At 70.7% G+C, this 115343-nt stretch carries 79 protein-coding genes and 1 pseudogene (2 of these 80 only partly in view); 36 read left to right on the top strand and 44 right to left on the bottom strand.

All coding sequences use genetic code 11. The features are described 5' to 3' along the window. The 5 genes from OHT52_RS04350 to OHT52_RS04330 form a co-directional block, all read right to left on the bottom strand. On the bottom strand, positions 1-1536 hold the 5' portion of the coding sequence (locus tag OHT52_RS04350; RefSeq protein WP_328718794.1) for a UvrD-helicase domain-containing protein. 801 nt of this gene lie to the left of the window's left edge; only the first 1536 of its 2337 coding nucleotides appear in the window; the start codon lies at positions 1534-1536; its stop codon lies off the left edge, out of view. Continuing rightward, positions 1536-8399 carry a DEAD/DEAH box helicase gene (locus tag OHT52_RS04345; protein ID WP_328718793.1) on the bottom strand — a complete coding sequence of 2288 codons (6864 nt, stop codon included), beginning with the start codon at positions 8397-8399 and terminating at the stop codon, positions 1536-1538. The genes OHT52_RS04350 and OHT52_RS04345 overlap by 1 nt, the downstream gene beginning before the upstream one ends. Then, a complete protein-coding gene (locus OHT52_RS04340; RefSeq protein ID WP_328718792.1) occupies positions 8396-14125 on the bottom strand; it encodes a hypothetical protein in 5730 nt (1909 codons plus the stop codon). Before OHT52_RS04340 ends, OHT52_RS04345 begins: the two co-directional genes overlap by 4 nt. Continuing rightward, positions 14122-17295 carry a DEAD/DEAH box helicase gene (locus OHT52_RS04335; protein WP_328718791.1) on the bottom strand — a complete coding sequence of 1058 codons (3174 nt, stop codon included), beginning with the start codon at positions 17293-17295 and terminating at the stop codon, positions 14122-14124. Before OHT52_RS04335 ends, OHT52_RS04340 begins: the two co-directional genes overlap by 4 nt. Before the next feature lie 142 nt (positions 17296-17437). After that, on the bottom strand, positions 17438-18625 hold the full coding sequence (locus tag OHT52_RS04330; protein ID WP_328718790.1) for a serine/threonine-protein kinase: 1188 nt from the start codon (positions 18623-18625) through the stop codon (positions 17438-17440). Between the two features lie 997 nt (positions 18626-19622). Here OHT52_RS04330 and OHT52_RS04325 point away from each other — a divergent pair. The 3 genes from OHT52_RS04325 to OHT52_RS04315 all read left to right on the top strand — a co-directional run bounded on the left by OHT52_RS04325 (position 19623) and on the right by OHT52_RS04315 (position 24557). Next, positions 19623-21716 carry a DUF262 domain-containing protein gene (locus OHT52_RS04325; RefSeq protein WP_328718789.1) on the top strand — a complete coding sequence of 698 codons (2094 nt, stop codon included), beginning with the start codon at positions 19623-19625 and terminating at the stop codon, positions 21714-21716. A gap of 428 nt (positions 21717-22144) precedes the next feature. After that, positions 22145-23590, top strand: a complete 1446-nt coding sequence (locus OHT52_RS04320) for an MFS transporter (RefSeq protein ID WP_328718788.1) — start codon at positions 22145-22147, stop codon at positions 23588-23590. Positions 23591-23720: 130 nt separating this feature from the next. Continuing rightward, positions 23721-24557, top strand: coding sequence for a helix-turn-helix transcriptional regulator (locus OHT52_RS04315; RefSeq protein ID WP_328718787.1), 837 nt, complete (start codon positions 23721-23723; stop codon positions 24555-24557). A gap of 78 nt (positions 24558-24635) precedes the next feature. On the opposite strand, the gene OHT52_RS04310 is transcribed toward OHT52_RS04315, so the two are convergent. The 10 genes from OHT52_RS04310 to OHT52_RS04265 form a co-directional block, all read right to left on the bottom strand. Then, positions 24636-25586, bottom strand: coding sequence for a 3-oxoacyl-ACP synthase III family protein (locus tag OHT52_RS04310; protein ID WP_328718786.1), 951 nt, complete (start codon positions 25584-25586; stop codon positions 24636-24638). 33 nt (positions 25587-25619) lie between these two features. After that, the gene (locus tag OHT52_RS04305) at positions 25620-26600 is read right to left on the bottom strand and encodes an aldo/keto reductase (RefSeq protein WP_328718785.1); all 981 of its coding nucleotides are present in this window, start codon (positions 26598-26600) and stop codon (positions 25620-25622) included. Positions 26601-26610: 10 nt separating this feature from the next. Continuing rightward, positions 26611-27186 (bottom strand): carboxymuconolactone decarboxylase family protein, encoded by a 576-nt coding sequence (locus tag OHT52_RS04300; protein WP_328718784.1) that lies wholly within the window; start codon positions 27184-27186, stop codon positions 26611-26613. Positions 27187-27230: 44 nt separating this feature from the next. Beyond that, a complete protein-coding gene (locus OHT52_RS04295) occupies positions 27231-28811 on the bottom strand; it encodes an FAD-dependent monooxygenase (RefSeq protein WP_328718783.1) in 1581 nt (526 codons plus the stop codon). 3 nt (positions 28812-28814) lie between these two features. Further along, entirely contained in the window at positions 28815-29108 is a 294-nt protein-coding gene (locus OHT52_RS04290) for a putative quinol monooxygenase (RefSeq protein WP_328718782.1), read from the bottom strand. Then, positions 29105-29845 (bottom strand): histidine phosphatase family protein, encoded by a 741-nt coding sequence (locus OHT52_RS04285; protein WP_328718781.1) that lies wholly within the window; start codon positions 29843-29845, stop codon positions 29105-29107. Before OHT52_RS04285 ends, OHT52_RS04290 begins: the two co-directional genes overlap by 4 nt. Before the next feature lie 13 nt (positions 29846-29858). Beyond that, positions 29859-30113 (bottom strand): phosphopantetheine-binding protein, encoded by a 255-nt coding sequence (locus OHT52_RS04280; RefSeq protein WP_328718780.1) that lies wholly within the window; start codon positions 30111-30113, stop codon positions 29859-29861. Between the two features lie 65 nt (positions 30114-30178). Further along, positions 30179-31180 carry a beta-ketoacyl-ACP synthase III gene (locus OHT52_RS04275; RefSeq protein ID WP_328718779.1) on the bottom strand — a complete coding sequence of 334 codons (1002 nt, stop codon included), beginning with the start codon at positions 31178-31180 and terminating at the stop codon, positions 30179-30181. Further along, complete coding sequence (locus OHT52_RS04270; RefSeq protein WP_328718778.1) at positions 31177-32181, bottom strand: AvrD family protein; 1005 nt, start codon at positions 32179-32181, stop codon at positions 31177-31179. Before OHT52_RS04270 ends, OHT52_RS04275 begins: the two co-directional genes overlap by 4 nt. Before the next feature lie 11 nt (positions 32182-32192). Beyond that, entirely contained in the window at positions 32193-32618 is a 426-nt protein-coding gene (locus tag OHT52_RS04265) for a hotdog fold thioesterase (RefSeq protein WP_328718777.1), read from the bottom strand. 433 nt (positions 32619-33051) lie between these two features. On the opposite strand from OHT52_RS04265, the gene OHT52_RS04260 reads away from it, so the two are divergent. From OHT52_RS04260 to OHT52_RS04245, 4 genes are all read left to right on the top strand, one after another. Beyond that, a complete protein-coding gene (locus OHT52_RS04260) occupies positions 33052-34029 on the top strand; it encodes an aldo/keto reductase (RefSeq protein WP_328718776.1) in 978 nt (325 codons plus the stop codon). 135 nt (positions 34030-34164) lie between these two features. Beyond that, positions 34165-34938, top strand: coding sequence for a methyltransferase domain-containing protein (locus tag OHT52_RS04255; protein ID WP_328718775.1), 774 nt, complete (start codon positions 34165-34167; stop codon positions 34936-34938). Between the two features lie 40 nt (positions 34939-34978). Beyond that, positions 34979-35887, top strand: a complete 909-nt coding sequence (locus OHT52_RS04250) for a menaquinone biosynthetic enzyme MqnA/MqnD family protein (RefSeq protein ID WP_328718774.1) — start codon at positions 34979-34981, stop codon at positions 35885-35887. After that, complete coding sequence (locus tag OHT52_RS04245) at positions 35884-37209, top strand: cytochrome P450 (RefSeq protein WP_328718773.1); 1326 nt, start codon at positions 35884-35886, stop codon at positions 37207-37209. The genes OHT52_RS04250 and OHT52_RS04245 overlap by 4 nt, the downstream gene beginning before the upstream one ends. 109 nt (positions 37210-37318) lie before the next feature. Here the strand turns inward: OHT52_RS04245 and OHT52_RS04240 are convergent, their stop codons facing one another. Next, positions 37319-37954, bottom strand: coding sequence for a helix-turn-helix transcriptional regulator (locus OHT52_RS04240; protein WP_328718772.1), 636 nt, complete (start codon positions 37952-37954; stop codon positions 37319-37321). 187 nt (positions 37955-38141) lie between these two features. After that, positions 38142-39092, bottom strand: a complete 951-nt coding sequence (locus OHT52_RS04235) for a ScbA/BarX family gamma-butyrolactone biosynthesis protein (protein WP_328718771.1) — start codon at positions 39090-39092, stop codon at positions 38142-38144. A 498-nt stretch (positions 39093-39590) separates the two neighbouring features. Between OHT52_RS04235 and OHT52_RS04230 the strand changes: the two genes are divergently transcribed. The 4 genes from OHT52_RS04230 (at position 39591) to OHT52_RS04215 (ending at position 43254) form a co-directional block, all read left to right on the top strand. Next, a complete protein-coding gene (locus OHT52_RS04230; RefSeq protein ID WP_328718770.1) occupies positions 39591-40199 on the top strand; it encodes a TetR family transcriptional regulator in 609 nt (202 codons plus the stop codon). Between the two features lie 43 nt (positions 40200-40242). Continuing rightward, on the top strand, positions 40243-40875 hold the full coding sequence (locus OHT52_RS04225) for a ScbR family autoregulator-binding transcription factor (protein WP_328718769.1): 633 nt from the start codon (positions 40243-40245) through the stop codon (positions 40873-40875). 1 nt (position 40876) lies between these two features. Beyond that, positions 40877-41821 (top strand): NAD-dependent epimerase/dehydratase family protein, encoded by a 945-nt coding sequence (locus OHT52_RS04220; protein WP_328718768.1) that lies wholly within the window; start codon positions 40877-40879, stop codon positions 41819-41821. Between the two features lie 602 nt (positions 41822-42423). Then, complete coding sequence (locus OHT52_RS04215; RefSeq protein ID WP_328718767.1) at positions 42424-43254, top strand: hypothetical protein; 831 nt, start codon at positions 42424-42426, stop codon at positions 43252-43254. 249 nt (positions 43255-43503) lie between these two features. On the opposite strand, the gene OHT52_RS04210 is transcribed toward OHT52_RS04215, so the two are convergent. After that, a complete protein-coding gene (locus OHT52_RS04210) occupies positions 43504-45033 on the bottom strand; it encodes a helix-turn-helix domain-containing protein (RefSeq protein ID WP_328718766.1) in 1530 nt (509 codons plus the stop codon). A 311-nt stretch (positions 45034-45344) separates the two neighbouring features. On the opposite strand from OHT52_RS04210, the gene OHT52_RS04205 reads away from it, so the two are divergent. Then, a complete protein-coding gene (locus OHT52_RS04205) occupies positions 45345-45713 on the top strand; it encodes a nucleotide pyrophosphohydrolase (RefSeq protein WP_328718765.1) in 369 nt (122 codons plus the stop codon). Further along, positions 45710-46264, top strand: coding sequence for an HIT family protein (locus tag OHT52_RS04200; protein ID WP_328718764.1), 555 nt, complete (start codon positions 45710-45712; stop codon positions 46262-46264). Before OHT52_RS04205 ends, OHT52_RS04200 begins: the two co-directional genes overlap by 4 nt. A gap of 81 nt (positions 46265-46345) precedes the next feature. Here the strand turns inward: OHT52_RS04200 and OHT52_RS04195 are convergent, their stop codons facing one another. Next, complete coding sequence (locus tag OHT52_RS04195; protein WP_328718763.1) at positions 46346-47020, bottom strand: DUF1707 SHOCT-like domain-containing protein; 675 nt, start codon at positions 47018-47020, stop codon at positions 46346-46348. A gap of 441 nt (positions 47021-47461) precedes the next feature. Here OHT52_RS04195 and OHT52_RS04190 point away from each other — a divergent pair, with 441 nt between their 5' ends. The 4 genes from OHT52_RS04190 to OHT52_RS04170 all read left to right on the top strand — a co-directional run bounded on the left by OHT52_RS04190 (position 47462) and on the right by OHT52_RS04170 (position 54152). Continuing rightward, positions 47462-48427 (top strand): threonine/serine dehydratase, encoded by a 966-nt coding sequence (locus OHT52_RS04190; protein ID WP_328723609.1) that lies wholly within the window; start codon positions 47462-47464, stop codon positions 48425-48427. 278 nt (positions 48428-48705) lie between these two features. Further along, the gene (locus OHT52_RS04185) at positions 48706-49602 is read left to right on the top strand and encodes an aminoglycoside phosphotransferase family protein (RefSeq protein ID WP_328718762.1); all 897 of its coding nucleotides are present in this window, start codon (positions 48706-48708) and stop codon (positions 49600-49602) included. A gap of 664 nt (positions 49603-50266) precedes the next feature. Further along, a complete protein-coding gene (gene acnA, locus OHT52_RS04175) occupies positions 50267-52981 on the top strand; it encodes an aconitate hydratase AcnA (RefSeq protein ID WP_328718761.1) in 2715 nt (904 codons plus the stop codon). Positions 52982-53276: 295 nt separating this feature from the next. Further along, positions 53277-54152: a phosphotransferase family protein gene (locus OHT52_RS04170; RefSeq protein WP_328723608.1), complete on the top strand. Its 876-nt coding sequence runs from the start codon at positions 53277-53279 to the stop codon at positions 54150-54152. 118 nt (positions 54153-54270) lie between these two features. Here the strand turns inward: OHT52_RS04170 and OHT52_RS04165 are convergent, their stop codons facing one another. The 5 genes from OHT52_RS04165 to xylA all read right to left on the bottom strand — a co-directional run bounded on the left by OHT52_RS04165 (position 54271) and on the right by xylA (position 60077). Next, on the bottom strand, positions 54271-55650 hold the full coding sequence (locus OHT52_RS04165; protein WP_328718760.1) for a GH1 family beta-glucosidase: 1380 nt from the start codon (positions 55648-55650) through the stop codon (positions 54271-54273). A 9-nt stretch (positions 55651-55659) separates the two neighbouring features. Next, positions 55660-56523 (bottom strand): carbohydrate ABC transporter permease, encoded by an 864-nt coding sequence (locus OHT52_RS04160; protein ID WP_328718759.1) that lies wholly within the window; start codon positions 56521-56523, stop codon positions 55660-55662. Between the two features lie 5 nt (positions 56524-56528). Next, positions 56529-57485, bottom strand: coding sequence for a carbohydrate ABC transporter permease (locus OHT52_RS04155; RefSeq protein ID WP_328718758.1), 957 nt, complete (start codon positions 57483-57485; stop codon positions 56529-56531). 11 nt (positions 57486-57496) lie between these two features. Beyond that, entirely contained in the window at positions 57497-58759 is a 1263-nt protein-coding gene (locus tag OHT52_RS04150; protein WP_328718757.1) for an ABC transporter substrate-binding protein, read from the bottom strand. Positions 58760-58907: 148 nt separating this feature from the next. Further along, a complete protein-coding gene (xylA, locus tag OHT52_RS04145) occupies positions 58908-60077 on the bottom strand; it encodes a xylose isomerase (protein WP_328718756.1) in 1170 nt (389 codons plus the stop codon). Positions 60078-60333: 256 nt separating this feature from the next. On the opposite strand from xylA, the gene xylB reads away from it, so the two are divergent. The 12 genes from xylB to OHT52_RS04085 all read left to right on the top strand — a co-directional run bounded on the left by xylB (position 60334) and on the right by OHT52_RS04085 (position 78358). Further along, on the top strand, positions 60334-61836 hold the full coding sequence (xylB, locus tag OHT52_RS04140) for a xylulokinase (protein WP_328718755.1): 1503 nt from the start codon (positions 60334-60336) through the stop codon (positions 61834-61836). A gap of 142 nt (positions 61837-61978) precedes the next feature. Continuing rightward, positions 61979-64234 carry an alpha-xylosidase gene (yicI, locus tag OHT52_RS04135; RefSeq protein WP_328718754.1) on the top strand — a complete coding sequence of 752 codons (2256 nt, stop codon included), beginning with the start codon at positions 61979-61981 and terminating at the stop codon, positions 64232-64234. Positions 64235-64468: 234 nt separating this feature from the next. After that, positions 64469-65104: a histidine phosphatase family protein gene (locus tag OHT52_RS04130; protein WP_328718753.1), complete on the top strand. Its 636-nt coding sequence runs from the start codon at positions 64469-64471 to the stop codon at positions 65102-65104. A gap of 1046 nt (positions 65105-66150) precedes the next feature. After that, on the top strand, positions 66151-67596 hold the full coding sequence (gene ngcE, locus OHT52_RS04125) for an N-acetylglucosamine/diacetylchitobiose ABC transporter substrate-binding protein (protein ID WP_328718752.1): 1446 nt from the start codon (positions 66151-66153) through the stop codon (positions 67594-67596). Positions 67597-67645: 49 nt separating this feature from the next. Continuing rightward, a complete protein-coding gene (locus OHT52_RS04120) occupies positions 67646-68569 on the top strand; it encodes a carbohydrate ABC transporter permease (RefSeq protein ID WP_328718751.1) in 924 nt (307 codons plus the stop codon). Continuing rightward, entirely contained in the window at positions 68569-69498 is a 930-nt protein-coding gene (locus OHT52_RS04115) for a carbohydrate ABC transporter permease (RefSeq protein ID WP_328718749.1), read from the top strand. The genes OHT52_RS04120 and OHT52_RS04115 overlap by 1 nt, the downstream gene beginning before the upstream one ends. Positions 69499-69713: 215 nt before the next feature. After that, positions 69714-70913, top strand: a complete 1200-nt coding sequence (locus tag OHT52_RS04110) for an ROK family transcriptional regulator (protein ID WP_328718748.1) — start codon at positions 69714-69716, stop codon at positions 70911-70913. 121 nt (positions 70914-71034) lie between these two features. Next, positions 71035-72159 (top strand): sugar ABC transporter substrate-binding protein, encoded by a 1125-nt coding sequence (locus OHT52_RS04105; protein ID WP_328718747.1) that lies wholly within the window; start codon positions 71035-71037, stop codon positions 72157-72159. Positions 72160-72421: 262 nt separating this feature from the next. Next, positions 72422-73210 carry an ATP-binding cassette domain-containing protein gene (locus OHT52_RS04100; RefSeq protein ID WP_328718746.1) on the top strand — a complete coding sequence of 263 codons (789 nt, stop codon included), beginning with the start codon at positions 72422-72424 and terminating at the stop codon, positions 73208-73210. Beyond that, on the top strand, positions 73207-74499 hold the full coding sequence (locus OHT52_RS04095) for a sugar ABC transporter permease (RefSeq protein ID WP_328718745.1): 1293 nt from the start codon (positions 73207-73209) through the stop codon (positions 74497-74499). The genes OHT52_RS04100 and OHT52_RS04095 overlap by 4 nt, the downstream gene beginning before the upstream one ends. 267 nt (positions 74500-74766) lie before the next feature. After that, positions 74767-76680 (top strand): 1-deoxy-D-xylulose-5-phosphate synthase, encoded by a 1914-nt coding sequence (gene dxs / locus OHT52_RS04090; protein WP_328718744.1) that lies wholly within the window; start codon positions 74767-74769, stop codon positions 76678-76680. Between the two features lie 172 nt (positions 76681-76852). Beyond that, positions 76853-78358 carry an amino acid permease gene (locus OHT52_RS04085; protein ID WP_328718743.1) on the top strand — a complete coding sequence of 502 codons (1506 nt, stop codon included), beginning with the start codon at positions 76853-76855 and terminating at the stop codon, positions 78356-78358. A gap of 77 nt (positions 78359-78435) precedes the next feature. Here OHT52_RS04085 and OHT52_RS04080 read toward each other — a convergent pair whose 3' ends face one another. After that, positions 78436-79533, bottom strand: a complete 1098-nt coding sequence (locus tag OHT52_RS04080) for an LCP family protein (protein WP_328718742.1) — start codon at positions 79531-79533, stop codon at positions 78436-78438. A 361-nt stretch (positions 79534-79894) separates the two neighbouring features. Between OHT52_RS04080 and OHT52_RS04075 the strand changes: the two genes are divergently transcribed. Then, positions 79895-81046: a hypothetical protein gene (locus tag OHT52_RS04075; protein ID WP_328718741.1), complete on the top strand. Its 1152-nt coding sequence runs from the start codon at positions 79895-79897 to the stop codon at positions 81044-81046. Between the two features lie 142 nt (positions 81047-81188). Here the strand turns inward: OHT52_RS04075 and OHT52_RS04070 are convergent, their stop codons facing one another. The 9 genes from OHT52_RS04070 to OHT52_RS04030 all read right to left on the bottom strand — a co-directional run bounded on the left by OHT52_RS04070 (position 81189) and on the right by OHT52_RS04030 (position 95276). Then, positions 81189-83192 (bottom strand): glycosyltransferase, encoded by a 2004-nt coding sequence (locus tag OHT52_RS04070; protein ID WP_328718740.1) that lies wholly within the window; start codon positions 83190-83192, stop codon positions 81189-81191. 156 nt (positions 83193-83348) lie between these two features. Beyond that, positions 83349-84824 carry a bifunctional cytidylyltransferase/SDR family oxidoreductase gene (locus OHT52_RS04065; RefSeq protein WP_328718739.1) on the bottom strand — a complete coding sequence of 492 codons (1476 nt, stop codon included), beginning with the start codon at positions 84822-84824 and terminating at the stop codon, positions 83349-83351. An 87-nt stretch (positions 84825-84911) separates the two neighbouring features. Then, the gene (locus OHT52_RS04060; protein WP_328718738.1) at positions 84912-86951 is read right to left on the bottom strand and encodes a hypothetical protein; all 2040 of its coding nucleotides are present in this window, start codon (positions 86949-86951) and stop codon (positions 84912-84914) included. Between the two features lie 283 nt (positions 86952-87234). Then, a complete protein-coding gene (locus OHT52_RS04055; RefSeq protein WP_328718737.1) occupies positions 87235-88317 on the bottom strand; it encodes a phage baseplate protein in 1083 nt (360 codons plus the stop codon). Between the two features lie 136 nt (positions 88318-88453). Next, positions 88454-90583, bottom strand: a complete 2130-nt coding sequence (locus OHT52_RS04050) for a 3-hydroxyacyl-CoA dehydrogenase NAD-binding domain-containing protein (protein WP_328718736.1) — start codon at positions 90581-90583, stop codon at positions 88454-88456. After that, the gene (locus OHT52_RS04045; protein WP_328718735.1) at positions 90580-91806 is read right to left on the bottom strand and encodes a thiolase family protein; all 1227 of its coding nucleotides are present in this window, start codon (positions 91804-91806) and stop codon (positions 90580-90582) included. Before OHT52_RS04045 ends, OHT52_RS04050 begins: the two co-directional genes overlap by 4 nt. A 372-nt stretch (positions 91807-92178) precedes the next feature. Beyond that, positions 92179-93459 carry a ribonuclease D gene (locus tag OHT52_RS04040; protein WP_328718734.1) on the bottom strand — a complete coding sequence of 427 codons (1281 nt, stop codon included), beginning with the start codon at positions 93457-93459 and terminating at the stop codon, positions 92179-92181. Between the two features lie 116 nt (positions 93460-93575). Continuing rightward, complete coding sequence (locus OHT52_RS04035) at positions 93576-94238, bottom strand: helix-turn-helix transcriptional regulator (RefSeq protein WP_266710186.1); 663 nt, start codon at positions 94236-94238, stop codon at positions 93576-93578. Positions 94239-94616: 378 nt separating this feature from the next. Further along, positions 94617-95276, bottom strand: a complete 660-nt coding sequence (locus OHT52_RS04030) for a DUF3000 domain-containing protein (RefSeq protein ID WP_328718733.1) — start codon at positions 95274-95276, stop codon at positions 94617-94619. A gap of 92 nt (positions 95277-95368) precedes the next feature. Between OHT52_RS04030 and hemE the strand changes: the two genes are divergently transcribed. Then, positions 95369-96442, top strand: a complete 1074-nt coding sequence (gene hemE, locus OHT52_RS04025; RefSeq protein ID WP_328718732.1) for a uroporphyrinogen decarboxylase — start codon at positions 95369-95371, stop codon at positions 96440-96442. A 67-nt stretch (positions 96443-96509) separates the two neighbouring features. On the opposite strand, the gene OHT52_RS04020 is transcribed toward hemE, so the two are convergent. Beyond that, positions 96510-97895: an FAD-dependent oxidoreductase gene (locus OHT52_RS04020; protein ID WP_328718731.1), complete on the bottom strand. Its 1386-nt coding sequence runs from the start codon at positions 97893-97895 to the stop codon at positions 96510-96512. A 68-nt stretch (positions 97896-97963) separates the two neighbouring features. After that, complete coding sequence (locus tag OHT52_RS04015; protein ID WP_328718730.1) at positions 97964-98965, bottom strand: DUF4349 domain-containing protein; 1002 nt, start codon at positions 98963-98965, stop codon at positions 97964-97966. A 127-nt stretch (positions 98966-99092) separates the two neighbouring features. Here OHT52_RS04015 and hemG point away from each other — a divergent pair. The 4 genes and pseudogenes from hemG (at position 99093) to OHT52_RS03995 (ending at position 104710) form a co-directional block, all read left to right on the top strand. Next, positions 99093-100618 (top strand): annotated as a pseudogene (hemG, locus tag OHT52_RS04010) (protoporphyrinogen oxidase). A gap of 4 nt (positions 100619-100622) precedes the next feature. After that, a complete protein-coding gene (gene hemQ / locus OHT52_RS04005) occupies positions 100623-101336 on the top strand; it encodes a hydrogen peroxide-dependent heme synthase (protein WP_328718729.1) in 714 nt (237 codons plus the stop codon). A 358-nt stretch (positions 101337-101694) separates the two neighbouring features. Beyond that, positions 101695-102669, top strand: a complete 975-nt coding sequence (locus OHT52_RS04000; protein WP_328718728.1) for a carbohydrate kinase family protein — start codon at positions 101695-101697, stop codon at positions 102667-102669. 115 nt (positions 102670-102784) lie between these two features. Beyond that, positions 102785-104710: a hypothetical protein gene (locus OHT52_RS03995; RefSeq protein ID WP_328718726.1), complete on the top strand. Its 1926-nt coding sequence runs from the start codon at positions 102785-102787 to the stop codon at positions 104708-104710. Positions 104711-104727: 17 nt separating this feature from the next. On the opposite strand, the gene OHT52_RS03990 is transcribed toward OHT52_RS03995, so the two are convergent. Further along, a complete protein-coding gene (locus OHT52_RS03990) occupies positions 104728-106383 on the bottom strand; it encodes an alpha/beta hydrolase (RefSeq protein WP_328718725.1) in 1656 nt (551 codons plus the stop codon). A 134-nt stretch (positions 106384-106517) separates the two neighbouring features. Beyond that, positions 106518-107318: a TIGR04222 domain-containing membrane protein gene (locus tag OHT52_RS03985; protein ID WP_328718724.1), complete on the bottom strand. Its 801-nt coding sequence runs from the start codon at positions 107316-107318 to the stop codon at positions 106518-106520. Between the two features lie 118 nt (positions 107319-107436). Between OHT52_RS03985 and OHT52_RS03980 the strand changes: the two genes are divergently transcribed. Next, a complete protein-coding gene (locus OHT52_RS03980) occupies positions 107437-107958 on the top strand; it encodes an AAA family ATPase (RefSeq protein ID WP_328718723.1) in 522 nt (173 codons plus the stop codon). Positions 107959-108004: 46 nt separating this feature from the next. On the opposite strand, the gene OHT52_RS03975 is transcribed toward OHT52_RS03980, so the two are convergent. From OHT52_RS03975 to OHT52_RS03950, 6 genes are all read right to left on the bottom strand, one after another. After that, the gene (locus OHT52_RS03975) at positions 108005-108487 is read right to left on the bottom strand and encodes a WapI family immunity protein (protein ID WP_328718722.1); all 483 of its coding nucleotides are present in this window, start codon (positions 108485-108487) and stop codon (positions 108005-108007) included. Between the two features lie 210 nt (positions 108488-108697). Next, positions 108698-109819, bottom strand: a complete 1122-nt coding sequence (locus tag OHT52_RS03970) for a TIGR04222 domain-containing membrane protein (RefSeq protein WP_443046488.1) — start codon at positions 109817-109819, stop codon at positions 108698-108700. Then, the gene (locus OHT52_RS03965) at positions 109816-111162 is read right to left on the bottom strand and encodes a multinuclear nonheme iron-dependent oxidase (protein WP_328718721.1); all 1347 of its coding nucleotides are present in this window, start codon (positions 111160-111162) and stop codon (positions 109816-109818) included. Before OHT52_RS03965 ends, OHT52_RS03970 begins: the two co-directional genes overlap by 4 nt. A 178-nt stretch (positions 111163-111340) precedes the next feature. After that, on the bottom strand, positions 111341-112798 hold the full coding sequence (locus tag OHT52_RS03960; protein WP_328718720.1) for an extracellular solute-binding protein: 1458 nt from the start codon (positions 112796-112798) through the stop codon (positions 111341-111343). After that, complete coding sequence (locus tag OHT52_RS03955) at positions 112795-115278, bottom strand: substrate-binding domain-containing protein (RefSeq protein WP_328718719.1); 2484 nt, start codon at positions 115276-115278, stop codon at positions 112795-112797. Before OHT52_RS03955 ends, OHT52_RS03960 begins: the two co-directional genes overlap by 4 nt. Positions 115279-115282: 4 nt before the next feature. Then, positions 115283-115343, bottom strand: partial view of a hypothetical protein gene (locus OHT52_RS03950; RefSeq protein ID WP_328718718.1) — the final stretch only. Its footprint extends 362 nt past the window's final position; only the last 61 of its 423 coding nucleotides appear in the window; its start codon lies off the right edge, out of view — the gene reads right to left on this strand; the stop codon is at positions 115283-115285.

The following is a 115343-nucleotide window of genomic DNA, read 5'->3' as shown; positions in this document are numbered from 1 at the left end:
GTCGACGACGACGTGCTGGTAGCGGTGGGCGATGTAGCGCATGCCGGAGCTGTCGTCGCGGTGGATGAGGTCCTTGCCGCCGACCTCGTTCTTACGGTCCTGCCTGGCCGTGACCTTGGCGGCGCGTTCCCGCTCGAAGCGGGCCGCGCGTTCCGCGGCCTGGCCCCAGGTCTCGCGGTTCTCCTTGTCGAGGCGGGCGGTGAACTGTTCGAGGATCTTCCAGATCTGGGCGCGCTCGGGGCGGCTGACGGACCGGCCGCGGCCTGCGCGGCGGGCGTCGAAGTACGCCTTGCGGTTGCCGAGCGACTGGCCGAGGACCACCTGTTCCCACTCCTCGTAGAGGAACTCGGGCTCCCAGCGCTTCTCGTCGAGTTCGAACAGCAGGCGTTGGAGGATGCCGATCGCGACGCTGTCGTAGACGCGCTGCTTGCCGGTACCGCTGAGTGCGTTCTCGTTGAGGACGCGGGCCGCGAGCTTGTCGATGTTGGTGATTTCGACGCGGGCGACGAGTTCGGGTTCGAGGAGGGAGGAGAGACGGGCACGGAGGTCGACGGTGAGGTTGGTGGTGAAGGTGGTGAGCAGGATGGGCTTGTTGTGGCCGGGAGGGAGCTGCTGGGCCAGGTGCTTGACCCGGTGGAGGGCGACGATCGTCTTGCCGGTCCCGGGGCCGCCGGAGACCCGGGCCGGACCGTTGTAACGGCGCTCGACGAGCTTGGCCTGGGCGGGGTGGAGGAAGACCTTCCAGGCCCGGAAGTCGCCTTCCTCCAGCACGTCGCGGAGGTCGTCGTCGATGGTGGTGACGGTGGTGCGTGCCAGTGCCGCACCGAGGTCGTCATGTTCGGTGTCGTCGAGGTCGACCTCGACGGGGGCCGTGATCTCGCGCCGGACCTCGTCGACGGACATCCCGGCGGCGAGGCCGTAGAGGATGTCCTTGGTCAGGAGCGGGGCGCCGGAGACCAACTGGTCGAGCTCGCGGCTCTCGGTGACGGCAAGGGCGAGGTCGATGAGCTGTACGGCGACACCGAGCGACCGCAGGTCCTCGCCGGTGATCCCGGAGAGGAGCGGCGCGGCGGGCTCTGCGGCGACCGCGACCGGCTCCTGCACCTCCGGGGCCGACGCCGGCTGCTGGAGCTCGGCCTCGGGCGTCGGGTCGGCCGGGGTGAGGGTGACGCCGGCGCGCTGCAGCACGCTCTGCCCGACGACGGACAGGTCGACGAACTCGATCTCACCGGTGACGCGGTTGATCGCGACGGAGAGCTCTTCGTAGACGTGCTTGCGGTGGCGTACCGCGACGACGAGCCACCGCTCCTGGCCGTGCTCGTCCACACCGGCCTTGGCGAGGAGAGCACGGTAGGACTGGTCGATCTTGGCGCGGAAGACCCGTCCGTCGCCTTTGAGGGGCTTGAGGTCGAGACCGGGATGGTCGGGGTTCTGCCGGAAGCGGTGACAGAAGTCGTAGAACTTGCCTTTGACCGAGCGGTCGAGCTTGTACAGCTCGTGTTCGGCCTTCTCGTACAGGCTGAGCCGGGCGGTCATCAGGAGAGGGTGCCTTCCGTGTCGGGGAGGAGGGTCAGGAGGGTGTCGAAGTGTTCGAGCCAGTCGGTGGCGGTACGCACGGTCCAGCCGTCGGCGGCGTACGCTTCGTCGCGTTTGCGGCGCTCTTCCCCGGCGTCGGGTCCATGGGCGTCCGGGGTCACGACGACGGCGACCTTGATCGGGGAATCGGCCCAGGCGAAGTCCGCCTGCCAGCCCCGTTCGCCCAGTTCGTAGCCGAAGACCGGGGCCTTCTTGCCCCGGGCGGCGATCTTCCTGGCCAGCCGGGTGAGGTCGGATTCCGGTTCGTCCTCCTCAAGGAGGTCGATGATGTCCTCGTCCCAGGCCCGGTCCCGCAGTACGCCGGCGACCACCTTCTCCAGGGAGGACTCCTCAGCCGAATCGGCGTCGGCCCCGCCGGTGAGTACCGCGGCGCGTACGGCGGTGCGGCCGCCGTCCACCACTGAACTCCCCTCGTCGGCGGCCGGGTTCCGCTGGACGATCAGCGATTCGAGTTCGCCGACGCCGCCGCCGATGGTGAGGATCTCCACCGGGTAGTCGGCGGCCTGGCTGCTCGCGAGCTGGATGCCGTCACCGCCTGCGAAGGCCAGGAACTGCAGCAGGTTCGACCAGTACAGCCAGGACCGCCACATCAGCTTGTGTTCGGCGGTGCCCAGGCTCGTGGTGCGGTCGTCGAGCAGGGCGATGGCGCTCCAACTCGGCTCCTGCCCGGAGGCGTCGACGGTGTAGACCAGCGGCAGCCCGTTGTCGTCCACGGCGTGCAGGACGAGGATCGCGCCGTCGCCTTCCCCGGCTTCGGGCCCCGGCGCCCGACCGCCGCCGAGGGCGGCGAGGGCGGCCCGAACGGCTTCGCGCGCCTGGCTCCGGTCGGCCTGCTGCACGAGCGGCTCGGGCACGCTCATCAGCCCGCCGACCAGCGCCTTGGCCCGCCGCCCCCACGCGGTACGGGAAGGCCGGCGCAGGTAGGCGAGGAGCGTGTCGATGGGATTGGCGAACACGGCGTCCGGGAAGTGGGCGCGGTCGCCGCCCAGCTCCTCGTACCAGTCCTTGGCGGTCTCCTGGCCGATGCGCCGGTAGGGCGGCCACACCGGCCGCGCCTTGGCGGCTTCGCCCTTCTCGAAGAGCTCCAGGTCGTCCCAGGTGATCTGGAAGACGATGTGCCCGTCGGCCCGCAGGTGGTTGCGCTTGGTGCAGTCGGGCGCGATCCGGTTGTGCTTGCGGCTGGCGTGGTACCTGTGGCCGTCGAGGTAGACGGTGACGAGCCGGCGCGGGCCGTCGGTGGATTCGAAGGTGAAGTCGGTGCGGGTGTGCTCCATGGTGCGCTGGGCGGTGAGCCGCCAGCCGGTCGAGCTCACGGACCCGGTGTCCGCGGCCTCACCCGTACCGGCCGTGGAACCGGTGAAGCGGAGGTATCCGCTGTTCGTTCCGCTCTCGTCGAGTGCGGCATCGTCCTGGTTCTCGCTCCACTTGCGCAGGGCGGCCAGGAAGCGGGCCTCCAGGTCGGACTCGACCTGCTTGTCCAGGCCGATCACTTCGGTGGACGCCACCTCGGTGACCGCCCACCCGTCGACGGGGTCGCCGTCGGCGCCACGCAGCGGCTCGCCGTTCTCGTCGACCGGGCCGAGGAGGTCACCGAGGATCTCCAGGGCCTCGTGGCGTGAGACGACGTCCTGGTGGCGTTCCTCCGTGTAGCGGTGCAGACAGCGGTGGCAGGCCCGCAGGCCCTCGTCCTGACAAGGGCAGGCGAGGAGCGCCGCACGGGCCTTGAGGAGCATCTCCTTGAAGTCGCCGGGGTCGGTCAGCCGGTCCAGGTATCCGGTGCCGCCGGGCAGCCGGTCGAAGAGCACCAGGAAGTGGCGCTTCTCGCCGGTGGCCTGGTCGGGCATACGGGCCAGCGTGGTGTCCAGATGCGCGGGGTCACCGCCGAACTGCCGGTCGACCCCGAGCCGCAGTGCGGCCTTGAAGGAGTAGATCTTCTCCTCGACGAGCACGGTGGCCGCCGGAAGGAGCACCCGCAGCGCTTCGGTGTTCAGCTGGTGGGCGAGAAGCACCGCCTGCTGGGGCGCGGTGGCGGCCTTCATCCCACGCCGCAGCGGGCACCACGGCTGGTGGTGCTTGACCTTCGGGTTGTGGGCGGCCGAGGAGTCCAAGGCGTCGGTGGCGTGGTCGAAGACCGGTTTCCCGTCGGCGGTCGCCGCCCCGCACGCGGTGCACACGTGGAACGGGGCCATCCGGACGTTCTGCCCGGCCAGTTCGTCCTCGGTCTGGCTGTCGAACCGCGTCGGGCCGACGTTGATGCGGCGAATCACCGCCTTGCGGCAGTAGTCGACGCCGAAGGTGTGATGGACGTGCCGCCAGGACGCGCCCTGCTTGATCTCCTCCCGGGGGATGTCCACCGCATCGATGACGGTGTAGTAGCGCTGTTCCCTGTCGTCCTTGTCGTCGCCGATACGGGCGTCCTCGCGTTTGTCGCGGGAGGTGACGGTCGTGGGCTCGATGACCTGGTGCAGGCAGGATCCGTCGTCCGCGATCCCCGTACCGCCGCAGCGCGGGCAGGGCGAGCGGTCGTCCTGGGCGTCCTCGGTGCGGACGTAACCGCACTCCTGGCAGAACCGCCAGGTCTTCCAGTCCGGCTGGGAAGGACTGCCGATGTCGATACCGGTGATCTCGTGCTTGTAGCCGTTGACGTAGAACGTGTTGCCGGGAGCGAGTTCGGACAGGGCGTAGCGCCGGGGCCGGTCGTAGGAGCGGATCTTGGAGTCGAAGCGGTCCCGGCCGGTCTTCGGATCCACGCCGTCGACCCAGTACAGCGTCGCGTTGAGGGTGGTGACGGAGTCGATGAGCGCGTAGTTCGGCAGCAGACCGAGATCGCACAGGGCCTGCTGGGCGGTGATGAGCCCGAGCTTGCTCAGGCGCTTGCCGAGCGCCCGGTGTTCGGCATCGAGTTCGGCCTTGCGGTCGCGCTGCTCGTCCTCGGTGTCGTGGAGTTCGTCGCGGGCCTCTGCGATGTACCGCAGCCGCCGCCGTAGCACCTCCTCGGCGTGCAGCCACTGTCGCTCGGCCTGTTCCACCGCGCTGCGCAGCCCGCGCCCGGCGAAGGCCCGCAGGTCTTCCGCTGCCTGCTCGTTGACGCCGACGGGAAACAGGTCCAGGAACCCTTCGACCAGGTTCGAGGCATCCGCGAGCGCCGTTTCGACGAGATCGGCGAGGTATCCGGACGGGCCGAAGAGGGCCGGGGCGTCCCGTACGACCGCGGGCAGCGGACGGCCGTCGGTGCGCGGCAGCCGCCCCCGTGCGGCCAGGTCGAGGAGGTGCGCGAGGTACTGGCGGCGCAGGATCTCGATGGCCGACAGGTGACTGCCCGGCGGCACGATCTGCCCGGCGATCATCTCGCGCGGCTGGTCCAGGTAGTACAGGTCCCGGCGGCTGCGGTCCGGGATGGTCAGCAGGAACGCGTTCCCGGTACGCCGCCCGGCCCGGCCCACCTGCTGGGCGTAGTTGGCGGCTCGCCTCGGCAGTGCGGCGAGCACGACCGCCGACAGGTCGCCGATGTCGATGCCCATTTCGAGCGTCGGCGTACAGGACAGCACGTTGGGGTCCTTGAACCCGCTGCCGTCCTTGAACGCCGCCTCGACCCGCTCCCGCTCCGGCCGGGTCAGCATGCCCGTGTGCTCGGCCGTGATGACCTGGTACGTGCCCGCCTTCCGGTACAGCCCGCGGTAGTAGTCCTCGCGGTAGTCACGGTCCCGCTGGTGCATGCCGAGCCCCTCGGGCCGGTCGCCCGCCACGAGGATTCCGCTGCGGCAACGGTAGGACGGGCAGCGCTGCCCGTCCCACTGCGCGAGCAGGCCGGGGTGGACGGTCTGCTCCCAGAAACAGTCGGGGCAGCGGACGAACGCCTCGTTCACCTCGGCGTCCTTCAACAGCTGCACATCGATCGCGCCCGGCTTCAGACCGTAGACACGCAGGCTGCCGTCGGTCGGAGTGCGTACCGAGAGCAGACCCGCCTCCACCAGCGCGGGCAGCAGCCGCGACCAGAACTCCGCGGCCTGCTTCCGTGGCAACCCGAGCATCCGCTGCGCCCACCGCTCGTGCCAGGAGAGGCGGCCGGTCGCGAAGTCGAACTCGCTCCTCGTCTTGGGTGCGCTGAGCAGGAACACCGGCGCCGCGATGCCCTTGGGGAAGGCGCGCATGCCGGGAGGCCGCTTGCCCCAGATGAAGTACCTGCTGGTGCCTGCCTCCGAGAGGTATCCGTTCAGCCACGTGTGACCGATCGCGCCGCGGGTCCGCAGCCGCTCCAGGAAGATCCTCAGGAACCCGAGGTAGCGGGCGTCGTCCTGCTCGATGACCGGCAGCCCGCCGCCGTGCCCGTACGGCTCGGTGTGCGCGGCCCTGACCAGGGCGATCGCGGAGGCAGGGTCCTCGATGCGTACGTGGGCCGCGGCGGTACGGGTGAGTTCCAGGGTGCGGCCGTTGCGGGAGCGGAAGCCGAACTCCATCAGCGCCTCGAAGGCGAACCGCTCGCCGATCAGCTCCCAGGTCTTCCTGTCCCCGCCTCGCCCCTGACCGGACAGGAGCCGCTTGACGCCCTTGAAGTCGTGCAGGTCGGTGGGGACGACGGCGGCAAGGGTCTCGCGGTCGGTGGTCGCCGCGACCACGTCGGCGATCAGGTCGTGCAGCGCGGTCGGGGTCTCCTCCGACAGGTGCTTCTTGAACAGTGCGCGCAAGGAGAAGGTGTACGACCGGCTGGCCACGAAGCCGGCCCGGTGGGCGGCGTCCTGCACCGAGTCGTTGAACATCAGGGTCTTGTCCTCACCCTGCGCCCTGTCCATCTCGCCACCGGTGAACAGCTGGGTGACCGAGGCCGCGGCGAGGGCGGCGGCACCCGTACCGAGGAATCGGATCGCGTTGTGCGAGCCGCAGGCCGGGCACCAGTCGTCCTCCGCGGCGGTGGTTGCGGTGTCCCCGAGCCAGACGAGGACGAAGGCCGCGTCGGAGCCCGCCAGCCGGGGCGCGCCGGTCTCCTGGTCGTAGTCCTCGACCGGATCGGGCAGCCGCAGACGGCGCTTCGGCCCGTCCAGTACTCGCAACTGCCCGGCATTGGTGGCCGCGAGAGGGGTGCCGCCGTGCCCCGCACCGCGCCCGGCCTCCTCCATCGGGGCGGCACCGGAGCCCTCCTGGGCCTCCTTCTCGGTGGCCGCGATCAGGTTCCGGACCCGCATCTTGTCCTGGCTGACCGAGGCCCGCCGGATCTTGTGCGTGTCGACCTGTACGTCCGCGTCGTCGGTCTCCGGGGAGAACACCGCCCAGCCCGAACGCCCGCAGTCACGGCAGTAGACGGCCGGCAGAAACAGGTTCGCGGCCGCGCCCGCCGTCGCCGTGGTCACCGGGGCGGTACGGGCCGGCTGCTCGCCCGAGTGGGGGGCGGAACCGGCCGAGTCCCACTGGAACTCGGCCCTGGGCCACGGCAGCACACCACGCACGACCCGCGACACCGACCGCGCCCACTGATGCACCTCGACCTGCACGAAGGGCCGCGGCCGTTCGGGCGTGGAGGCCGGATCACGAGCCACCGAGAGCAGCGCCAGGAGCCGGGCGAGGGCGGACGCCGCCACCTCCGGCTGCCGGGTGATCGCCTGTCCCCAGGAGAACGCGCCCCGCCGCCACATCAGGTCGAGCACCTCGGGCACGGTCCGCACCTGCCCGTCCAGGGCATGCATCACGGCCGAGGTCAGCATGTGCTTCTTCAGCAGACCGCCGAGGACGTGCGGATCGGTCTCGCGGGTGCCGGTGACGGCCTCGACGAGCGCGAGGAACTCCTCCTTGCCGAGCGAGGGGTCGGGAAGGGTGGCCAACTCGTCCGGGACAGGGATCGCCAGCAACGGGTCAATGTCGTCCGGGGGCACGAACTCGTCCACCGTCTGGCGGTTCTCCCCGACGATCGAGGACGCGTCGAACTCCGTACCGAACACCTGCGTCGCCACGTCGAGCAGCTGACGGACGCCGTCCTGGTCCGTGCTGTCGGAGGCGAGCGTCGCCGAGGTCGCCACCGGGCAGATCCGCCCCAGCGGACGGCCCTTCTCCGCAACCCCGACCGCCGAGGCGAGGCGGCGCAGGAGCATCGCGACGTCCGTGCCCTGCGCGCCGTCGTAGGTGTGGAACTCGTCCACGACCACGTAGCGGATGTCCGCGTCCGCCCACAGCGGTGCGTCCTGGGCCCGTTGGAGCAGCAGGTCCAGCATCTTGTAGTTCGTGATCAGGATGTCGGGCGGCGAGATCTGCATGTCCGACCGGCGCGTGTACACCCGGTCGTAGTGCGTCGCCGCCTTGTCGCCGATGTAGAGCCCGGCCCTCACCTTCTTCAACGCCTCGTGCTCACGCAGGAGTTCATTGATGCGCTGGGCCTGGTCGGTGGCGAGCGCGTTCATCGGGTAGAGGAGTACGGCCTTGACCCCGGTCCGGCCGGCCGCCCGCTCGCGGGCGCAGTGGTCCAGTACGGGATAGAGGAACGACTCCGTCTTGCCGGAGCCGGTACCGGTCGTCACGAGCGTGGGCTTCGGCGTACGGCCGCCCGCAGAGGACAGCCGCTCGAAGGCCTTCGCCTGATGCGCGTACGGTATCCAGTCGTCGGTCCGCTGCCAGTCCAGATACCTGGTCCAGGACGCGTCCGCCTGGACGAACGGCGTACGCAGGCGGACGAACGGTCCCCGGAACATCCCGGAGTTCTCGTCCCCCAGGAACCGGTGCAGCGCCTGCCGCGCACCTTCGTCGGTCAGCGCGTATGTGGTGGACAGGTACTGCAGCAGGCTCTCCTTGAGCCCCTGCGCCTCGAGCGTCGGCCTCACGGCTTGGGCACCTCCTGCGTGACCGGGTCCCACTTGCCGGCCCTGACGGCGGCGTCGAGACGCTTCTGGAAGTAGGCGTGGGCGTCGCGCATCTCGGTCTCGCGGTCGGCCTTGTAGAAGGGGGCGGTGTAGCCGGTGGGGACGGGGGTTTCGGGGGCGGGGTTGTTGGCGGGGTCGGCTTGGTGGGCCTTGAAGACGGGGTCGGCCATGTACGCCTCGAACTGCTTCCAGGTGTCCTTCGTCTGGCGCTGGCCAATCGTGCGGGCGTTACCGGCCAGCTTCGACCCTTCGGCGTCGAACCATGTCACCACCTCGTACTTCTGGAGGACCGGGAATCGCCCCCTGTAGGCGGCGATCAACGCATCGGCATCCATGCCGAGCCATACCGCGACCAACGCATCGATTTCCACGAGCGCGGCGCGGCGGGCGTACTCGGTACGGAGGGGGGTGTCGCGTTGCCAGGTGGGGGTGACTGCGGGGAGTTCGGTCGTCATGTACGGCCAGGGCCGGGCCCAAGGCTCGTAGGCGGGCCAGGTGGAGTCGTGGAGCTCCTGCCAGAGGTCGGCGTAGGCGGTGGTGAGGCAGTTGAGGCGGAGGGTGCGGAGGAGGAGGGCGGGGGCCAGGGGGTGGTCGGGCCGGGGTGCGGGCATCACGTTCGCTCCGGCCACTTGGAGATCGCCGCGTCCCGTTGCGCGCAAGAAGTAGTCCACGGGCAGAGCTGCCCAGAATCCTGCTGCGAGACTCGTTTCCCTGTTGGTGCCCAGCGCCGCGCTGTGCACCATGTGAATATGTGCAACGCCTCGTGGCACTAGCGCCGCGAACAGCGCCCGCTCCGTATCCGGGGCGATCTGCCGCCGCCATGCAAGCCGATAGAATTCCGTGTACGACTTCGTAGCCAGAGTCGCGAGCTCCTTGTCCACCGAGTCGTACGGAACATCTCTCGGCAGGCAATTCGAGTTCTCGGCCAGAGTCTCCCTTACGGCACGGATCGTGTCGTCCGAACCTCGCATCCGCTCCAACTCGGCGCGGTCCAACCACCGGTCCTGAGCCTCGACGTATTCCGCATCCCGCCCGTTCGCCACCACATACGCGGTGTCCGGAACGTGATCGGAAGGCAACTGAACAAGATCAACACCATAGGGGTCGTTGCTGTTGGCGTCATGCCGCTTGAACGCGGGTGTGGCCACGCCGAGTTGCGGCCCCTTGAGGATTACCTGCTTCCACTCCTCAGGTTGATACTCCTTGCCGGTCTCTGGATCGACACGGTTATAGTCGATGAGATTGTCCTTCTTCGCGCCGCTCTCGTGGTAGCCGGGCGAGATTTGCGGATCAAAGGCACCAAGTCGTAGAGAGTAATCGGCGAGAGCTTCGATCGCCGAGATCTCCTCCGTGCTCACAGGGAACAGCAAGCGGCTCTGCTCTACCGGTACGTTTTCCCCTCCAAGGAGACGTTGCCACACAGACAGGGTGTCACTCGTCACGTGGATGACCCTGTCGCGGTGGGGACGCACATCGTAGGCACCACCTCGATAACGAATGCCCGGCCCGTCACCCGAACCATCGTGTTGCGAGGAGAGCCGAAGAGCGTCGACGGAGACCAGCCACGACAGATTCTCGAAGTCGATCTCTCCCGGCGGCGCATAGATGTGCACCCCGAAGTGCGTTGACTCACCCACCGGCTTGGGGAAGAAGCGGTGCCCGGGATTGAAGAAGTCGCCGTGTACGCGAAGGCGACGGTAAGCGGCCTCGCGCAGTGCGCCTTCCTTGTCGCCCGTGAAATGAGAGTCCGGATGCACCAACCCCATAGCCCCTGCTGCTGAGGCATGGGCCCACACCTGGCACATGAAAGCTCGGTACAGATCAGGCTGACTGCCCGAGACCAGCGGGTAGGTATGCGGTGCCGCCAGGTAGCTGGCCGTGGTGGCGGTCGAGGTCACCTCTCCCAGCGTGTACGCGGCCACCCGCGTCTTTGCAAGCTCGGCCGTCCTCCGGCGGTCCTTCTCAGCAGCCTGGGGCTTCTCGGTCAGCATGAACCATGGCTCGGACTCAGCGAGAACTGGATTCTCTTTCCACTGTGGCCGCACCCACGGCGGGTTCCCCACCTGAAGGTCGAACCCGCCGGCCTCCGCGAAGACGAGCGCGAAATCCAACTCCCAGTGCAGGAACCCCTGGTCCTCCGCGATGTCGCGGACCACGCCCATCCACGGGAAGCGCGCCTCCGGCTCCCGCTGGTCCATGTCCATCTCGGTCTCGTCCTGGATGAGCTGCTCGTACTTGCTGAGCTCCTCCAGGTCATGGAGGGACCCGATGAGCGATCCGGCTTCCGGGACCGGTCCACGGCCGAGCATGGCCTCCAGGAAGTCCAGCCAGTCGTCGAGGTCCTTCAGCGCGATGAGCGGGCGGCGGGTGGGGCGGGATAGGCCGGGGGCGGGCTGCTTCCTGGTCTTCACCGTCGTCTTCGACGGGCCGACCTCCTTGACCTCCACGTGGACCACGCCGTCGGAGGACGCCTCGACGTCCGACAACGAGATCTGATCGCCCTCCATGGCGAAGAGCACGGTGTTCTCCACGAAGCGCGGCGCGCTCGTGGGCATGGGTGCGGGCGGGGGCGGCGGCGGGGTCACCTCCGCCTCGGCCTCCGACAGGGCCTCGACGGGCGGCACCGCATCACCCGGCGGCACCATCGTCGCGGACATCGCCTCGATCAGGTCGCCGATGCTCCCCGCGCCCGCGCTCCCCACCACCGGCGCACCCGCGTACACGTCGTCCGACCCGTCGAGCAGCCCCGCCTTCCCCACCGGCCAGAACCACAGCGCGCACCACGCGTCCATGACGCGCTTGAGCCGCCAGTACGGGGTTCCCGCCGCGCGGAACAGGTCCGCGTACACCTTCTCCTTCGACATCCGGACGGCCGCGACGCCGGAACCACCGTCGTCGCCCTCGTCCTCGCTCCGCCGCAGGAAGGCGAACTCCTCATCCTTCGTGTCCGCGCCCCACACGTCGATGCTGCGGGCGATCTCCCGCTCCGACAGCTCCATCCGCTTGACGACCAGCGACCACAGGAACTCCGCCCGCCGCGCCGCATCCCGCAGTCGCGTGTACTGCGAGACCGCCTCGCCGCCGGACTTGCGGTCGAGGATCGGCTCGCCGGTCTTCTTGTTCAGCCGCCGGGCCGGCGTCTTCAGGATCCCCTTCTTCCACTCCGCGAGATCCTTCACCCCACTCTCGGCCAGCTGCGCGAGCAGCTTCTTCGCGTCGCCGCTCGCCCCCGTGACCGCCGCCCACCCCGGTGTCGGCAGCAGGAACTGGTGTACCGCCCCGTCCGGCAGCGGCTGCTCGGCCGCGTCCTTCAGGAACGGCAGCGGTTCCGGTGCGAGCGGCTTGGCGTTGAGCCAGGGGGCCTTGCCCTTCAGCGGGGTCACGTCCCCCGCCGCGTACACGGCCCGCCGCCCGCCGATCAGCGAGTTGCCGCGCCGTAGATGCAGCCCGAACCACGGGGCCCGCATCCCGGGATGCATGGTGTTCAGCCACATCGAGACCTCGGCCAGCTCGACGCCGGTCGCGTTGAGGTCCACGCCGTAGGCGTTGTGCAGGGCGATGTACGCCTTGGCCTTCTGCTTCTCCGTCAGCGCGTCGCCCGTCGGCACGGAGACGCCCAGCTCGTCCTGCCGACGCCGCAGGTACTCCTCGGCGACCTGGTTGATCGCCTCGTTGAGGAACGCCCCCGACCCCAGCGCGGGCTCACAGATCCGGTACTTGAGGAGCTCGGCGGCACGCGTCTTCACCACGTTTCCGTCGGCGTCGCGCTCCTGGTCGAGCCGGTGCTTGAGCGCCAGCTCGACGGTGACCTTCGTCAGCGACTCGGGCGTGTAGTACGAGGCGGACGTCTCCCGGTCACGGCCGGCCAGGCGGTACACGAACCGGCCCGGCGGGTACTTCTTCGGGCCGCGCAGCCCCTTCACCGCGTCCCGGTCGTCGTACGTCACCCAGGTGTTCTCGGGATACTCCTTGAGCCGCTGCGAGGGCACCAGCCAGGAGCCCTTCGCCGGGTCGCCGCCCTTGGCGACCTCGCACAACTCCTCCTCGGCGATGATGCCGGTGTACGACATCAGCCCCTCGTAGACGGCCCCGAGCTGGTTGATGCCGAGGTTGCGGTAGGAGATGAATCCCGCCCGGCCGCCGGCCCGTTCGGCCTTCTTCAGGGTCAGCAGGCGCAGCACCTCGTGCAGAGCGCTGTTGCGCGGCCGCAGGTCCAGCCAGGCCGGATCGCTGTCCTCGTCGCTGCGCGGGTCACGGGTCTCGTTGCCGATGAGCCGGACGGAGTCGCGCTCGAACAGCTCGCTGCGCAGCGGCTCAAAACGCAGTCCGCGGTCCTCGCTCCGGTACTTCGTCTTCCGGCGACGGGTCTCCTCGTCGTCGCCGGGCAGCTCGTCGTTCGGCTCGGTGCCGTAGGGCCGGTAGCCGTTGTTGACCTTCTTGAAGAGGACGTCGAGGGAGGCGTGCAGGTGGAAGCCCTGGCGAGCCGTCTCCTCGGTCAGCAGCTCGTCGCGCTCCACCAGTTCCCGCAGGCGGGCCATCGAGTAGCCGGCCTCGTAGGAGCCGTCGTCGGCGGGCAGGATGCCCAGTTCGGGACGGGCCTCGGCGTACAGCAGGAACAGAATGCGGTAGAGGTAGCGCAGCGACTCCCGGGTCAGTTGCCGGGCGAACGACACGTCCGGGCGCTCGATGTCGCGCGGGTCGAGCCCGGACTCCTCCAAGCGGTCCAGGACGGCGTTGGCGAGGATCTCGACGGACTTCTGGAGGCCTTCGCGCAGCTCTCCGGAGACGCCGACCGCGTTGTCGCGGGACGCCTTGACCAGCGCGTCGATCGCCGGCGGCTTACCGTCCACGGCCGGTGCGAGCACATCGTGGCTGAACAGGCCGGCGATCGTGGCGAGTTCGCCGAGCTGGCGGCGGTCGTTGCGTTCCAGTGCGGCGTCGAGGTTCGCGGAGAGGTAGCGGCCCTCGCCCCAGGCGTGCCGGTCGGCGAGGACGACGACGCCGCCGCACAGGAGCAGTACGAACCGGGGGGCCGCGCCGCCTTCCTCTCCCAACTCGCTCTGGAACAGCCAGGTGGCGAGCGCCTGCCCGGTCTCGTAACTCTCCCCGCTGCCCGCCCGCAGTGGGTGGAGCAGACGGCCGTACCCGTCCGCGTCGAGCGCCGTGTCGTTGCTCGCCGACCAGCCGCAGTCCAGGGCCACGATGCCGTCGCCGTGCCAGGCCACGGTCACCTCGTGCTCGCGCCCGGCTCGGTGCACGGTCAGGGTCCGTGCGGTGGGTTCCACCGATACGGAAGGGAAGCCGAGAGAGGTGAGGACCTGCCGGTGCCAGTCCTCGACGCGCCCGCACCACTCCTCGTCCCCGTAGGTGTTGAGGTGGGCCTCGAAAGCCGCGGTGTTCGGGTACTCGTCGTCCTGCCGGTCGTCCTGCCTGTCGTTTCGCTCGTCGTCCTGCTCGTCGGCCTTCGCCTGCTCGGCGAAGTAACCGCGGTACTTCTCGTCCAGGTATGTCGAGCGCAGCGCCCGCACCGACTCGCGCGGGGTGGGGCGGGGGTCGTGCTCGTCGCTCTCCCGGTCGGCCCAGTCGGCGAAGACGCCCTTTTTGAGGCCGTCGCCGAGCTGCTCGGCGAAGTAGAACGCGGACAGGTACTCGCCGCGGTTGGAGAAGGAGTCGAAGTCGGTACTCATCGGGCGGTCGTCTCTCCGGCAACAGGCGCGGCGGATACATCGGTCGTTTCGGCGGGTGTCGCGGACAGCGGCTCAAGGACGCCGAGCAGGCGCAGCATCGGCGCTCCGGAGGTCCGCAGCGACCGGATCATGGACGTGCGGCGGCTCGCCGTGAGGTTCACGTCCTGCTTGGCTTTGGCGGCCCCCGAGCGGGCCGAGGCGGCGAAGAGGGCGTCCTGCTGCCACTGGGCGACCCGCTTCTCGTACGGAGCGAGTACCGCGTCGATCGCCTCCTTGTACTCCGCAGCCCGGTCGGTGAGGAACCCGGTCGCCGCGTCGACGGCCGCCGGTACCAGCGTCTGGAGCCCCTCCCGGTCGGCCGGAGTAGCGCGTCCGGGCATCTTCGGGCCGACCTTGCACGCGGCGAGGAAGGCGTCGTCGATCCGCAGGACCCGCGGTGCGGTGGGCAGGCCGACGACGGCCATCCACTCCACGACGGTGGGCCGGCCCACCGCGTTGGAGTAGATGCCCTGGACCAGGTACACCGGACCGGCCAGGTCGGCCGGCAGCCGCTCGTCCAGCTTCCCGGCCGCATCGAGATCGGGGGCGAAGGCGAGAACGAACGCCTCGTCGTGACGCAGGGCGGCCAGGGCCTTGTCGGTCAGCCAGTCCAGGACGGGATGGACGTCCGACACGTAGCCGACGTTGGGCCACTGGCTCTCGGTCGTCTCCCGGGCGACCTCCAGACGCTTGGCCGCAAGCCCTTTGTCGAAGGTGAGCCGCAGTCGGCCCTCCTTCTTCGGGGTCGGCAGGATGCCCTGGTCGGTCAGGTACGACTTGGGCAGCGACTTCAGCCGGTACACCAGGTCCGGCGGCGGCTCGAACGCGATCGTGCCGTCGTCCTCACGGCGCAGTTTGAGCACGTTCTCCGGCTTCTCGGGGAAGTACGTCTGGCGCAACGCCTCGTCGAAGTAGGCGGCCGTGGAACCCGGCCCGCCGAAAAGGCTCGGCACCGTGGCGACCGGCACGTCGTCGGACGGCTTCTTGGCACCGACATTGCCCATCAGCCGGCCGAGCATCGCCTTCGCGCCGCCGCTGGACTTCTCGATGGACTCTTCGACCGTCCGTCCGGAGATCAGGTCCCGCGTCAGCCGGTCCTCTTCCTCCTTCGCCCGGTAGATACCGGTGACGGCCTCCGCCGAGCCCTCGATCCGGTGCGCCTCCTCCTCACGGGCCAGGAGTTTGGAGCCCACCAGCCGGTCGTCCAGATGCAGCGACTCGCCTTTCTCGTCCGTACGCCACTCCACGTCGCCGGTCAGGACCATGGCCCGGAACTGAGGGGCCTTGCTCTGCCCGTAACGGTCGATACGGCCGTTGCGCTGCTCGATGCGAATCAGCGACCACGGAAGGTCGTAATGGATCAACTGGTGGCACTGTTGGTGCAGGTTGACGCCTTCGGAGGCGACATCGCCGGTGAACAGGATGCGGACCGGGTCGGTCCTCAGCCCGAACTTGGAGACGATGTCCTTCTGCTCGTCCTCGTTGCTGGCCTCGCCGTGCATGACCTGGACCGCGCCGCCGTAAGCCAGCCACGGCTTCAACTCCGCCACGGACTCCTCCAGCTCGGTCCCGGCCCGGAAACCGAGCCTGGCCGGAACCACTTCGGCGAGCCACTTCAGGGTGGGGATGCGCTCCGAGAAGACCACGACCCGCATGTCCGACCCCGGGCCCACACCGATCTCCTTCAGCTCGCGCACCAGGGCGTCGAGCTTCGCGGAGTCGTCGTCGCCGAGGTCGGCGGCAAGGCGCTCAAGGTTCACCATGGCCTCGCGCTCGATACGGCGCTCGGCCTCGCGGGCCGCCGGGTCCTGTCCCCTCCTGACCTTGAGGGGAGCCTCCAGGACCTTCCGCCGCGCCGCGACCGAGTCCTGGAAGGCCCGGTGCGAGGAGAGGAACGACTTCAGCAGGTTGTAGGCCACCATCGTGTCGGCGCACACCGAGGAAGCGGCCGGATCGCGCGGTGTCCACCGCGCGGCGAGCTCCTCCAGGACCGCCCGCTCCTTGGGCCCGGCCTCGCAGATCACCGGCCGCGACGGGCCGCGGTCGGCCCACTTGCCCTTGAGGGAGTCCCGGACCTCGCGGTCGGTCTTGGTCCGCCGGATGTACAGGTGGCCGAGGTCCTTCACCTCGTACTCCGACGTGTTCGCGATCGCCGTCTTGTCCAGCATCCGGATCAGCTCGGCGAAGGACTCGGTCGCACCGTTGTGCGGAGTCGCGGAGGCGAGGATCAGCGCGTCCGTGTGATCGGCCAGGGCACGGGCGAGGTCGTTGTTCTTGGTGCCCCGGTTGACCAGGTTGTGCGACTCGTCGATGACCACCGCGTCCCAGTGGGAGTTCTCCAGGTGGTGGGCGTAGACATCGCTCTTCAGGGTGTCCACGGAGATGATCGCGCGCTTGAAGTAGGCGAACGGGTTTCGGCCGGCCGGGATGTCGCGCTGGATGCGCTGGATGCCGGTGGAGTCCAGGCGGACCAGCGGAATGGAGAAGCGGGTCCACAGCTCGCGCTGGAACTGCTCCAGGACGTGCGCCGGAGTGACCACGAGGATGCGCTCGCCGCGCCCGCGGCGGATGAGCTCGGCGAGCAGGATGCCGATCTCCAGGGTCTTGCCCAGTCCCACCACGTCGGCGATCAGGACCCGCGGCTGCGGATTCTCCTTGGACAAGGCCAGCTCGGCGGGGCGCAGCTGGTGGGTCTGCTGGTCCATGAGGAAGTTGTCGGCCAGCGCGAGACCGTGCTCGGTCTGCGGGAGCGCGGTCTTGCGGATGACCGCCTCCAGGTAGAGGCGGGCCTTGCGGTGGTTCGGGGAGTCGTCCGGGACCAGAAGGGTCTTCTTCGGGTCGAGGGCCTCGATGTAGTCGAGCTTGTCGTAGAAGACGGCGTCGGTCCCGCGGACGAAGGAGGAGACTCCGGTGGCCTCGACCATCCAGTCCTCGTCACCCACCGGCGTGACGGTTCTGACCAGCCATTGCTCGTCGCGGACCCGGACCTGCGCGCCCGGCGCGTACGTGGCCTGACGGGTCGGGGAGGCGGCACCCGCGGAGCCGGGTACGGCGGAGTCCACGGCTTCGTCCGCCGTGTCCTCCGCGTCGAACGCGCCCTGACCGTCGCCGGTCTCCGTCACGCTGGTCACGTACCGCTCCATTCCTTCATACCGCCGATCCCATGCGCTCCGGACAGGCCCGGGGATGAGGTAAGGCGGCTCGTTCGTCTGCGGTTGTTCTACCGCAGTGCACTGACGTGGCCTCCGGCGGACGATGTACCCGATGTCCGAGTCACAGCGTGGACTGGGTCGCGTACCGCTTCCGCAAGTCCTCGGAAACCGTCAGAGAGGCCGGTTTCCGGCCCGGCCTCGGTTTCCGGGCCGGCGGCTCCGGATCGGACGTTCCCTCGGTCTCCCGCACGATGTCTTTCGTGGCGTCGGCGGGCGCCTCGGCGCCGGCGACTTCCGGGACCGGGAGAGGACGGTCGAGCGGGCTGTCCTCGTCGCCCTCGTCCGAGGAGCCGGTCTCGCCGACCGGGGCCGCGAACCGTTCGATGCGTTCCCACACCGAGGAGGACGGGCCGTCGCCCCGGTTCGCGCGGGCACTGTCCTCGGAGGAGATCGTCGCAGTCACCAGCGCATGGCGGGCCTGTGCCGCCGACAGCCCCGCATCCTCGACGAGGGCCACACACTGCCGGGTCACCTCGGCCAGCGTGGGACGGTCGGCAGGCGCGTACGCGAGCATCGCGGTGATCAGCGGGAGGAGGGCGTCGGGCAGTCCGGCCAGATGGGGGGACTGGTCCTCGTCCGCCACCTGAGTGGCGATTCCGAGCCAGTCCGCGCCCTCGTAGGGGTAGTGGCCCGTCGCCGCGTAGAGCAGCACTGTGCCGAGCCCGTACACATCGGCGGGTTCCTTCGGCTTGGTGCGGGCGAGTGCTTGCTCGGGAGGTATGCACCTGATGGTGCCGATGACCATTCCGGCCTGCGTCAGGTTGTCCTTGTCGGCGTCGACGAAGGCGCCGAGACCGAAATCGATCAGTATCGGACCGTACTCGCTGAGCATGACGTTCTGCGGTTTGAGGTCGCGGTGGAGCAGGCCCACTTTATGAACTGCTTCGAGCCCTTCGGCGAGCAGCGCGCCGAGGCTGGCGACGAGCGGGGCAGGCAGCGTGCCCCGACGCTGTACCTGCTCGTGAACCGTATGGCCGGGGACGTACTCGACGGCCATCCATGGCTGCTCCGCGTACGGATCGGCATCGAGAAAGCGGGCCACCCGGTTCGTACCCACGACCGTTCGCGCGATGAGCGCTTCCTTCTCGAAGCGGGCGCGCGTGGCCTGGTCGAGGCGATCGCGTCGAATCACCTTCACCGCGACCGGGTCCCCGCCGGGCGAATAGGCCAGATAGACCTCTCCCATGCCCCCCGAGCCCAGCTCGCGCTCGACCACGTATCGGCCGATCCGCGCGGGCACTTCTGCCATGTTCTCTGCGTCACCCTCTCGCGACCACGTCACCGCGTTGCACCATCACCGGAGGTCACCCTATCCCTGCGGCTACGGGACCAGAACGGGTTTCTGGTAGGTGACGTGCGCGGACGTCAAGCGGGGTGGACGAGCCGGCCCGACGTGAGTCGGTCGATGTACTCGCGGAGAAGGTCGACGAAAGCCGTCGGCCCGCCTCATTTCCGCTCCGAGGGCGTCGCTATGAGGCTCGGCGAGGGGCTGGCGGCGGACGGAAGTCGCCGGCCGGGCCGGTGCGGGTGAGGGCCTGCGGCTGTTCCGTTCCGTGAGCGCCGATTTCGGGTCCGGCCGTTCGTTGCCATGAGGCGATGCAAGTCCCGGATCGGTGAGACCCCTGAGGCGGGGCGCTGTTCGGCATTTCGGGCGAAGGGGTACGCGTCTGACCGAAGCAGCCCGTGGCGCAGTGGGCTGCCGGTAACGTCGCACCATGTCATCGGCGACGGCCCGACTGCGGCCGAAGCGTTCAAGGGCTGTCCCGCAGCAGGATGCCGTCGAACCCGCCGAATCCTGAGGTTCGTTCGTGGTGGAGTTTCACACGCTGTGACCGCGCACGATATTGCGCGCACTCTGCGCGATCGGGCCCTGGACGCGGTGGGGCGTGGTGGAGGCGGGCGCCGCTCCGTCCGTGAGGGGGCTGAAGCACCGCGTGACTCACCGGGCGAGGATCGTCCGCGACGACGTGCGGGCGAGTGGCCTTCCGGATGATGGAGCCGTGTGACCGCGACCACGTCAAGGTGCGAGGGCGGGCTACGCGGGCGGTGGGTGTGTCTCTCGAACTTCACCGTCGACGAGGCGGCTCCGAATCGGGTCCGACCGCAGGGGCGATTCCCGGCGGTACCCGTCCGACTCGCAGGGGTCCTCCCCCTGGGTGCGGGCCGGCCCTTGGCCCCCTAATTGGCCGAGAAGACTTCGACGACAGGTACTCGGCTCGTGTGACCAGCCTCTATGGAAGGACAGTATGGACGCGAAATCGATGACCCTGCGTGATCTGTTCGGGCCGGACGCGCGACTCGTCGTGCCGGTCTTCCAGCGACCGTACGTCTGGACGGAGCACAGGAACTGGCGCCCCCTGTGGGAGGACGTCACCGCTCTGGTTCACCGAAGGATGGCGGGCGAGGGAATTCACCCGCATTTTCTTGGTGCGGTGGTGCTGGACCAGTTGCTGACACCCACAGGGTCGATGCCCGCCAGACAGGTCATCGACGGACAGCAGCGGCTGACGACGCTGCAGGTTCTCCTTGCCGCAGTCCGCGATGTCGCACGGGAGCTCGATGTCCAGGACAAGTACGTACGTGCGCTCGTCAAGCTGACCGTGAACGACGACGACCTGACCGACGACCCACACGCGGCCTTCAAGGTGTGGCCCACCCATATCGACCGTGAATCGTTTCGCATGATCATGGACGGTCGGCTGCGGCAGCCCGTCGACGTCGCTTTTCCTGTTGCTCCGAACGCCTCGGCGATCGTGCAGGCGTACGGGTTCTTTCGCAACCGCACGGTCGAGTTGGCACACGAGCTGAACCAGAAGAACCGGCTGGACGAGGGCTTCGACGCCTTGGTGCGCGTGTTCCGTGAAAAATTCGAGTTGGTCGTCATCGACCTCAAACCCGAGGACAACGCCCAGGTCATTTTCGAGGCTCTGAACGACCGAGGCACCCCGTTGCAGGCTTCTGACCTGGTCAAGAATCTGATTTTCCAGAGAGCGGAGGAACAGGCGCTCCCGGTCGAAGAACTGTACAGGGACCTGTGGGCACAGCTGGAGACGCCTGACTGGCGCAGGGAGGTGCGGCAGGGAAGGCTGAAGCGGCCCCGCCTGGATGTTTTCCTCATGCAGTACCTGACGGGTGAACTCGCCGAGGAGGTGCTGGCTCCCGAGCTCTTCCTGACCTTTCGCAGCTACGTCAACGGCGCCGATATGAGCCTGGTCGCCCTGATGCGGCGCCTGGTCGAGTGGGCGGGGGCCTACCGACAGCTGACCGCAGAGGAGCAACCGCGGACATCGGAGGGCCGTTTCCTGCGCACTGTCGGCGTTCTGGACGCAAACACCGTGATGCCGGTGCTCCTGTGGCTGGTGACCCATTTCGACGAGGACGACCGGGCCGGCGCGGTGGCCACCCTGGACTCCTACCTGATGCGACGCACCGTCTGCCGTATGACGACGAAGAACTACAACCGGCTCTTCCTGGAACTGCTCAAGGAGCTGAAGGCCAAGAACGACCCGGCGGTCGTGGCGGACTTTCTGCTCCGACAGGACACCGACTCCGGGTTCTGGCCCCGCGACCGCGACATCCGCGACGCTTTTCGATCCCAGCCGTTGTACAAGCAACTCACCCGGGCACGACTGCGGCTGCTGCTGGCCGAGTTGGAGGACTCGCTGTATTCGGGCAAGACCGAGCGGCTCGTGCACAACGGAGAGTTGACGATCGAGCACTTGATGCCCCAGGCCTGGGAGGATCACTGGCCCCTTCCCGACAGCGGAAGCCACGGAAACGCGGAGGCCCGTGAGCGCAGGCAGGCGCTCCTCCACACCGTGGGAAACCTGACCCTGCTCACTGGCAGACTGAACACATCGGTGTCCAATGGTCCCTGGGAACGCAAGAAATCCGACATCCTCGCACACAGCGCGCTGTCGTTGAACCGTTCCCTGCCTGCTCAGTGGGACGAGGGGGCCGTCCAAGCCCGAGCCGACCAGTTGTCCGAGGCGTTCTCCCGGCGCTGGCAACGCCCGGACGGAGGCGCGCCCGCTCCCTCGGGCGCGGGCTTCCCGACACCTCGGCTCGGGGCACGGGCGGCGACCCCCGCCGGCGGGCCGGCGATGGTTCGGATGCCCCAGTCCCGGCGCGATGTCGCCCGCCACATGCAAGAGGCCTTCGCCGGCCTCCCGGCCGGGAGCGTCCTGGCGGTATCGCAGATAGTGGCGACCCCCACGAGCCAGTACAAGGCCGGTGAGATCAGTCCCGGCGCCGTGGCCGCCAGGCTGCGCGCCGGCAGCGTCCCCGGTATCCGGGCCGTGCCCGGTTCCAGCCCGCTTTCCGCCCGCAAGATCAACTGAACCGCCCCGCACGCGTGCGGGGTTCGCTTCCTCGGGATGGAATCCGTCACGAACCGGTGATGCGTGATGCCGGGAGAGGAGAGGGCTCGGACGGGGTGGCGAGGGGGCGCCGGGGGACCGGACGCGCGGATGCCAAGTGTCCGCTTCCTCCGGACGCGATGGGGAAGCCCGGAGCCTGGCCGGCCGGAAACGGGGCGCCGTACGCGGACGGGACCGACGCGCACGCCGTCCGCTGCGCGCGGGGGAGACGACCCCCGAAACCGCCCGTCGCGAGCTGCGCGAGGCGGCAGGTCTCAGGCGCCGGATCTCGCGTCCCGGGACACGGACCGTGGCGTGCCACCGAGGGTGTCACTGCCAGTGCCACCCTTGGCTGTGATGGTCTCAGGTGAGGGCTGGCTGGTCCCTTCCGGGCGTACCAGGCTGAAGCCATGACAAGTATCGAAACCGCGGGGCCGGCGACCTCGGCTCCCCGCACCGTGCAGATGAGTGGCCGTCAGGCAGCGGCCCTTGTCACCCTCCTGGCATCCCAGTTCATGATGGCCGCCGACTTCTCCGTGCTGAACGTGGCCCTTCCCGAGGTCGGTGTTTCACTCGGCTTCTCGACCGGCAGTCTGCAGTGGATCACGACGATGTTCGCGCTGTGCGCGGCGGGCTGCACGCTCGTCTTCGGCCGGGTCGGCGACTTCGTCGGGCGGCGGCGCATCTTCACCGTCGGAATGGTCGTCCTCGCCGTTTCCTCGCTCCTGGGCGGCGTCGCCGACACGCCGACGGTTCTCCTGCTGGCCCGTACGCTCCAGGGCCTGGCCACCGCGGCGGTGACGCCGGCCGCCCTCGCCCTGCTGACCACCGCGTTCACCGAGCCCGGTCTGCGTGCCCGCGCGCTGGGGCTCAACAGCGTCATGATGAGCGGCGGCTTCAGCGTGGGCGCCGTCCTCGGCGGTGTGCTGACCGACGTCCTGTCCTGGCGTTGGGCGTTCTTCATCAACATCCCCGTGGCGATCGCGGCCATCATCGTCGTACCCCTGGTCGTGGAGGAGAGCCGCGCGGAGCGACGCAGCCGGATCGACGTCCCCGGTGCCGTGCTGATCACCCTGGGCATGTTCGCCGGGATCTACGGGGTCACCCGGGTGGGCGAGGACGGCCTGGACGCCGTCGCCGGTACCTGCCTCGTCGCCGCCGCCGTCCTGTTCGGCCTGTTCTGGGTGGTCGAGAGCCGTACGGCCGACGCGCTGGTCCCTGTCCGGATCCTGAAGAAGCCCGACATCGCCTTCGGGAACCTGGCCGCGCTGTTCATCTTCGGCGGCGAGACCGCGCTGATCTTCTTCACCGGGCTGTACGTGCAGAACGTGCTGGGACTGTCGTCCCTGCTCGCGGGACTGGTCCTGCTCGGCATCGGCGTGGGGCAGATCATCGCCGGCGTGGTGGGCCCCCGCATCCTGCAGAAGGTGACGCCGCGGTCGCTGCTCGGCGTGTCGCTGTTGCTCCAGGGCGTGTTCATGCTGTTCGGAGCGTGGGCGTCGGCCGACTCCGCCTGGCTGGTGCCACTGATGGTCACCCAGTTCGTCAACGCGTTCTTCTCCATGCTCGCCGCGCTGTGCTTCATGGTGATCGCCACGTCGTCCGCCGACGCCGACTCCCAGGGCATGGCCACCGGCATGGCGACCCAGAGCCAGCAGGTCGGTATCGCGATCGGCATTCCACTGGTCAGCGCGGTCTTCGCCGCCGTGATCGGCACGGGTACCCCCACGGTCGCCCAGGAGCTCTCCGGCATCCACACGGCGATCGCGGTCACCGCCATCGCGCAGGCCGTCATCGGCCTGCTCCTGTGGGTCGTGCTGCGCGCCCGCTCCGCCAAGTCGACGGTGTCCGCCTGACGTTCCCGCCGCGCGGGCGTCGTCCGCGGCCGGTGAGCGCGCCGCGCTCACCGGCCGCTTCCTGCCAACAGTCGCGGGGTCGGTTGCGTACGCACCGGCCCCGTCCATAATCAGAGAGGTGGAACATGTCATGAACGCGAACCTCGGCAGCTACCTTCGGCAGATGCGCGAGCGGGTCCAGCCCGAGCAGAGAGGACTGCCCGCCGGGGGCGCACGCCGGGTTCCCGGTCTGCGCCGCGAGGAGGTGGCGGCCCTCGCAGGGGTGAGCCAGACCTACTACACCCGGCTGGAACAGTCCATCACGGCCCACGCGTCGCCTCAGGTGCTGCTCTCGATCGCCCGCGCGCTGGAGCTGAGCAACGACGAGCAGGACTACCTGCTGAAGATCGGTTCCCCGGAGCGGCCCGGACAGCTCAGGCCGGCTCAGGACGGACAGCTCGCGCCGTCGACGCGCATGCTCCTGGCGTCCCTCGACGGCGTGGCCGCCGCGGTGCTCAACTACCGCTGCGACATCGTCGGCTGGAATCCGCTCTTCCACTCGCTGTTGGCGCCGCACCTCGACTTCGCCCTCACCGACGACCCCGAACTGCGGCCCAACATCATCAAGTTGAACTTCCTCGACGAGCACGTGCGCTCGCTCTACGCGGACTGGCGCACGGAGTCCGAGTCCAACGTCGCCTATCTGCGCTTCATCTCCGGGGGCCACCGCCACGATCGGCGGCTCGCCGAGCTGATCGGCGAACTCATCATTCACAGTGATGAGTTCGGCGCCCTGTGGCCCCGGCAGGACGTGGCGAACTGCGTGGAGGGCACGAAGTTGTTCCACCACCCCGCGGTGGGCGAGCTCGACCTCATGTACCAGTCCGCCCAGCTTCCCGATGGCAACATCCTGAAGGTCTATCACGCCGAACCGGACTCTCCGCACGAGGCGTCGCTGCGCCTGCTCCGCGTGGACTGGCGTTCCTGAAGACGGTTCCTGACGGAGCGTGGGAGAGGGCCCGCCGCACGGCATTCACCGTGCGACGGGCCCTCTCGTACGCCATCGTCACACGCGGCGCAGTGCCGTCACGCCCCAGGTGAAGCCGGAGCCTGCCGTCGCCACGACGATCAGGTCCCCGCTGTGCACACGGTCCGCCTCTTCCAGCTCGCGCAGCGCCTGGAAGGGGTCCGCGCCACCCAAGTGCCCGTCCAGGTGGTACTGGAACACGCTGCGTTCGGCCGGCACCCCCAGTTCCGCGAGGTACTTGCGCTGGGTGTCCTGGTTGCCGTGCGTCACCAGGAAGTGGGCGACGTCGTCGACGTCCGCGCCTGCCCCGGCCAGCACCTTGTGCGTGAGACGCGTGAAGTTCTCCAGGAACGCCTCGCCGAGCCCGTCGAGCTTGTCGCCGCGTTCCACCTTCACCTCCCCGTCCCTCAGCACGCCGTAGTACGAGTCGACCCACTGCGGGTCGGTGTGGTGAGCCGCGCCCAGCACCTCGTAGCGTGGCCGCTCCGCCGACACCAGGACGGCGGCGGCGCCGTCCGCGAAGTTGAACAGCTCGAAGTGCCCCGTCGCGTAGTCGACGAGCTGGCTCAGCCGGTCGGTGACGATCACCAGGGCGTACCGGTGGGCGCCGGCCCGCACCTGGTCGTCGGCGAGCTTCACGGCGACCAGGCCCGCGTTGCAGAAGTTGGACACCTCGAAGCAGTGCGCGTCCCGCACGCCGAGTTCGCCGGCGATCTTCGCGGCGGGCGACCAGAACGGAGTGCCCCACTCGCTGGAGCCCGCGTAGATCACCAGGCCGATCTCGTCCAGGGCTACCGGGGTGCGCCGCAGCAACTCGCGTGCGGCAGAGAGGCCCAGGCCCCAGGACGTCTCGTCGTCGGCGAGCACCGAGAAGGTGCCGGACGGCAGGATCTGCGCCAACTTCTCGGGCGTGTAGCCCGAGGCGCGGCTCACCTCGTCGACGGTCCGGCGCCCGGCCGGGCGGGCCAGGGCGTAGTCGGTTATTCCCATGTCACATCCACCTGTTCAGCAGCAGTATCGGAGTCAGACGTATTCGACGACCGCGTGCGGCACGTACGGAGCTTCGAGCCGAGCCACCTCGGACGGTTCGAGTTCCAGATCGAGAGCCGCCACGGCGTCCTGGAGGTGCACGGCCCGGGTCGCCCCCACCAGAGGTGCGGTGACGGCCGGCCGGCCCAGGAGCCAGGCCAGGGCCACTTGCGCCATGGGGACGCCCCGTTCGGCAGCGATCTCCTCGACGACGCCGGCCACGGCCCGATCCGCCCGCTCGGTGGGCCCGTAGAAGCGCTCCTGGATCGGGTCGCCCGCGGTACGGGCGGACTCGGTGTCCCAGGGGCGGGCGAGGAGGCCACGGGCCAGCGGGCTCCACGGGGTCACCCCGACGCCCTCCGCGCGGCAGAAGGGCAGCATCTCGCGTTCCTCCTCACGGTTGAGGAGGTTGTAGTGGTTCTGCATGCTCACGAACCGCGTCCAGCCGTGCAGATCCGCCGTGTGCTGCGCTTTGGCGAACTGCCAGGCGTGCATGGAGGAGGCGCCGATGTAGCGGACCTTCCCCGCTCGGACCACGTCGTGCAAGGCCTCCATCGTCTCCTCGACGGGGGTCTCGTAGTCCCAGCGGTGGACGATGTAGAGGTCGATGTAGTCCGTGCCCAGGCGCTGCAGGCTCGCGTCCAGTTCGCGCAGGATCGCGGAGCGTGAGAGGCCCCCGGACAGCGGGTTGTCGGTCATCTTCTCGTACACCTTGGTGGCGACGACGACGTCCTCGCGCCGCGTCAGCTTGCGCAGCGCGCGGCCCAGGAACTCCTCGCTCGTGCCCAACGAGTAGATGTTCGCGGTGTCGAAGAAGTTGATGCCGAGGTCGAGGGCCTGCGCGACGAACGGCAGGCTCTCGCTCTCGGGCAGGGACCAGGGGTGGGTGCCGAGTCCGGGCTCGCCGTAACTCATGCACCCCAGGGCCAGTCGGGACACCTTCAGGCCCGATGATCCCAGCCGGATGTACCGCACGACGCCTCCGTCAGTTCGAGGTGGCCGGGACCGCGTCACGGACCTCGGTCAGCCGGCCCCAGGACGCGATGCCCTCGTCGATCGGGATGTCGAGGCTGGCCAGGTACATCGCGGTCATGGCGCTGTGCCCGGCAAGGTGCGTGATCTCCGCGATCTCGTTCTGGGAGTAGAACTCGCGCAGCGCGAAGAACGCCTCGGCGCTGGCCTTGTGGTCTTCCATGCACTCGGTGACGTACCGGACCAGCGCGGCCCGGGAGGACGGCAGTTGGTCGTAGTCGGCCGTCTCGATCGCCTTGATCGCGTCGGCGTCCAGGCCGGCCTTGTGGGCCAGCGGATAGTGCAGGAACTTCTCGAACTCGCTGTCGCGCAGGTGGGCCACGCGCAGCACGACGACCTCGCGGTCGAGCAGGCTCAGCAGGCCGACGGTGAAGGTGCCGCCGAGGGCGAGGTGCGCGGCGGCGGAGTCCTTGGTGAGCAGCAGCGCCCGCGTGAGGTTGGACTGGAACTTCTCGTACACGGCGCGCTGTTCGGGCGACATGTCGTCGACCTCGGTCAGGACGACGCGGGGTTCGGCCGATGCGGTCATGATGTTCTCCTCGGGTGAGTGGTTGCGTTGCGGGGGCAGGCTGTTCAGCCGGCCGTGCGGGCCTCGGCCCGCGCGGCCGGGCGGGTGGTGCGGAGCTGGTCCCGTACGCGGGTGACGGCCCGCACGGCGTGTTCGGGGCGGTGGACGTCGAGAGGCACCGTCGTGTCGAGGTGCCCGTCGGGGCGTACCACGAGCGCGTGCGGCGTGCGCGGCAGCCGGGACAGCAGCGGGCCGGCCGGTCGGCCGCCGAGGTCGTGGACGGCTGTGCCCGCCAGCGCCTTGTGCAGTGGAGCGACCAGCGCCGCCCAGGCGTCGTACCGATACTGGAGCCCCGGCCAGAGCAGGACGGTGTAGTGGTCCACCGAGAGGACGGGGGCGCCGCCCGCGTCCAGCCAGCCCAGGGGCATGCGCTCGCCGGGCACGAGCGTGTTGCGCCGGGGCCGCGGACCGTAGTGCGTGTCCAGTTGCGCGAGGCGCGGGGCAAGGACCTTCTCCAGGGCTCGCGTGCCGCTTCCGACGCGATAGGCGAGGTCCCGGGCGAGCGTCTGGCGGCGCGTGGAGTAGAGCCCGATGCGTGCCAGCCGGGTCGACAGACCGGCCACCGCGTCGACGGCCGGGCGCCGTTCCGCGTCGTACGTGCGCAGCAAGCTCTCGGGGTAGTCGCCCCGTACGACGCCCGCGAGCTTCCAGCCGAGGTTCACCGCATCCTGTATCCCGGTGTTCACGCCCTGGGCCCCCGACGGGCTCATGGCGTGTGCGGAGTCTCCGGCGAGGAAGACCCTTCCCCTGGTGTACGTGCCGGCCGAGCGGACGTGCGCGGTGAAGACGCCGCTGAACTTCATCTCGCCGAGCTTCCTGCGCCCTGGCACCCGGTCGGCGAGCAGCGTCTCGAAGAACGCGCGGTCAGGGGTGTCGCCCGCCCAGTCGTCGGGGACGCTGGCGCCGACCCGGAAGATCCCGTCGCCGAGCGGCGCGAGCACCATGTTGCCGCCCCGCGTCAGGTAGTAGGCGGCTTCGCTGCTGGTGGTCTCGCCGAGGATCTCCGCGTCCGTGATGGCCAGGCGGGTCCGCAGGGTGCGTCCGGCGAACGCGAAGCCGAAGGTCTCGCGCACGGCACTCTTGTAACCGTCCGCGCCGACGACGTAGGCGTAGCGGCGCTTCTCCAGGCGCTTGTCGGGGAGTTCCACGGTGCAGTCAACCCCGTCCGGGTCCTGGCTGCCGTCGACGAAGGAGGTGTCGTAGTCGATGACACCGCCCAGCTCGGCGAGGTGGCCTTCCAGGACTTGTTCGGTGCGCCACTGCGGGATGGTGATGGCGAAGGGGTACGTCACCCCGCGAAGCCGGTCGAACCGAACCAGGCCGACCATCTTCTTCTGCGAGTAGTAGTTCATCTGGTCGAAGTAGTGGCCGCTGTCGACCAGTTTGCGGCCGGCTCCGACGCGGTCCAGGAGTTCCAGTACACGCGGCCACAGGATGGTGGCGCGTGAGTGCGGGCTCTCCCGGCGCAGCTTGGAGATGATGTCCACCGGCACGCCCTGCGCCAGCAGTTCGCAGGCGAGCACCATGCCCACCGGGCCGGCGCCGACGATCAGGACGCGCGGCTGTTCTCGGGTGCCGTCGGCCATGGGTCAGGCCCCGGGGGAGCTCAGGCGGTGCACGGCGGGCGTACGGGCGTAGGCGCCGTCGACCTTGGCCAGGAACTCCGCCACGTACGGCTGCTTCATGTGCAGCTCGATGGCGTCCTGGTCGGCCCACTCCTCGACCAGCACGAGGGTGTGTGGGTGGTCCGCGGAGCGCAGGGCGTCGAACCGGAGGGCCCCTTCCTCGGTACGGGTGGCCTCGCACAGCTCCTGGAAGGCCGCCTCGGTGGCGGGGAAACGGTCGGGCTCCACGTCGAAGATGACGGTGATTTCGATGCTCATGGGTGCGTTGCCTTCTCGGTAGGGGTGTGGCAGTCGGCCGGGGTGGCCGCAGGGTGCGGGGCGTCGGCGAGGGCGTCCAGGTCGACGGCCGGCCCTGATGCGGTGTCCGTCTCGTGTCCGGTCTCGAAGTCCCGCACGGGGACGTCGAGGGCGAGGAGACGCGCGTGCGGTCCTCCGCCGCCGGGCCAGCGGACGTCGAGGCCGACCGCCGCGCAGGTGCCGACGAGCGCGCGCGGCTCTCGCACGGGGCCGTGCAACGCGGACGTCAGCAGGTTCAGCACGCCGCCATGCGTCACGACCAGCACGGCCCCCTCGGCCGCCCGCTCCCTGCGGGCGATGCCGGCCAGCGCACGCGCCGCGCGCGTGAGCACCGCGCGGCCCGTCTCGCCGCCGCTCGGGGCGTAATCGAGGTCGTCGAGCAGCCGGCGCAGGATCTCGGGGTGGCGCCGCGCGAACGTGGCGCGGTGCAGACCGTCGAGCTCCCCCAGATGGCGCTCGCGCAGTCCGTCGACGCGGTGGTGCGGGAGGGACAGACGGCTTGTGGCGTACGAGGCCGTCTGCACCGCCCGGGTGAGCGGCGAGGAGTAGACCGCCGTCCAGGCGCCTGCGCTCAGGGTGGGGGCGATGTCCCGGGCCTGCCGGGTGCCCGCCGCGTTCAGCGGGAGGTCGGCCTGGCCCTGGAACTCGTCGGCGGCGTTGCGGTCGGTCTCCGCGTGCCGCAGGAGGACGATGCGCACGTCGGCCCCGGTCTCAGGCCGCGGCCGGCGCCGTGTCGCCGAGGCGCGCGATGACGTCCGCGGCCTCCGAAACGGTCTGCGCGGAGCTCAGCGTGCCCTCGTCTATGGAGACGCCCAGGCGCTTCTCCAGGATGAGCGAGAGTTCCAGCAGGGCCAGCGAGTCCACCTCGACGTCCTCGAGGACGGTGCTGGGGGTGACTTCCTCGCTGGGGACGTCGAACTTGCCGGTGAGGATCTCGATGATCATCGTTGCGACGGAGCCGGTCATGGGGTGCCTCGTTTCTGTGGGAGGGGCGAAGGAGGGGAAGGACTGGGAGGTGGGAGGCGTACGGGTCACGAAAGGGGCAGGTCGGGCCAGGTCAGCGTCGCGGCGCCCCAGGTCGCGCCGCCCCCGAAGGCCGTCAGCAGCACGCGGTCGCCGGTGCGCAGCTCGCCCTCGGCCATGCCGTGCGCCAGCGCGAGGGGGATGGAGGCCGCGGAGGTGTTGCCCACCCGGTCGATGTTGATCACGGCCCGCTCCGGGGGCAGGCCCAGCTGGTCGGCGACGGCATGCAGGATCCGGGTGTTGGCCTGGTGGCCCACGAGCCGGTCCACCTGCGTCGTGTCCCAGCCGGTGCGGGACAGCGCCGTGCGCGCGGACTGCGTCATGCGGCGTACGGCGGCGAAGAAGACCGACTTTCCCTCCATGCGGAAGTAGCGGTCCTCTTCGCGGGGCGGCAGGCCGCTGGAGCGCTCCTCGGCGCCGCCGCCGCGAACGGTGATCAGGTCGGCCATCGTGCCGTCGCTGGCCAGGTGGATGTCGTGTACGGCCCCGGGCTCGTCCGCCTGCCCTGCCCGGAGCAGGACGGCCCCCGCGCCGTCGCCGAAGATGACGGCGGTCGTGCGGTCGGTCGGGCTGAGCAGGGTGCTGAACGCCTCGGCGCCGATGACCAGGACGTGCTCGGCGTGTCCGGCCAACACCGCGGCGGTACCCGCCTGAAGCGCGTACAGGAAGCCGGAGCAGACCGCGGCGACGTCGTACGCGGGCACCTCGCCGAGGCCGATCTTGGCGGCGACGGTGGGTGCGGTGGCGGGGCACGGGCGGTCGGGGCTGGTGGTGGCGACGATCACCAGGTCGACACCGGCGTGGCCGGCGTTCTTCAGTGCGCGGCGGCCCGCCTCGGCGGCCAGGTCGCTGGTGGTGACACCGGGTTCGACGACGTGGCGCCGGGCGATGCCGGTCCGGCTGCGGATCCAGTCGTCCGAGGTGTCGAGCCGTTGGGCGAGTTCGTCGTTGGTCACCACGCGCGCGGGCACGTAGCCGCCCACTCCGGCGATCACTGCTGCTCGTGTCATGGGACGCGGTGGCCTTCCGGGAGCTGGTGGGCGACCGCGGAGCGCACGCGCAGGCCGGGCAGTTCACCGGTGATGTCGAGGGTCCGCCAGGTCCGGCCGCCCATCGTGCGCAGTCGGGCGTCTTCCAGCGCGACCTGGACGGGCAGCCGCGCGTCGCCGCGGTCGGGACGGGTGGCGGTGAGGGTCGTCTGCCGCATCCAGAGCGTGTTGCTGTCCTGGCGCCGCATCCCGTCGAGGTCGTACAGCATGACCTGCGCCAACTGGAGCGCCGTCACGAACGCGTCGATCACCGAGACGGACGGCTGGTGGGCGCCCTCCAGGCCGGAGCGGGGTGCCTGCGCGCTGTCGTCCTGGGAGAGGGTCAGTACCGAACGGGCCCGCAGCAGGCGGGAGTCGGTCTCGACCTGCTCAATGTGCTGGGTGCGTCGAGTGAAGCCGGTGCCGAAGTAGCGGTCCGGCGCCGGGCCGAGGAGAGACTCCAGCGAGGCCCCGTCCGGCTCGGACGCGGGGCCGCCGGCCATGGCGTGCTCGACCTCCATCCGCACACGCATCGTGCCGATGGCGCAGTCCACGCGGGACACCGCGCGACCGGGTGCCGTCGGCTCCGACCCCCGTAGGACGGCCTGGGTCCGCAGCTCCGCCAGATCCTCCTGGGGTGTGGAGCCCGCGGACAGCCGGACGCCGCGCAGCCAGGCGTCCCGCAGGTCGCCGCCGGTGCCGCGCAGGCAGACCTCGGCCAGCTGGGCCGCGACCACGATGCCGTCGACCGTGCTGAAGTGGGGGCGAAGGTCCGAGCCGGCCTTCTTCTTCGACCAGTCGGCCGGGTAGCGGACGCCGACCGTCGTACGCGCCGTCACCTCGCCCTGCGGGCCGGGCCCGACGTGCACATCCGCGATGTCGTAGGCCACGCGGCGAAAGCCGCGACCGAAGAACCGGCCCTCGGCGGGCCCCAGCAACTCATCGATGGATGCCACCAGCGGTGGCGCTGAACTCGTCGTCATGGGTGCTCTCCTTATCGGCGGGGATCGCGTGGGGTCCGGCCCCGGGGTCTGGGTCTGCGGATCGCGCATGTCAGCCGGGCCGTACAGACGCGCTGGTCCAGTTCGTCGCGGATGCTGATGTCGTAGGTCGCCATCGACCTGCGCTCGGCGAGCGGGGTAGCGGTGCCGCGGAGGGTCCCGGAGGAGACCCACCGGTGGTGCACGCAGGAGAGGTCGATTCCCACCGCGTTCCCACCGGGCCCTGCGTACAGAAAAGCGGCGACGGAACCGAGTGTCTCCGCGAAGGCCGCATTCGCCCCGCCGTGGAGAATCCCTATCGGCTGACGGTTTCCCGCCACCGGCATGGTGCCCATGACGAGGCCCGGTACGCAGGTGACGATATCGATTCCCAGGCGTTGCGTGAGTTGTTCGTGTACGTAATCCCCATTCACGGGCATGGGGCCGAGCATTTCTTCCGGCATCGACTGCTCCAGATTCTCGGACTGGATCTGCGTGCCAGGAGAAGTAGAGCAGTGCGCTCTGAGGCTGGAAAGCCTTTGGCCGCTTGTTGACACGCCGCCGCCGTGTCCTCAGGGATGTCCCGCGATTCCTGGCGGACGCGCGACGACAGCTACGGCACCTCGCCGCGTCGTCGGAACGCCCCGCATCGTCCCGTATGCGAACACTCCGCCTCTTGCGATGTACCGCATCCGACGCCGCGCGCTGATCCACCGCGAATCACGGGACAGCCCTCTGCCGCGACGGTCCCCGAAATCCTCGCGGCAGATTCCTGCCACGCACGGCCGCAAGGTCCATGGCGGTCACGGGCGGGCAGTAGGTTGCCTGAGTCGACGGCCGCCCCGTCGGCCCGCGCCAGAGGAAGGGAACGACGTGCAGAAGGTTTCGCTCGGCAGCCTGGAGACGTCCCGGATCGGGCTGGGCGCCATGTCCATGTCCGACTACTACACCGGGGCCCGCGGTGACGACCGGGAGGCCGTCAGAGCCCTGCGCCGAGCTCTGGATCTTGGCGTGGCCTTCATCGACACCGCCGAGATCTACGGCCCGTTCGTCAACGAGGAACTGGTCGGGGAAGCGGTGCGGGGGCGCCGCGACGAGGCCGTCATCGCCACCAAGTTCGGCCTCGTCTCGCATGCCGGCGCCGGCCCCGACGTCATCGACAGCTCACCCCGCAACGTCCGTACGGCGGTGGAGGGTTCGTTGCGCCGGCTCGGCACCGACCACATCGACCTGCTGTTCCAGCACCGGGTCGACCCGGGGACCCCGATCGAGGAAACGGTGGGTGCCATGGCGGAGCTGGTGGCCGAGGGCAAGGTGCGCGCCATCGGCCTGTCCGAGGCGGGTCTGGAGACGGTGCGGCGCGCCCACGCGGTCCACCCCGTTTCCGCGCTCCAGATCGAGTACTCGATCTGGAGCCGCCGCCCCGCCGAGGACCTGCTGCCCGCACTGCGCGAGCTCGGCATCGGCACCGTCGCCTACTCGCCGCTGGGGCGCGGGTTCCTGACCGGCACGATCCGCACCCGCGAGGGCCTGGACGCGGACGACTTCCGGCTGACCACCCCACGGTTCACGGACGGCAATCTCGAAAAGAACCTGAAGTTCGCCGACGCCGTGTCCGCGGTCGCCTCAGAAATCGATGCCACACCCGCCCAGGTGGCCCTCGCGTGGATTCTCTCGAAGGGCGACGACATCGTTCCGATTCCTGGGACCAAGCGCGCCGAAAGGGTCGAGGAGAACGCTGCGGCTGCCTCGCTGAAACTCTCCGCCGAGCAGGTCGTCCGACTCGACTCGATCTCCGCCCCGGCGGGCGAGCGTTACTCCGCAGGAGACTTGTCGCGTACCGGAATCTGAATACCTTTCCCTGCTTCCCGGTGCCTCTCCCCGTGTATTCGGCAGCTAATTGCCAGAACGCACTCGAAGAACTCGGAAGGTGGCGTTTCTCTCCTATTCTTCTCCAGGGAACATTCCGCTCACGAAGGATGTGTCATGGAAAAGTACGGTGAAACGCTGTTCGTTCTCGACCCGGCCGAGAAGACCCGGCTCGAGCTCCTGGCGGACGTGTTCGACCCGCTGTGCCAGGAGACGCTGGCCGGCCTCGGGATCGCCTCCGACGCCCGCTGCCTGGAGATCGGCGCGGGCTCCGGTTCGGTCGCCTCGTGGCTGTGCGAGCGGGCGGGCGAGGGCGAGGTCGTCGCCACCGACCTCGACCCCGCCCTCCTGGAGCGCATCGAGCACCCCCGGCTGCGGTCGCTGCGCCACGACGTGACCTCCGACCCCCTGCCCGAAGCCTCGTTCGACATGGCGCACGCGCGGCTGGTGCTCAGCCACCTGCCGCAGCGCGACGACGTGATGCGCCGCATCCTGGGCTGGCTGCGGCCCGGCGGGTTCGTCCTGATCGAGTCCTTCTGCTGGTTTCCGGTCGACAGCTCGCCGCACCCCCTCTATCGCAAGGTCATGCAGGCTTGGAGCGACCTGATCTGTGGCGCCCTGGGCACGGACAGCTGGTGGTCGCGCACCCAGCCGGCCTCCTTCACCGGATATGGCTACCGTGACGTCGGTGCGCGCACCGTCACCCAGAACCTGCGCGGCGGCACCCCGCTCGCGGACTTCTGGCGCCTGACCGTCGACATGTCGTACGACCGGCTCATCGCGGGCGGACACCTCACCGCCGACGAACTCGAAGGCTTCTACGCGCTGTTGAAGGACCCCGGCTTCTGGGATCTGGCGCCCGCGCTGGTCCAGGCGTGGGGGCGCAAGTAGTCCGCGCCCGGCTGCCCATCCCACGACGCCAGGAGTCCACGTGTCACATCCCGTCATCGCCGTACGACCGGACGCCCTCGACGCGCCCCGCGTCGGCCTGATCTCCTTTCTGAACTGCCGCCCCCTGCTGTGGGGGCTCTCCCGAACACGCGCACTGCCGGACGTGCGGCAGCTGAGCGCGGAGGCTGCCGGAGAGCTCCTGGTCGCCGGCGAGCTGGACCTGGGGCCCATCTCCCTCGCCGACTACCTGCGCCACAGCGACGAGCTGCTTCTGCTGCCCGGCCTGGCCATAGCCGCCGAGGGAGCCGTCATGTCGTGCAACATCGTCAGCCGGGGCGCCCTCGGGGAGCTCCGCTCGCCCCGCGTGGGGCTGACCGCGACCAGCCGCACCACCGTCCTGCTGGCCAAGATCCTTTTGGAGGACGTCCTCGGCCTCTCGCCCGCCTACTTCACCGGCCCTCCAGACCCGGTGGAGCTGCTGCGCACGGCGGACGCGGCCGTGGTGATCGGCGACCCGGCGCTGCGGACCTTCTTCGACGGCCGCGCCGGCGCCCGGCCGGACGTGGAGCGGCCGGGCGACGACCGGCTCCGGGTCCACGACACGGCGACACTGTGGACGGAGTGGACCGGACTGCCCATGGTCTTCGCGGTGTGGGCGGTGCGGCGGGAGTACGCGCAACGCCGTCCCGAGGCGGTCGCCGCCGCGCACCACTCCCTCCTGCGGGCTCGCGACCTCGGTCTCGGCTCGCTTGACGCCGTGTCCGCCGAGGCCGCGCGCGGAACGGGATTCAGTGCCGCCCAACTCGGCCTCTACTACCGTACGCTGCGCTACCACCTCGACTCCCGTGGACTGCGGGGCATCGAGCGGTTCGCCGCACTGGCCGCGGCCCGGGGAGAGATCCCCGCACACAGGGACATCGAGGCGTTCGACGGCGGAGCAGGGCTGTGAGCGGCCCCGGCGCGCACGCGCCGGCCGCGAGCGGGCCGGCCGACACGGTTCGGCGCATCCTCGACCCCGCGTCCCGCCCCCACCCCTACGCGCTCTACGACGAGGTGCGGGCGGTCGAGCCGGTGTGGATGGACGGCGAACACCCCGTCGTCGTCTTCGCCTCCCACGCGGCCTGCGCGAGTGTCCTGCGCGACCCGCGCGCCAGCAACGACCGCCGCCACGCCCTGATGTACGGGTATCGGCGGGACGGGGCCGAGAGGGGAGGCGGCGAGGGCGACGACGCGGCGCCACGGGCCGAACTGCCCTCGTTCTTGTTCGCCGACCCGCCCAGGCACACCACCCTGCGGCGGCTCGTCGCACCGGACTTCACGCCGCAGGCTGCCCGCCGACTGACCCCCATGATCAAGGATCTGATCGACGACCTGATCGACGACATGGCGGAACAGTTCGAGAGCAGGTCCGTCGTGGACGGAGTCGGCGTCCTCGCCTCGCCGCTGCCCGTCACGGTGATCTGCCACGTGCTGGGCATCGACACCGGGGAGCGCGGCTGGTACCGCACGCGCTCCTCCCTGCTGGGGCGGGCTGTCGACCCCTACCTGGCGTTCGTCGGGACCCCGGCGCCCGGCGCGGCCGAGCGGCAGCGGGCGGAGGCAGAACTGACGTCGTTCTTCACCGAGTTGGCGCACGCCCGGCGGGTCGAGCCCAGGGACGACGTGATGTCGCGGCTCCTGGCCGCCCGACCCGACGGCAGCCCGCTGTCCGACACGGAGGTAGTGACGACCTGTCGGCTCCTGTTGAACGCCGGCCACGAGACGACGGTCAACCTCATCGCGGGCGGCCTGCACGTGCTGCTGCGCCACCCCGAGACCCTGGCCGCGCTGCGCGGGACGCCGTCGACGGCCGGGCCGCTCGTCGAGGAACTGCTCCGCTTCGAGGCCCCGCTGCAGATCGTGCACCGGCACGCCCGGGAGGACATGGAGGTGCTGGGGACGCCGATCCGCCGGGGCACCACGATGGTGCTGCTGCTCGGCGGGGCCAACCGCGACGCCGAGGTGTTCTCCTGCCCGCACAGCCTGCGGACGGAGCGCGCGGAGACGAGCCGTCACCTGTCGTTCGGACTGGGGGCGCACTACTGCCTCGGGGCGCCGCTGGGACGGCTGGAGGCGGAACTCGCCTTCGTGCGGATCGCCCAGCGGGTGGTCGAGCCGAGACCGGCCGACGAGAAGCCCTCCTTCAGGCCGCACGTCGTTCTGCGCGGCCCCGAGACGGTACCCCTGCGCGCGGCCGGTGTTCTGGGCCGCGACCTGCCCTGGGGCCGGTGAGCCGGCGCGGACGCGGCGGGGACCCTGTGGGTCTGTCCCCGCCGCGTCCGCGGGCGTGCAGGGCGTCGCCGGCAGGCGGGACTTTCGACACACGCCCGCGTGCCCCGGGTCAGATCCAGCCGCGGCGGACGGCCTCCGCGCCGGCCTGGAATCGGCTCTGCGCGCCCATCCGCAGCATCACGCCCGCGATGACCCGCCTGAGGGTGCGGACGGACAGGTCGGTGCGCCGGGAGATGCCCTCGTCGGTCAGCCCGTCGGCCAGCAACCGGAGCGCCTCGCGCTCGCGCGGCGTCAGCGCGAGCGCTCCCGCTCGTGCGGATGTCGGGAGGCTTTCGGAGCGGCTGTACAGCTCCCAGGTCTCGTCGAAGACGGCCTTGTACGCGGCGACCAGAATCCGGCCCCGCAGGACCGCGCACCACGGACCGAGCCCTGACTGCACGGGCAGGATCGCGAGTTCGTCGTCGACCACGAGCATGGCCCCGCCCGGCTGGGACACGGTCCGCGCTCGCGCACCGGCGTCCTCGAACCCCCGGACGCTGCGGGCAAGCACGTCGTGGCTCCCGCCCGCCTCCCGGCAGATCACGCGCACGTGGGCACCGCGGGCCGAGGCGGTCCGGCTCAGGTCCTCGATCTGCCCGCACACGTGGGACGGCAGGAACTCACGGGGCAGCGTCAGGCTCAGTTCGCCGACCTGCCCGCGCCGCGTCAGGTCACCGACGAGAGCGAGGCTGTCGGACCAACTCATGAGGCGCACCGTCGGCGGCACCGCGGGAAGGGCCTTGGTGCCCGCTCTCGCGGCGACGTCGGACGCGGGCCGTTCTACGGGCTTCCGTGTCGCCCGTTCCGCACTCTGCATCGGTTGTTCCCCCAGGGTGAATGTGTGTCGGCGGCCAGGAACACGGGACAGCGCTCAACCGCGCACGGGCGACTGATCAGTAGCTGTGGGCGGGAGGACCGACGGCCGGGCTGCGCTGCGCGGTGACGAGCGCGGTGAACGCGACCTCTCCGTCCTGCACCGCGCAGACGCGGGTCGACACATGCGTGGGTGCCTGGGCGAGCAGCACCTCGGCCTCGATCAGACACGGCCGGTCGAGTTCGACGTACCGGTGGTACTCGATGGCCATCCCGGTGATCAGTGCCGCGTCAGGGAAGGCGACGGCCTGCGTGGCCTGGCGTGCCGCTTCCACGAGGAGCATCCCGGGCACGTGATCGGTCGTGTGATCGAAGAGGACGGGGTGACGGCCGTCGACCCGCAGCCCGAACGTGCGCGGGGTGTCTCCGGGGGAGAGGACGACGTCCCGGGGACGGTCCCGGCCGACATGCCCGGCGGGAAGAGGCGCGGGCAGTCCGGTCGCGGGCAGGTCCGAGCTGAGCACCATGCGGTAAGGGCCCCGCAGGCGCGCGATGACCGACGCGGGGTGGTTCGTGAAGCGCGTCGTCGCGCTCCCCAGCAACGCCCCGTCGCGCCGGAGAATGACGGACATCGACAGCGCGGCGAGGCGGTCGCCCCGGCGCACGACATCCTGGCACCGCACGTCGAGGCGAATCTCGGCGGGGGCCGAATCGGCCACCAGGGCATCCGGCTCCACGGACCAGGTCAGGTTCTCCCAGATCTGGCTGTGGTCGGCGGGCGCGCCGTAGCCGAGGTGGCTGAGCAGCGGTACGCACTGGCGCGCCGTCTCGGCTACGAGCAGCGGGTCGTGGCGCCCGGCGACGACGTCGTAGAAGCAGTGGGCTCGGGGCCACTGCGCGGTGACCGAGAAAGTATCCGCTCCGCGCCTCTCGTACCGGTCGAGGAGGACTTCGCCGGCGGCGGACTTGTGGACCAGTTGGCGCGACACCGGGATCGGTCCGGTGGTCGGAAGGGTCTGGAACGAGGACATGGCAGCACTCCGAACGTCGAGAGCAGACGCCTGCGATAGAAGAGTGGGGTACGAACGTCGTCGTCCGTGGGGAGGCTCAGGACTGAAGATAAAGGATGATTGTTTTTTTTGTCGAGCCGCTCCTTGATCGACCTCAGGTGTGCCTCGGGGGAGCGGGGGTGACGATCCTTCGGCTTCTCGGGTGCACTCGGCCGGACCGTGACCAGCGGGTAAATCACCTGTTCAGAAAGGAATGTGACCCCTGGCCAGGGAGGTGTGACGAGCTCCGGCCGGAGCGGAGCACACCGTTCGTGTGGGGAGTGTCACACTTGCTTGCGCCCTATGCCGAGGGATTAAACGGTGCGTTCGTTCTGTAAATTGTGGGTTGCATCGAGCCAACCGCCGGATGAGCTTCTGCCCGGTGGTTCCTCATGTTTGACAGTTCTTCACTTCTCGCGGTGCAGGTCGTGACGACCGCCCGCGGGGGCGGGCTACCGGCAAGCAGACAAGGGCGGGACCATGACACAGGATCGGGCCGCACGGACACGCGCGACCCTCATCCGGGCCGCCGCCGTCGAGTTCGACCGCTACGGCTACGCGGCCACCTCCATGAACAGGATCGCGCGGTCCGCGGGGCTCTCGACGGGTGCGCTCACCTTCCACTTCGCCAGGAAGGACGACCTCGCCAACGCGGTTGTCGACCAGGCGTGCCGACTGAGCAGCGGCGTCCAGGAGCGGGCCCTGCGGCGCGATCCGGAGCGGACCCCCCTGGTCAGGCTCGGAGTACTGGTGACCGAACTGCTGCGCTGTATGCATGAGCACGCCGAGGTGCGCGGCTCCGTACGGCTCGAACTCGACCGGCCCGACGCGGAGGTGACGTGGTCCGTGCGCTGGCTTGAGGCGGTCCGGAAGCTGGCCGCCCAGGCACAGGGAAACGGCGGTCTCCCCAGGCATCTGCGGCCCGAGCAGATCGAGACGCTCGTGAGGCTCTTCGTGTTCGGGCCCGGCAGTTGGCGCCGCGACGGGGTGGTCCCGTGGTCGGAGTACTCCGAGCTGTGGGCCACGGTCTGGGAAGGAGTCCAGGGGTCAGATGGCCCACAGACGCCTGGCCGCCGCATACAACCGTAAGATAGCGGATGTTCGCTTTTTTTCTGAAGGGACGGGTCTTCCGATGCCCAAGCGACAAGAGCGTGCCCTGCGCACCCGGGAAACCGTCCTGCGGGCGGCGGCCGAGGTCTTCGACGAGCACGGCTACCACGCCGCCAGCATCCGGCTCATCATGGACCGGGCGCAGGTCACGCAAGGGGGAATGTACTTCCACTTCAAGTCGAAGCGTGACATCGCCGAGGCGGTCGTCGCGGATCAGCAGAGCTTCGTCGAGCTGCCGAGCGGGGAGGACGGGCTGCAGCGGCTCATCGACACCAGCTACCACCTCGCCCGTGAACTCCAGGAGAACGTCCTTTTCCGGGCGAGCGTCCGTCTTGCCGTGGAGCAGCAGGAGTTCGGCGGCTACGACGCCACCGCTTACGACGAGTGGGCGGACCAGTTCCATCGCCAGCTGATAGCCGCCCGCGCGCGCAACGAACTGCGCTTCGGAGTTGACGAGCGGGAGTTCGCGACCTTCCTGATGGCGTCGTACTCGGGGGTGCAGCTCTACTCCCACATCTCCACCGGACGCCGCGACCTCATGCAGAAGGTCGCCGCACTGTGGCGCTACCTGCTGCCCGCGGTCGCCCGCGAGGAGGTCATCACCAGCTTGCGCCTAAGCCCCCCGTCGCTTGTCCGAGCCGACTCCGCCGTCTGACATGCGTGCCGTAAGGGTTGTCCTGACCGGGGGGACGGGCTTCGTCGGCTCCGCCGTGCTGCGCGAACTTCTGCGCCTCCGGGAGGCTGGCGGGGAGCTCGGCGAGCGGCAGGACATCAGCGTGCTCGCCGTCGGCCGTCGCCGGCCCGACGGGCTTGATCCGGTCCGAGACGCCTGGGTTCGCGCGGACCTCGCCCGGCCGGCGTCCCTCGACGGCGTGTGCGCCGGCGCGTCCGCGCTGCTGCACTTCGGTGGGATCCTGAGCCCGGACGCGGACGTCTGCCGGATGGTGAACGTCGAGGGCACGGCCGCGCTGATGGGCGAGGCGGCGCGGGCCGGCATCGGCCGGATCGCCCACCTGTCGACCGCCGCGGTCTACGGGCGCGGCCCTCATCGTCTGCGGCACGTCGACGAGGTTGCCCCCGCCCCCGTGTCCGTAGCGAGTGCCAGTCGGTGGACCGCCGAGCGCCACGCCTTGGGCGCCGGGGCGGCCGTGCTCAGGCCGGGACTCGTCCTGGGACCCGGCGACCGCTGGGTGGTGCCGGCACTGGCCGAAGTCGCCGGGCGTGTCCCGGCTCTGTGGGACGGCGGTGGTCACCGGCACTCGCTCGTCACGGTGGACGACCTCGCGCGGCTGGCCGTCGGCACCGTCCTGGGCGAGCGTCCCGTGCCCGGCGGCATCTACCACGCGCACCATCCCGAGCCCTCCACCACCAAGGAGATCGTCGACAGCCTCGCCGACCTCGGCGCGCTCCCCCGCTTGACGCGGCGATTGCCCTGGCGGGAGTGCCTGGATGCGCTCCACGCGTCGCACGGGACTGTCAGCGAGCGTCAATTCGCCTTGCTCGCCCTGGAACACACCTACGAGAGCGACGACATCTGGGAGCGCACGGGCCTGTCTCCCGGGCCACCGCCGCACCTCCGGTTGGCCCGTACGGGCCTGTAGGAGTCGCCCGCGTGCGCCTTGGCCCGTCGGCCTCCGCGACCATGCGGGACGGGTGTGCTCCGCCTGTTCGGCCGTCGGCCCGCGGCTCTGGACCGACTACCCGACATCGCATGCCTCGGCCCCCGGATCCAGTCGGCCCCGTGGAACTCATGCCGCTGCTGTCGCCCCTTCGCACTCCCTCGACGGGGATGTGGCGCCGACGTCGAAGCGCGTCGCGTTCCACGTCCGGGATCGTCATCGACTCGGCGAGCACGGCTGCGAGCGCCTCCACCTGGACGTCGCCGATGCCCGCGTGGAAGAGCCGGCGGATGTTCTCGCCGCGTGTGATGAGGTCGATCGCCGAACGCGCGCTCTTGTCCGGTGCGGTCGCTGCCCGGACGTACCGCACCTGGTCGATCGGGATGTCCTGGCGGATCTCACCCTGTTCGAGGAAGGCGTTCGTCCTGCCGCCGTTCTGCGGGTGGAGAGGGCGGAGCGCCACCAATCGGCGGCTGCGATGGATACGCTTCCCACCGAAGTGGCCGTGTTGCCGCAACCTCCGAACCGACTGGAGTCGGCCGGCTCAGGGGTGGGCTGCGGCGCGATGAGAGCAGGGGGTTGCCATGTCCTTGGCCATGTGTCCACTGTGCAGTGACGACGAGGACATCGAGGTGCGCGCGACGCTCGACGGCGGACGCCGGGTGCTCAGGCATCGATGCGGCTTCGAGTGGCAGCACGGCGAACCCGCCCCGGCGCAGCGGCAAGTGGCCCGCTCTTTCGAGGCTCTCAGGGCGAGCTTCCCGAAGCCCGAGGACGTCGATCCCGAGCGGTTGGAGCGCGTGGCCCGGCTCAAGGCGCGATACCTCGCCGTCAAGCCGGACTTCGACCCGCGCGTGGCCGCCTACTGGTCGAAGTACCAGGGAGTCTTCACGCCCGAGGGGCTGCGGACGTGCAACCCGCAGGTACTCAAGGACTTCGCCAACTCCGAGATCGGCGCGCGACCCGGGAACCAGGCCACGTTCAACTCCGCCTGGAACGACATGGGAGACGCCGCGGCGGCCGAGTCGACCCGCTCGACGATCGAGTATCTCCTGCGCGGACCTGACGAGGTGCCACTGGAGGACCGGCTCCAGCAACTGCTCGATGGCACGCTGTCGTTCGCCATGACAGGCTTCAAAGAAGCCCTCCTCACGAAGGTACTGTGCGTGATGCGTCCCGACCGGTTCCTCACGATCCTCAAGTACAAGACGGATGCGGGCGGCAAGCGCGAGATCGCGCGGCTGGTCTACGGCCTGGAGCTTCCGGCACCCGAGTCGGTGAGCTGGACCCGCGGTCGTCTCATTCTCTGGAGCAACGACCTCCTGCGCACCCTCGTCGGAGACGGCTTCGCCAACCAGCAGCACTCGGCCGCGTTCCTGTGGTGGGCCAAGGACAGAGTCGAGCGGAGCGGTTGACCGAGAAGGAGACATGACCGACATCGGACATCGCGAGGCCACTTCGGGGGGCGACCCCCGCGCAGGTCGGCGGCCGTTCAGACGCAATTGACGCGCCGTCACCCCTGTCTGACCGTCTTGCGCATGCGTTGCGCGAGGTGCTGAGAAGCAACAGTGACGAGTCAAGGTCGTAAGGGTGAGTATCCGCAGGTCGGCCGGCATGCCGGGGTGTCGTGCCCGCTGTCTCCAAGGGGCACGACACCCCGCCGGTCAGATGTCCCGGAAGATCTCGATCTGCGCGCCCACCGAGTTGAGGCGCTCCGCCAGGTCCTCGTAACCGCGGTTGATCACGTAGACGTTGCGGAGTACGGAGGTCCCCTCGGCCGCCATCATCGCGAGGAGCACGACGACGGCCGGGCGGAGTGCCGGCGGGCACATCATCTCGGCGGCGCGCCAGCGGGTCGGGCCCTCGACGAGGACGCGGTGCGGGTCGAGGAGCTGGAGTCGGCCGCCGAGGCGGTTGAGGTCGGTCAGGTAGATGGCGCGGTTGTCGTAGACCCAGTCGTGGATCAGCGTCTGGCCGTGCGCGGAGGCGGCGATGGCCGCGAAGAACGGCACGTTGTCGATGTTGAGGCCCGGGAACGGCATCGGGTGGATCTTGTCGATCGGCGCCTCCAGCTTGGAGGGCCGGACGGTGAGGTCCACCAGCCGGGTACGGCCGTTGTCCGCCGCGTACTCGGTGGTACGGACGCAGTCCACGCCCATCTCCTCCAGTACGGCCAGCTCGATCTCCAGGAACTCGATCGGCACCCGGCGGATCGTGAGCTCCGACTCCGTCACCACGGCCGCGGCCAGCAGGCTCATCGCCTCGACCGGGTCTTCGGAGGGGGAGTAGTCCACGTCCACGTCGATCTGCGGCACGCCGTGGACGGTCAGCGTCGTCGTGCCGACCCCGTCCACCCGTACGCCCAGTTCCTCCAGGAAGAAGCAGAGGTCCTGGACCATGTAGTTGGAGGAGGCGTTGCGGATGACGGTGGTGCCGTCGTGCCGGGCGGCGGCGAGCAGCGCGTTCTCGGTCACGGTGTCGCCGCGTTCGGTCAGCACGATGGGGCGGCCGGGGGTGACGGTGTGGTCGATCTGCGCGTGGTAGAGACCGTCCGTCGCGGCGATCTCCAGGCCGAAGCGGCGCAGCGCGATCATGTGCGGCTCGATCGTGCGGGTGCCGAGGTCGCAGCCGCCGGCGTACGGCAGTTTGAACTGGTCCATGCGGTGCAGCAGCGGGCCCAGGAACATGATGATCGACCGGGTGCGACGCGCGGCGTCGGCGTCGATCGCCTCCATGTCCAGCTGCGCGGGCGGCACGATCTCCAGGTCGACGCCGTCGTTGATCCAGCGGGTGCGGACACCGATGGAGTTGAGGACCTCCAGGAGCCGGAAGACCTCTTCGATGCGGGCGACGCGGCGCAGCACGGTGCGGCCCTTGTTGAGGAGGGAGCCGCAGAGCAGGGCGACGCAGGCGTTCTTGCTCGTCTTGACGTCGATGGCGCCCGAGAGGCGCCGGCCGCCGACGACCCGCAGATGCATGGGACCGGCGTAGCCGAGCGACACGATCTCGCTGTCGAGGGCCTCGCCGATGCGGGCGATCATCTCAAGGCTGATGTTCTGGTTGCCGCGCTCGATGCGGTTGACGGCGCTCTGGCTGGTGGCGAGAGCCTCGGCCAGCTGTGTCTGTGTCCAGCCCCGGTGCTGACGGGCGTCACGGATGAGCTTGCCGATGCGTACGAGGTAGTCGTCTGACATGTCGGCAGGCTATCTCACATATGAGATGTGCATGCGTTCGGGCGAGGCGTTCGGGTGAAAAGATGACCGGAGCGCCGCGCGGCCGTTCGTGGCACCGGCGCGGGCGCGCCCGGGGTCCACGGGCCTCCACCGCACGGGTGCGGAGGTCCCTGCGTGACGGTGACCCGCCGTCAGGGTTGCACGATCGCTCCATGAACGCATGGCCACCCGCCCGGGGCGGGGAGGCCGCCGTTTCGGCGGCCCGTGTCACGGTCCGCCGGATCCGGCGGACCGTGCGTTGCGGCACCCCTGCTCATGGGTACAGCCCTTACGTGGACCAGGAACCTGACGGGCTCGACGCCCTCGCGGAGCGCGCGATGCGGATCCACGCGCTGTACGACCGGCTCAATCTCGCGGCCCGCGGCCGTACCTGGAACCGGGAGGAGTCCATGCTCGGATTCGTCGGGGACGTGGGCGACCTGGCGAAGATCGTGATGGCGGAGGAGGGCGCCCGGCCGCACCCCACCGCCGCGCCCGGTGGACTCGCCCACGAACTCGCCGACTGCCTGTGGTCCGTCCTCGTCCTGGCCCGCCTCCACGACATCGACCTCGGGCGCGCGTTCACCCGCACGATGGCCGAGCTGGAGACCGCCATCATCGCCGACCTGGCGCGGCTGCCACGCCCTGGGGCACCCGCGTGACGGCCGAGGGCCCGGAGGAACCCTTCGACCTGGCCGCGTACGAAGCGCGCGCCCGGAACGGTCCCTGCTTCGTGTGCGCCACCGTGGCCCGGAGGCAGGGGTACCTGCACGAGGTGGTGTACGAGGACGGGTTGCACATCGCGTTCCTGGACCGCTGGCCGACCCTTCCGGCGAAGGTGCTGGTGGCGCCCAAGGCGCACCTGGAGCACGTGGTCGGGGACCTCGACGCGGAGGGGTTCCACCGGCTGATGGAGGTCGTCCGGCTGGTGGCGAGGGCCGTCGAGGCCGTCGCGGCGCCCGAGCGGACCTACCTGTACTCGCTGGGCAGCCAGGACGGCAACGCGCACATCCACTGGCACATCGCGGGGCTGCCTCCCGGCGTGCCCTACGCCGAACAACAATTCCACGCCCTGATGGCCGAGAACGGGGTGCTGCGCGGCACGCGGCCCGACGTGCCGCGGATCGGGCGGCGGATCAGGGAAGCGATCGTGCGAGGAGCGGAGGCGGCGGAGGCCGGGGAGGCGACGGTCCGGTACCCGGCACCGGAGTGAGCCATTGAGGTGAATCCCGTACGAGGGAACCCGCACTCCGGATGCTGCGCCATGGAGGGCGGCCGTCGGTCCCGGGAGGCGTCAGGCGCCTGCGGACGGAGACGCGGGCACGCGGAGCAGCCACTGCCCGAGCGTCCGGCGCGCGGGCCGCACCACGACCTTGCCGTGGGCCTTCTGTCCGACCAGCTCCACCCTCAGCACGGTCGGTGTCTCCGGGGCGGTTCGCGCGCGGCGGTGGCTGAGCCTGCAGTGGGCCAGCGACAGGCCGTCGACATCGACCTCGACGCCCGGCCTCGTGACCAGTGTCAGCTTCTTCCCCGCCATGGCCACGTCGATCCGCAGGGTGTCCTGAGTGATCACCGCCTCGGTGAGGTCGAGCGTCACGTCGCACCAGCTCACGGCGAGTTCCAGCCGCCTGGGCAGCACCCAGCGGCCCACCCGCTCGACCGGACCGCTGAACACCTGCTCGATCCGGACGACGTCCTTGGCCTCGGCGGCTGCGCCGGTACCGCCGGCGCCGCTCGAAGCGGCCGGCAAGTCGGCGGTGAGTACGGCGAGTTCGCCCACTGTTCGCGCCGACAGGGCGTACTCCAGACGCTCGTCCAGTTCCTCCGCGGTGAGCAGGCCGTCCCCCGCCGCGACGGTCAGCATGTCCACCACGCGGTCCCGGTCCGCATGGGACGCCCGCAACTCGGGCGAGGGGCTTGGACCGGGGTGCTTCCCGGTGGGTGGAACAGGCGAAATCTCTCCCGGCATGCTTCCGTCCCGGTGTGGTCGAAGGATCCTGTCCAAGGGCCTCCGCGACGCGCGTCGGCAGCGCGGGAGGAAGACCTACGCTATATCGCGATACACGTCTCGGTCGAGCGGTCGAGCGGTCGGGCGGTCGGGCGGTCGGGCGGTCGGCGGGCCGTCGAGCCGTCGTGCTCCGTCGCGGAGGATGCAGGGTCGGCGCCGGCGGACGCCGTCGCGCCGGATCGCGCCGCCCGGTCGCCGGTGGCGATGTCCGCCCGAGCCGCGACGGGTTGCGGCAGGAGGGCACCGGGGTCCGGCCAGGGGCGGCCGGGGCTGCGCGGCGTAGGATGATTCAGTCGCCGCGCGGCGGATCCCGGTGCGAGGGCGCGTGGCCACCGCCTTCCTGCCGAGGACGACGCGGATCCCGGTCACCTCAGTTCGGATCGGACGGCGGGGGCGGACGTGCTGATTACTGTTGCTGACGTGGAAGCCGCGGCCGCGCGGATCGCCGGGCACGTCGTACGGACCCCGACGGTGCCGAGCCCCGGGCTCTCCGCCCTGCTGGGCGCCCAGGTCACCACGAAACTGGAACTGCTCCAGCGCACCGGATCGTTCAAGGTGCGCGGCGCGACGGCGAAGCTGCTCGCGCTCGGCGCGACCGAACGGGCCGCCGGGGTCGTCGCGGTGAGCGGCGGCAACCACGGCATCGCGGTCGCGGTCATGGCCGGCGCCCTGGACGTCGAAGCGACCATCATCATGCCGCGGTCCGCCCCCGGCCGGGCCGTGGACATCGCCGCGGCCGCCGGAGCGAACGTCATCCTCACCGACACCATGGGCGAAGCATTCGCCCTCGTGGACGAACAACGGGCCAAAGGCCTCACTCCGGTCCACCCCTTCGACGACCCCGTCGTCATCGCGGCCCAGGGCACGGTCGGCCTGGAACTCGCGGAGGACGCCGGGGAGCTCACCGACGTACTGGTCAGCATCGGCGGCGGGGGACTCGTCTCGGGGATCGCCACCGCGCTGCACGCGCACCGGCCGGGGGTACGTGTCTGGGGCGTGGAAACGGAAGGCGCGGGAGCCATGTCGGCGGCCCTGGCATCCGGCGGACCGGTTCCGGTCGAACTCTCCTCGATCGTCTCGACGCTGAGCGCCCCCAGCGCCTCACCACTCACCCACGAGCACGTCTCCGCGCTCGTCACCGACGTCCTCACCGTGACCGACGCCGAGGCCGTCCAGGGCTCTCTCGACCTGGCCGAGCACGCGAAGGTCTGGGCCGAACCAGCCGCCGGATGCCTGCTGCCCGCAGCGCGCCGGGTGCTGGAACGCGTCGGTGACCAGGCCAGACTCGGTCTGGTGGTCTGCGGCGGCAACGCGTCCACCGCCGACATGGCCACCTGGACCCGGCGCTTCGGCCTGCGCCGCCCCTGACCGTCCAGCGGGAAGCGTCTCGTGCCGGTCACCGGCCCGAGGGCGTGTCCAAGCCGGTCAACGCGCAGGGCGCGTGTCCAAGCCGGTCACCGGCCGTATCCGTCGGCCGTCAGTGACACCGGCGTCGCGAAGACCTCCCGGAGAAGGACGGCCGGGAACGGCCCGCGCGCGCCGGGGCGGGCCGGTCCCGCTCCGGCCACCACCCGAACCCGCAGCGTCCAGGTCGGTCCGATCCGCTTCCGGCCACGCGAACCGGACTGCTGGAAGGACCCGCGAGCATGACCATGCACGATGACCAAGTGGACGTGACCACGCACGTCGTCGCGACCCTGATCCGAGAGCAGTTCCCTCAGTGGCACGGCAGGGTGATCCGGCCAGTGGCGTCGACCGGTACGGTCCACGCCATCTTCCGCGTCGGCGACGACCTCTCCGCGCGTTTTCCGCTGCGTCCGGCCGATGCCGGGGAGGCGCTGGAGGCTCTGGAACGGGAAGCCCGGGCGAGTGCGGAGCTGGCGCAGGTGTCCCGGTTCCCCGTTCCGGAACCCGTCGCCCTGGGAAAGCCCGGCGCGGGTTACCCCATGCCGTGGTCGGTCCAGACGTGGCTGCCGGGAACCACCGCCTTCGACGCCGACCCGAGTGGGTCGGACGCTTTCGCCGAGGACCTTGCGGCCTTCGTCGCGGCCCTGCGGACCGCCGGGACGAAGGGGCGGCGTTTCAGCGGTGAGAACCGCGGCGGCGTTCTCGCTCACCACGACGACTGGATGGCGAAGTGCTTCGAGGAGAGCGAGGGGCTGCTCGACGTGCCCCGACTGCGCCGGATGTGGAGCCGCTTCCGGGAACTGCCTCGCACAGGTGCGGAGGTGATGAGTCATGGTGACCTGATTCCCGGCAACGTACTGGTCGCGGGAGGCCGGCTCGGCGGCGTACTCGACACCGGTGGCTTCGGCCCGGCCGACCCCGCGCTGGATCTGGTCAGTGCCTGGCACCTGTTGCGGTCGGGCCCGCGGGAAGTGCTCCGGCGGGCCCTGGTCCGTGACGATCTGGAGTGGGAGCGCGGCAAGGCATGGGCGTTCGAACAGGCGATGGGGCTTGTCTGGTACTACGTCGAGAGCAATCCGGCGATGAGCGCGATGGGGCGCCGGACACTTGACCGGCTTCTGGGGTCCAAGGAGTGACGTCGCCCCGCTTGCAGCCCGTGAGGGAGGCGACGCCCGGCCTCGTCGTCCCCGTACGACGGCGTCGAGCGGTTCCGCGCGGCTCAGGGGCATTCCGGCCGGTACGGCCGCGAGGCGTGTGCCGCGGTGCTCGGTCGGTTCGCCGAGGTCCTCCCCGGTGAGCCGGTGGTGCCCCGCACCCAGACCGCACCGAGGTGGAACGGTTCGAGGAGTGGGGCGCCGCGCAGTGGTGCCGCGTGTGGTCCCCGGTCGTCCCGGTCGTCCCGTCCGTCCGACGCCGGACCGGCGGGGCCGTACGGGCGGGTTAGGCCGACGGTGACCCCGTCCACCTCGGGCGCAGGGTAGGCGCACCCCCCGGGCCGGCCCGTCGTGCGGTCGGGCAGCGGGCGCGAGGAACCCGAAGCGGCCGGGTCCTCCGCCGCGCGCCTCGATCGGACGACGGCGGACACCCCGCTCCCGGGCATGACCGTTCGACGGCGATGTACTAGAGTTATCTCGACATCGAGATAACTGCCGAGGCGCACCGCAGCCGCCGCCCGGTAAGGGTTACCTAACTAACCCTTACCTTAGCGGATCGGCGAGAGGTCGTAGGCGGCACCACACGGCGCCCGCCGTGAGTGAGGCGCGGCGCGGTAGTACGCGCACATTGATGAAGGAGACTGTCGTGTCGGCGAACAGCTTCGACGCCCGCAGCACGCTGCGCGTGGGCGACGAGTCGTACGAGATCTTCCGGCTGGACAAGGTGGAGGGCTCCGCCCGCCTCCCGTACAGCCTGAAGGTGCTGCTGGAGAACCTCCTCCGCACCGAGGACGGCGCGAACATCACCGCCGACCACATCCGGGCACTGGGCGGCTGGGACTCCCAGGCCCAGCCGAGCCAGGAGATCCAGTTCACGCCGGCCCGCGTGATCATGCAGGACTTCACCGGCGTTCCCTGCGTCGTGGACCTCGCCACCATGCGTGAGGCCGTGAAGGAGCTCGGCGGCGACCCGGCGAAGATCAACCCGCTGGCCCCGGCCGAGCTGGTCATCGACCACTCCGTCATCGCCGACAAGTTCGGCACCAACGACGCCTTCGCCCAGAACGTCGAGCTGGAGTACGGCCGCAACAAGGAGCGCTACCAGTTCCTGCGCTGGGGCCAGACCGCCTTCGACGAGTTCAAGGTCGTCCCCCCGGGCACCGGCATCGTGCACCAGGTCAACATCGAGCACCTGGCCCGTACGGTCATGGTCCGCGGCGGCCAGGCGTACCCCGACACCCTCGTCGGCACCGACTCGCACACCACGATGGTCAACGGCCTCGGCGTGCTGGGCTGGGGCGTCGGCGGCATCGAGGCCGAGGCCGCGATGCTCGGCCAGCCGGTCTCCATGCTCATCCCGCGCGTCGTCGGCTTCAAGCTGACCGGCGAGCTGCCGGCCGGCACGACCGCCACCGACCTCGTGCTCACGATCACCGAGATGCTGCGCAAGCACGGCGTCGTCGGCAAGTTCGTCGAGTTCTACGGTGAGGGCGTCGCCGCCACCTCGCTCGCCAACCGCGCCACCATCGGCAACATGTCGCCGGAGTTCGGTTCCACCGCCGCGATCTTCCCGATCGACGACGAGACCCTGAACTACCTCCGCCTGACCGGCCGCGACGCCCAGCAGGTCGCCCTCGTCGAGGCGTACGCCAAGGAGCAGGGCCTCTGGCTGGACCCGGCCGCCGAGCCGGACTTCTCCGAGAAGCTGGAGCTCGACCTCTCCACGGTCGTCCCCTCCATCGCCGGCCCGAAGCGCCCGCAGGACCGCATCGTCCTCGCCGACGCCAAGGCGCAGTTCGCCCAGGACGTGCGCAACTACGTCTCGGACGACGAGGAGTCGGGCAAGGAGTCCTTCCCGGCCTCCGACGCACCGGCCGCCTCCAACGGCGTCCCGTCGAACCCGACCACGGTCACGGCCCCCGACGGCACGACGTACGAGATCGACCACGGCGCCGTCACCGTCGCCGCGATCACCTCCTGCACCAACACCTCGAACCCCTACGTCATGGTCGCCGCGGCGCTCGTGGCCAAGAAGGCGGTCGAGAAGGGCCTGACCCGCAAGCCGTGGGTCAAGACCACCCTCGCCCCGGGCTCGAAGGTCGTCACCGACTACTTCGACAAGGCGGGCCTGACGCCGTACCTCGACAAGGTCGGCTTCAACCTCGTCGGCTACGGCTGCACCACCTGCATCGGCAACTCCGGCCCGCTGCCGGAAGAGGTCTCCAAGGCGGTCAACGAGCACGACCTGGCCGTCACCTCGGTGCTCTCCGGCAACCGTAACTTCGAGGGCCGGATCAACCCCGACGTCAAGATGAACTACCTGGCGTCCCCGCCGCTGGTCGTCGCGTACGCCATCGCCGGTTCGATGAAGGTCGACATCACCAAGGACGCCCTCGGTGTCGACCAGGAAGGCAAGCCGGTCTTCCTGGCGGACATCTGGCCGTCCGAGGCCGAGGTGAACGACGTCGTCGCCAACTCCATCGGCGAGGACATGTTCAACAAGTCCTACCAGGACGTCTTCGCGGGCGACGCCCAGTGGCAGGCGCTGCCGATCCCGACCGGCAACACCTTCGAGTGGGACTCCGAGTCCACCTACGTCCGCAAGCCCCCGTACTTCGAGGGCATGACGATGGAGACGACCCCGGTCGTCGACATCACCGGCGCCCGGGTGCTCGCCAAGCTCGGCGACTCGGTCACCACCGACCACATCTCCCCGGCCGGTGCGATCAAGGCCGACACCCCGGCCGGCAAGTACCTCACCGAGCACGGCATCGAGCGTCGTGACTTCAACTCCTACGGCTCGCGCCGTGGTAACCACGAGGTCATGATCCGCGGCACGTTCGCCAACATCCGCCTGCGCAACCAGATCGCGCCGGGCACCGAGGGCGGCTTCACCCGCGACTTCACGCAGGCGGACGCCCCCGTGTCGTTCATCTACGACGCCTCCCAGAACTACCAGGCCGCCGGCACCCCGCTGGTCATCCTGGCGGGCAAGGAGTACGGCTCCGGCTCGTCCCGCGACTGGGCCGCCAAGGGCACCGCGCTGCTGGGCGTCAAGGCCGTCATCGCCGAGTCGTACGAGCGCATCCACCGCTCGAACCTCATCGGCATGGGCGTCCTCCCGCTGCAGTTCCCGGAGGGCCACACCGCCGAGACCCTCGGTCTCACCGGCGAGGAGACCTTCTCCTTCACCGGCGTGACCGTGCTCAACGACGGCACCACCCCGCGCACGGTCAAGGTCACCACCGACACCGGTGTGGAGTTCGACGGCGTCGTGCGCATCGACACCCCCGGCGAGGCGGACTACTACCGCAACGGCGGCATCCTGCAGTACGTGCTCCGCAGCCTGATCCGCAAGTAGGCCCGGGCGGCGCACACCGCGCGCCGTGTGAAGCCGACGAAGGGGCCGCACCACCCCGGACGAGAGTCCGGTGGGGGTGCGGCCCTTTTGGCGTCGTCGTCGATCTCCCGTAGGGTGCGCGCCGGTTGCCGCGCCTGTCGACGCGGCGGAGAGAGGCGGTCGGAACGTGGAACCCGGGGCAGTGGCGCGGGAGCGGTCGATACGGGAGCGGCTGGCGGGCGCGGCGCGGGCCGCACTGGGCGGAGGGCGGAGGCTGGAGGCGGTCGAGCGGGTCACGGGCGGCAGCAAGAAGGGCGTGTACCGCCTGGTGATGGACGACGCGACGACGGCGGTCGCCTACCTGTGGGACGAGGCGGAGAACTACTGGCCCGCCGCCGAGGGCGACGACGACCTCACCGACCCGTTCTCGCCCGGCCTCGGGATCGATCTGTTCCAGGCCGCGCACGCGCGTCTGGACGCCCTCGGGGTCCGCGTACCGGCACTCCGCCTCCTCGACCGCGACGGCGCCCGCGGCGACGGCGGCCTCGCGATCGTGGAGGACCTCCGGGGAGAGAGCCTGGAAGAGCTGCTGGCGCGCGACCGGCACGCGGCCGCTCCGGTCATGGCCCGGCTCGCGGAGTCCCTGGAGGCGATGCGGGGCCACCGGGCACCGGCGTACGGCAAGGTGGCCGTGGTCGACGGCGGAGGAACGTCGCGCGGTTCCTCGTGCGAGGAGGTCGTCCTCGGCCGGGCGCTGCGCGACCTCGCCGAGGCCGCCTCGCGTGACCCAAGGATCGCCGACACCCGCGACCGGCTGGAGGAGCGGCTGCTCGGCCTGGCGGCGGCGGTGCGGCCGCGCGCACAGCACGCGGTCGTCCACGGCGAACTGGGCCCCGACCACGTGCGGGTGGACGCGGACGGCAACCCCGTGCTGATCGACATCGAGGGGGTGATGTACTTCGACGTCGAGTGGGAGCACGTGTTCCTGCGCATCCGCCTGCACGAGGCCTACAAGCCGCTGGAGGCGGACGGGCTGGACGAGGACCGGCTCGCGCTGTACCTGCTCGCGCAGCGGCTCTCGCTGACCGCGGGCCCGCTGCGCCTGCTCGACGGGGACTTCCCCGACCGGGCCTTCATGGCCGGCATCGCCGAGTACAACCTGAAGCGGGCGCTGGAGCTGGTCCGTCCCTGAACTCCCGCCGCAGCGCGGCCCGGGGCACGCGGAAGCGGGGCCGTAAGGCGTGTTCACCAACACGCCGTACGGCCCCGCACCCGAGGGCTCCGGGGGTCAGGACCCGGAGCCGTGCCGGTTACTTCCGGTGCGCCTTGATCAGCTCCTGGTACCAGCGGTAGCTGTCCTTCGGGGTGCGCTCCTGGGTGTCGTAGTCGACCCGGATGATCCCGAACCGCTTCGCGTAGCCGAGGGCCCACTCGAAGTTGTCCAGCAGCGACCAGACGTAGTAGCCCTGGACGTCCACCCCGGCGTCCATGGCGGCCTTCAGGGCCGTCAGGTGGTCGCGCAGGTACTCGACGCGGTCCGTGTCGTGCACGGCGCCGTCCTCGTCGACGGTGTCGTACTCGGCCGAGCCGTTCTCCGTGATGTGGACGGGCGGCAGGGCCTCGCCGTAGGTCTTCTTCAGATCCGTCAGCAGATCGGTGAAGGTCTCCGGCACGACCGGCCAGCCCATCGCGGTGCGGCGGACGTCCGGGTACTCCGTCTCGCGGAGCCGGTTGTCGGTCGCCACCCGCAGCGCCGGGTCGGCCTCGCGGTACGGGGCGTCCGCGACGACGATCGGGCGGTAGTAGTTGATGCCCAGGAAGTCGAGCGGCTGGGAGATCAGCTCCAGGTCGCCGTCGAGGCGGAAGTCCTGGTCGGTGATGAGCTCGCCCCAGGTCTCCTCGTCGCTCGCCGGGTAGCGGCCGGCGAGGATCGGCTCGGTCCACACCAGGTTGTGCTGGGTGTCCGCGCGGAGCACCGCACCCCGGTCCGCGTCGGTGTCGGTGGCCGGGAGGTTGCGGTCCAGGTTGAGGGTGATGCCCGCCTCGCGGACGCCCGCGGCGCGCAGCTCCTTCATGGCCAGGCCGTGGCCGACCAGCAGGTGGTGGGCGGCGGCCAGCGCGCCGGTGCCCTCCTTGGCGCCCGGGGCGTGCCGGCCCACCGAGTAACCGAGGAAGGCGCTGCACCAGGGCTCGTTCAGGGTGATCCAGCGCGGCACCCGGTCGGCCAGGTGCTCGGCCATGATCGCGGTGAACTCGCCGAATCGTTCGGCCGTCTCGCGCACGCGCCAGCCGCCCTTGTCCTCCAGGGCCTGCGGAAGGTCCCAGTGGTAAAGGGTGGCGGCGGGCTCGATGCCCGCTTCGAGCAGGTTGTCGACCAGACGCGAGTAGAAGTCCAGGCCCTTGGCGTTGGCCGGGCCGCTGCCGGTCGGCTGGATGCGCGGCCAGGCTATGGAGAAGCGGTACGAGTCCACGCCCAGGTCGCGCAGGAGCGCCACGTCCTCGGGGTAGCGGTGGTAGTGGTCGCAGGCCACGTCACCCGTGTCGCCGCCGTCCGTACGTCCCGGCGTGTGGCTGTAGGTGTCCCAGATGGAGGGGCCGCGGCCGTCCTCGGCCACCGCGCCTTCGATCTGGTACGACGCGGTGGCCGCACCGAAGACGAAACCCGGAGGGAAGACAGGGAACTCACTCATGAAAAGCCCTTACTTGACCGAGCCGCCGGTAATCCCGGCGGCGATGTACTTCTGGGACAGGACGAGCAGCACGGCAGCCGGGATCGCCGACAGAACCGCTGCGGACATGACCGAGCCCCAGTCTCCGACGTGCGCACCGATGTACTGGTAGATGCCGAGGGTGATCGGCTTCACGTCGTCCGTGGTGTTCAGTGTGAGGGCAAACATGAAATCGCTCCAGGCGTACAGGAACGAGAACAGCCCCGCCGTGATCAGGGAGTTGCGGCTCATCGGCAGAACGACCTGGACAAAGGTACGGAACTTGCCCGCGCCGTCGACCTCCGCCGCCTCGATGACCTCGCGCGGGATCGCCACCATGAACGAGCGCATCAGCACGATCGCGAACGGGATGCCCAGCGAGGCGTCCGCCAGCATCAGACCCGCGTACGAGTTGACCAGCCCCAGGTCCACGTAGGCGCTGTACAGGGCGTTGGCGATGACGATGCCGGGAACCATCTGCGTGATCAGGGTGCCGAACACGACGGTCTTCGTGCCGCGCAGCTTGAACTGGGCGAGCCCGTAGGCGGCCGGAGCGGAGAACGCGAGGCAGATGACCACGGCGCCGAGCGCGACGCCGAGCGAGGTCAGCAGGTGCCCGCCCTGCTCCTTGAACGCGTCGCTGAAGCCCGAGAAGTCCAGGCTGTGCGGGACGGGGGAGACCTCCAGCAGACCCGACTCCGGCTGGAGGGCCGTGTTGACCATCCAGTAGAGCGGGAAGAGCATCACGCAGAGGATGACGATCCCGATGATCATCGCGCCCCAGTGGCGCTTCGGCTTGTTCTCGGCCGGCCCGCCCGCGGTACGGGCCGAAACGGCGGGAGTGGTGGTCGCCATGCCGTTCACTTCCCCTCGTTGCGGTTGGCCCGCAGGTAGAACACCGCGAAGACCGCGGAGATCAGGATCAGGATGTTGCCGACCACCGCGCCCGCGCCGAAGTCCAGCTGGGCGAAGGAGTTCTGGTACGTCAGGGTGCCGAGCGTCTGGGTGGAGTCGGCGGGACCGCCGTCCGTCAGGGCCAGGACCAGGTCCAGGATCTTGACGGTCGACATGAAGCCCAGCACCAGCACCACGGTGATGACCGGCTTCAGCAGCGGCAGGGTGATCGAGCGGAACTGGCGCCAGGCGGAAGCGCCGTCCAGCGAGGCCGCCTCGTACATCTCCTTCGGGACCTCCTGGAGGCCGCCGTACAGGATCACCATGTTGAACGGGATGCCGATCCAGATGTTCACCATGACGACGGAGATCAGCGCCATGCCGGTGCTGCTCAGCCAGGGGGTGTCACCTGCGCCGAACAGGCCCAGGAAGGAGTTGAGCACCCCGGTGTCCTGGTCGAGGATGCGGCGCCAGACGACACCGGAGACGACCATCGGGACCAGCCAGGGCAGCAGGATCAGCGACCGCAGCACCCCGTTGAGGGGGAAGCGGCGGTTGAAGAACACCGCGAGGGCGAGGCCGATGCAGAACTGCCCGATCAGCGAGCCGATCGTGAAGAGGATGGTCTGCCACAGGGCCTTGCCGAACAGGTCGTCCTGGAAGACGTTCTTCCAGTTGTCGAACCCGTTGAAGGGCGCCTCACCCGTGAAGAAGGTGGACGGCGTGTAGTGCTGGAAGCTCATCACGACGTTGCGGACGAGCGGGTAGCCGAAGAACAGCAGCATGAAGATCACGGCGGGGGCGATGAACCCCCACTGGGCCAGCGTGCGGCGGCGCTTGAGCGAGCCGGGCTTCGGCGCCTTCGCCACGGGGGCCGCGGCGGGTGCGGAGGCCGCGGGTGCGGAGGCAGCGGTGGATGACATGTTCAGATACCTCAGTTCCCGCTCTCGACACGCTGCTGGGCGTGATGGAGGGCCGACTCACTGGACTGCCCGGTGAGGGCCGACTGGAAGGCGCTCTGCAGCGCGAGCGACACGGAGGTCCAGCCGGAGCCGAGCTTCGCGGTGCGCGAGCGGGCGGTGGCCACCTGATCGGCGAGCGAGCTGAGCGACGGCACCTTGGTGCGCCACACCGCGGCGGCCTTCTCGTTGGCCGGGATCATCCAGCTGTTCAGCGCGTAGGTGACCTCCTCCTGCTCGCTGGTCATGCAGTTGACGATCTTCGCGGAGGTCTTCTCCCGCGCGGTGTCCCCGACGTCCGGGATGGTCAGCATGCCGCCGCCCAGCGGACCCACCGAGTCGTCGCCGGCCTTCGGGACCGGGATCTGCGCGATGCCCCAGTGCAGGTTCTTCTTCGTGTTGAGCGTCTCGACCTGCCACGGTCCGTTGATCATCATGGCCGCGTTGCCCGCCATGAACTGGTCGTTGACGTCGGCCTGGGTCCAGTTGACCGTGGACTTGGAGAGGGAGCCGTCCTTCAGGAGGGACTTCCAGTAGTCCAGGGCCCCGACCACCTCGGGCGAGTCGAGGTCGGTCTCGTCGCCGCCGTTGGACCACATGAACGGCGTGAACTGGTAGACACCGTCCTCCGCGCCGCCCGCGCTGAGCGCGACGCCGTAGCTCCCCTTCTTGGTGAGCTTCTTGGCGGTCGCCTGCATCTCGGCCCAGGTGGTGGGCACCGGCAGGCCGGCCTTGTCGAGGATGTCCTTGTTGTAGAAGAGCGCGAGGGTGTTCACCGTGCGCGCCGCTCCGTAGTACGTGCCCTTGTACGAGCCGTAGTCGAGGATGCCCTGGGGGATGTCCGCGGTGGAGACGCCCAGCTTCTTCAGGTCCAGCAGACCGCCGGTCTCGGCGAAGGTCGGCATCTCGGAGCCGTCGAACTGGATGATGTCGGGCAGCGACTTCGAGGAAGCCATGCGCAGCGACTTCGTCATGACCTGCGCGGCCGGGACGGACTGCTGCTCGATGGTGACGCCCAGCTGCTTGCTGCAGCGCTTCAGGGTCGCGGCGTCCCAGCCGTGGTACGAGTCGTCCGTCGAGGAGTTCAGGACGGTGAACACGCTCGCGTCCCGCTGGGAACCGCAGCCCGAGAGGGCGACGGCGCCGACGAGCGCGGAGACAACGGTGAGCGGGACGATGACCCGCCGGTCGAGACGGCGGCGCCGCTGGCGCGATCCGTCCGTTATGTGTGCTGTCACGGGGGTGCCCTTGCGTGGGAGTGGGCCGGACTCCCGGAGACGACTGTGTCCCGGGGAGTTTGGGTGCTCCGGGTACGGGTCCGGCTGGTTCCGTACCCGGCGGGGGGCGCCCCGCGCGACCGCGCGCGAGGCATCCCGTCCGTCGGGGTCAGCGGACGCCGAGGAGGTGGTCCAGGGCGAGCTGGTCGAGGGCTTCGAAGGCCATGGAGCGCTGGGCGGCGGCGTCGACGTCGAAGTCCTCGTAGGCGGAGGTGTCGGCGAGGAGGCCCTTGAGCCCGTCGGCGGCGGTCGGGGTGGCGAGCTCGTCGAGGCGGGAGGCGGTGAGGGCCTCCTGGACGGCGGGGTCGTTGCGGAAGGCGGCGGCGCGCTCCTTGAGGATGAGGTAGTTGCGCATGCAGTTCTTCGCGGATTCCCAGACACCGTCGAAGCCGTCGGTGCGCACCGGCTTGAAGTCGAAGTGGCGGGGTCCGGTGTAGTCGGAGTTCTCCAGGAGGTCGACGAGCCAGAAGGCCTGGCGCAGGTCGCCGGCGCCGAAGCGGAAGTCCTGGTCGTACTTGATGCCGGACTGGCCGTTGAGGTCGATGTGGTAGAGCTTGCCGGCCCACAGGGCCTGGGCGATGCCGTGGGGGAAGTTGAGTCCGGCCATCTGCTCGTGGCCGACCTCGGGGTTCACGCCGTAGAGCTCGGGGCGTTCCAGGCGCTCGATGAAGGCGAGGGCGTGGCCGACGGTGGGCAGGAGGATGTCGCCGCGGGGCTCGTTGGGCTTGGGCTCGATCGCGAAGCGGATGTCGTAGCCCTGGTCGGTGACGTACTCGCCGAGGAGGTCGAAGGCCTCCTTCATGCGGTCGAGGGCGTCGCGGACGTCCTTGGCGCCGCCGGACTCGGCGCCCTCGCGGCCGCCCCAGGCGACGTAGGTCTCGGCGCCGAGCTCGGCGGCGAGGTCGATGTTGCGGATGACCTTGCGCAGCGCGTAGCGGCGGACGTCGCGGTCGTTGGAGGTGAAGCCGCCGTCCTTGAACACGGGGTGCGTGAACAGGTTGGTGGTGGCCATCGGGACCTTCAGGCCGGTGCGCTCCAGCGCGTCCTTGAACCGGCCGATCACCGCGGCGCGCTCGCTGTCGGAGGACCCGAAGGGGATCAGGTCGTCGTCGTGGAAGGTCACACCGTGCGCGCCGAGCTCCGCGAGCCGCTCGACGGACTCGACCGGGTCCAGCGCCGGGCGGGTCGGCTCACCGAAGGGGTCGTTGCCCCGCCAGCCCACGGTCCAGAGACCGAAGGTGAACTTGTCAGCGGAAGTGGGAGTGAAGCGGTCCGACATGTCTGCCTCTTGATCGACGGGCCCGGACGGCTGCTCTGCCGACCGACCAATTTGTTCAGTGCCAGTACTAATACTCCAATTCCTGACGTCGCACCAGACCTCATCTGTGACACAACGGTCACTCCTGGACAACTTTCCCGTCATATGTATGACGACATCGTCCTCAGTGACCCGATTCACGGGCGATCCACAGCAATCGAGCTGTATTTGTTTTGTGTACGATCAAAAGAGACTCCCCGCAGGAACGAGGTACGCCATGCCGTTCGGAGACGCCCGGGAAGGGGCGGATCAGCGGCCCGCCGCAGTCATCGGGGTGGACAGTTCCACCCAGTCGACCAAGGCCGCCGTCATCGATGTGCCGACCGGCCGCGTGCTGGCGGTCGGCCGCGCCCCGCACGCCGTGACCGGCCGGGACGGCGCCCGCGAGAGTGACCCCGAGCAGTGGTGGCAGGCCCTGCGTGCCGCCGTCGCCGAGGCCCTCGACGCGGCAGGTCTCGACCCCGCCGCGATCGCGGGCATCGCCGTCGCCGGGCAGCAGCACGGCCTGGTCGTCCTGGACGCCGACGGCCGGCCGCTGCGCCCCGCGCTGCTCTGGAACGACACCCGCTCCGCCCCCCAGGCCACCGCCCTCACCGCCGCGCTCGGCGGCCCCGAGGCGTGGCTGGAGCGGACCGGGTCGGTACCCGTCGCCTCCATGACCGCCACCAAATGGCAGTGGCTGCGGGAGAACGAACCCGACACCGTCGCCGCCGCGGCGGCCATCCGCCTCCCGCACGATTACCTCACCGAACGGCTCTCCGGCGCCGCCGTGACCGACCCGGGCGACGCCTCCGGCACGCTCTGGTACTCCCACACCGCGCACGGTTACGACCCCGGGCTGCTCGCGCTCACCGGCGTACGCCCCGACATGCTCTCCACCGTCGCCCCCACCGGAGCGGCCCTGGCCGGACACCTCACCGAGCGGGCCGCCCGCGACCTCGGCCTCCCCGCCGGGATCGCGGTGGCCGCCGGGACCGGCGACAACATGGCCGCCGCCGTCGGCCTGGGCCTCGGCGCGGAGGGCCTGCTCGACCACCCGGTCGTCAGCCTCGGCACCTCCGGCACCGTCTTCGCCGCCACCCGCACCCGGCCGTCCTCCCCGCTGCTCGCCGGCTTCGCCGCCGCGGACGGCACCCACCTGCCGCTCGGCTGCACCCTGAACTGCACCCTCGCCGTGGACAAGGTGGCCGCCCTGCTGGGCCTGGACCGCGAGGACGCCGAACCCGGCGGTGAGGCCGTCCTGCTGCCGTTCCTCGACGGCGAGCGCACCCCCGACCTGCCGCACGCCGCCGGGCTGCTCACCGGCCTGCGGCACGACACCACCCCGCAGCAACTGCTGGGCGCGGCCTACGAGGGAGCCGTCGTGGCGATCCTGCGGGCGCTTGACGAACTGCCCCTGGACGCCCCGGACGCCCCCCTGCGCCTGATCGGCGGCGGTGCGCGCGGCACCCGGTGGGTCGAGACCGTGCGCCGGCTCTCCGGCCGGCCCGTGATCGTCCCCGAGTCCACCGAACTGGTCGCGCTGGGCGCCGCGGCGCTCGCCGCGGCCGCGGCCACCGGCGGCGATCCGGTGGCCCTGGCCGCCGGCTGGGGCACCGGCGCGGACCGCCGACTGGCCGCCGTGCCGCGTGACACGGCCACCTGGGACCGGATCGTCCAGGTCCTGGACCGGGCCACCCCCGCGCTCCTGGACCCCGCCCCCTGGAATCCGCCCGTGTGAGCCCCTGACCTCCGGAAGGCCCGGCCCCCGGAGCACGTACCCCTGCACGTGTCCGGCCTCCGAACTCCCGTACCAGAGCCGCGCGTTCCCGAACCCGCGGACCCGATCCTCCGAACGACTGCAGAACGGCTAAGGACCCCCCATGAAGTTCACCGACGGCTTCTGGCAGATGCGGGACGGTGTGGCCGCCTCGTACGCCACCGAAGTCCGCGATCTGCGCCTGGACACCGACCGGCTCACGGCCTACGCCGCCGTCAAGCAGGTCACGCGCCGGGGCGACACGCTCAACGCCCCGCTCATCACGGTCGAGGCGCACTCTCCCGCCGAGGGCGTCATCGGCGTGCGCGTCACGCACCTCGCCGGAAAGCGCAACCCCGGCCCCGAGTTCGGCCTGCCCGGCGCCACCGGCGACGCGACCGCCACCACCCGCCGTGAGAACGGCACCGCCGAGCTCACCAGCGGCCCGCTCACCCTGCGGCTCTCCGACTCGGGCGCCTTCGGCCTGGACTTCCTGGACGGCGAGGGCCGTCTGCTGACGGCCGCGGGCCGCAAGGGAACGGCCTTCGCCACCGTGCCGGACGGCGGTCACCACATGGCCGCCCAACTCGCCCTCGGCGTCGGCGAGACCATCCACGGGCTCGGCGAGCGCTTCACCCCGTACGTGAAGAACGGCCAGGTCGTCGACATCTGGCAGGCGGACGGCGGCACCAGCAGCGAGCAGGCGTACAAGAACATCCCGTTCTACCTCTCCTCGCGCGGCTACGGCGTCTTCGTCAACCACCCCGGCAAGGTCTCCTTCGAGGTCGGCTCCGAGGCCGTGGGCCAGGTGCAGTTCAGCGTCGAGGACCAGACGCTGGAGTACTTCGTCATCGCCGGCCCGACGCCCAAGGACGTCCTGGCCCGCTACACCGCCCTCACCGGCCGCCCCGCGCTGCCGCCGGCCTGGTCCTTCGGCCTCTGGCTGACGACCTCCTTCACCACCTCGTACGACGAGAAGACCGTCACCTCGTTCGTGGAGGGCATGGCGGACCGGGGCATCCCGCTCTCCGTCTTCCACTTCGACTGCTTCTGGATGCGCGAGTACCAGTGGTCGGACTTCGAATGGGACCCGGAGGTGTTCCCGGACCCGGTGGGCATGCTCGCCCGTCTCAAGGCGCGCGGCCTGCGGATCTGCCTGTGGATCAACCCGTACATCGCGCAGAAGAGCGCCCTGTACACGGAAGGGGCCGAGAAGGGCTACTTCGTCCGCACCTGCGACGGCGACATCTGGCAGTGGGACAAGTGGCAGGCCGGCATGGCGCTGGTCGACTTCACCAACCCCGAGGCGACCGCCTGGTTCCAGGCCAAGCTCAAGGTCCTGCTCGACCAGGGCGTCGACGGCTTCAAGACGGACTTCGGCGAGCGTATCCCCACGGACGTCGTCTGGCACGACGGCTCCGACCCCGAGCGGATGCACAACTACTACACGCACCTCTACAACAAGGCCGTCTTCGAACTCCTGGAGGAGGAGCGCGGCCAGGGCGAGGCCGTCCTCTTCGCCCGCTCGGCGACCGCCGGCGGCCAGCAGTTCCCCGTCCACTGGGGTGGCGACTGCTGGTCCTCCTTCGGGGCGATGGCCGAGTCGCTGCGCGGCGGGCTCTCCCTCAGCCTGTCCGGCTTCGGGTTCTGGAGCCACGACATCGGCGGCTTCGAAGGCACCCCCGACCCGGCCGTCTTCAAGCGCTGGCTCGCCTTCGGGCTGCTCTCCTCGCACAGCCGGCTGCACGGCTCCTCGTCCTACCGCGTGCCGTGGGAGTTCGGCGACGAGGCGGTGGACGTGGCCCGGCAGTTCACCGAGCTCAAGCACCGCCTCATGCCGTACCTGTACGGAGCCGCCGTGGAGGCCCACCGCACCGGCGTCCCGGTGATGCGTCCGATGCTGCTGGAGTTCCCGGACGACCCGGCGACCCGCACGGTGGACCGCCAGTACCTGCTCGGCGGGGACGTGCTGGTGGCCCCGGTCTTCACCGAGGACGGGCAGGTCGAGTACTACGTGCCCGAGGGCACCTGGACCCACCTGCTCTCCGGCGAGACGGTCACTGGACCGGCCTGGCGCCAGGAGACCCACGGCTTCGACAGCCTCCCGCTCCTGGTCCGCCCCGGCGCGGTCCTGCCGCTCGGCGCGGACGTCTCGCGTCCGGACGGCGACTGGCTGGAAGGACTGGAACTGCGCGTGTTCGCACCCGCCGGCACCGGTGACTTCACCCGCTCGGTCACCGTTCCCGACCTCACCGGGGCCCCCGCGGCCACCTTCCGGGTGGCGCGCGAGGGGGACACGATCCACGTGACCTCCGACACAGCCCGCCCGTACACCGTCGAGGTCGTGGGCGAGGACGGACTGCGGGTGGTCCGCGGCTGATTCGTATACGGCCCCCGCACGACCACCCGCCCCGGTCACGGGCGAGCACCCGGCTCGCGCGTCACCGGGGCGGGTGCGCGTAGGGGCCGGGCGCGTCCGTGCCCGTGCGCGGGCGGGCACCGACGGGCCGGTGTGCGGGCGGGCGCGTCGTGGGCGGCCCGGTCCCGGCGGAATGCGATCGTGGTCCGGCGGGTTTGCACGATCGCAGCGACACGCACGAAGAACGGACGCACCATGGGCGAGTTGATTCTGATCCGGCACGGCGAGACCGAATGGTCCCGCAACGGACGGCACACCAGCTACACCGATCTGCCGCTCACCGAGTTCGGCGAGACCCAGGCCCGCGCGCTCGCCCCGCTGCTGGCGGACCGCCAGGTCGGGCTCAGCCTGGTCAGCCCCTCGGTCCGGGCCCGCCGCACCGCCGAACTGGCCGGACTCACCTCGCCCCGTATCATCCCGGAGCTGCGCGAATGGGACTACGGCGGCTACGAGGGCATCACCACCATCGACATCCACCGCACCCGGCCCCTGTGGAACCTCTGGACCGACGGGGTCGAGGCCGGTCCCACCGCGCACCCGGGCGAGAGCCCGGCCGAGATCGGCGAACGGGCCGACAAGGTGCTCGCCGGGGTGCGCGCGACGGCCGAGGGCCTCGCGAGCGACGAGGACGTCGTGCTCGTCGCCCACTCCCACTTCCTGCGCGTGCTCACCGCCCGCTATCTGGACCTTCCCCCCGCGGGCGGAAGCCTCTTCCAACTGGCCACCGGGGCGATCTCCCGCCTGGGCACCGAGCACGGGCAGCCCGTGATCACGGCGTGGAACCTGGCCCTGCCCGAGAGCCTCGTCCGCGAGGTCCGCCGGGAACGCTGAGAGGTGCGGATTCCGGTCGCGTGAGCTCCGGCGGCCGGGCCCGACCCGTCCTGGCGCGGGCTCCGGGGTGCGGGACGGGCGGGCCAGGGGCGCGGCCGAGTGGGGCGGAGCGAGGGCGTCCGGCGGGCACGAGCCGCGGGACAGCCCTCACGGCGGCCGGGACGGCCGCATCCGAGGTACGGCCGGCACCGGAGACACGGTGCCGGCCGTACCTCGTCTTCCGGCGGCGATCCGGCCGATCCGGCGTTCCGGTGGTCCCAGCCCGGCCTGACCGGACGCGATCCGACCCGACGTCCGACCCGGCCCGGCCCAGCCGGGTGCGACCGGACCCGACCGCATTCGACCGGCTCGGACCTCACCGGGCCCCACCGGACCGTCCCGTTCCCTTTCGTCGCCTTCCGTTCGGGAATTGAACACGGTTACGTGGATCGTGCGGGCATTCGGTACGGGCTCGACCGATTCGCCCGGATCGTATTTCCCTCACCCGGCGGTCCGTGCGCGGGGCTCCCGGCCAGGATCGGCGTTCGCCGCCATTTGTTGTGACCCGGGCGTGAGGGGATTCCACCCGATTCGGCCTCCCCGGGGGCCCGCGCGAGGCACGCGTGACGGTCAAGTGCTCCCGCGTTTCGCGGCGGTTACGGGAGAGGTGACGGGCGAATCGTCGAAATCCGGGAAATGCTGCCGTCGGTCGCAGGGCGCACGGTGCCGACGTATCAGCGAGGTCTCAACTCGGGAAAGACTCCCGGGCAAACCTGCATTCGATCTTGCTCCTCCGGCAGCAAGTGGACTATACCTGTCGGCGTCTGCACAGCCGTTTCACACGGTTGCGCACTCGCCAGGGGTACGGGGGAGCGGTACGAGGCATGCCATGGGCTGTTTCGCTGTACGTTCTCCCGGCACGCCAGGCCGAGTCAGGCACATTGGTACGTCTCTCTGCACGACCCAAGCGCAACCGACCGCGCGGTGGCGGGACCCTTCGCCTGAGGCGAGATCTCGACGGGTGACCGGTACACCGCCTGAGTCCTGATGAAGGTGAGGACTTGAGCATGGGATCGACCTCCGCCCACAACAATGAGGGTCTCGGCCGTCGCGATCTGATCAAGCGGTCCGCCGCTCTCGGCGTGATCACCGTTCCCACGATGAGCTTCCTGGCGTCCTGCGCCAGTGGCGACAGCGGCTCCGACGAGAAGGTCGAGAAGGGCACCAAGTCGGCGGAGAACCCGCTGGCCGTCAACGAGAGCGCGCCCCTCGAACTGGTCATCTTCGACGGCGGGTTCGGCACGAAGTACGCCGAGGACGCCAAGGCCGTCTACGCGAAGACGTACCCCAAGGCCAAGGTCACGTTCTCCAAGACGCAGAAGATCCAGTCGGTCCTGCAGCCGCGCTTCAACGGCGGTACCCCGCCGGACCTGATCGACAACTCCGGTGCCCAGCAGATGGACATGGGCGTCCTGGTCGGCAAGAAGCAGCTCGCGGACCTGACTCCGCTGCTCGACGCGCCGTCCATCGACGACCCGAACAAGACGGTGCGCGACACCCTGCGCCCGGGCATCGTCGAGATGGGCCAGTTCGACGGCGACCCGGTCTGGATCATGTACTACGCCTACACGGTGTACGGCGTCTGGTACTCGCAGACCGCGCTGGACAAGCTCGACGCGACGTACCCGGAGAACTGGGACGACATGCTCGCGCTCTGTGCGAAGGCCAAGAAGAAGGGCATCGCCGGCTGGACCTACGCCGGCAAGTACCCCTACTACCTGCCGTTCTCGCTCTACCCCTTCATCGCCAAGATCGGTGGTGTCGAGGTGCTCGACGCGATCGACAACCTGGAGCCGAAGGCGTGGGAACACCCCGCCGTCAAGGCTGCGTTCGAGGCGTACTACGAGCTCTTCAAGAAGGGCTACGTCCTGGAGGGGACCCCGGGCCTCGACCACCGCGGTTCGCAGGGCGCGTGGGCCAACGGCAAGGCGCTGTTCATCCCCAACGGCTCCTGGGTGGAGAACGAGGAAGCCTCCATCATCCCCAAGGACTTCAAGCTGTCCGTGGGTGCCCCCTCCAGCCTCGACGCCTCGGACAAGATGCCCTTCGGCACCATCTGGGCGTCCGGCGGCGAGCCCTTCATCGTCCCGGCCAACGCGAAGAACGCCGAAGGCGGCATGGAGCAGCTGCGCATCATGCTCAGCGAGGCCTCCTCGAAGTCCTTCACGAGCAGCACCAAGTCCCTGTCCGCCTACAACGGCGGCACCGACGGCATCGAGCTGTCGGACGGCCTCAAGTCCGGTGTCGCCGCACTGGAGAAGGCCGGGACCAACGTCGTCAACCCGCGTCTGCAGGACTGGTACGTGAAGCTCCAGAAGGAGCAGATCGGCGTCTCCGGTCTCGGCGAGATGATGGCCGGCCGGGCGACCCCCGCCGAGGCGATCAAGAAGATCCAGGGCTACGCGGACGCGGCGGCCAAGGACGGGTCCATCAAGCACTTCAAGCACCAGTGATCCACGCGTCACCAGCGGCGGCACAGCAGGAAGGTCGGAGTCGGTAACGATGCAGCACGGTAAATACCGGTTCATAGTCGGGTTCTTGATCGCCCCGATGGCGTTGTACGTCATCTTCGTCGTCTGGCCCTTCATCCAGTCCATCTATTACTCGTTCACGGACTGGACGGGGCTGAGCCCCGACTTCGAGATGGTCGGCTTCGACAACTACACCAAGATGTTCAAGGACGACATCTTCTGGAAATCGCTGGAGCACAGTGTGCTGCTGGCGGTCCTGCTGCCGCTGGTGACGCTGGGGCTCGCGCTCTTCTTCGCGTTCATGCTCAATGTGGGCGGACGGCGCCGTAAGGACGCGGTCATCTCGGGCGTCCGCGGATCGGGCTTTTACAAGATCGCCTACTTCTTCCCGCAGGTCCTCTCCATCGCGATCGTGGCGATCCTGTTCCAGTTCGCCTTCGACCCGGCCCAGGGCATGATCAACGGGTCGCTGAAGGCATTCGGATTCGACCACGACCTGCCGAACTGGCTCGGTGACCCGAAGCTCGCGCTCTGGTGCATCATGGCGGTCCTCGTCTGGTGCACGACCGGGTTCTTCGTGGTGCTCTTCTCGGCGGGCATGGCGTCCATCCCGAAGGACTTCTACGAGGCGGCCCTGCTGGACGGGGCGACCAGGTTCACCACCTTCTTCCGGATCACCCTCCCGCTGCTCTGGGACACCGTGCAGTCCGGGTGGGTCTACATGGGCATCCTCGCGCTGGGCGCCGAGGGCTTCGCCGTGGTGAACATCATGAGCGTCGGCCCGGGCGGGCCGGACTACTCGACCACCGTTCTGCCGCTGTACGTCTACCAAGCGGCGTTCCGGGACGGACAGGCGGGCTATGCGACCACGATCGGCGTCGCCCTGCTCCTCGTGACCCTGGCGTTCGCCGCCGTGGTCATGAAGCTGGGCCGGCGCGAGCGGCTGGAGTACTGATGAAGACCACTGACACCCCGCCCGCCCTCCGCGAGGAGGGCGGCGTACCCGGACAGCGGGTGGCCAAGACCGACGGCGGCGGCACGCCCGAGGCGAAGCGCGGTGAGGGGCACGTCCTCAACGTGTTCTCGCACGGCGTGCTCGTCATCTGGGCGGTCCTGGTGATCCTGCCTCTGTTCTGGGCCGTGATGTCCGCCTTCAAGTCGGACAAGGCCATCTTCAACTCCCCGTGGGCGCTGCCCGACTCGCTGAGCTTCGACGCCTGGGGACGTGCCTGGAACCAGGCGCACATGAGCGAGTACTTCCTCAACACCGTCCTGGTGGTCGGGGGTTCACTCGTCGGCACGCTGGTGCTGGGGTCGATGGCCGCGTACGTACTGGCCCGGTTCGACTTCCCCGGCAACCGTTTCATTTACTTCTTGTTCGTGGGAGGCATGAGCTTCCCGGTCATGCTGGCCCTGGTCCCGCTGTTCTACGTCATGGACAACATGGGGCTGCTGAACACGATCCACGGCCTGATCCTCGTGTACATCGCGTACTCGCTGCCGTTCACCGTGTTCTTCCTGACCTCGTTCTTCCGCACGCTGCCGACCTCGGTGGCGGAGGCCGCGCTGATCGACGGGGCCTCGCACACCCGGACCTTCTTCCAGGTGATGCTGCCGATGGCCAAGCCGGGGCTGATCAGCGTCGGGATCTTCAACTTCCTCGGGCAGTGGAACCAGTACATGCTGCCCACGGTGCTGAACACCGACCCGGACAAGCGGGTGCTGGCGCAGGGCCTGGTGGAGCTCTCCACCAGCCAGGGTTACAAGGGGGACTACTCCGGGCTCTTCGCCGGACTCGTCATCGCCATGCTCCCCGTCCTCGCCGCGTACATCGTCTTCCAGCGTCAGGTAGTGGCCGGTCTGACCGCCGGAGCGCTGAAGTAGCACCCCCGCTTCACCGCGGCTTCACCACGGAACCGCCCGACCGCCTCCGGCCGTTGGGCGGTTTCGTCCGTGTTCCGCCGAATTCCACCGACCTCATGTGGGGAGGTACCGCGCTCATACGGGGCTCCGAGCGTTCAAGGTCTTGACGGGGCACACCCGGGAACGGTCAGCTATTGGTTCACATGTTAGAGAAAACGGCAGGAGTGAGTGAGTCGATGGAGACTCCGGGGTCGCAGACATCTCTGCATCGGGCCAATCTTGAGCGGGTCGTACGCGCCGTGCGCATGGCGGGGTCGCTCACCCAGGCGGAAATCGCCAGGAGTACCGGCCTCTCCGCGGCCACCGTCTCCAACATCGTGCGCGAGCTGAAGGACGGCGGCACCGTCGAGGTGACCCCCACCTCGGCGGGGGGCCGCAGGGCCCGGAGCGTCTCGCTCAGCGGCGACGCGGGCGTCGTCATCGGGGTGGACTTCGGCCATACGCACCTACGCGTGGCGATCGGCAACCTGGCCCACCAGGTCCTCGCCGAGGAGTCCGAGCCCCTGGACGTGGACGCCTCGTCCGCGGACGGGTTCGGGCGGGCGGAGGCGCTGGTCAACCGCCTGATCCGGACCACCGGGATCGGCCCGGACAAGGTCATAGGCGTGGGGCTCGGGGTGCCCGGCCCGATCGACGTGGAGTCGGGCACGCTCGGCTCCACGTCGATCCTGCCGGGGTGGACGGGCATCAACCCCAGCGCGGAGCTCGCCGCCCGCCTCGGAGTGCCCGTCTACGTCGACAACGACGCCAACCTCGGGGCCCTGGGGGAGCTGGTCTGGGGGAGCGGACGCGGTGTCCGGGACCTCGCGTACATCAAGGTCGCCAGCGGGGTGGGGGCGGGCCTGGTGATCAACGGGGCGATCTACCGGGGTCCCGGGGGGACCGCCGGCGAGATCGGCCACATCACCCTCGACGAGGCGGGCCCCGTCTGCCGCTGCGGGAACCGCGGGTGCCTGGAGACCTTCACCGCCGCCCGGTACGTCCTGCCGCTCCTGAGGCCCAGCCACGGGCCGGACCTGACCATGGACCGGGTCGTCCAGCTGGCCCGCGAGGGCGACCCGGGGTGCCGCCGGGTGATCGCCGACGTGGGCCGGCACATCGGCAGCGGCGTGGCGAACCTGTGCAACCTCCTCAACCCCAGCCGGGTCGTGCTCGGCGGATCGCTCGCGGAGGCCGGGGAGTTGGTCCTCGGGCCCATCCGCGACTCGGTGGCGCGCTACTCCATTCCGAGCGCCGCGCGACAGCTCTCGGTGCTCCCCGGGGCGCTCGGAGGGCGCGCCGAGGTGCTCGGCGCACTGGCTCTGGTGCTGAGCGAAATGGGCGATTCGACCCTGTTGGAGAACACGCTCTCGCCCGCCAGCCCTGCCTTCACTTAGATAACGAATGGCACCGTTGTCATCTCGTTAAGTATTTACTCCTTGACGCCGCCTCTGCGGCCGAGTTGACTTCCGTCCACCTCGGCCGCAACGTCGCGGCCTCGTCAGGGAGGTTCGAGTTATGAACACGCGTATGCGCCATGCCGCTGTTGCTGTCGCCGCCACCGCCATGGCGGTCTCGCTTGCCGCTTGTGGGAGCGCCAAGGAGTCCGGCGACAAGGCCGACAGCTCTTCGTCGTCGTCGGCCAAGAAGGGCGACGACCTCAAGATAGGTCTGCTCCTTCCGGAGAACGCCACCGCTCGGTACGAGAAGTTCGACAAGCCGATCATCGAGAAGAAGATCGGCGAGCTCACGGGCGGCAAGGCGGAGGTCGTCTACAGCAACGCCAAGCAGGACGCCACGCTGCAGGCGCAGCAGGTCGAGACCATGATCACCAACAAGGTCGACGCCCTCATCATCGACGCGGTGGACTCCAAGTCGATCGCCAACAGCGTGCAGAAGGCCAAGGACGCGGGCATCCCCGTCGTCGCCTTCGACCGCCTCGCCGAAGGCCCCATCGACGCCTACACCTCCTTCGACAACGAAGAGGTCGGCCGGGTCCAGGGCAAGGCCCTCCTCGAGGCGCTGGGTGACAACGCCTCCAAGGGCAAGATCGTGATGATGAACGGCGCGATCACCGACCCGAACGCCGCACTCTTCAAGAAGGGCGCCAAGTCCGTCCTGGACGGCAAGGTGACCGTCGGCAAGGAGTACGACACCAAGGAGTGGAAGCCGGAGAACGCCAACGCCAACATGGAGGCGGCGATCACGGCTCTCGGCAAGGACAAGATCGTCGGCGTCTACTCCGCCAACGACGGCATGGCCGGCGGTATCATCACCGCCCTCAAGGCCTCCGGCCTGAAGACCCTCCCGCCGGTCACCGGTCAGGACGCCGAGCTCGCGGGCGTGCAGCGCATCGTCTCCGGTGAGCAGTTCATGAGCGTCTACAAGCCGTACTCCCCGGAGGGTGAGGCCGCCGCCACCATGGCCGTCTCGCTGGCCAAGGGCGAGAAGATCGCCGCCTCGGTCGCCACCTCGACCGTGGACAGCGCCACCACCAAGGGTGTCCCGACCTACCTCGTCCCGGTCGTCTCGCTGACCAAGGACAACATCAAGGACACGGTCATCGAGGACGGCGTCTACACCGTCGCCGAGATCTGCGCCGGCCAGTACGCCTCCGCCTGCGCCACCCTCGGCCTCAAGTAGTCCGACCCGCCGGACCCCGCCCCCGCCCCGTGCGGCCGGCGGGGCTCCGGCCGGGTCCGGCCCCGCCCCGGGCGGATCGGCCGGTCCCCGTGGGCCCGCCGCGCAGCGGCCCGCCCACCAGAAGCCTGTCCGGCGTCCCGCCCTTCACCAGCCCCGCTAGCGGGCGGGGCGCCGGACGGAAACGCTTCCTCGCTTTCCCTTCTGCTCAACCACCGCGCCTCCCCCCAGGCGCGGCATCCCCGCCGGTCAGGCGGCGAAGGAGATGGTTCACGTGTCCGCTACGCCCGTGTTGGCGTTGCGAGGGATCTCGAAGCGATTCGGTGCCGTCCAGGTACTCACCGAAGTCGAGCTCGAGGTCCACGCCGGTGAAGTGGTCGCCCTGGTGGGCGACAACGGCGCCGGAAAATCAACGCTGGTCAAGACCATTGCCGGTGTCCACCCCATCGATGACGGTGTCATCGAGTGGGAGGGCAAGCCGGTCCACATCAACCGCCCCCAGGACTCCCAGGGGCTGGGCATCGCGACGGTCTACCAGGACCTCGCCCTCTGCGACAACCTCGATGTCGTGGGCAACCTCTACCTCGGCCGGGAGCTGCGCCGCTTCGGCGTCCTCGACGAGGTCGAGATGGAGCGCCGCTCCCGCGAGCTGCTCTCCACGCTCTCCATCCGCATCCCCAGCGTCCGTATCCCGATCGCCTCCCTCTCCGGCGGTCAGCGCCAGACGGTGGCCATCGCGCGTTCGATGCTCGGTGACCCGAAGCTGGTCATCCTCGACGAGCCGACGGCCGCCCTCGGCGTCGAGCAGACCGCCCAGGTCCTCGACCTGGTCGAGAGGCTGCGCGAGCGCGGTCTCGCGGTCATCCTCATCAGCCACAACATGGCCGACGTCAAGGCGGTGGCCGACAAGGTCGCCGTGCTGCGCCTGGGCCACAACAACGGCGTCTTCGACGTGAAGACCACCTCGCACGAAGAGATCATCTCTGCCATCACGGGCGCCACGGACAACGCCGTGACCCGTCGTGCGGCGCGCACCGCGGAGGTTTCGAAGTGACCACGGACAAGACCTCCACCGCCACGGCGGAATCGCCGGTCGTCAACCCGGAGGCCGCCGACGGCGCCGCCACCGTGGTCGACCCCCGGCTGCTCGTCCGCGAGCAGGGACTGAGCGGCTACTTCAGCGAGTTCAAGCGCAAGATCAGCGCCGGTGACCTGGGATCGCTCCCGGTCATCATCGGTCTGGTGATCATCTGCGTCGTCTTCCAGAGCATGAACTCCGAGTTCCTCTCCGCGAAGAACATCACCGACATCTCCGTCACGATGGTCGCCACCGGCATGATGGCCGTCGGCATCATCTTCGTCCTGCTGCTCGGTGAGATCGACCTCTCGGTCGGTTCGGTCAGCGGTGTGTCGGGCGCCCTCGTCGCGGTGCTCACCATCACGCACGGCATGAACGAATGGCTCGCCATCCTCATCGCCATCGTCAGCGGTGCGGTGATCGGCGCGATCCACGGCTTCTTCTTCGCCAAGATCGGCGCCCCGGCGTTCGCCGTCACCCTGGCCGGCCTGCTGTTCTGGCTCGGCTTCATGCTGAACCTGCTCGGTGACACGGGCACCATCAACCTGGACAGCAAGGGCGTCGTCGGCCAGATGACGACGTACTACTTCACCGACGTCGCCGCGGCCTACGGCCTCGCGGTCGTCGGTGTGGCGGCCTTCTTCCTGTCGGCCTTCTTCGACAGCCGCCGGCGTGCGGCCGCCGGGGTCCCGTCCCGCCCGCTCGCCGACATCGTCCTGCGCACGGTCGTCCTGGCGGTCTTCGCCTTCGCCGCCGCGTTCATGTTCAACCAGGACCGCGGTCTGCCCCTGGCGTTCGTGCTCTTCATCGTCGCCCTGGTCATCACGGACTTCGTCCTGCGCCGTACGGCCTACGGCCGGAAGATCTTCGCCCTCGGCGGCAGCGTCGAGGCCTCCCGCCGCGCCGGTATCAACGTCACCGCGATCCGCGTCTCGGTGTTCGCCATCGCCGGTACGTTCGGCGCCATCGGCGGCCTGTTCTGGGCCTCCAAGATCGCGTCCGCCAACCAGAGCGCCGGTACCGGCGACCTGCTGATGAACGTCATCGCGGCGGCCGTCATCGGTGGCACCAGCCTCTTCGGTGGCCGGGGCCGCACCTGGAACGCCCTCCTCGGCGTGATGGTGATCGTCTCCATCCAGTACGGTCTGAACCTCGAAGGCATCGCCACCCCGGTCCAGTACATGATCACGGGTGCCGTCCTCCTGGCGACGGTCTGCATCGACTCCGTCACCCGGAAGACCCAGAAGACGGCGGGCCGCGCCTGAACCACGGCTCCGCGCGGGTGCCCGGCGTCCCTCAGGGGGTGCCGGGCACCCGCGCGTCCGTCTTCAGGCCGTTCCCATCCTGTTCGATGAGGATGGCGGGGGCTTCCTGGGTAGGAGCACGCAGCGCGAGGTTCTGGCGGGTGCGTGCCGGCCCGTAGTACCCCGGGCGTGAGAAGGAACGCACCGCCCGATGCTCCGGCCCCGAACCGGAACATTAGACTCGTCCAAATCGGCACGCTCGACCAGCTCATACGCAAGGAGGCACGGGTGGACCTGCTGACCCGCATCGAGGGACCGCGCGACCTGGACCGGCTCAGCCTCGACCAGCTGGAACAGCTCGCCGGGGAGATCCGTACGTTCCTGGTCGACGCCGTGTCCAAGACCGGTGGGCACCTGGGCCCCAACCTGGGCGTGGTCGAGCTGACCATCGCCCTGCACCGGGTCTTCGAGTCGCCCCGCGACAAGGTCCTCTTCGACACCGGCCACCAGAGCTACGTGCACAAGCTCCTCACGGGCCGCCAGGACTTCTCCCGGCTCAAGAGCAAGGGCGGCCTGTCGGGCTACCCCTCGCGCGCCGAGTCCGCGCACGACGTCATCGAGAACTCGCACGCCTCCACGGTCCTCGGCTGGGCCGACGGCCTCGCCAAGGCGAACGAGGTCCTGCACAAGGACGACCACGTCGTCGCCGTCATCGGTGACGGCGCCCTCACCGGCGGCATGGCCTGGGAGGCGCTGAACAACATCGCCGCCGCCAAGGACCGCCCGCTCGTCATCGTCGTCAACGACAACGAGCGCTCCTACGCGCCCACCATCGGCGGCCTCGCCAACCACCTCGCCACGCTGCGCACCACGGACGGCTACGAGCGCTTCCTCGCCCGCGGCAAGGACCTCCTGGAGCGCACCCCCGTCGTCGGCCGGCCGCTCTACGAGACGCTGCACGGCGCGAAGAAGGGCCTCAAGGACTTCATCGCCCCGCAGGGCATGTTCGAGGACCTCGGCCTGAAGTACGTGGGTCCCATCGACGGCCACGACATCGAGGCCCTGGAATCCGCCCTGCTGCGCGCCAAGCGCTTCGGCGGACCGGTCATCGTCCACTGCATCACCGAGAAGGGCCGCGGCTACACCCCCGCCCTCCAGGACGAGGCCGACCGCTTCCACGCCGTGGGCAAGATCCACCCCGACACCGGCCTGCCCATCGCCACCTCCGGCCTCGACTGGACCTCCGTCTTCGGTGAGGAGATGGTCAAGCTCGGCCGGGAGCGCGAGGACATCGTCGCGATCACCGCCGCCATGCTCCAGCCGGTCGGCCTCGGGAAGTTCGAGGAGGCCTTCCCCGAGCGCATCTACGACGTCGGCATCGCCGAGCAGCACGGCGCGGTCTCCGCCGCCGGCCTCGCCACCGGCGGCCTGCACCCCGTCTTCGCGGTGTACGCCACCTTCCTCAACCGCGCCTTCGACCAGGTCCTGATGGACGTCGCCCTGCACAAGTGCGGCGTCACCTTCGTCCTGGACCGGGCCGGCATCACGGGCACCGACGGCGCTTCGCACAACGGCATGTGGGACATGTCGATCCTCCAGTGCGTGCCAGGCCTGCGGATCGCCGCCCCGCGCGACGCCGACCAGGTACGCGCCCAGCTGCGCGAGGCCGTCGACGTCGACGACGCGCCCACCGTGGTCCGCTTCTCCAAGGGCGCGGTCGGCCCGGCCGTCAAGGCGGTCGGCACCGTCGGCGGCATGGACCTGCTGCGGGTCCCCGACACCGACCGGCCGGACGTGCTGCTGGTCTCCGTCGGCGCGCTCGCGCCCATGTGCCTGGAGATCGCCGATCTGCTCGACGCCCAGGGCATCACCACCACCGTGGTCGACCCCCGCTGGGTCAAGCCGGTCGACGAGGCCATGGCCCCGCTCGCGGACCGGCACCGGGTCGTCGTCACCGTCGAGGACAACAGCCGCGTCGGCGGTGTCGGCTCCGCGGTCGCCCAGGCGCTCCGCGACGCCGGTGTCGACCTGCCGCTGCGCGACTTCGGCATCCCGCCGGTCTTCCTCGACCACGCCTCCCGCAACGAGGTCATGGCCGAGATCGGCCTCACCGCCCCGGACATCGCCCGCCAGGTCACCGGGCTCGTCGCCAAGCTCGACGGCCGCTACGAGACCCGCGACGCGGAGCCCGCCCGCGACTGACCCCACGGCGCCGGACACGACCGGCGTACCCGCGTACCGCCGAATGGGCCGGTGCCACCTCCCTGTACGGGTGGTGGCACCGGCCCGTTCGCGCGACATGCCCCGCAAGGCGCCCCGCACTCCCAGGGCCTCCCCATGATGGCGCCCACGACGAGTGCGTGGAGGTACACGGGTGAGCGTGGAACAGGGGACACCCCCCGGCCGGGACGGACTGCTCCGGACGAAGACGATCGAGCAGTCCCTGCGTGACACCGAGGAGCCCGAGCACGCGCTCAAGAAGTCGCTCTCCGCCCTCGACCTCACGGTCTTCGGCGTCGGAGTCGTCATCGGCACCGGCATCTTCGTCCTCACCGGCAAGGTCGCCAAGGAGACCGCCGGCCCCGCGACCGCCATCGCCTTCGCGGTCGCCGGTGTGGTCTGCGCGCTGGCCGCCCTCTGCTACGCCGAGTTCGCCTCCACGGTCCCCGTCGCGGGTTCGGCGTACACCTTCTCCTACGCCTCGCTCGGCGAGCTGGTGGCGTGGATCATCGGCTGGGACCTGGTGCTGGAGTTCGCGCTGGGCACGGCGGTGGTGGCCGTCGGCTGGTCCGGGTACGTACGCTCCCTGATGGACAACGCGGGCTGGTCCCTGCCCGACGCCCTCGCGGGGACCGACGTGGCGTCCGGGTTCGGGTTCGACCTCCTGGCCTTCCTCCTCGTGCTGGTCCTCACCGCGGTCCTCGTCCTCGGAATGAAGCTCTCCGCACGGGTCACCACCGTGGTCGTCGCGATCAAGGTGGCCGTCGTCCTGGTCGTCATCGTCGCCGGGCTGTTCTTCATCGACACCGGGAACTACTCGCCCTTCGTCCCGGAGGCCGAGCCGCAGCCGTCCGGCACCGGGCTCGACTCCCCGCTGGTCCAGGCGCTGTTCGGCTACGCGCCCACCAACTTCGGCGTGATGGGCATCTTCACCGCCGCCTCCATCGTCTTCTTCGCCTTCATCGGCTTCGACGTGGTCGCCACCGCGGCGGAGGAGACCCGGCATCCGCAGCGGGACATGCCCCGGGGCATCCTCGGGTCGCTCCTGATCTGCACGGTGCTCTACGTCGCCGTGTCCATCGTGGTCACCGGCATGCAGCACTACACCGAACTCTCCGTCAGCGCCCCGCTGGCGGACGCCTTCAAGGCGGTCGGCCACCCCTTCTACGCGGGCGTCATCAGCTTCGGTGCCGCCGTCGGGCTCACCGTCGTCTGCATGATCCTGCTGCTCGGCCAGTCCCGGGTCTTCTTCGCCATGAGCCGCGACGGGCTGCTGCCCCGGTTCTTCTCGGTGACCCACCCGAAGTACGGCACCCCGTACCGTCCGACGATCCTGCTCGGCGTGATCATCGCGATCGTCGCCGGTTTCACCAGCATCGACGAGCTGGCGACCCTGGTGAACATCGGGACCCTCTTCGCCTTCGTGGTGGTCGCCCTCGGCGTGATCGTTCTCCGCCGCACCCGCCCCGACCTGCCGCGCGCCTTCCGTACCCCCTGGGTGCCCGTGCTCCCGGTCCTCTCGGTGGCCGCCTCGGTCTGGCTGATGCTCAACCTGCCGGTGGAGACCTGGCTCCGGTTCGCGATCTGGATGGCGCTGGGCGTCGTCATCTACTTCGCGTACGGGCGCAAGCACAGCCGGCTGACCACCGGCCGGAAGTGAAGCGCCCCGCACGGAGGAGGGGCGTACGGGTCCCGACCCGTACGCCCCTCCTCCGTGTCCGTTGAAGTGACAGCCCGTCAGCCGCCGGTCGCCGGGGACTTCTTGGCCGACTCCGGGATGGTGGCGTCCGTGCGGACCGCCTTCCACAGGTCGTCGGACTGCGGGTGCGCGGCCACCACCCGGTTCGGGTCCGCCTTGTCGTACTCGACCGGCAGCATGATCGTCTCCATGGTCGACGGGTCGACGCCGTTCATCGAACGGGCGAACTCCGCGAGGGACGTCAGCGAGGCGAGGCTGGAGTCGGTGGTGAGCGACTCGGTGGCAGCGCTGGCGATCTTGTACGACTTGGTGGGGCTGCCCAGCAGGTCCTGCTTCTTGACCTCCTTCAGCAGCGCGAACATGAACTGCTGCTGGAGGCCGATCCGGCCGAGGTCGCTGCCGTCCCCGATACCGTGACGGGTCCGGACGAAGGCGAGGGACTCGGTGCCGTTGAGCTTGTGCGTACCGGCGGAGAGGTCCAGGCCCGACGAACTGTCCTTGATGGGCTCGTCGACCTCGACGGTGACGCCGCCTATGGCGTCGACGAGACCCTTGAAGCCGGCGAAGTTGATCTCCAGGTAGTGGTCGATCCGCACACCGGACATCTTCTCGACGGTCTTCACGACGCAGGCCGGACCCACCTGCGAGTAGACCGAGTTGAACATGACGCGGTCGGCGGAGGCCATCGTGGAGCCGTCGCTCTTGACGCACTCGGGCCTGGTCACCAAGGTGTCGCGGGGTATGGAGACGGCGACGGCCTCGGTGCGGCCCTCGGGTATGTGCACCACCATCGCCGTGTCGGACCGCGCGCCGCTCACGCTGCCGCCGCCACCGAGCTCCTTGTTCTCCGCCCCGGCCCGCGAGTCCGAGCCGAGGACGAGGAGGTTCTGCCCGGACGTCGGCAGCTTCTCCGGCCGCTCCTTCTCGTCCAGCTTGGAGTCGATGTCGACGGCCGTGATGTTGTTGTCGAGGTCGCGGTACATCCAGTAGGCCGTGCCGCCTGCCGCGATCAGCAGGACGAGGACGATGCCGAGCGTGATCTTGAGGCCCCTGCGGCGCTTGCGCGGGGCCTTCTTCTTGCGGGACCCGGCCCGCGGTGCGGGTCCCTGGTCCTGGGGAACGGAGTCGTGGCTCATCCTGCTCGAGTTCCTTGATCTCGTGGCCGCCGAGGACCGGGGTGGGAGCGAGGACTCGGGTGGGGCCGGTCCGCGTAGGTGCACCGTGAGGAGGGGGCGTGCACCGGACAGAGAGCGTGCACTATAGACATATTTTCGAATGTGGGGAAAGTCTTCGCATGATCTTCGAATCTGGTTGCGGATCGTTACGCCGCCCTCCCCGGAGGTCTGCCCGCCGGGGGGACGTACCTGGCCGGAGGGTGCCTTTCGGCCAAACAGCCGGGAAACTATGATGATCGGGTTCGGCCCTCCCCTCGGCGGAGGGCCGCGAGAGCCCCTGCGGACGCGGCCGGGGAAGCACGGGGAAGGACGACTTCACGCCATGCCGGTCAGATCCGGGCGCGACGCCCAGCGGAAGGCCTCTGCCCGCCAAGCCCGTTCCGAGCCTGCGGAGAGTACCCGCACCGCACGCGAAACGGCTGACGGCCAGTGGCTCGTACGGGGCGAGGACGGCAGGCTCTCCGCCTACGCCCTCGGCGACGGAGAACTGCTCCGCTGGACCGAGGCCCGCCCGGGTGGACCGGACTGGACAGGGCCGGAGGCATTCCCCGCCCCGGGTGTCGCCCGGCTGACGGTGCATCAGGGGCCCACCGGATTCGTGCACTTCGTCGCCCGCCGCTCGACCCGCCGCGCGGAGGGCGAAACCGTCGACCTGGTCCACGCCACACAGTTCCAGTCCGGTCGGCCGGTCACGGCGTGGCACTCCCTGGGCAACCCGCACCGTGACCGGGAGCAGGGCGTCCGCGTCGGCGTGCCCACCGTGGTCACCGGCGCGGACGGACTGCTCCACGTCCTCGTCCGAGACGCCGACGGCGGACTCCTGCTGCGCCGCGAACAGAACGGCGGCAAGTGGACCGGGTGGACGGCGCTGGGCAAGGGGCTCGGTGACGGCGCCGTACTCGCGGCGACCGCGGCCGGCCGGATCGAGGCCCTGGCCCCCGTGGCGTCCGGAACCCCGGGAGCCTCCGGCTCGGTCAGACGCTGGACCCAGAAGCAGCCGGGCGGCGACTTCACCGGTGACCACGACATCCCGTTCGCTCATGTGCCCGGCACCGTCGTCGCCCTGGAGACCTCGCCCGACGTCCTCACCTACTACTGGGACGACGCGGGCGCCCAAGGCCTCTTCGCCCACCGTCCCGGCGCCTGGGCCATTCCCCTCGGCAGCTCGCCCGTCACCGGTCGGCCCGCTGTTCTGCGGGCCCTCCTCGACGGTTACGACTGCACGGTGCTCGCCCACCGGGACGACGAAGGCGGGATCATGCTCACCGCGTGCGGGACGGAGAACGAGGGAGCCGGCGTGTGGTGGTCGCCGACGGGCGAGCGCTCCGCCGGAGCACCCGCCCTCGCCCACGACGCGGACGGGCGCGTGGTGCTCGCCCTGATCGACCGGGACGGCGCCCTCCGCGTCGCGAGGCAACGCCCCGAACCGGGCCTGGCGATGGAGCCGGCCACCGTCGTGCGGCCCACCGGCTGAGACCGGTTCGCCCGGGACACGCACGCCCGCGACAGGCACGCCCGGGACCGGCGGTCTGCCCGGGACCGGCGCGGGGGCGAGGACGCGCCGGGAGACCGGACCGCCCCGCCCCGAAGCCGAGGAACACACGGAGAACACCACGTCAGGACGCGAGCTTCAGGCCGATCGACAGGTAATTGCTGTCGGTGTAGTACGGATGGAAGGCGACGGCGCGGCCCCCGGACGTGGTGACGGTCCGCTTCGGGTAGACGTTGACGGGCTTGCGCTTGAGGATCTCGTCACCGAACCGTCCCAGCCGCAGCCGGTGGGACTCGCCCGAGACCGTCAGGTTCCCCGGAATGCTCAGCGACAGGTCCCAGATGGAGTCGTGGTCGATCATCCGGTCGCCGTACTGCTGGAGATCGACGGTGAAGCTCGCCGACCCCTCCGAGAACGCGCACGGGATCAGCACCTGCGCGTCCGCGTTCTTGCGGCTCTGCGCGACCACCTGCGCTCCCTGGCCCGCCAGGTCCACCTGCGGCCCGCCCGGCAGCGCGGCGACCCCCAGCGCGTAGACCCGCACCGTGAGGTGGGGACCCGCCGTCTCGACGGACAGCACCTCCGCGTGGGCGGCGAACTCGCGCGAGACGATCTGGAGGTACTCGTCCTCGGAGCGCGTCACCGTACGGAACCGCACCGGGCCGGTGTGGGCCGGCGACGAGATCAGCGAGTTCGTGGACTGCTGGAGCTCACGGACCTTCACCCGGCGCATCACACCGTCGTCCTCGCGGCGCAGCAGCACGTTCCAGGTACCGGGGGCCAGCCGGAGCCGGGCCGGGACGACGGCGTAGAGACGCCCGTCCACCGCGCGTTCCGCCTGGGCCGCCAGCAGCGCCTGGCGGCCGTCCGACGCGTTGACGCAGAGCACGGTGAAGTGGCCGCCGGGGGCGGTCGCCGGATCGACGGCGAACTCCAGGTCGCCCGCCGGAGTGGACCGGCAGAGCGCCTCCGGACGGAGGTCCCGGGCCGTCAGCAGACCGGCCAGGAAGTTCTCGTACGTCTTCGCCTGCTCCTCGTTGCTGTAGCGGGTGGACGCCTCCAGCGCGTTCACGGAGAGCTGTGCGCGCAGCTCGGCGTCGCTCATCAGCAGGTCCAGGTTCTTGGCGAAGGCGTCCGCGTCGCCGACCGGGGACAGTCTCCCGTCCACCCCGTCGGTGATGATCTCGGAAGGGCCGTGCGGACCCGCCGTGCTGAGCACGGGCACTCCACAGGTCATCGCCTCGACGATGGTGAGGCCGAACGTCTCGTCGGTGGAGGTGGAGGTGTGCAGCGCGGCCTTCGCCAGTTCCTCCCGCAGGTGCTTGGTGTGCCCCATGAGGAGGATGCGGTCGTTCGCGCCGAGGTCGTCGATCTGCTTGCGCAGCGCCGCCTTCTCCGCGCCGCTGCCGAAGATGCGCAGGGTCCAGTCGGGGTGCCTCCGGCCGAGCTGGGCGAAGGCGGTGATCAGCAGGTCGAACCGCTTCCAGTCCACCATCCGGCCGGAGGAGGTCACGATGCGCGAACCGCGCACGTCCGACCGGAGGGTGGTGCCGGGGACGGCGTTGGGGATGGCGTGGAAGACGGTTCCCACCGCCCCGTACGCGTCCTGGTGGGTCCGGGCGTCCCGGGAGGTCACCGTGACGAACGCGTCCAGCTTCGGGATGGCGGCGTCCAGCGCCTTCCGCGAGCCGGGGGACTGGTGGTGGTAGTGCGTGTGCGCCTGCCCCAGCGTGATGTACGCCCCCGTCCCGAAGACCGCGAGCAGTGTGACGGTGTTCGGAGCGGTCGCGATGACCACGTCCGCGTCGCAGCCGGCGAGGTAGGCGGCGGCGCGCTCGTCCACCAGGCGGCTGTAGCGGTTGCGGTCGTCCGGCTTGAACCCGGCGCAGTGGTCGGACGGGACCGAGTGCAGTGGTTCGTCGAGGTCGGCGGAGCCGTTGCGGGTGTCCATCAGGCTGCGCAGGGACACCCCCGGCGCGTAGCGCAGCGGAGGCGCGTCGTGGTACTGGAACAGGCTCACCAGCTCGACGTCGTGCTGCCGGGCGGCAAGGGAATTGGCCAGCGTCTGGGTGGCGACGGACGTGCCGGCCTGCCCGTACGCGCTGAACATCAGGAACGCGATCTTCATGAGGTCCTCCTGGGGGTGGCCGGTCCGGCCGGGCTCCCGATTGCGTCCCGATGAACTCACCGGGACTGCTGTGGGCTGGTTCTGGCTCAGCGCGCCGCGCTCGGGGCGCCGCGCTCGGTGCGTAGCGCTCGGTGCGTAGCGCTCCGGGCGCCGCGCTCAGTGCGTCGTACCGTCCTCGGACGCGTCGAGGATCTGCGAGAGGGCCGCGTCGAACGCCGAGCCCCGCGGGGCCGGGGAACCGGTCCGTACGTCGATCACCCGGCCGGACATGCCCGAGAGCAGCACGTCCAGCGCGCTGCGCGCCGCCGCGCGCGGGGACGGCGACGTCTCCTCGTGCCGTCCCGCACCGCTCCGCAGGCCGCTCCCGCTCGAAACCCGTTCGGGATTGAGGCAGTTGACCCGGACGCCGTCCTCGGCCCACTCCTCGGCCAGCGCCTGGGTGAGGTTGACCACGGCCGCGTTGGCCGAGGAGTGCAGGCTGTACCCGGCCCGGCCGCGGGTGTAGCTGGTTCCGGTGAGGAGGAGCAACTGCCCCTTCGTCCGGGCCAGGTGGGGGTGTGCGGCGCGGGCGGTGGCGACCGGTGCCAGGTAGTGGGTGCGCAGCGCTTCCCGGATCGCCCCGGTGCTGGTCTCCGCGAGCCGGCCGACCGGGAGGCGGCTCGCGGTGTTCACCACGAAGTCGATCCGGCCGGTGCCGGCGCGCGCGGCGGCGAGTTCCCTCGCCGCGTCCTCTCCGTCGGCGGGCCGGCCCACGGCGTGCACGTGTGCCCCGTAACCCCCGGCCAGCCGCGCCAGGTCGGCGCCGAGGCCCTCGGTACCGCCGAACACGACGAGGGTCCGTCCGGCCAGGGCGCCCCGGTAGAAGGCGTCCGAACCGCTCTTCGGGGCGGTGGTGGACGCCAGCTGGAAGAGTTTGTCGGCGATGAACACGTCGACGGGCTGGGTGATCTTCATGTTGTGCTCGTCGCCCATGACCACGTGCACGGGCACGTCGGGCAGATACCGGACGACGACCGAGCAGTCGTCCGTGGCCCGGAAGAGCGGGTCGGCCGCGGCGAGCCGGTAGGCGGCGCGGATGGTGGACAGCCGGAAACCCTGCGGGGTCTGGCCGCGCCGGAGCCGCTCGCGGTCCGGCACCTCGGTGATGAACTCGCCGTCCCCGCCGTGCGTGCGCGTGACGATCACGGTGTCGGAGGACGGGATCGCCACGTCCACGGCGCTGTGAAGCTCCAGTGCGGCCACGCAGTCCCTCACCACGCGGGGCGAGAGCAGCGGACGCACGGCGTCGTGGATCAGCACGTCGCAGTCCTCTTCGCCGAGGCCGGCGGCGATCGCCTCGATGGCGATGTCCGTCGTCCCGTTGCGGGTGCTGCCCCCGGCCAGCACCCGGGAGACCTTCGTCAGACCCGCGCCGACGACGATCCTCTCAGCCTCCGCACGATGGTCCGGGGGCATCAGCACGACGACCTCGTCGATTTCGTCGACGTTCTCGAACACGTGCAGGGTGTGTTCGAGGACCGACCTTCCCGCGATCTTGAGCAACTGCTTGGGAACAGTGAGACCGACGCGCTGCCCGGTGCCGCCTGCGAGGACGACGGCGACGGTACGACGACGGGTGGCGCTGGTGCTCAAGGTGCTGTGCTCCCTGTAGGAGATGGGTGGCCGCGTGCCGCCGCGGTCACGGCCCGGACCGCCCACCGGCGGGCCGGGCCGTTCGCGTCAGGCGATCCGGTGCGGCTGCCGGTCGGGCTCGGGCGCGTCCGGAGGCGTGATCGCCTCCGGAGGGGGCGGGTACTCGATGGGGAAGTCGCGCAGACCCCGCAGATAGAGGTCGGTCGCCGCACGGGCGAACCGGTACGAGGACGGCGGGTTGTCCGGACCGAGCAGGTAGTCCTTGAGCTGCTCGCGGTAGGGCGCCATGACGTCCTGGTCCCGGGAGAACATCGCGGTGAGCGCCGTCTCCAGCCCGTTGCACTCCGCGTCGATCAGGTACGAGGCGTAGGCCGTGCGCTGTTCGTTGCGGAACTCGTCGTCCGGCAGGCCGTCCAGGTTGAAGATCGCGTACGGCTTGCGCGTGGCCACGAAGTCGGAGACCACGCTCGACATGTCGCCGATCAGCATGTCCGAGTGGTTGAAGCAGTCGTACAGCGTCGGCACCCGCTCGGTGACCACCTGGTGGGCGTCGACCGGCAGGGAGTCCCAGTGCAGCGCGCCGGCCTGGTCGCGGAGCTTGCGGATCCGGATGGTCCGGTCTTCCTCGGTGAGGTCCGGGTACCTCGAACGGACACCACGTTCCTGGAGGGCGGCCAGCTTCTTGTCGATCCGGGCCAGCTGCCGTGCGGCGGCCTTCGAGTCGAGGACCTTGCGGCCGAAGCGGGCGGCGTTGTCCTCCTGCAGAAGCGAGATGATGCGCCGGTGGGCGGCTGCGGCGGCGGGGGAGCGGGTGCCCGTCAGCGGGTGGGGCTTGTAGATGATCCGCAGCTTGCGCTCGTCGGCGAGGAGCGTCCGGATGAGGCGCTCGCCCGACGGGATGACGGAGGTGTAGCAGGCGTCGTCGGTCCAGCCCTCCCACGTGGGGGCGTAGATCACGGTGGGCACGTCCTGGCTGACCGATCCGCTCCAGCGCTCCAGGGGCATCAGCTGCGGGCGGCCGACCTCGACGATCTGATGGGCCGTGACGGCGTGCTTGATGCGCTCGTAGCGGTCGCGCCCGGCTCGCCCGGCCACCCAGATCTCGTCGAAGACCTTGCTGACGCGGTTGCTGCTGGCGAGTTTGTCACTGTCGCCGTGGCCGATGAAGACGTGCTTCACCTCGTGGCGCTGGAGCATGTGGACGTTCTTGCCGGCGTTCCCGGGATAGAGCGTGACCCGGAGTTCGGGCATCTCCACCCGTGCCAGGTACTCGGCCTTGGGCACGCAGACGACGGGTACGGACGTGGCGTCGAGGAAGCGCAGGGTGGCCCGTTCCCGGAGCACGATGATGGGCCGCAGCTCCAGTGACTCCAGTGCCTCCAGCCACATGTTCACCTGGTACATGAAGTCCCGGGAGACGGCGGCGAAGGTGAAGTACAGGGCGACCTGGGGCCGGTACTGCGCGAGCTGCCAGTTCAGTTCGCCGATGGCGTCGTCCGGGGTCGGCAGGACGAGCGCGTTGCGGGCGCCGGGCACCAGGACCAGGACGGCCACCGCCGCGAACCACACCGTGGCGATGGCTCCGAAGGTCACGAACTCCCAGCGGCCGGTGCCGACCGTGGCGAGCGCCCCGCCGACGAGCGGGATGTCCAGGTGCAGGGTCTTACGGACGTACTTGTCCATCAGGAACGGGTGCGGCAGCCGCCGTATCCCCAGCGCGTCCATGTCCAGTCCGCGGGTGGTGAAGGGGAGCGCGGCGCGTTCGGACTTCACCCGCTTGAGCAGAGCGCCGTAGACGAGCTGCAGGAAGAAGAGGAGAAGCAGCCCGACCGAGGTCATCTGGATGACGAACGAGTCGAGGTCGCCGATCGATCCGCACAGGGCCAGCAGCAGGAACTGCCGGATCAGGAAGCGGATGGTGAGGCCGAAGCGGGAGTCCCGGAGCCGGTCGAGTGTCGACGAAGCGGAGGAGTGCAGTGCCAGGTCGGCCGCGTAACTGGCGGTCGCCGCACCGGCGAAGACCGGGAGCGAGGCCATGACGACCGCCACCAGCATGGCGAGGAAGCTGAGAACCAGGACCGCCGTGATGAGGAAGCCCAGCGCGGCCTGACGTTGTGCCTTGCCCATCTGTGGCAGGGCCCTCCTTCATGTTCTGTGCGTGGCGCGGGGCGCGTGACGCGCGGCTACGTCGCCGATGCGGTCAGGAGGTCGCACGTCACACCGGAATCGAGCCGCGAAGAGAACGGCATGCGAACAACAGGTGAGGAGATTGCGAAGCATCCGATCGAACTCTAGACACTCATGAAGCTTTTAGTGAACGTTCAACAGCAAAAAAGGATCAGATGGTAGTAGTTAGATGCCGAACAGTTACCAACCGCCGCGCGTCCGGTGAGGGGCGGTGTACGTTCCGTCACGGACGGGCCGTGCGGGCGGACCGTGCGGCGGGACGCACCCCGGCCCAGGCGGGACACGAGAAGACCGCGATGTCGCGGCGGCCCGGCGTCTTGACCGAGAAGGCGACCCACAGCTCCGGACGGGCACCGGGACGCACGGCGATCCCCTCCGGCTCGCGGAACTCCAGGCCCGGGGCGACCGTCACCTTCCGGCGCCCCACGATCCGGCCCGTCCGCACGTCGAGCGCGGACACGTAGGTGTCGCCGCCACCGGACGGCGGATTGGTGCCCCTCTCGTCGGTGTAGTGCTTTCCGGTCAGCTGATAGACGAGCCGCCCCCGCAGCGCACACCCCTGGAAGGTCTCTCCGCTCCGCAGGGCGGTGTCCTCCAGACTCCACAGGGGCTCGTGGCGCCCGGCGGCGAAGTCGTCCATGGCATGGACGGAGTACCGGTGCGTCCGTCCTGTCCAGTGACTCACCAGAACGCGACGGTGCGCGAGGTCGAGAGTGGGATGGACTTTGCGGCTGCCCGGGTACGGGCGGTGGTGGCGCACCTCGTCCGAGGAACTGTCCACCACGGCGCCGTCCCGGAAGCGGACGCGGGATACGGCCCGGCCGTATCCCGTCTCCGGATCGGCGTCCGACTCCACCCAGAGGAAGACGTCCCCGCCCACGGGCTCGGTGCCGAACGACATCCCGTGACCGAACCCCCGCAGATGCATGCTCGCCGTCAGCTCGCCGGAGGGGGAGAGCCGGGAGACGCACAGGTCCCCGGCCAGCCGCCGCTCCCGGCCGCCGGGAGCGCGGTCCTCGTCCCCGAGCCGTACCGAGGCGGGTACGACCTGGAGGGCGTACAGAGCCCCGCCGCCGTCCGGACAGGAGAGGGACTGCGGGCCCGACACGTGCCGCAGTGGGCTGAGGGGGAGGGCCTCGGCCGCCCCCGACACGTCGAACTCGCCGACCGCCCCGGCCGGGGGAGGACCGGCGGTGTCCGGTCCGCGGGAGCGGCCGAGCAGCGCGCCGCCCGCTGCGGCCAGCAGGGTCCCGCCGCCCGCCACCAGCAGGGCCCGGCGCCCGGGACGAGGCAGTGGGTTCGTCATGGTTCCGTGCGACCGCCGTCCGATCCGAGGGGAAAGGAACATCCTGCCACCTCGCCCCGGCACCCGGTCCACCCGCACGCGGACGGGCCGTACGGAGGGCTCCTCCGTACGGCCCGTCCACGACGGAAACCGGGTGTTACGCCGGCACGCTCGCCACGCCCGGTGCCAGGAACGGCTTGCCGTTCACCCGCTCGGAGACGCCCGCCCGGTCCAGGTACGGCGTGATGCCGCCCAGGTGGAAGGGCCAGCCCGCGCCGGTGATCAGGCAGAGGTCGATGTCCTGCGCCTCGGCGACGACGCCCTCGTCGAGCATCAGGCCGATCTCCTCGGCCACCGCGTCCAGGACACGGTCACGGGTCTGCTCCTCCGTCAGGACGCTGTCGCCCTGCTCCAGGAGCGCGGCGACCTCGGGGTCCAGCTCCGGCTTGCCGGAGTCGTAGACGTAGAAGCCGCGCTTGCCGGCCTTCACGACCGCCGCGAGGTTCGCGGAGACGGTGAAGCGCTCCGGGAACGCGCGGTTCAGGGTCTCGGAGACGTGCAGACCGATCGCCGGGCCCACCAGCTCCAGGAGGACCAGCGGCGACATCGGCAGACCGAGCGGCTCGACGGCGCGCTCGGCGACGGCGACCGGGGTGCCCTCGTCGATGACGTTCTGGATCTCGCCCATGAAGCGGGTGAGGATGCGGTTGACGACGAACGCCGGGGCGTCCTTCACCAGCACCGCGGTCTTCTTCAGCTTCCGGGCCACCCCGAACGCCGTCGCCAGCGCGGCGTCGTCCGTGCGCTCGCCGCGCACGATCTCCAGCAGCGGGAGGATCGCGACCGGGTTGAAGAAGTGGAAGCCGACGACCCGCTCCGGGTTCTTCAGCTTCGACGCCATCTCGGTGACCGAGAGCGAGGAGGTGTTGGTGGCGAGGATCGCGTGCGCCGGGGCGACCGCCTCGACCTCCGCGAACACCTGCTGCTTGACGCCGATCTCCTCGAAGACGGCCTCGATGATGAAGTCGGCGTCGGAGAAACCCTCCGCCTTGTCCAGCACGCCGGTCACCAGGGCCTTGAGACGGTTCGCCTTGTCCTGGTTGATGCGGCCCTTGCCGAGCAGCTTGTCGATCTCGGCGTGGACGTAGCCCACACCCTTGTCGACACGCGCCTGGTCGATGTCCGTGAGGACGACCGGTACCTCCAGGCGGCGCAGGAAGAGCAGCGCGAGCTGGCTGGCCATCAGACCGGCGCCCACGACACCGACCTTGGTGACCGGACGGGCCAGGCTCTTGTCCGGAGCGCCGGCCGGGCGCTTGGCACGCCGCTGCACCAGGTTGAAGGCGTACAGCCCCGAGCGCAGCTCACCGCTCATGATCAGGTCGGCGAGTGCCTGGTCCTCGGCGTCGAAGCCGGCACCCAGGTCGCCGTCCTTGGCGGCCGCGATGATCTCCAGCGCGCGGTAGGCGGCCGGGGCCGCGCCGTGCACCTTGGAGTCCGCGACGGCCCGCCCGCGCGCGACGGCCTGGTCCCAGGCGTCGCCGCGGTCGACCTCGGCGCGCTCGACCACGGTCTCGCCCGTCAGGACACCGGCCGTCCACACGAGCGAACGTTCCAGGAAGTCCGCGCCGTCGAAGAGCGCGTCCGCGATGCCGAGCTCGAAGACCTGCGCACCCTTGAGCTGACGGTTCTGGTTCAGCGAGTTCTCGATGATCACCGAGACCGCGCGGTCGGCGCCGATCAGGTTCGGCAGCAGCGCGCAGCCGCCCCAGCCGGGCACCAGGCCGAGGAATACCTCGGGCAGCGAGAAGGCGGGGAGCGCCTTGGAGACGGTGCGGTACGAGCAGTGCAGGCCGACCTCGACGCCGCCGCCCATCGCCGCGCCGTTGTAGTACGCGAAGGTCGGGACCGCGAGGGAGGAGAGGCGGCGGAAGACGTCGTGACCGCCCTTGCCGATCCGCACCGCGTCCTCGTGGTTCTTGAGGACTTCGAGGCCCTTGAGGTCGGCGCCCACGGCGAAGATGAACGGCTTGCCGGTGATGCCGACGCCGACGATGGAACCCTCGGACGCCTCCTTCTCGACCTGGTCGATCGCCTCGTCCAGGTTGGCCAGCGACTGCGGGCCGAAGGTCGTCGGCTTGGTGTGGTCCAGGCCGTTGTCCAGGGTGATGAGGGCGAACCTGCCCGCGCCCGCCGGGAGGTCGAGGTGGCGTACGTGCGCCTGGGTGACGACCTCGCCCGGGAAGAGCTCGGCCGCCCCCTTCAGAAGCTCGGTGGTGGAGCTCACTTGGTGCCTCCGTCGGCGTCGAAGTGCGGGTTCTCCCAGATGACCGTGGCGCCCATGCCGAAGCCCACGCACATCGTGGTGATGCCGTAACGGACCTCCGGCTGCTCCTCGAACTGGCGGGCCAGCTGCGTCATCAGACGGACGCCGGAGGAGGCGAGCGGGTGGCCGTACGCGATGGCGCCGCCGTACTGGTTGACGCGCGGGTCGTCGTCGGCGATGCCGTAGTGGTCGAGCAGGGCGAGCACCTGGACGGCGAACGCCTCGTTGACCTCGAAGAGACCGATGTCCTCGATGGTCAGACCCGCCTTGGCCAGCGCCTTCTCCGTCGCCGGGATGGGGCCGTAGCCCATGACCTCCGGCTCGACGCCCACGTAGGCGTACGACACCAGACGCATCCGGACCGGCAGGCCCAGCTCGCGGGCGACGTCCTCGGCGGCGAGCAGCGAGGCGGTGGCGCCGTCGTTCAGACCCGCCGCGTTGCCGGCCGTCACACGGCCGTGCGGGCGGAACGGGGTCTTGAGGCCCGCGAGGGACTCCATCGAGGTGCCCGGGCGCATCGGCTCGTCGGCGGTGACCAGGCCCCAGCCGGTCTCACCGCCCTCGGCGTTGGTGCGGCGCACCGAGATCGGTACCAGGTCCTGCTGGATCTTGCCGTCGGCGTACGCCTTGGCGGCCTTCTCCTGCGAGCGCACGGCGTAGGCGTCGGCGCGCTCCTTGGTGATCCGCGGGTAGCGGTCGTGCAGGTTCTCGGCGGTCATGCCCATGAAGAGGGCGGACTCGTCGACCATCTTCTCCGACACGAAGCGCGGGTTCGGGTCCACGCCCTCGCCCATCGGGTGCCGGCCCATGTGCTCGACACCGCCGGCCACGACGACGTCGTACGCGCCGAAGGCGATGGAGCCGGCCGTCGTGGTGACGGCGGTCAGGGCGCCCGCGCACATGCGGTCGATCGAGTAGCCGGGGACGGACTGCGGCAGACCGGCCAGGATTCCGGCGGTCCGGCCGAGGGTGAGGCCCTGGTCGCCGATCTGGGTGGTCGCGGCGATGGCGACCTCGTCGATCGATGCGGGGTCCAGGTCCGGGTTGCGGCGCAGCAGCTCCCGGATGGCCTTCACGACGAGATCGTCGGCGCGGGTCTCGTGGTAGATGCCCTTCGGGCCCGCCTTGCCGAACGGGGTGCGGACGCCGTCGACGAAGACGACGTCCCGGATGGTACGAGGCACGATGGCTCTCCTCCAGGGTGCGGGATGGCACTGCTGCGGGGCACGCCCGGAAGCGTGCCGCCCGCCCTCATGCTACTCGTGGGTAACCAGACTGCCCACCCCCTGTGGCCGGAGCGTCGAAGGTCACACACGCGGTCACGGGCGCAGGGCGGCCCGGGACGCGCGTCCGGTGGCCGCCGCGCCCCTCCAACCTGGCGTGATTTCGATCCTCGCGGCGCCCGAAGTGTCGGTGCGAGGGCGCCCCGGAACACGACGACACCCCCGGGCGGCCGTGAATCCGGTGACCGGGGGTGTCGTGGTGCCGTCACGCTGTGGCGCTGTGGCGCTGTGGCGCTGTGGCGCTGTGGCGCTGTGGTGTGGTGCCGGGCGGCGTCAGGAAGCCGCGCTCGCCTTCAGCGCGTCCAGCAGCAGCGGGGCCACCAGCCCGATCTGCCAGCGTCGCGCGCCGTACCCCGCGAGCAGGTCCTCGACCGCGCCCGGGGTGACGCTCTTGGGCGGCTCCCAGCAGACCCGGCGCACGGTGTCCGGGGTGATGAGGTTCTCCGGAGGCAGGTGCAGCCGCTCGGCGAGGTCGGAGACGGCCCCGCGGGCGGCCGTCAGCCGGTCCGCGGCGGCGGGGTCCTTGTCCGCCCAGGCGCGCGGCGGCGGCGGGCCCGTGAGCTGCTGTCCCGGCTGCGGCAGTTCGGACTCCGGCAGCGCCTTGGCGCGGTCCACGGCGGCCTGCCACTGCTCCAGCTGGCGCCGGTTGACCCGGTGTCCGAAACCGGGCAGGGCCGACAGCGCCTGGACGTTGGCGGGGACCGCGAGCGCGGCCTCCACGATCGCCCCGTCGCCGAGCACCTTGCCGGGCGAGACGTCGCGCCGCTGCGCGATCCGGTCGCGGGCCTCCCACAGTTCGCGTACGACGGCAAGCTGGCGGCGCCTGCGCACCTTGTGCATGCCGGAGGTGCGGCGCCACGGGTCCTTGCGCGGCGGAGCGGGCGGCGCCGTCGCGATGGCGTCGAACTCCTCGCGGGCCCACTCCAGCTTCCCCTGGCGGTCCAGCTCCTTCTCCAGCGCGTCCCGCAGGTCGATCAGGAGCTCGACGTCGAGCGCGGCGTAGCGCAGCCACGGATCGGGGAGCGGCCGGGTGGACCAGTCGACGGCCGAGTGGCCCTTCTCCAGCGCGAACCCGAGCACGTTCTCGACCATCGCGCCGAGGCCGACCCGGGGGAACCCGGCCAGCCGTCCGGCGAGCTCGGTGTCGAAGAGGGAGGTGGGGAGCATGCCTATTTCGCGCAGGCAGGGGAGATCCTGCGTGGCGGCGTGCAGGATCCACTCGGTGCCGGTGAGGGCCTCGCCGAGCCCCGACAGGTCGGGGCAGCCGACGGGGTCGACCAGCGCACTGCCCGCGCCCTCGCGGCGCAGCTGTACGAGATAGGCGCGCTGGCCGTACCGGTAGCCGGAGGCACGCTCGGCGTCGACGGCCACCGGGCCGCTGCCCGCGGCGAAGGCGGCGACCACCCGGGCGAGGGCGTCGTCGTCCGCCACCACCGGCGGAATGCCCTCGCGCGGTTCCAGCAAGGGGATCGGCGCCGGGGCGACGTCGTCCGGGGGAGCGCCCCCGGTGGTTCGCAGTGTCGTCTCTGCTGCGGTCTCTTGGGCGTCGGTCACCCGTCAAGGGTATCCGTGTATGCGCGACACCCGACGACGGAACGTTCCGTCGTCGGGTGTCGGGCGCGTAAAACCGGCCGGATCCCGCGAATCCGCAGGCACCGGTTGGGGGAGGGTCAGTGGATGATGCCGGTCCGCAGGGCGACGGCGACCATTCCTGCGCGGTCTCCGGTGCCGAGCTTGCGGGCGATGCGGGCGAGGTGGGACTTGACCGTGAGGGCGGAGAGACCCATCGAGACGCCGATGGCCTTGTTGGACTGGCCTTCGGCGACCAGGCGGAGCACCTCCACCTCGCGGCCGGACAGTTCGCGGTAGCCGCCCGGGTGGCTCGGGGAGCCGGGGGGCCGGCGGTGCATACGGGCGGCGTTGGCGCCGATGGGGGCGACGCCGGGTCGGTTGGGGTGGCCGATGTTGGTACGGGTGCCGGTGACGACGTAGCCCTTGACGCCGCCCGCGAGGGCGTTGCGTACGGCACCGATGTCGTCGGCGGCGGAGAGGGCGAGACCGTTCGGCCAGCCTGCGGCTCGGGTCTCGGACAGCAGGGTCAGCCCGGAACCGTCGGGCAGGTGGACGTCGGCAACGCAGATGTCGCGCGGGTTGCCGACGCGGGGGCGGGCCTCCGCGATGGACGACGCCTCGATGACGTCACGAACTCCGAGGGCCCACAGATGGCGGGTCACGGTGGAACGGACGCGCGGGTCGGCCACGACGACCATGGCCGTCGGCTTGTTCGGGCGGTAGGCGACCAGGCTTGCGGGCTGCTCTAGGAGAACGGACACCAGGCCTCCTGGGGGAGTGGCGGGACGGGCCGGCTCGGGGATGAAGCCGGGGCGAACCATGCTTGAAGGGTCATTGACCTCTTCGGCAGCAGACCCGTCCTCCTTTAGAGGAAGATCACGATTTGGTGAGTAACAATTCGGGCAAATCGGACGCACGATCGATTGTATGACAGTGGGACCGGCGGTCGGCCGGGCCTGTCGTGAAAGCGTCGGGACGGTGTACTTCCGGGTTCCCGGGGCCGCGGGCCCACGGTTCCGGGCGCGGCGGTGCGGTGCGTCGGAGGCCCGGAGCCCGGGATGTTCCGGGCGTCGGCGCTTCGGAGCTTCGGAGCCCTCCGAGGCCCGGGGCTCCGGGCGCGGTCCGCCGGACCGTGTCGCCTACGAGGCCTGCGGCCCCCGCCGCTGCGGCAGGGTGACCACCGTCGCGTCGGCCGGACCGGACGGCGGCAGGCCGGCGATCTGGCAGAGCAGGTCGCCCCAGGCCGTCAGGTGCCCGGCCGTGTCAGGTACACCGCCGGGGCCCTCGCCGGGCGTCCAGGACGCGCGGATCTCGATCTGGGTGGCGGGCCGGCGGCTGCCGAGCTCGCCGAAGTAGTGCGACCCCGCCCGGGTGACCGTGCCGCCCGCCGACCCGTAGGACAGGCCGCGCGCCTCCAGCGCGCCCGTCAGCCAGGACCAGCACACCTCGGGCAGCAGCGGGTCGGCGGCCATCTCCGGCTCCAGTTCCGCACGTACGAGCGTCACCAGGCGAAACGTTCCCTGCCAGGCCTCGTGACCGGCCGGGTCGTGCAGCAGTACCAAGCGGCCGTCCGCGAGGTCCTCGTCGCCGTCCACCACCGCCGCCTCCAGGGCATAGGCGTGCGGGGCCAGTCGCTGCGGTGGCTTGGTCGCCTCGATCTCCAGCTCGGGCCGGAGCCGCACCGAGCGCAGTGCCTCGACCGCCGACCGGAACCCGGGCGGAGTGGGTTTGCTCTCCGCACCGTCCCCCTGGGAGGTGTGGTCGGAATGATCGGAGAACTGTTCCCGCGCCGGAGCCATGCCGGGAAGAGTAGGCGGAACGCGGGCCGTGCGCAGGGAGAGACACCCTGGTGGGACCGTGCTCCTTGGGCCTTCGTGCGAAGATTCTGTGCGTGAGTGCCAACGAACGCCCCTCGGGCCAGCTGACGACGACCTCCGCCACCCACGACTCGGTGTTCCTGAAGGCGTGCCGGCGCGAACCGGTGCCCCACACCCCGGTCTGGTTCATGCGGCAGGCCGGGCGGTCCCTGCCGGAGTACCTGAAGGCCCGTGAGGGCATCGCGATGCTCGACTCCTGCACGATGCCGGAGCTGGTCACCGAGATCACGCTGCAGCCGGTACGCCGTCACAAGGTCGACGCCGCCGTCTACTACAGCGACATCGTCGTACCGCTCAAGGCCATCGGCATCGACCTGGACATCAAGCCCGGAGTCGGCCCCGTGATCGCCGACCCGATCCGTACCCGCGCCGACCTGGCCCGGCTGCGCGATCTCACGCCCGAGGACGTCCCGTACGTCACCGAGGCCGTCCGCATGCTCGTCGCCGAACTCGGCACCACCCCGCTCATCGGCTTCGCGGGCGCCCCGTTCACCCTTGCCAGCTACCTCGTCGAAGGCGGGCCCTCCCGCAGCCACGAGCGCACCAAGGCCATGATGTACGGCGACCCGCAGCTCTGGGCCGACCTCGTGGACCGGCTCGCGGACATCACCGGCGCCTTCCTCAAGGTCCAGATCGAGGCCGGCGCCTCGGCCGTCCAGCTCTTCGACTCCTGGGTCGGCGCGCTGGCACCCGCCGACTACCGCCGCTCGGTGATGCCCGCCTCCGCCAAGGTCTTCGACGCGGTCGCCTCCTACGGTGTCCCGCGCATCCACTTCGGCGTGGGCACCGGCGAACTGCTCGGCCTCATGGGCGAGGCCGGAGCGGACGTCGTCGGTGTCGACTGGCGCGTCTCCCTGGACGAGGCCGCCCGCCGCGTCGGCCCCGGCAAGGCGCTCCAGGGCAACCTCGACCCGGCGGTCCTCTTCGCCCCGACCGCCACGGTCGAGGAGAAGACCCGCGAGGTGCTGGACGCCGCCGCGGGCCTGGAGGGGCACATCTTCAACCTCGGGCACGGCGTCATGCCGTCGATGGACCCGGACTCCCTCACCCGGCTCGTGGAGTACGTCCACACGCAGACCGCGCGCTGAATCGGCACGGGCCGCCGGAAACCCCCGGGTTCCGGGCGGCCCGTGCCCGCCGGGTGCGGCCCGCCGCTCAGGCCGAGCCCGCCGCCCGTACCGCCGTGCTCGCCTTACGGGCGGCCACCAGGACCGGGTCCCAGACGGGGGAGAACGGCGGGGCGTATCCCAGGTCGAGCGCGGTCATCTCCTCCACCGTCATCCCGGCGGTCAGCGCCACCGCGGCGATGTCCACCCGCTTCGCCGCCCCCTCGCGGCCCACGATCTGCACGCCCAGCAGCCTGCCGGTGCGGTACTCGGCGAGCATCTTCACCGTCATGGGCGCGGCGCCCGGGTAGTAGCCGGCCCGGCCCGTCGATTCGATGGTGGCCGTCACGAACCGCAGCCCGACCGCCCGCGCGTCCTTCTCCCGCAGCCCGGTCCGGGCGATCTCCAGGTCGCAGACCTTGCTCACGGCCGTCCCGACCACTCCCGGGAACGTGCCGTAACCACCGCCGACGTTCGCGCCGATGACCTGACCGTGCTTGTTGGCGTGGGTGCCGAGCGCGATGTGCCGGGTGCGCTTGGCCACCAGGTCCAGCACCTCCACGCAGTCGCCGCCCGCCCAGATGTCCTCGTGCCCGACCACCCGCATCGACAGGTCCGTCAGCAGACCGCCGTGCGGACCCAGCGGCAGACCGGCCGCGCGGGCGAGCTCCGTCTGCGGCTCCACGCCGATGCCGAGGACCACCACGTCCGCCGGGTACGTCTCCCCTTCGGTCACCACCGCCGACACCCTGCCGTCCGGTCCGGTGCGGATCTCCGTCACCGCCGCGCGGTTCACCGTCGTGATGCCGAGGCCGTCCATCGCCTCGTGCACCAGGCGCCCCATGTCCGGGTCGAGCGTGGCCATCGGCTGCTCGCCCCGGTTCAGCACGGTCACCTCGAACCCGCGGTTCAGCATGGCCTCGGCCATCTCGACGCCGATGTAGCCCGCGCCCACCACCACCGCGCGCCGGCGGCCGGGGCCCGTCCGGTCCAGCGAGTCCAGCAGCGACTGGCCGTCGTCGAGCGTCTGCACCCCGTGCACCCCGGGGGCGTCGATGCCGGGCAGCGCCGGGCGCACCGGCCGGGCCCCGGTGCCGATCACCAACTTGTCGTACCCGGTCCAGTAGGCGTCACCGGTCTCCCGGTCCAGCGCCCGCACCCGCCGGCCCGCGACGTCGATCTCCGTCACCTCGGTACGGGTGCGCAGGTCGATGCCGCGGGCCCGGTGCTCCTCGGGCGTACGGGCGATCAGGTCGTCGCGCTCCGCCACGTCGCCGCCCACCCAGTACGGGATGCCGCAGGCGGAGTACGAGGAGAAGTGGCCGCGCTCGAAGGCCACGATGCTCAGCTCGTCCGGCCCCTTCAACCTGCGGGCCTGCGACGCGGCGGACATGCCCGCCGCGTCGCCCCCGACGACCACCAGTCGCTCCGTCATGCCAGGTCCCTTCGCCGCAGTGTGCCGACCACGCTAACGGCGTTCCCCGGCGTTTCCCCCCGGCGGTCTCAGGGCGCGGGTGTCGTGCTCGCGTCCTCCCGCTCGTCCGCGACGGCGGGGGCGGGTGTACCGGCCGCCGGTACGCGGCGGCGGCGCATCACCAGCCGCCCGACCACCAGGAGCAGCGCGACGGCCGCCAGGAACGGGGCGGTCGCACCGATCGCCATCGCGATCCACCGCAGCGTCGTGACGAACGCGTCCCACCCACCGGTCACCGCGTCCCAGAACCCGGGATCGTCGTCCTCGTCGGCGACGGAGGCGTCCGGCTCGTAGAGATCCAGGGTGATCGTCGCCAGCGAGGTGCGGTCGGCCAGGCTCGCCCGCTGCGCGAGCAGGGACTCCAGGTCGGCCTGACGACTGCTCAACTGACCTTCGAGCAGGACGACATCGCCGATCTTCTCCGCCTTCGCCATCAGGGCCCGCACCCGGTCGACGCTCGCCCGCTGGGTCGCGACACGGCTCTCCACGTCTACGACCTGGTCGGTGACGTCCTTCGCCTCCGACGTGCGCGAGAGCAGCTTGCCCGCGCCGGTCAGCCGCTTCAGCACGGCCTCGTACCGGTCCTCCGGGACCCGCAGGACGAGGTGCGAGGAGTCGTGGACGTCGTCCACCCGCTCGGTCGACTCGCTCTCCACCAGTCCGCCGCTGCCCTCGGCGGCGGACCGGGCCCCGGCGACGGCCTTCGGGACGTCTTTCACCTCGATGGACATCACCGTGGTGCGGATGACGTGGGTGGCGGCCGGTGTGCTCTTGTCCACCGCCGTCCCGCCCGCCTCTCCGTCCGCCTTTCCCGCCGCCGCGGAACCGGCGCCGTCCGACCTGGCCGGGCCGGACGCCGCCTCCGGCCCAGCGCCTTCTTCCTGCGCGACGGCCGCCTTGTCGTCCGAGGAGGACTCGCCCATCCCGCCGGTGTCGTTCGCACCGCACCCGGCCACCGCGAGCAGGGCGACGAGCGCCCCGGCCGCCAGAGTGGCGGTGCGGTGTCGCTGGATTCTCTGCGTGGACTGCATAACTGGTCCCCCCGGCTGGATGAGTTGATGTCCGCCCTTGGACGTGCCGGACCCCCGCCAGGTTTCCCGCGCGCGGTTTCGAAGCGGTCACGGTCGGGACTCGTTCGAGGTTTGAGAGAGTGGACCCATGCAGGGTTCTGAACAGCAAGCGCACGCGACCGAGCCGCACGTCGTCGTCATCGGCGGGGGGATCGCCGGACTGGCCGCCGCCCACCGGCTGCTCGGCAGCGGGGTACGGGTCACCCTCCTGGAGGCTTCGGAACGGCTCGGCGGGAAGCTCATGACGGGTGAGGTCGCGGGCGTCCAGGTCGACCTCGGCGCCGAATCGATGCTCGCCAGGCGCCCGGAAGCGGTCGGCCTGGCCCGCGCCGCCGGACTCGGCGACCGCCTCCAGCCGCCCGCCACGGCCTCGGCCTCCCTCTGGACGCGCGACGCGCTGCGCCCGATGCCCAAGGGCCACGTGATGGGCGTCCCGGGCGACCCCGAGGCGCTGCGCGAGGTGCTCTCGCCCGAGGGCATCGCCCGTATCGCCCAGGAACGCGAGCTGACCGCCACCGCCGTGGGCGACGACGTCGCGATCGGCGCGTACGTCGCCGACCGGCTCGGCCGCGAGGTCGTCGACCGCCTCGTGGAGCCACTGCTCGGCGGGGTGTACGCGGGCGACGCCTACCGGATCTCCATGCGGGCCGCCGTCCCGCAGCTCTTCGACATCGCCCGGGAGGGCGGCCCGCTGCTCGACGGGGTGCGCCGGGTCCAGGAGCGGGGCGCCGCCCAGCAGGCGGGCGGGCCCGTCTTCCAGGGCATCGACGGCGGTCTCGGTACCCTTCCGGGCGCCGTGGCCGACACCGTGCGGGCCGCCGGCGGCGAGATCCTCACCGCCACCCCGGTGCTCGGCCTGTCCCGTACCGGGGCCGGCTGGGACGTCCGTACGGAGAACCGGGTGATCGCCGCGGACGGCATCGTCCTCGCCACCCCCGCCTGGTCCGCCTCCACCCTGCTCGCCGCCGAATCCCCGGCGGCCTCGGCCGAGTTGGCGGGCGTCGAGTACGCCTCGATGGCCCTGATCACCATGGCGTTCCGGCGCGGGGACATCGAGGCGGTGGAGGCCTTCCGCGGGCGCTCCGGCTTCCTGGTCCCCCCGGTCGACGGCCGCACGATCAAGGCCGCCACCTTCTCCAGCAACAAGTGGCGGTGGGTGGCCGACGCGGCCCCCGGCCTCTTCGTGCTCCGTACCTCGGTCGGCCGGTACGGCGACGACGACCACCTGCACCGCGAGGACGACGAACTCGCCGCGCTCTCCGGCCGCGACCTCGCCACCGCGACCGGCCTCACCGCCCAGCCGGTGGACACCACGGTCACCCGGTGGATCGGCGGACTGCCGCAGTACCCGGTCGGCCACCTCACCAAGGTCGAGCGCATCCGCGGTGAGGTCGCCAAGCTGCCCGCCCTGCGGGTCTGCGGCGCGGTCTACGACGGCGTCGGCATCCCGGCCTGCGTCGGCAGCGCGCGGCGCGCCGCCGACGAGATCGCGGCCGAGCTGGCCGGGCGGCCGTGACGGGGGCCGCCGGGGCGGCGCGGACGGGAGAGATCGCCGGGGAGATCATCGCCACGCCGACCCTGGTTCGGGGCACGGAAGACGAGGCGGGACAATAGCCGTATGAGTGCGCCTGAGAAGATCCCGAACGCCGGTAAGAAGGCCAAGGACCTCAACGAGGTCATCCGCTACACCCTGTGGTCCGTCTTCAAGCTGCGCGACGTGCTGCCGGAGGACCGCGCGGGCTACGCCGACGAGGTCCAGGAGCTGTTCGACCAGCTCGCCGCCAAGGACATCACCGTCCGGGGCACCTACGACCTCTCCGGTCTGCGTGCCGACGCCGACCTGATGATCTGGTGGCACGCCGAGACCTCGGACGAGCTCCAGGAGGCGTACAACCTCTTCCGGCGCACCAAGCTGGGCCGCGCCCTGGAGCCGGTCTGGTCGAACATGGCGCTGCACCGCCCCGCCGAGTTCAACAAGTCGCACATCCCGGCCTTCCTCGCCGACGAGACGCCCCGCGACTACGTCAGCGTCTACCCCTTCGTGCGCAGCTACGACTGGTACCTGCTGCCCGACGAGGACCGCCGCCGGATGCTCTCCGACCACGGCAAGATGGCCCGCGGCTTCCCCGACGTCCGCGCCAACACCGTGGCCTCGTTCTCGCTCGGCGACTACGAGTGGCTGCTGGCCTTCGAGGCCGACGAGCTCTACCGCATCGTCGACCTGATGCGCCATCTGCGGGCCTCCGAGGCGCGGCTGCACGTGCGCGAAGAAGTGCCGTTCTACACCGGTCGCCGCAAGGCGGTCGCCGACCTCGTCGCGGGTCTCGCGTAGGGTCCTCTGGTCGGCGTTCTCCCGGGGGCCCTCCCGGAAGGCCGCCGGCCACCCGCACACCTGGTGGCCCGACTCGCAATGCCGGCGTTTCCCGGCCACCCCCGACCCGGAAGATCAGACGGCGTCCGGACGCCTCCAGCGTCTCGGACAGCCGTTCCAGCGACACCGGGTCCGGCTCCGGGTGCGGCTCGCAGCCTGCGTGCCGCACCGGCGTCCTTCCGGGGCGTGCGTGGTCCTCGTGACCCGCACGCCCCGGGACCCAGGGCCAGGGGCCAAGGGTGTCCCGCTCCGCGAGGCACCGGGGCTCGGCGGTCCGACCGCCTCCCGGCCGTCCCAGAAGAAAGCCCGAGGCCAGGTCATGACGTCTTCGCCCGTCTCGCCTTCCGCGCCCGTGACCGTCATCGGTGAGGCCGTCGCCGACGCGTTCGTCGGCACGACGGCCCCGGACGGATCGACCCCGCTGACCGTCCACGCCGGCGGCGGCCCGGCCAACACCGCCGTCGCCCTCGCCCGGCTCGGTACCCCCACCCGCTTCGCCGGCCGCCTCTCGAAGGGCCCCCTCGGCACCCTGCTGCGCGAGCGGCTCGCCTCCTCCGGAGCCGACCTCGGCCCCTCGGTCACCAGCTCCCGCCCCGCGACCCTCGCCCTCGCGCGGATCGACGGGACCGGCGGCGCCTCCTACGACTTCTACGCCGACGGCACCGCCGACTGGCAGTGGACCCCCGCCGAGCTCACCGCGGCGCTGGCGGCCGTACCGCCCTCCGTCTGCGTCCACACCGGCAGCCTCGCCCTCGCACTCCCGCCGGGCGCCGCCGCGATCGAAGCCGCCCTGGAACACGCCCGGGACACCGCCACCGTCTGCCTCGACCCCAACGTACGTCCCACCCTGGCCGACGTGGAGCACCTGCGCGCCCGGCTGCCCCACTGGTGCGCGCTGGCCGACATCGTCCGCGTCAGCGCCGACGACGTGGAACTGCTGATGCCGGGGACCGGGCCCGAGGAGGCCGCGGACCGGCTGCTCGCGGCGGGCGCCGTGCTCGCCGTGGTGACCCTCGGCGCCGACGGCGCCCTCGCCCGCACCCGCGACTTCGGCGTCCGGGTGCCCGCGCCCGCGGTCGACGTGGTCGACACGATCGGCGCCGGGGACGCCTTCACCGCCGGACTCCTCCACCGCCTCGCGGCGGACGGGCTGCTGGGCGGCCGTCTGGACGGCCTGACCGAGCCCGCCTTGCGGGACGCGACGGAGTTCGCCGTCGCGGTCGCCGCCCGTACCTGCGCGGTGGCGGGCGCCCAGCCGCCGTACGCCGCCGAGATGGCGGAGCGGGCGGACTGACGGCCGTTCACGGGCCCGCCCGGGTACGGCTACCGCCGCCGCCGTTCCCTGCCCCGCTCCGGTAAGCCCGGGCCGAACGCTTTCTCCCACCGCGAGCGGCTGGGACCATGACCGCGTGCCGCGCCGAGAAGAACTCCACGAACTGCTCGCACACGCCGGACTCACGGTCGTCGAGCAGGTGCCCCCGGGCAGCCTGTTCCCGCCGGAGGCGGGCCTGCGGATCGCACGGGGCACCGCCGCACCGCCGGGAGCGGCCCGCGAGGCGCTCGACGCGGCGTGGTGGCGCCGTCTGCGCGATGCCGACGGCGAGTTCCTGGTGGCCGTCCTCGGCCACCGGGTCGGCGGCAACGACTCCTGGTGGACCCGGGTGCGGTACGCCGGGAGCGGCGTGCCGGAGCTGACCCGCGACCCCGGGTACGTGGCGCTCTCCCTCGACGGGCAGGTACTGCTGGCGGAGGTACCCGGCGCGGACGGGCCGCGAGTGACGGCCCTCGACCGGCTGCCGGAGCGGCTGGAGGAGGCCGCCGAAGCCGCCGGGACGGAAACGGAGGCCGAGCGCGCCGAGGTGTGGGCGAAGGTGCCCGGCCGGCACGCGTGGCCTCTGCACTGGGCACAGTGGCTGGGATCCAATCCGGCCGCGCCGGACGAACTCCTGATCCGGTTGCTGGACGTGGAGGACGGCTTCCTGCACGGATGCGACCGGCCCGCCGTTCTCGATGCTGCGGTGGCGCACCCCGACCCGCGGCTGCGGTCGAGACCCGCCGACACCTTCCGGCCCAGGCTCACGCCCGATCAGTGGATACGACTGGTCCGCGCCGAGCCGTCGCCGGACCGACGCGTCCACTGGGCCGAGCACGCCCACGCCTGGGGCGCCGGGCTCCCCGACGACCTGTACGACGACCTCCTCGCCGGCCCGTCCCGGGCGCGAGCCGCCGAACTTCCGGGGCTCCCCGCACAGCACCTCCCCGGCCTCGTGGCCGACCCCGATCCCCGGGTGCGGGCCGCGGCCTGCGCCCGCTGGCAGGAGCTCCCCTCACCGCTGCGGGAGTGTCTGCTGTCCGACACCGACCACACGGTGCGAACGGACGCGCTGCTCGCCCACCACACCGGCGTACCCATGCCTTACGAGGTGTTCGCCACTCTGCCCGATCCGCGAAGGGCGCTCGAACGGTGCCGCCTGGCGCCCGCGCTGGAGGCGGATCTGGTCCGCAGCGGGGACGCGGAGGCGCGACGGGCCATGGCCGCCAACCCGGGCCTGAGCGCACAGGGCGTCGCCGTACTGTCGGACGATCCGCGAGGCGGCGTCCGCTCCGCGGTGGCGCTGCGCGCCGATCTCACCGAGGAACAACGTGCCGGGATACGCCATGACTTCGACCCGACGTCCATGTCGCTCACCCTGTCCTGGGTCGAAGACCTGCACGGTGACGCCGACGCGATGCGCCGCCTCGCCGCGTCGTCCCATCCGCTGGTCCGCCGCAGTGTGGCCCGAGCCCGGCACCTTCCGCCGGACGCCGTGGCACGTCTGGCGCGGGACGAGGACCGGACGGTCCGACTGTTCCTCGCCGAATCGTGCGAGGACGCGCCGGCCGACATGCTGCTGGAGGTCTGGCGGTGGTGGGACGGCAGCTTCAGCCACCCCGACCGGCCGCGCAGCCATCCCAACTTTCCCCGTACGGGCCTGCTGCGCCACATCACCGACCCCAGCGGTCGGATGCGCAGACTGGCCCTGGACGATCCGGAGTCGACGGAGGCCGACGTCGCACGCCTGGTCCGGGACCCTGAAGCCGAGGTGCGCCGGCGCGCGGCCGAGGACCCCCGGCTGTCACCCGCCGACGCGGTGCGGCTGCTGAACGACCCGGCGGCCGCCGTCCGCGCCGCCGTCGTCCGCAATCCGCGGCTGCCGGCCCGCGTCCTGGCCGGACTGCTGCACGACCGGGAGACGGCGGGCGCCGCGGTCACGAACCCCGCGATCCCGGTCCCCGTCCTGCACCGCGTTTTCGACGCGGCGGCGGCAGCCATGGCGGTCGTGCGGTCGACGTGACCCGGTGGGCGCCCCCGTCAGGCCCCCGGCTCGCCCCGCAGGAGGCTCCGCGGCCCCGCGTCCCGGGGGACGGCGCGGTTCAGCGAGACCGGGTTCGGCTCCCGGTGCGGGGCGCACTCGACGTCCCGGGCGGGCACCCGGCCCGTCAGCAGGTACGTCTCCAGGTGGCCGTTGACGCAGGCGTTGTCGGCGCCGCCGATGCCGTGCGAGCCCGCGTCCCGCTCCGTGACCAGTACCGCCCCGCGCAGCCGCCGTCGCAGCTCCACCGCCCCCGCGTGGGGCGTCACCCCGTCCCGCTCCGCCGCCAGGACGAGCACCGGCGGGAGCCCGCCGCGCCCGGTCCGCACGTCGAGCGGATGCCGACCGGGCTCCGGCCAGGAGGCGCACGGCAGGTTCGCCCAGGCGCCCGCCCAGGTGGCGAACGGGGCCCGACGGGCCGCCCGGGTGTGGTCGCGGTCCCAGGTCCGCCACTCGGCGGGCCACACCCCGTCGTTGCACTCCACCGCCGTGCGCACCGCGTCGGCGTTCTCGTCGCCCTTCGCCGTGTACGGCCGGGGGGACGCCTGCGTGATCAGCGGCCCCGGATCGCCCTTCGCGTACGCGGAGAGGGCCGACGCCCGCATCGCCCAGTAGTCGTCGTAGTACGCGGCACCCAGGAAGGCCGCCTGGAGCTGGGCGGTCCCGACCGCACCGCCCGCCGGACTCCGGGACAGCTCGGCCCGTACGAGGTCGTACCGGCTGCGCACCGCGCCGGCCGTCGTGCCCAGGCCGTACACGTCGTCGTGCCGGGCGACCCAGGACAGGAAGTCCTCGAAACGGGACTCCAGAGCACGCGAGCGGGCCAGCCCCGCCCGGTAGCCGACCTGCCGGGCGTCGGGGTCGGGCGGCGAGTCGAAGACCATCCGGCGCACGTGCGAGGGGTACAGCGTCGCGTACAGCGCTCCGACGTACGCGCCCTGGTCCGTGCCCATGAAGGTCAGCCGCGGCTCGTCCAGCGCGGCCCGCAGCACCTCCAGGTCGCGGGCGCCGTCGAGGGAGGAGTAGTGGCGCAGCGCCGGCCCGGCGGCGAGCGCGCAGCCGTCCGCGTACGCCTTCGCGAGGGCGGTCCGCTCCCGCTTGTACGCTCGGGAGGGCTGCTGCGGAGAGTCGGTGGGCGCCCCGGCCGGCTCCCCGGGGGGACGGCAGGAGAGCGCGGGCGACGGGGCGACACCGCGCGGGGCGTAACCGACCAGGTCGTAGGCGCGGGCGGTCTTGCGCCACGCCGCCCAGTCGCCGACCAGCGGGAACGTGATGCTCGCCGCGCCCGGACCGCCCGGGTTGTAGACCAGCGAGCCCTGGTGCTCCGCCGCGTCGCCGGTGGCGGCGGTACGGCTGACGGCGAGTTCGATCCGCGGACCGTAGGGGTGCGCGTAGTCGACCGGCACGGTGAAGGTCCCGCAGCGCAGCGACTCGGGCAGCATCTCGCGCTCCGGGCAGTCGCCGAACGCGATGCCCCGCTCCCGGGCCCGTCCGGCGGCGATCATCGTCCCCCAGGCCTCGGGCACCGTGACGTCCGCCCGGGCCGCCGTCCCGGTCGCCGGGATGATGGCCGGGGTGGTTGCCGTGGCGGACGCGACGGGCAGCGCGGCGAGGACCAGTGCCCCGGCCGTCGCGTACCGCGTGACTGCTCTCACCGGATGGTCCCTTCGTCCTTGCCCCGCGGGACGTCCTGCGGGGAAGAGGATCGTCGGGTGCGCGGAAGGCGAAGTAAAGAACCGGCTGACGGCGTGCGGAGGCGTGTCCGGCGTGACCGACCGGCGCGCCGCGATCAGTACGCGTGCCCCGTGCGGCCGGCGCGACGGCCCGTCAGGGCGGCCCGCAGCAGCGGGTCCTGCACGGCGTGCAGGCCGCGCACGGCGACGGCGGCGAGCAGATGGAGGTGGGTGCCGCGCCCCGGGCCGGGAGTCCGCAGCGAGTCGAGCCACTCCTGCCCGGCGGGCGAGGCCCACGGACTGTACGGGTGGTTCTCGATCCGCACGATGAGCAGGCAGCCCACCACGAGCACCAGCGGCAGCACGAACCAGACGATCGCCGGTCCACCGGGTGAGAGCGACCGGCCCGGGAGCGTCACCGACGCCAGCGCCAGCACCACGATCAGCACCGCCGTGCGCCGCACCTCGCCCAGCGCCGCCGCCGTCGCGCCGCGCAGCGCCTGAGGCATCGCCAGCCCCGCCGCCACCAGCCGGTCCGCCAGCGCGCGAACCGGCTCGGCCGCCGCGGCGGCGGCCCGTACCGGCGCGATCCGCGACTGCCCCTCGGGCCCGATGGCCCGGATCACCGTGCGTTCGACGTCGTCCCGGCCATGGGGGTCCACCACCGTGGCCCAGCCGGTGTGGGCCAGCAGCAGGCTCTGCCGCAGATGCATGGAGACCAGCGCGAGGTCCGCGACCCGCTCAGGACCGCCGGCCAGGAAGGCCGTCTCGTACAGGCTCAGGTCGTACGCCGCCGGGCTCGGCCGGCGGGAGGGGGCGGCTCCCGGGTGGGCGGCCCTGGCGGCGGCGAGACAGAGCCGCAGACAGGAGAGGGCCGCCGCGGCCCATGCGATCAGCAGACATATCAACCAGACCATGACCGAGTTCTATGCGAGCCGAGGAGAAACCGGTCCGGTCCGTTCACCATACGGACACAGGAGAGGGGGTGGTGCGCTTGTGGGGTGGCCGATTACCGCCCCCAGTAGCCTGGCGGCCATGATCGTATGGCTCAACGGCACCCACGGCGCGGGCAAGACGACGACCAGCGCACTCGTGCAGCGGCTGATCCAGGAGTCACGGGTGCTCGACGCCGAGAAGGTCGGCGAGACACTCATGGACATCGAGCCCGGGCTGCCCGCCCTCGACAACTTCCAGCACTGGCCCCCGTGGCGCCCGCTGGTGGTCGAGACGGCCCGTCACGTGCTCGACTACACCGGCGGCACGCTGGTGATGCCGATGACCGTCCTGGTCGAGGAGTACTGGCGCGAGATCAGCGCCGGCCTCGCCCGCCACGCCATCCCCGTACGCCACTTCGTCCTCCATGCCGACCAGGACACCCTCCGCGGACGCATCGAGGGCGACTCGGTCATGGGCCCCTCCGCGTTCCGGCTGAAGTACCTGGACCCGTACGCCGAGGCCGCCCGCACCTGGCTCCACCGGGAGGCCGAGGTCGTCGACACCACCCACCTCACGCCCGCCGAGGTGGCCCGGCACATCGCCGAGGCGGTGGGGAGATGAGTTCCCTGCGGCCGTCGCCCCGGACCCCGGCCGCTGCCCGGGGTGATCAGCGAGGGGGAAACGCGGCCAGGGCGCGTTCCCACTCGTCGGCCGCGTGCAGCACCCCGGCCGCGTCCGTGCGCACCTGGACGAAGTACTGGTAGAGGTCCGGCTCGTCCTCGCCCTGTCGCCCCGGGGGCCTCGCCTCCAGGGAGAGGTGGATCCGAAGCACCAGTCCTCCTTCACCGCGGTCGGCGAGGCTGAACGCCAAGACCGGTTCGACGAACCAGGTGTCGGGGGACAGGTAGCCTGCCCCGTCCGGCCCGCACGGGGCGATCGTCCCCGCCGCCACCCCGCGCAGCCAGTCGGTGACCTGATGGGCTTCGTGGATCAGCAGGGCGGGGTCGGCGAAGGACCAACTCCTCTCGGGAGTGGTTACCTCGCATCCGATGATCAGCCAGTTGTCGTCGTGAGGGTTGCCCCGGGCCCTGGCGAACCGATGGCGCAGCGGGTGGAGTTCCACCGCGTTCGGTCCCGTGCCCAGAATCATCGCGCCATGGTGTCACGGCCCGCCCGCCGCACCCCGGGCGGGCGGGCCGTGACGAACGTGACGGGAGCCGCTCATGGGCGTGGACCCGTTGGTCGGCGCTCCCGGCTCGCGTACGTACCCTTCGCTTCCGCGCTCAAGCTGGTCCTGGCTCGCGTACCCGGCGCCCCCGTGCTCAGCTGGTCCCGGCTCGCGTCCCCGTCGTCCCCGCGCTCAGCTGCTTCCGCCGCCGCAACTGGAGCTGCTTCCCCCACAACTGGAGCTGCTGCCGCCGCCACAACTGGAGCTGCTGCCGCCGCCACAACTGGAGCTGCCGCCGCCGCAACTGGAGCCGCTGCTCCCACAGCTCGAACCTCCGCTGCCGCAACTGGAGCCGCTCCCACCGCAGCTGGACCCGCTCCCCGCGCCACAGCTCGAACCGGAACCGGAACCGGAACCGGAGCCGCAGCCGCCGCCCGGACCCGTCCCCGCGCACCACACCACGGGCACCATCGCCGCCCCCGCCACGGACGAGTCGGCAGCCCCGTGGTGGCGCGCCGAGGAGGACCCGCTCCGGACGGGGGACCCCGGCGCCCCGTATCGCGTGGCGGCCGTCAACTGGTCGCGCAGCGCCGTGTCCGCCAGTGACCGCAGCCCGAAGGCGGCCACCAACTGCGCGGGCGTACCGCCCGAGCCGGAGCGGGCCGTACGGTACGCCCGCGCCGCTGCCTGACCCGCCTTGGTGATCCGTGCCCGGGCGCGGGACCCCGCCACCAGAGCGCACACTCCGCCGAAGAAGATCGCCGGCAGCATCTTGACGATGAACGGGAAAGGCATCTCGCCGAATCCGTCGATGACCGCGTACTGGACGAAGGTCGCGACCATGGACACGGGGAAGAGCGCGAGACAGACCAGGCCCTGGATCCCCGCCCAGCGGCGGCGCGTCCGCACCTCCTCCGGACGCGCCAGCAGGTCCCGGGCAGCCAGCCCGTCGCCGATCTCCTGCACGGCGGGGTGGTGCATGACCGCCAGGCGCAGGATGTGCAGCGCCCCGTTCGGGGCGAGCGCCAGCTCGTGGAAGACGGCACGCTCCACCGGATCATGGGGCTGTGCCCGTACGACGGAGACGATGCCCGGGCCGCCGATCACCACGCGGCCGTCGGTGTGCAGGGCGGTCAGAGCGGTGTCCACGACCCTCGCCGGGCCGCCGTTGAGGAACGCGGCCTCGTGATCGTCCCGCACCTGGGCGCCGGGGCCGGTGTACCGCCCGCCGCTCCCGGAGCCCGTCGTCAGGAGAAGCACGCTGGAGGTCACGATCGCGACCGTCAGCAGCAGTGCGAGCAGGTTGATGATCATCGGTTCCCCCCGGAAGACGACCTGAGCGCGGTGGTGGACGTGGTGAACGCGGCACGTGCCGCGCGGACGAGCCGGGTGGTGCGCCGGGGCGGCCGCGCCGCCGCGCGGTCCTGCCACCAGTGGGTCAGCCGCCGCCGGGCCGCGTCGTCGGCGGGCTCGCCCGAGACCAGCAGATGTTCGGCGAAGGCCAGTGCGTCACGGCGGTAGCCGGATGCGGGCGGCCGGCCCTCGGCGTACCGGAGGAACGCGGGGCGGTAACCCGGTCCCAGGATCTCCGGCAGCTCCGGCGCCACCTTCGCGACGATGCCGGCCCGCTTGGCGGCCAGGGCCCGGCTCTGCACCCCCAGCCGCTCCGCGTCGAAGCCCGCGGGTACGGGGGCCCCGGCGACGAGCGAGGCGAGCAGCCCGGCCTGGGCCCCGGCCAGCCGCTCACGGGCGTCGGTCGTGTCTCCGGCCGGGGGCGCCACACGCGCCGACCCGCGCGCCGACCCGCGCGTCGCACCGCTCGGACGAACCGACCGGCGCGCCGCTTCCAACGTCTTGCGGATCATGGCGAGTTCGCCGGCCAGCTCCTCGGCGGGCGGGAAGTCCTCGTCGCGTTCCAGCAGCACACCGGGCGGGTCCACCCGGGAGCGCAGCTCTGTCAGGACCTCCAGCACCGGGGCCGTCACCGGATGGGCGTGCGTGTCGTGCCAGACACCGTCCTTCTCGACCCCGCCCGCCACATGGACGTACGCGATGGCCTCCGCCGGCAGCTCGTCCAGCGCCGTGGCGGGGTCCTCGCCCCGGTTGACGTGGTTGGTGTGGAGGTTGGCCACGTCGATCAGCAGGCGGACCCCGGTCCTCGCGACCAGTTCGGCCAGGAACTGCCCCTCCGTCAGCTCCTCGTCCGGCCAGCCGACCAGCGCCGCGATGTTCTCCAGCGCCAGCGGCACCGGCAGCGAGTCCTGAGCGATCCGCACGTTCTCGCAGAGCACGTCCAAGGCGTCCCAGGTCCTGGGTACGGGCAGCAGATGGCCCGCCTCCAGCGCGGGCGCACCGCCCGCCGGCCCCCCGGCCCGTACGAACGCGATGTGCTCCGTCACCAGCGGCGCACCGAGCAGCTCCACGCGCGCCGCCAGGTCTGCCAGCCGCCGGGGATCGGGGCGCTCCGCGCCGCCGAGGCCCAGCGCCACCCCGTGCGGCACCACCGTGACGCCCCGCTCCCGGAGCCGCACCAACGACTCGGGCAGATGGTCCGCGCAGAGGTTCTCCGCCACGGCCTCCACCCACTCGACGCCCTCCAGCGCCTCCACCGCGTCCGCGATCTCCGGACGCCAGCCGATCCCGATTCCGAGCCTCATGAGCGCTCCCCCCTTCCCGGGCGATCCGTTCGCTGCCCGTGCAGAGGTGATGACCCCCGCGTACGTCGCCGAACCCGAACGAGAAGACGTTCAGAGGAGGATTTGAGGTTGCGGGGGCGGGGCGGGCCGCTGTGCGGTGGCGGTGCGTGGTGGATCGATCCGCTCGGCCGGTGCCCCGTCAGCCGGCCGTGGGCATGGCCCGGCGCAGTGCGGTGTCGAGATCTTCGGCCAGTTTCTCGTTGCTCTTCGAAGGCCCTTCGCCGAAGAGGGGCGCGAGCTCGGTGCGTACCGCCTGGGTGAAGGCGCCGTAGTACGGGGTCCGCGGGCGCAGCGCGGCGCCACGGAGGGCGTCCAGGAGCGTGTCGGAGGCGTAGAGGGGCCGGCCCTGCTCGTCGCGCGGCATGCGGTCGGCGCTCTCACCGGAACCGGTCGAAGGCGCCGCGGTCCGGTCCTCCGGGCAGCTGAGCTTGTCGTCCTCGTACGCGGACGTCCTGGTCGCGGCGAACCCGGCACGCAACAGGCGGCATTGGCTGTTCTTGTCGGTGAGAACGCGGATGAGGTCCTGGGCGGCCCGGAAATGCGGGGAGTCGCGCGTCACCGCGAGGTTCTGGCCACCCAGTACCGCCTTGCCCGGCAGCGGGATGACCTGGAGCTGGTCCTTGCCGAACGTCTGGCTCAACGCGCCGTAGGCGTAGGGCCAGTGACGCAGGAAGGCCGTCTTTCCGGCGGCGAAGTCCGCGAGTGACCCGGCCTCGTCCGCCTTGTACGTCAGGGTCAGCGCCTGGGCGGTTCTGGCGCGCAGATCGCTGATGCCGCTGAGGAGCTGCCCCTTGTTCCCCGTGTAGCGGCCCTGGTCGTCCGTGAGCGCGGCCCCCTCGTCACCGGACGAAGCGAACGCCTCGACGGCGTTGACCGTCCGGCCCTCGTAGTCCTTGAGCTGCGTGGTCCAGCCGGCCTTGTACTGCGGAGGCATCTCCGCCCTGTTGACGTCGTTGATCACCTCCTCCAGATCGCTCCAGTCCTTCACCTTCCCCCGCAGGTCGGTGTCCTCCAGGTCCGCCGTCTCCAGATAGTCGGGCCGGTAGTAGAGGAGGCCGACGTCGCTGTTGAACGGGACGGAGTAGACGTCCCCGTGCCAGCGCGCCGTGCGTGCGACGGAATCGATCACGTCGTCGTCGAGCAGGTCCTCACTCAGGGGGCGGACGAGGCCGGCCTCGGCGAACTCCGGAACCCAGGTGACGTCGAGATTGACCACGTCGTAGTCCGCGCCGCCGGACTGCAGCGCGCCGAGCAGCTGACTGCGCTGCTGGTCGGCCGAGCCCGAGAGTTCGACGAGGTGGGCCCGGTAGGCGCGCGCGCCGTTCGCCGCCCTCTGTTCGGCGTTCCAGTCGTCTATCAACTGCTGCCGGACACCGCCCTTGCCGGTGACGTCGCGCCCGCTCGCGACGAAGATGTCGCGTGATTCGTCCTTGCCGGGCTTGGGGACGACGCTCCGCTCCGCGCCGCCGGCGCCGTCACCCCCACCGGTGCACCCGGCCGCCAGGAGAGAGAGCGCGAGAATCGCGGCGGGCCAGGGCGTCCGCGCGAGAGAGCGGCGCCGGGGAGACGTCCGGGGCCCGGGGAGGGCTGAGGTCATTGCTGGTCTCCTGATCCGGTTCTGGCGACCTCGTCCTGCAGCGCGGGCACCAGATCGCTCCGGTTGGCGTCCAGACACCGTCCTCCGCTGGCGACCGCGATCCGTTCGTTGGGCTTTCCCGAGTCGCACGTGCCCTGCTGCATCGACACGACGACGATGGGGACCGCCCGCTCACGGGCCGACTTCAGCAAGCGGGCCAGACGCCCTCCCTCGGTCAGTTTGTCCTTCTCCTCGTCGTCCGTGAGGTAGACGATCAACCGCGGATTCTGGTCGCCGGTGTCCTGGGTCGCCATGAAACTCCAGGCGTCGTCCAGGGCGTGGGACGGATCGGCCTCGACGTTCCCGACCTCGGCGCGCTCGTCGATCGCCGATTCCGCGTCCGCGTTCCGGTGCGACCCGAAGTCGAGGAGAGTCGTGTGCGATTTTCCGGCCTTCTCGCCCACCGACCAGACGCCGTACTCGTCCTTGCCGCCGAGGCCGCGGAGCGACTGCTTGAGGATGCCGGGGGCGCCGCTCGGGCCGTGCCACTTCGTGCCCATCGAGCCGGAGCTGTCCAGCAGGAACAGCACGCTGCCCGGGCCGTTCGCACCGCGGTACGTGCGGAGCGCTTCGTTCATGGTGTCGCCGCTCGCCGGTCCCGCGAGCGGACCGGGATCGGCGAGGGTGCCTACCGCGGGTTTCACGGTCCAGCCCGCCGTAGGTCCGGTGCCCTTGCCGCCCGTGGGCGCCCGGAAGCCGTCCCCGCGGAAGACACCGGTGCCGGCCTTTCCGCCGAGCCACTTCCGGAAGCCCTCCGCGGCCTCGTTCCGGGCGTCCTGGTCCCGCTCCGCGTCCTTCCAGGTCACCCGGACGTAGGTGAGGTCGAGCCCCGGCACGTCGTCCGAGTACTGAGCCACGCGCACCGCACGGCTCCACGAATCGCATCCGGGCCCGGTCGTGAAGAGGTGCTCCGGAACGAGCACCGCCGTCCGGTCGTCCTCCTCGTCCACCTCCGCCAGATCGCAGAGCAGATCGCTCGCGGTGGCCGCGGGCGATCCCGGGTGCGCGACGGACTTCTCCGCCTCCCTGCCCGATGCGGCCGTGGCGTAGAGCCCGCTCGACGCCAGCAGGGCGGCCTCCGTGAACTCCGGGTCGGCCCGGCGCACCCGGGCCTTCGGATACTTCTCCCGGAGCCTCGTGAGCAGGTCGGCGAGCTTTCGGCCGCCGCTCTGCGACGGAGCCTGCGCGAATGCCTTGGGTACGGCGAGGACGATCGGCGAGGAGGCCAGCGGCTGGAGGTCACCCATCGACGCGGAGGACGGACCGGTCCCGGAGCCGGCCCGTTCCACGTCGGCCGAGACGGCCGGAATCCAGATGTCCGGCTGGGGCCCGACGTCGCGCTGCGGATTGATGTCACCGGTCGCGGGCTGCTGCCAGGCCGCGGTGTCGTCGCGGAACGCCGCCACCACGTCGGCGGCTCCCGCGCTGTACGTAGTGATTCCGCTGCGCCGGCAGCCGTCGTCCGTACGGTTGGCGTCGGACGCCATGTAGGCCGTGGCGGCTTTGCGCACGGTCGTCTCGATGCCGGGGTCGGTCAGCAGCCTCAGCTCCAGAGGCGGCGCGCAGCGTACCGGGGTGTCGAGGCGGGGCAGGAGATAGGCGCCACAGCCGAGGAGTGCCACGACCACGACCGCGGCGGCGACGGTGACGGCCGGTCTTCTGCGCCAACCGGACGGCGTCGGAGCCTCGTCCGCAGGGGGGATGTCGGTGGCCAGCAGGACGTCCACCCCGGAGGTCGCGGGTCTGCTCTGCGGCTCCCACGGCTCGGGGCGCTCCGTCTTGAAGTGCGTGGTCATGTACGTTCTGAGCTCTTCGGAGAGCGCGTGGAAACCGACGTCGCCGCCCTGCCCGGCCAGGCCCCCCTTCAGTATCCGCAGAAGCTGTTCCGTGAAGGGCGTGGGCCGCGTGCCGGGACCCGCGCTGATCAGGTTGTTGGCCTGCACGCTCATCAGTTGGGAGACACGCTGCTTCTCCCGGCGGGCCTCCCAGACGAGTGCGGCGTTTCCGGCGTGGCAGCAGTCGAGGACGACGACGATCTGCTCGGCCCGGCTGCTCACCAGGGTGCCGAGAATCTGGCTCCATGACTGGGACCCCTGGAACACGGCGGCGGACCCGGCGACGACGCGCGCGTTGCGCATCTGGAGCCACAACTCGTCCGCGGCGGCGGGGACGGCCCCGTGGCCGGCGAAGTAGAACAGCAGCAGTCCCTCGGCCGACTGCACCGCGTCGTTGAGCGCGCGGGTGAAATCGTCGACGCCCTCGGGCCTGCACACGGTGATCTCGTCCGGATCGAAGAGCTTCCCCGTACGCAGTACCTCCGACAGCTGCGCCAGGTTGTGGTTCACGGCTTTCAGGTCACGCGGCTGTATCTCCTCGTACTCGGGCACACCGACGAGCAGCGCCCGATTCGCCCTCCCCCGTGGGTCGAACCGCTGGGGCACCGGATTAGCCCTCGCTGTCCGGCGCCTCGGGGTCGCGGTCCGGGGTGTCGGCGCGACTGTCCGGC

This window comes from Streptomyces sp. NBC_00247 (genome assembly GCF_036188265.1).
Classification (GTDB): Bacteria; Actinomycetota; Actinomycetes; order Streptomycetales; family Streptomycetaceae; genus Streptomyces.
This window is presented reverse-complemented; position numbering and strand designations above follow the sequence as displayed.

Coding starts and splice junctions, on each gene's coding strand:
- OHT52_RS04340 (WP_328718792.1), bottom strand. CDS start 14,125: ATGAGTACCGACTTCGACTCCTTCTCCAACCGCGGCGAGTACCTGTCC.
- OHT52_RS04330 (WP_328718790.1), bottom strand. CDS start 18,625: ATGGCAGAAGTGCCCGCGCGGATCGGCCGATACGTGGTCGAGCGCGAG.
- OHT52_RS04325 (WP_328718789.1), top strand. CDS start 19,623: ATGGACGCGAAATCGATGACCCTGCGTGATCTGTTCGGGCCGGACGCG.
- OHT52_RS04320 (WP_328718788.1), top strand. CDS start 22,145: ATGACAAGTATCGAAACCGCGGGGCCGGCGACCTCGGCTCCCCGCACC.
- OHT52_RS04315 (WP_328718787.1), top strand. CDS start 23,721: ATGAACGCGAACCTCGGCAGCTACCTTCGGCAGATGCGCGAGCGGGTC.
- OHT52_RS04310 (WP_328718786.1), bottom strand. CDS start 25,586: ATGGGAATAACCGACTACGCCCTGGCCCGCCCGGCCGGGCGCCGGACC.
- OHT52_RS04300 (WP_328718784.1), bottom strand. CDS start 27,186: ATGACCGCATCGGCCGAACCCCGCGTCGTCCTGACCGAGGTCGACGAC.
- OHT52_RS04295 (WP_328718783.1), bottom strand. CDS start 28,811: ATGGCCGACGGCACCCGAGAACAGCCGCGCGTCCTGATCGTCGGCGCC.
- OHT52_RS04290 (WP_328718782.1), bottom strand. CDS start 29,108: ATGAGCATCGAAATCACCGTCATCTTCGACGTGGAGCCCGACCGTTTC.
- OHT52_RS04280 (WP_328718780.1), bottom strand. CDS start 30,113: ATGACCGGCTCCGTCGCAACGATGATCATCGAGATCCTCACCGGCAAG.
- OHT52_RS04275 (WP_328718779.1), bottom strand. CDS start 31,180: ATGACACGAGCAGCAGTGATCGCCGGAGTGGGCGGCTACGTGCCCGCG.
- OHT52_RS04270 (WP_328718778.1), bottom strand. CDS start 32,181: ATGACGACGAGTTCAGCGCCACCGCTGGTGGCATCCATCGATGAGTTG.
- OHT52_RS04265 (WP_328718777.1), bottom strand. CDS start 32,618: ATGCCCGTGAATGGGGATTACGTACACGAACAACTCACGCAACGCCTG.
- OHT52_RS04255 (WP_328718775.1), top strand. CDS start 34,165: ATGGAAAAGTACGGTGAAACGCTGTTCGTTCTCGACCCGGCCGAGAAG.
- OHT52_RS04240 (WP_328718772.1), bottom strand. CDS start 37,954: ATGAGTTGGTCCGACAGCCTCGCTCTCGTCGGTGACCTGACGCGGCGC.
- OHT52_RS04235 (WP_328718771.1), bottom strand. CDS start 39,092: ATGTCCTCGTTCCAGACCCTTCCGACCACCGGACCGATCCCGGTGTCG.
- OHT52_RS04230 (WP_328718770.1), top strand. CDS start 39,591: ATGACACAGGATCGGGCCGCACGGACACGCGCGACCCTCATCCGGGCC.
- OHT52_RS04225 (WP_328718769.1), top strand. CDS start 40,243: ATGCCCAAGCGACAAGAGCGTGCCCTGCGCACCCGGGAAACCGTCCTG.
- OHT52_RS04220 (WP_328718768.1), top strand. CDS start 40,877: ATGCGTGCCGTAAGGGTTGTCCTGACCGGGGGGACGGGCTTCGTCGGC.
- OHT52_RS04215 (WP_328718767.1), top strand. CDS start 42,424: ATGTCCTTGGCCATGTGTCCACTGTGCAGTGACGACGAGGACATCGAG.
- OHT52_RS04210 (WP_328718766.1), bottom strand. CDS start 45,033: ATGTCAGACGACTACCTCGTACGCATCGGCAAGCTCATCCGTGACGCC.
- OHT52_RS04195 (WP_328718763.1), bottom strand. CDS start 47,020: ATGCCGGGAGAGATTTCGCCTGTTCCACCCACCGGGAAGCACCCCGGT.
- OHT52_RS04185 (WP_328718762.1), top strand. CDS start 48,706: ATGACCATGCACGATGACCAAGTGGACGTGACCACGCACGTCGTCGCG.
- OHT52_RS04165 (WP_328718760.1), bottom strand. CDS start 55,650: ATGAGTGAGTTCCCTGTCTTCCCTCCGGGTTTCGTCTTCGGTGCGGCC.
- OHT52_RS04160 (WP_328718759.1), bottom strand. CDS start 56,523: ATGGCGACCACCACTCCCGCCGTTTCGGCCCGTACCGCGGGCGGGCCG.
- OHT52_RS04155 (WP_328718758.1), bottom strand. CDS start 57,485: ATGTCATCCACCGCTGCCTCCGCACCCGCGGCCTCCGCACCCGCCGCG.
- xylA (WP_328718756.1), bottom strand. CDS start 60,077: ATGTCGGACCGCTTCACTCCCACTTCCGCTGACAAGTTCACCTTCGGT.
- xylB (WP_328718755.1), top strand. CDS start 60,334: ATGCCGTTCGGAGACGCCCGGGAAGGGGCGGATCAGCGGCCCGCCGCA.
- yicI (WP_328718754.1), top strand. CDS start 61,979: ATGAAGTTCACCGACGGCTTCTGGCAGATGCGGGACGGTGTGGCCGCC.
- OHT52_RS04130 (WP_328718753.1), top strand. CDS start 64,469: ATGGGCGAGTTGATTCTGATCCGGCACGGCGAGACCGAATGGTCCCGC.
- ngcE (WP_328718752.1), top strand. CDS start 66,151: ATGGGATCGACCTCCGCCCACAACAATGAGGGTCTCGGCCGTCGCGAT.
- OHT52_RS04120 (WP_328718751.1), top strand. CDS start 67,646: ATGCAGCACGGTAAATACCGGTTCATAGTCGGGTTCTTGATCGCCCCG.
- OHT52_RS04115 (WP_328718749.1), top strand. CDS start 68,569: ATGAAGACCACTGACACCCCGCCCGCCCTCCGCGAGGAGGGCGGCGTA.
- OHT52_RS04110 (WP_328718748.1), top strand. CDS start 69,714: ATGGAGACTCCGGGGTCGCAGACATCTCTGCATCGGGCCAATCTTGAG.
- OHT52_RS04105 (WP_328718747.1), top strand. CDS start 71,035: ATGAACACGCGTATGCGCCATGCCGCTGTTGCTGTCGCCGCCACCGCC.
- OHT52_RS04100 (WP_328718746.1), top strand. CDS start 72,422: ATGGTTCACGTGTCCGCTACGCCCGTGTTGGCGTTGCGAGGGATCTCG.
- OHT52_RS04080 (WP_328718742.1), bottom strand. CDS start 79,533: ATGAGCCACGACTCCGTTCCCCAGGACCAGGGACCCGCACCGCGGGCC.
- OHT52_RS04075 (WP_328718741.1), top strand. CDS start 79,895: ATGCCGGTCAGATCCGGGCGCGACGCCCAGCGGAAGGCCTCTGCCCGC.
- OHT52_RS04070 (WP_328718740.1), bottom strand. CDS start 83,192: ATGAAGATCGCGTTCCTGATGTTCAGCGCGTACGGGCAGGCCGGCACG.
- OHT52_RS04060 (WP_328718738.1), bottom strand. CDS start 86,951: ATGGGCAAGGCACAACGTCAGGCCGCGCTGGGCTTCCTCATCACGGCG.
- OHT52_RS04055 (WP_328718737.1), bottom strand. CDS start 88,317: ATGACGAACCCACTGCCTCGTCCCGGGCGCCGGGCCCTGCTGGTGGCG.
- OHT52_RS04030 (WP_328718733.1), bottom strand. CDS start 95,276: ATGGCTCCGGCGCGGGAACAGTTCTCCGATCATTCCGACCACACCTCC.
- OHT52_RS04020 (WP_328718731.1), bottom strand. CDS start 97,895: ATGACGGAGCGACTGGTGGTCGTCGGGGGCGACGCGGCGGGCATGTCC.
- OHT52_RS04015 (WP_328718730.1), bottom strand. CDS start 98,965: ATGCAGTCCACGCAGAGAATCCAGCGACACCGCACCGCCACTCTGGCG.
- hemQ (WP_328718729.1), top strand. CDS start 100,623: ATGAGTGCGCCTGAGAAGATCCCGAACGCCGGTAAGAAGGCCAAGGAC.
- OHT52_RS04000 (WP_328718728.1), top strand. CDS start 101,695: ATGACGTCTTCGCCCGTCTCGCCTTCCGCGCCCGTGACCGTCATCGGT.
- OHT52_RS03985 (WP_328718724.1), bottom strand. CDS start 107,318: ATGGTCTGGTTGATATGTCTGCTGATCGCATGGGCCGCGGCGGCCCTC.
- OHT52_RS03980 (WP_328718723.1), top strand. CDS start 107,437: ATGATCGTATGGCTCAACGGCACCCACGGCGCGGGCAAGACGACGACC.
- OHT52_RS03975 (WP_328718722.1), bottom strand. CDS start 108,487: ATGATTCTGGGCACGGGACCGAACGCGGTGGAACTCCACCCGCTGCGC.
- OHT52_RS03970 (WP_443046488.1), bottom strand. CDS start 109,819: ATGATCATCAACCTGCTCGCACTGCTGCTGACGGTCGCGATCGTGACC.
- OHT52_RS03965 (WP_328718721.1), bottom strand. CDS start 111,162: ATGAGGCTCGGAATCGGGATCGGCTGGCGTCCGGAGATCGCGGACGCG.
- OHT52_RS03960 (WP_328718720.1), bottom strand. CDS start 112,798: ATGACCTCAGCCCTCCCCGGGCCCCGGACGTCTCCCCGGCGCCGCTCT.